This is a genomic window from Pseudomonas sp. MDV22-iso1, from assembly GCF_058145095.1.
Map to the genome: position 1 here is coordinate 173,015 of NZ_JBYVMF010000004.1, position 105,057 is coordinate 278,071.

93 protein-coding genes, 2 tRNA genes, 2 pseudogenes and 1 riboswitch (1 of these 98 running past the window's edge) are annotated in these 105,057 nt (G+C 58.9%); of the genes and pseudogenes, 58 read left to right on the top strand and 39 right to left on the bottom strand.

What is annotated here, in order from left to right; genetic code table 11:
- Positions 1 to 949: the 5' portion of a TolC family outer membrane protein gene (locus tag AC3ZVB_RS07080; protein WP_490146164.1), read on the bottom strand. Its footprint begins 485 nt before the window's first position; the window shows 949 of its 1,434 coding nt (coding positions 1-949); it begins with the start codon at positions 947 to 949; its stop codon lies off the left edge, out of view.
- 203 nt (positions 950 to 1,152) lie between these two features.
- Positions 1,153 to 1,258: riboswitch (TPP riboswitch) on the top strand.
- A gap of 165 nt (positions 1,259 to 1,423) precedes the next feature.
- On the opposite strand from AC3ZVB_RS07080, the gene thiC reads away from it, so the two are divergent.
- Both thiC and cytX read left to right on the top strand, forming a co-directional pair.
- Complete coding sequence (gene thiC, locus AC3ZVB_RS07085) at positions 1,424 to 3,313, top strand: phosphomethylpyrimidine synthase ThiC (protein ID WP_162437141.1); 1,890 nt, start codon at positions 1,424 to 1,426, stop codon at positions 3,311 to 3,313.
- Between the two features lie 151 nt (positions 3,314 to 3,464).
- On the top strand, positions 3,465 to 4,757 hold the full coding sequence (gene cytX / locus AC3ZVB_RS07090) for a putative hydroxymethylpyrimidine transporter CytX (protein WP_490146165.1): 1,293 nt from the start codon (positions 3,465 to 3,467) through the stop codon (positions 4,755 to 4,757).
- Here cytX and AC3ZVB_RS07095 read toward each other — a convergent pair.
- Positions 4,726 to 5,472 carry an RsiV family protein gene (locus tag AC3ZVB_RS07095; RefSeq protein ID WP_162437139.1) on the bottom strand — a complete coding sequence of 249 codons (747 nt, stop codon included), beginning with the start codon at positions 5,470 to 5,472 and terminating at the stop codon, positions 4,726 to 4,728. The two genes, cytX and AC3ZVB_RS07095, sit on opposite strands and share 32 nt — an antisense overlap.
- 208 nt (positions 5,473 to 5,680) lie before the next feature.
- On the opposite strand from AC3ZVB_RS07095, the gene AC3ZVB_RS07100 reads away from it, so the two are divergent.
- The 9 genes from AC3ZVB_RS07100 to AC3ZVB_RS07140 all read left to right on the top strand — a co-directional run bounded on the left by AC3ZVB_RS07100 (position 5,681) and on the right by AC3ZVB_RS07140 (position 15,103).
- Positions 5,681 to 6,298, top strand: a complete 618-nt coding sequence (locus AC3ZVB_RS07100) for an NUDIX domain-containing protein (protein ID WP_194691599.1) — start codon at positions 5,681 to 5,683, stop codon at positions 6,296 to 6,298.
- Positions 6,289 to 6,741, top strand: a complete 453-nt coding sequence (locus tag AC3ZVB_RS07105; RefSeq protein ID WP_162437137.1) for a DUF1249 domain-containing protein — start codon at positions 6,289 to 6,291, stop codon at positions 6,739 to 6,741. Before AC3ZVB_RS07100 ends, AC3ZVB_RS07105 begins: the two co-directional genes overlap by 10 nt.
- Before the next feature lie 106 nt (positions 6,742 to 6,847).
- Entirely contained in the window at positions 6,848 to 7,663 is an 816-nt protein-coding gene (gene cpdA / locus AC3ZVB_RS07110; protein WP_194691598.1) for a 3',5'-cyclic-AMP phosphodiesterase, read from the top strand.
- 203 nt (positions 7,664 to 7,866) lie between these two features.
- Entirely contained in the window at positions 7,867 to 8,475 is a 609-nt protein-coding gene (locus tag AC3ZVB_RS07115) for a YqiA/YcfP family alpha/beta fold hydrolase (RefSeq protein ID WP_162437135.1), read from the top strand.
- Between the two features lie 51 nt (positions 8,476 to 8,526).
- Complete coding sequence (gene parE, locus AC3ZVB_RS07120) at positions 8,527 to 10,431, top strand: DNA topoisomerase IV subunit B (protein ID WP_490146166.1); 1,905 nt, start codon at positions 8,527 to 8,529, stop codon at positions 10,429 to 10,431.
- Positions 10,431 to 11,417: an esterase-like activity of phytase family protein gene (locus tag AC3ZVB_RS07125; RefSeq protein ID WP_490146167.1), complete on the top strand. Its 987-nt coding sequence runs from the start codon at positions 10,431 to 10,433 to the stop codon at positions 11,415 to 11,417. The genes parE and AC3ZVB_RS07125 overlap by 1 nt, the downstream gene beginning before the upstream one ends.
- Positions 11,414 to 11,938, top strand: coding sequence for a retropepsin-like aspartic protease family protein (locus AC3ZVB_RS07130; RefSeq protein ID WP_162437132.1), 525 nt, complete (start codon positions 11,414 to 11,416; stop codon positions 11,936 to 11,938). The genes AC3ZVB_RS07125 and AC3ZVB_RS07130 overlap by 4 nt, the downstream gene beginning before the upstream one ends.
- A 7-nt stretch (positions 11,939 to 11,945) precedes the next feature.
- Positions 11,946 to 14,213 (top strand): DNA topoisomerase IV subunit A, encoded by a 2,268-nt coding sequence (gene parC / locus AC3ZVB_RS07135; RefSeq protein ID WP_162437131.1) that lies wholly within the window; start codon positions 11,946 to 11,948, stop codon positions 14,211 to 14,213.
- A gap of 176 nt (positions 14,214 to 14,389) precedes the next feature.
- Positions 14,390 to 15,103, top strand: coding sequence for a PqiC family protein (locus tag AC3ZVB_RS07140; protein WP_490146168.1), 714 nt, complete (start codon positions 14,390 to 14,392; stop codon positions 15,101 to 15,103).
- 269 nt (positions 15,104 to 15,372) lie between these two features.
- On the opposite strand, the gene AC3ZVB_RS07145 is transcribed toward AC3ZVB_RS07140, so the two are convergent.
- Positions 15,373 to 16,899, bottom strand: coding sequence for an AhpA/YtjB family protein (locus AC3ZVB_RS07145; protein ID WP_162437129.1), 1,527 nt, complete (start codon positions 16,897 to 16,899; stop codon positions 15,373 to 15,375).
- Between the two features lie 135 nt (positions 16,900 to 17,034).
- Between AC3ZVB_RS07145 and serB the strand changes: the two genes are divergently transcribed.
- Positions 17,035 to 18,249, top strand: a complete 1,215-nt coding sequence (serB, locus tag AC3ZVB_RS07150; RefSeq protein ID WP_162437128.1) for a phosphoserine phosphatase SerB — start codon at positions 17,035 to 17,037, stop codon at positions 18,247 to 18,249.
- 59 nt (positions 18,250 to 18,308) lie between these two features.
- Here the strand turns inward: serB and AC3ZVB_RS07155 are convergent, their stop codons facing one another.
- The 4 genes from AC3ZVB_RS07155 to AC3ZVB_RS07170 form a co-directional block, all read right to left on the bottom strand.
- Positions 18,309 to 20,084: a cyclic-di-GMP receptor FimW-related protein gene (locus AC3ZVB_RS07155; RefSeq protein ID WP_490146169.1), complete on the bottom strand. Its 1,776-nt coding sequence runs from the start codon at positions 20,082 to 20,084 to the stop codon at positions 18,309 to 18,311.
- A gap of 137 nt (positions 20,085 to 20,221) precedes the next feature.
- Positions 20,222 to 21,082: an archaetidylserine decarboxylase gene (asd, locus tag AC3ZVB_RS07160; protein ID WP_162437126.1), complete on the bottom strand. Its 861-nt coding sequence runs from the start codon at positions 21,080 to 21,082 to the stop codon at positions 20,222 to 20,224.
- Between the two features lie 18 nt (positions 21,083 to 21,100).
- Positions 21,101 to 21,916: a rhodanese-like domain-containing protein gene (locus AC3ZVB_RS07165; protein ID WP_162437125.1), complete on the bottom strand. Its 816-nt coding sequence runs from the start codon at positions 21,914 to 21,916 to the stop codon at positions 21,101 to 21,103.
- Between the two features lie 42 nt (positions 21,917 to 21,958).
- Positions 21,959 to 23,497 carry an HDOD domain-containing protein gene (locus AC3ZVB_RS07170; RefSeq protein WP_490146170.1) on the bottom strand — a complete coding sequence of 513 codons (1,539 nt, stop codon included), beginning with the start codon at positions 23,495 to 23,497 and terminating at the stop codon, positions 21,959 to 21,961.
- A gap of 166 nt (positions 23,498 to 23,663) precedes the next feature.
- Between AC3ZVB_RS07170 and motA the strand changes: the two genes are divergently transcribed.
- Positions 23,664 to 24,515 (top strand): flagellar motor stator protein MotA, encoded by an 852-nt coding sequence (gene motA / locus AC3ZVB_RS07175; RefSeq protein WP_162437123.1) that lies wholly within the window; start codon positions 23,664 to 23,666, stop codon positions 24,513 to 24,515.
- A 3-nt stretch (positions 24,516 to 24,518) separates the two neighbouring features.
- Positions 24,519 to 25,547 (top strand): flagellar motor protein MotB, encoded by a 1,029-nt coding sequence (motB, locus tag AC3ZVB_RS07180; protein ID WP_194691590.1) that lies wholly within the window; start codon positions 24,519 to 24,521, stop codon positions 25,545 to 25,547.
- 56 nt (positions 25,548 to 25,603) lie between these two features.
- On the opposite strand, the gene AC3ZVB_RS07185 is transcribed toward motB, so the two are convergent.
- The 4 genes from AC3ZVB_RS07185 to rsgA all read right to left on the bottom strand — a co-directional run bounded on the left by AC3ZVB_RS07185 (position 25,604) and on the right by rsgA (position 28,709).
- Positions 25,604 to 26,095 (bottom strand): TIR domain-containing protein, encoded by a 492-nt coding sequence (locus AC3ZVB_RS07185; protein ID WP_490146171.1) that lies wholly within the window; start codon positions 26,093 to 26,095, stop codon positions 25,604 to 25,606.
- A complete protein-coding gene (locus tag AC3ZVB_RS07190) occupies positions 26,095 to 27,054 on the bottom strand; it encodes a caspase family protein (protein WP_162437120.1) in 960 nt (319 codons plus the stop codon). The genes AC3ZVB_RS07185 and AC3ZVB_RS07190 overlap by 1 nt, the downstream gene beginning before the upstream one ends.
- Positions 27,055 to 27,057: 3 nt before the next feature.
- Entirely contained in the window at positions 27,058 to 27,465 is a 408-nt protein-coding gene (locus AC3ZVB_RS07195) for a TIR domain-containing protein (protein WP_490146172.1), read from the bottom strand.
- 212 nt (positions 27,466 to 27,677) lie between these two features.
- A complete protein-coding gene (gene rsgA / locus AC3ZVB_RS07200; protein ID WP_162437118.1) occupies positions 27,678 to 28,709 on the bottom strand; it encodes a small ribosomal subunit biogenesis GTPase RsgA in 1,032 nt (343 codons plus the stop codon).
- A 107-nt stretch (positions 28,710 to 28,816) separates the two neighbouring features.
- On the opposite strand from rsgA, the gene orn reads away from it, so the two are divergent.
- On the top strand, positions 28,817 to 29,359 hold the full coding sequence (gene orn, locus AC3ZVB_RS07205; RefSeq protein WP_007995036.1) for an oligoribonuclease: 543 nt from the start codon (positions 28,817 to 28,819) through the stop codon (positions 29,357 to 29,359).
- Between the two features lie 184 nt (positions 29,360 to 29,543).
- The gene (locus tag AC3ZVB_RS07210) at positions 29,544 to 30,155 is read left to right on the top strand and encodes a trimeric intracellular cation channel family protein (RefSeq protein ID WP_162437117.1); all 612 of its coding nucleotides are present in this window, start codon (positions 29,544 to 29,546) and stop codon (positions 30,153 to 30,155) included.
- 107 nt (positions 30,156 to 30,262) lie between these two features.
- On the opposite strand, the gene queG is transcribed toward AC3ZVB_RS07210, so the two are convergent.
- On the bottom strand, positions 30,263 to 31,327 hold the full coding sequence (gene queG / locus AC3ZVB_RS07215) for a tRNA epoxyqueuosine(34) reductase QueG (protein WP_490146173.1): 1,065 nt from the start codon (positions 31,325 to 31,327) through the stop codon (positions 30,263 to 30,265).
- A 63-nt stretch (positions 31,328 to 31,390) separates the two neighbouring features.
- Between queG and AC3ZVB_RS07220 the strand changes: the two genes are divergently transcribed.
- The 12 genes from AC3ZVB_RS07220 to AC3ZVB_RS07275 all read left to right on the top strand — a co-directional run bounded on the left by AC3ZVB_RS07220 (position 31,391) and on the right by AC3ZVB_RS07275 (position 46,388).
- Positions 31,391 to 32,890 carry an NAD(P)H-hydrate dehydratase gene (locus AC3ZVB_RS07220; protein WP_490146174.1) on the top strand — a complete coding sequence of 500 codons (1,500 nt, stop codon included), beginning with the start codon at positions 31,391 to 31,393 and terminating at the stop codon, positions 32,888 to 32,890.
- Complete coding sequence (tsaE, locus tag AC3ZVB_RS07225; protein ID WP_162437114.1) at positions 32,878 to 33,348, top strand: tRNA (adenosine(37)-N6)-threonylcarbamoyltransferase complex ATPase subunit type 1 TsaE; 471 nt, start codon at positions 32,878 to 32,880, stop codon at positions 33,346 to 33,348. Before AC3ZVB_RS07220 ends, tsaE begins: the two co-directional genes overlap by 13 nt.
- Positions 33,349 to 34,776, top strand: coding sequence for an N-acetylmuramoyl-L-alanine amidase (locus AC3ZVB_RS07230; RefSeq protein ID WP_490146175.1), 1,428 nt, complete (start codon positions 33,349 to 33,351; stop codon positions 34,774 to 34,776).
- Complete coding sequence (mutL, locus tag AC3ZVB_RS07235) at positions 34,773 to 36,686, top strand: DNA mismatch repair endonuclease MutL (protein WP_490146176.1); 1,914 nt, start codon at positions 34,773 to 34,775, stop codon at positions 36,684 to 36,686. The genes AC3ZVB_RS07230 and mutL overlap by 4 nt, the downstream gene beginning before the upstream one ends.
- On the top strand, positions 36,686 to 37,657 hold the full coding sequence (miaA, locus tag AC3ZVB_RS07240; RefSeq protein WP_162437170.1) for a tRNA (adenosine(37)-N6)-dimethylallyltransferase MiaA: 972 nt from the start codon (positions 36,686 to 36,688) through the stop codon (positions 37,655 to 37,657). Before mutL ends, miaA begins: the two co-directional genes overlap by 1 nt.
- Positions 37,658 to 37,752: 95 nt before the next feature.
- Complete coding sequence (gene hfq, locus AC3ZVB_RS07245; RefSeq protein ID WP_007902656.1) at positions 37,753 to 38,013, top strand: RNA chaperone Hfq; 261 nt, start codon at positions 37,753 to 37,755, stop codon at positions 38,011 to 38,013.
- A gap of 12 nt (positions 38,014 to 38,025) precedes the next feature.
- A complete protein-coding gene (gene hflX, locus AC3ZVB_RS07250; protein WP_162437111.1) occupies positions 38,026 to 39,327 on the top strand; it encodes a ribosome rescue GTPase HflX in 1,302 nt (433 codons plus the stop codon).
- Between the two features lie 96 nt (positions 39,328 to 39,423).
- On the top strand, positions 39,424 to 40,599 hold the full coding sequence (hflK, locus tag AC3ZVB_RS07255) for an FtsH protease activity modulator HflK (RefSeq protein ID WP_194691585.1): 1,176 nt from the start codon (positions 39,424 to 39,426) through the stop codon (positions 40,597 to 40,599).
- Entirely contained in the window at positions 40,599 to 41,468 is an 870-nt protein-coding gene (hflC, locus tag AC3ZVB_RS07260; RefSeq protein WP_194691584.1) for a protease modulator HflC, read from the top strand. The genes hflK and hflC overlap by 1 nt, the downstream gene beginning before the upstream one ends.
- A gap of 315 nt (positions 41,469 to 41,783) precedes the next feature.
- Positions 41,784 to 42,971 carry an ATP phosphoribosyltransferase regulatory subunit gene (locus tag AC3ZVB_RS07265; protein WP_194691583.1) on the top strand — a complete coding sequence of 396 codons (1,188 nt, stop codon included), beginning with the start codon at positions 41,784 to 41,786 and terminating at the stop codon, positions 42,969 to 42,971.
- Between the two features lie 54 nt (positions 42,972 to 43,025).
- Complete coding sequence (locus tag AC3ZVB_RS07270; RefSeq protein ID WP_162437107.1) at positions 43,026 to 44,315, top strand: adenylosuccinate synthase; 1,290 nt, start codon at positions 43,026 to 43,028, stop codon at positions 44,313 to 44,315.
- A 138-nt stretch (positions 44,316 to 44,453) separates the two neighbouring features.
- The gene (locus AC3ZVB_RS07275; protein ID WP_490146177.1) at positions 44,454 to 46,388 is read left to right on the top strand and encodes a methyl-accepting chemotaxis protein; all 1,935 of its coding nucleotides are present in this window, start codon (positions 44,454 to 44,456) and stop codon (positions 46,386 to 46,388) included.
- A 74-nt stretch (positions 46,389 to 46,462) separates the two neighbouring features.
- Here the strand turns inward: AC3ZVB_RS07275 and AC3ZVB_RS07280 are convergent, their stop codons facing one another.
- The 5 genes from AC3ZVB_RS07280 to AC3ZVB_RS07300 all read right to left on the bottom strand — a co-directional run bounded on the left by AC3ZVB_RS07280 (position 46,463) and on the right by AC3ZVB_RS07300 (position 49,733).
- Complete coding sequence (locus AC3ZVB_RS07280; protein WP_162437105.1) at positions 46,463 to 48,028, bottom strand: ABC transporter permease; 1,566 nt, start codon at positions 48,026 to 48,028, stop codon at positions 46,463 to 46,465.
- Positions 48,028 to 49,038, bottom strand: a complete 1,011-nt coding sequence (locus AC3ZVB_RS07285) for an extracellular solute-binding protein (RefSeq protein ID WP_194691580.1) — start codon at positions 49,036 to 49,038, stop codon at positions 48,028 to 48,030. The genes AC3ZVB_RS07280 and AC3ZVB_RS07285 overlap by 1 nt, the downstream gene beginning before the upstream one ends.
- A 12-nt stretch (positions 49,039 to 49,050) precedes the next feature.
- The gene (locus tag AC3ZVB_RS07290) at positions 49,051 to 49,371 is read right to left on the bottom strand and encodes a hypothetical protein (RefSeq protein WP_490146178.1); all 321 of its coding nucleotides are present in this window, start codon (positions 49,369 to 49,371) and stop codon (positions 49,051 to 49,053) included.
- A gap of 22 nt (positions 49,372 to 49,393) precedes the next feature.
- Positions 49,394 to 49,480, bottom strand: a tRNA-Leu gene (locus AC3ZVB_RS07295).
- 166 nt (positions 49,481 to 49,646) lie between these two features.
- Positions 49,647 to 49,733: transfer RNA gene (locus AC3ZVB_RS07300), tRNA-Leu, on the bottom strand.
- A 224-nt stretch (positions 49,734 to 49,957) separates the two neighbouring features.
- Here AC3ZVB_RS07300 and rnr point away from each other — a divergent pair.
- From rnr to AC3ZVB_RS07355, 11 genes are all read left to right on the top strand, one after another.
- Positions 49,958 to 52,594: a ribonuclease R gene (gene rnr / locus AC3ZVB_RS07305; protein WP_194691579.1), complete on the top strand. Its 2,637-nt coding sequence runs from the start codon at positions 49,958 to 49,960 to the stop codon at positions 52,592 to 52,594.
- A complete protein-coding gene (gene rlmB, locus AC3ZVB_RS07310) occupies positions 52,591 to 53,358 on the top strand; it encodes a 23S rRNA (guanosine(2251)-2'-O)-methyltransferase RlmB (protein ID WP_162437102.1) in 768 nt (255 codons plus the stop codon). Before rnr ends, rlmB begins: the two co-directional genes overlap by 4 nt.
- Positions 53,359 to 53,672: 314 nt before the next feature.
- Positions 53,673 to 54,095 (top strand): 30S ribosomal protein S6, encoded by a 423-nt coding sequence (rpsF, locus tag AC3ZVB_RS07315; RefSeq protein ID WP_003217491.1) that lies wholly within the window; start codon positions 53,673 to 53,675, stop codon positions 54,093 to 54,095.
- A 28-nt stretch (positions 54,096 to 54,123) separates the two neighbouring features.
- Complete coding sequence (gene rpsR / locus AC3ZVB_RS07320; RefSeq protein ID WP_002551829.1) at positions 54,124 to 54,354, top strand: 30S ribosomal protein S18; 231 nt, start codon at positions 54,124 to 54,126, stop codon at positions 54,352 to 54,354.
- Positions 54,355 to 54,390: 36 nt separating this feature from the next.
- Complete coding sequence (locus AC3ZVB_RS07325; protein ID WP_162437101.1) at positions 54,391 to 55,284, top strand: YybS family protein; 894 nt, start codon at positions 54,391 to 54,393, stop codon at positions 55,282 to 55,284.
- Between the two features lie 19 nt (positions 55,285 to 55,303).
- Positions 55,304 to 55,750 (top strand): 50S ribosomal protein L9, encoded by a 447-nt coding sequence (gene rplI / locus AC3ZVB_RS07330; RefSeq protein ID WP_003197251.1) that lies wholly within the window; start codon positions 55,304 to 55,306, stop codon positions 55,748 to 55,750.
- A 123-nt stretch (positions 55,751 to 55,873) separates the two neighbouring features.
- Entirely contained in the window at positions 55,874 to 57,268 is a 1,395-nt protein-coding gene (gene dnaB / locus AC3ZVB_RS07335) for a replicative DNA helicase (RefSeq protein WP_162437100.1), read from the top strand.
- Between the two features lie 252 nt (positions 57,269 to 57,520).
- Positions 57,521 to 59,824, top strand: a complete 2,304-nt coding sequence (locus AC3ZVB_RS07340; protein ID WP_162437099.1) for a YgiQ family radical SAM protein — start codon at positions 57,521 to 57,523, stop codon at positions 59,822 to 59,824.
- A gap of 281 nt (positions 59,825 to 60,105) precedes the next feature.
- Positions 60,106 to 63,381 carry a transglutaminase family protein gene (locus AC3ZVB_RS07345; RefSeq protein ID WP_490146179.1) on the top strand — a complete coding sequence of 1,092 codons (3,276 nt, stop codon included), beginning with the start codon at positions 60,106 to 60,108 and terminating at the stop codon, positions 63,379 to 63,381.
- A gap of 88 nt (positions 63,382 to 63,469) precedes the next feature.
- Positions 63,470 to 65,956: a circularly permuted type 2 ATP-grasp protein gene (locus AC3ZVB_RS07350; RefSeq protein ID WP_490146180.1), complete on the top strand. Its 2,487-nt coding sequence runs from the start codon at positions 63,470 to 63,472 to the stop codon at positions 65,954 to 65,956.
- Positions 65,956 to 66,846 carry a transglutaminase family protein gene (locus AC3ZVB_RS07355; protein ID WP_490146181.1) on the top strand — a complete coding sequence of 297 codons (891 nt, stop codon included), beginning with the start codon at positions 65,956 to 65,958 and terminating at the stop codon, positions 66,844 to 66,846. The genes AC3ZVB_RS07350 and AC3ZVB_RS07355 overlap by 1 nt, the downstream gene beginning before the upstream one ends.
- Before the next feature lie 161 nt (positions 66,847 to 67,007).
- On the opposite strand, the gene AC3ZVB_RS07360 is transcribed toward AC3ZVB_RS07355, so the two are convergent.
- Positions 67,008 to 67,199 carry a hypothetical protein gene (locus tag AC3ZVB_RS07360; RefSeq protein WP_194691575.1) on the bottom strand — a complete coding sequence of 64 codons (192 nt, stop codon included), beginning with the start codon at positions 67,197 to 67,199 and terminating at the stop codon, positions 67,008 to 67,010.
- A 68-nt stretch (positions 67,200 to 67,267) separates the two neighbouring features.
- Entirely contained in the window at positions 67,268 to 67,855 is a 588-nt protein-coding gene (locus tag AC3ZVB_RS07365) for a cytokinin riboside 5'-monophosphate phosphoribohydrolase (protein ID WP_162437095.1), read from the bottom strand.
- A 343-nt stretch (positions 67,856 to 68,198) separates the two neighbouring features.
- Between AC3ZVB_RS07365 and azu the strand changes: the two genes are divergently transcribed.
- Positions 68,199 to 68,645 carry an azurin gene (gene azu / locus AC3ZVB_RS07370; RefSeq protein WP_162437094.1) on the top strand — a complete coding sequence of 149 codons (447 nt, stop codon included), beginning with the start codon at positions 68,199 to 68,201 and terminating at the stop codon, positions 68,643 to 68,645.
- Positions 68,646 to 68,765: 120 nt separating this feature from the next.
- Here the strand turns inward: azu and nadE are convergent, their stop codons facing one another.
- The 3 genes from nadE to AC3ZVB_RS07385 form a co-directional block, all read right to left on the bottom strand.
- Positions 68,766 to 69,593, bottom strand: a complete 828-nt coding sequence (nadE, locus tag AC3ZVB_RS07375) for an NAD(+) synthase (protein WP_490146182.1) — start codon at positions 69,591 to 69,593, stop codon at positions 68,766 to 68,768.
- Positions 69,594 to 69,597: 4 nt separating this feature from the next.
- Positions 69,598 to 70,824, bottom strand: a complete 1,227-nt coding sequence (gene pncB / locus AC3ZVB_RS07380) for a nicotinate phosphoribosyltransferase (RefSeq protein ID WP_490146183.1) — start codon at positions 70,822 to 70,824, stop codon at positions 69,598 to 69,600.
- Positions 70,825 to 70,980: 156 nt separating this feature from the next.
- Positions 70,981 to 71,892, bottom strand: coding sequence for a LysR family transcriptional regulator (locus AC3ZVB_RS07385; RefSeq protein WP_194691573.1), 912 nt, complete (start codon positions 71,890 to 71,892; stop codon positions 70,981 to 70,983).
- 175 nt (positions 71,893 to 72,067) lie between these two features.
- Here AC3ZVB_RS07385 and amaB point away from each other — a divergent pair, with 175 nt between their 5' ends.
- From amaB to AC3ZVB_RS07430, 9 genes are all read left to right on the top strand, one after another.
- Entirely contained in the window at positions 72,068 to 73,558 is a 1,491-nt protein-coding gene (gene amaB / locus AC3ZVB_RS07390; protein WP_490146184.1) for an L-piperidine-6-carboxylate dehydrogenase, read from the top strand.
- Between the two features lie 166 nt (positions 73,559 to 73,724).
- The gene (gene amaA / locus AC3ZVB_RS07395) at positions 73,725 to 75,008 is read left to right on the top strand and encodes an L-pipecolate oxidase (RefSeq protein WP_162437089.1); all 1,284 of its coding nucleotides are present in this window, start codon (positions 73,725 to 73,727) and stop codon (positions 75,006 to 75,008) included.
- Between the two features lie 365 nt (positions 75,009 to 75,373).
- Positions 75,374 to 76,507 carry an ABC transporter substrate-binding protein gene (locus AC3ZVB_RS07400; RefSeq protein WP_162437088.1) on the top strand — a complete coding sequence of 378 codons (1,134 nt, stop codon included), beginning with the start codon at positions 75,374 to 75,376 and terminating at the stop codon, positions 76,505 to 76,507.
- Positions 76,508 to 76,758: 251 nt separating this feature from the next.
- Entirely contained in the window at positions 76,759 to 77,673 is a 915-nt protein-coding gene (locus AC3ZVB_RS07405) for an ABC transporter permease subunit (protein WP_194691571.1), read from the top strand.
- A 3-nt stretch (positions 77,674 to 77,676) separates the two neighbouring features.
- Complete coding sequence (livM, locus tag AC3ZVB_RS07410; RefSeq protein ID WP_162437086.1) at positions 77,677 to 78,960, top strand: high-affinity branched-chain amino acid ABC transporter permease LivM; 1,284 nt, start codon at positions 77,677 to 77,679, stop codon at positions 78,958 to 78,960.
- Positions 78,957 to 79,832 (top strand): ABC transporter ATP-binding protein, encoded by an 876-nt coding sequence (locus AC3ZVB_RS07415; protein WP_162437085.1) that lies wholly within the window; start codon positions 78,957 to 78,959, stop codon positions 79,830 to 79,832. Before livM ends, AC3ZVB_RS07415 begins: the two co-directional genes overlap by 4 nt.
- On the top strand, positions 79,829 to 80,545 hold the full coding sequence (locus AC3ZVB_RS07420) for an ABC transporter ATP-binding protein (RefSeq protein ID WP_162437084.1): 717 nt from the start codon (positions 79,829 to 79,831) through the stop codon (positions 80,543 to 80,545). Before AC3ZVB_RS07415 ends, AC3ZVB_RS07420 begins: the two co-directional genes overlap by 4 nt.
- Before the next feature lie 1,010 nt (positions 80,546 to 81,555).
- On the top strand, positions 81,556 to 82,326 hold the full coding sequence (locus tag AC3ZVB_RS07425) for an SDR family oxidoreductase (protein ID WP_194691570.1): 771 nt from the start codon (positions 81,556 to 81,558) through the stop codon (positions 82,324 to 82,326).
- A gap of 117 nt (positions 82,327 to 82,443) precedes the next feature.
- The gene (locus tag AC3ZVB_RS07430; protein ID WP_490146185.1) at positions 82,444 to 83,349 is read left to right on the top strand and encodes a cation diffusion facilitator family transporter; all 906 of its coding nucleotides are present in this window, start codon (positions 82,444 to 82,446) and stop codon (positions 83,347 to 83,349) included.
- A gap of 78 nt (positions 83,350 to 83,427) precedes the next feature.
- On the opposite strand, the gene AC3ZVB_RS07435 is transcribed toward AC3ZVB_RS07430, so the two are convergent.
- The 8 genes from AC3ZVB_RS07435 to AC3ZVB_RS07470 all read right to left on the bottom strand — a co-directional run bounded on the left by AC3ZVB_RS07435 (position 83,428) and on the right by AC3ZVB_RS07470 (position 88,812).
- Positions 83,428 to 84,555 (bottom strand): AGE family epimerase/isomerase, encoded by a 1,128-nt coding sequence (locus AC3ZVB_RS07435; RefSeq protein WP_490146186.1) that lies wholly within the window; start codon positions 84,553 to 84,555, stop codon positions 83,428 to 83,430.
- Positions 84,516 to 84,893: a hypothetical protein gene (locus tag AC3ZVB_RS07440; protein ID WP_490146187.1), complete on the bottom strand. Its 378-nt coding sequence runs from the start codon at positions 84,891 to 84,893 to the stop codon at positions 84,516 to 84,518. Before AC3ZVB_RS07440 ends, AC3ZVB_RS07435 begins: the two co-directional genes overlap by 40 nt.
- A gap of 13 nt (positions 84,894 to 84,906) precedes the next feature.
- On the bottom strand, positions 84,907 to 85,479 hold the full coding sequence (locus AC3ZVB_RS07445; protein WP_490146188.1) for a HupE/UreJ family protein: 573 nt from the start codon (positions 85,477 to 85,479) through the stop codon (positions 84,907 to 84,909).
- 32 nt (positions 85,480 to 85,511) lie between these two features.
- Positions 85,512 to 86,126, bottom strand: coding sequence for an urease accessory protein UreG (ureG, locus tag AC3ZVB_RS07450; RefSeq protein WP_047536839.1), 615 nt, complete (start codon positions 86,124 to 86,126; stop codon positions 85,512 to 85,514).
- A gap of 23 nt (positions 86,127 to 86,149) precedes the next feature.
- The gene (locus AC3ZVB_RS07455) at positions 86,150 to 86,824 is read right to left on the bottom strand and encodes an urease accessory protein UreF (protein ID WP_194691565.1); all 675 of its coding nucleotides are present in this window, start codon (positions 86,822 to 86,824) and stop codon (positions 86,150 to 86,152) included.
- Positions 86,821 to 87,321 carry an urease accessory protein UreE gene (ureE, locus tag AC3ZVB_RS07460; protein ID WP_490146189.1) on the bottom strand — a complete coding sequence of 167 codons (501 nt, stop codon included), beginning with the start codon at positions 87,319 to 87,321 and terminating at the stop codon, positions 86,821 to 86,823. Before ureE ends, AC3ZVB_RS07455 begins: the two co-directional genes overlap by 4 nt.
- 175 nt (positions 87,322 to 87,496) lie before the next feature.
- Positions 87,497 to 88,129, bottom strand: a complete 633-nt coding sequence (locus AC3ZVB_RS07465; protein ID WP_490146190.1) for a TetR family transcriptional regulator — start codon at positions 88,127 to 88,129, stop codon at positions 87,497 to 87,499.
- Positions 88,130 to 88,299: 170 nt separating this feature from the next.
- Complete coding sequence (locus AC3ZVB_RS07470; protein WP_162437075.1) at positions 88,300 to 88,812, bottom strand: hypothetical protein; 513 nt, start codon at positions 88,810 to 88,812, stop codon at positions 88,300 to 88,302.
- Positions 88,813 to 89,200: 388 nt separating this feature from the next.
- Between AC3ZVB_RS07470 and AC3ZVB_RS07475 the strand changes: the two genes are divergently transcribed.
- Entirely contained in the window at positions 89,201 to 91,270 is a 2,070-nt protein-coding gene (locus tag AC3ZVB_RS07475) for an AsmA family protein (RefSeq protein WP_490146191.1), read from the top strand.
- Between the two features lie 69 nt (positions 91,271 to 91,339).
- Here AC3ZVB_RS07475 and AC3ZVB_RS07480 read toward each other — a convergent pair whose 3' ends face one another.
- From AC3ZVB_RS07480 to AC3ZVB_RS07495, 4 genes are all read right to left on the bottom strand, one after another.
- Entirely contained in the window at positions 91,340 to 92,017 is a 678-nt protein-coding gene (locus AC3ZVB_RS07480) for a hypothetical protein (protein WP_490146192.1), read from the bottom strand.
- Positions 92,018 to 92,089: 72 nt separating this feature from the next.
- The gene (locus tag AC3ZVB_RS07485) at positions 92,090 to 92,854 is read right to left on the bottom strand and encodes a hypothetical protein (protein ID WP_490146193.1); all 765 of its coding nucleotides are present in this window, start codon (positions 92,852 to 92,854) and stop codon (positions 92,090 to 92,092) included.
- A gap of 173 nt (positions 92,855 to 93,027) precedes the next feature.
- Positions 93,028 to 93,558 (bottom strand): ferritin-like domain-containing protein, encoded by a 531-nt coding sequence (locus AC3ZVB_RS07490; RefSeq protein ID WP_490146194.1) that lies wholly within the window; start codon positions 93,556 to 93,558, stop codon positions 93,028 to 93,030.
- A gap of 91 nt (positions 93,559 to 93,649) precedes the next feature.
- Positions 93,650 to 94,594, bottom strand: a complete 945-nt coding sequence (locus AC3ZVB_RS07495; protein WP_490146195.1) for a LysR substrate-binding domain-containing protein — start codon at positions 94,592 to 94,594, stop codon at positions 93,650 to 93,652.
- Positions 94,595 to 94,715: 121 nt separating this feature from the next.
- On the opposite strand from AC3ZVB_RS07495, the gene AC3ZVB_RS07500 reads away from it, so the two are divergent.
- The 3 genes from AC3ZVB_RS07500 to AC3ZVB_RS07510 all read left to right on the top strand — a co-directional run bounded on the left by AC3ZVB_RS07500 (position 94,716) and on the right by AC3ZVB_RS07510 (position 96,658).
- Positions 94,716 to 95,354 carry an FMN-dependent NADH-azoreductase gene (locus AC3ZVB_RS07500; protein WP_194691559.1) on the top strand — a complete coding sequence of 213 codons (639 nt, stop codon included), beginning with the start codon at positions 94,716 to 94,718 and terminating at the stop codon, positions 95,352 to 95,354.
- The gene (locus tag AC3ZVB_RS07505) at positions 95,355 to 95,660 is read left to right on the top strand and encodes a DMT family transporter (protein WP_490146196.1); all 306 of its coding nucleotides are present in this window, start codon (positions 95,355 to 95,357) and stop codon (positions 95,658 to 95,660) included.
- Positions 95,661 to 95,767: 107 nt separating this feature from the next.
- Complete coding sequence (locus tag AC3ZVB_RS07510; protein ID WP_490146197.1) at positions 95,768 to 96,658, top strand: esterase/lipase family protein; 891 nt, start codon at positions 95,768 to 95,770, stop codon at positions 96,656 to 96,658.
- An 83-nt stretch (positions 96,659 to 96,741) separates the two neighbouring features.
- On the opposite strand, the gene AC3ZVB_RS07515 is transcribed toward AC3ZVB_RS07510, so the two are convergent.
- The gene (locus tag AC3ZVB_RS07515) at positions 96,742 to 97,629 is read right to left on the bottom strand and encodes a DMT family transporter (RefSeq protein WP_490146198.1); all 888 of its coding nucleotides are present in this window, start codon (positions 97,627 to 97,629) and stop codon (positions 96,742 to 96,744) included.
- 96 nt (positions 97,630 to 97,725) lie between these two features.
- Between AC3ZVB_RS07515 and AC3ZVB_RS07520 the strand changes: the two genes are divergently transcribed.
- The 3 genes from AC3ZVB_RS07520 (at position 97,726) to AC3ZVB_RS07530 (ending at position 100,138) form a co-directional block, all read left to right on the top strand.
- Positions 97,726 to 98,520, top strand: coding sequence for an AraC family transcriptional regulator (locus AC3ZVB_RS07520; protein ID WP_178114318.1), 795 nt, complete (start codon positions 97,726 to 97,728; stop codon positions 98,518 to 98,520).
- 64 nt (positions 98,521 to 98,584) lie between these two features.
- Positions 98,585 to 98,890, top strand: coding sequence for a PsiF family protein (locus AC3ZVB_RS07525; protein ID WP_162439166.1), 306 nt, complete (start codon positions 98,585 to 98,587; stop codon positions 98,888 to 98,890).
- 234 nt (positions 98,891 to 99,124) lie between these two features.
- Complete coding sequence (locus tag AC3ZVB_RS07530) at positions 99,125 to 100,138, top strand: AI-2E family transporter (RefSeq protein WP_162439165.1); 1,014 nt, start codon at positions 99,125 to 99,127, stop codon at positions 100,136 to 100,138.
- A 186-nt stretch (positions 100,139 to 100,324) separates the two neighbouring features.
- Here AC3ZVB_RS07530 and AC3ZVB_RS07535 read toward each other — a convergent pair whose 3' ends face one another.
- A complete protein-coding gene (locus AC3ZVB_RS07535; protein WP_490146199.1) occupies positions 100,325 to 100,630 on the bottom strand; it encodes a chaperone modulator CbpM in 306 nt (101 codons plus the stop codon).
- A 23-nt stretch (positions 100,631 to 100,653) separates the two neighbouring features.
- Positions 100,654 to 101,601: a DnaJ C-terminal domain-containing protein gene (locus AC3ZVB_RS07540; protein WP_490146200.1), complete on the bottom strand. Its 948-nt coding sequence runs from the start codon at positions 101,599 to 101,601 to the stop codon at positions 100,654 to 100,656.
- A 195-nt stretch (positions 101,602 to 101,796) separates the two neighbouring features.
- On the opposite strand from AC3ZVB_RS07540, the gene AC3ZVB_RS07545 reads away from it, so the two are divergent.
- Positions 101,797 to 103,071, top strand: a complete 1,275-nt coding sequence (locus AC3ZVB_RS07545; protein ID WP_490146201.1) for an Hsp70 family protein — start codon at positions 101,797 to 101,799, stop codon at positions 103,069 to 103,071.
- A gap of 82 nt (positions 103,072 to 103,153) precedes the next feature.
- On the opposite strand, the gene AC3ZVB_RS07550 is transcribed toward AC3ZVB_RS07545, so the two are convergent.
- Entirely contained in the window at positions 103,154 to 104,257 is a 1,104-nt protein-coding gene (locus AC3ZVB_RS07550) for an RHS repeat-associated core domain-containing protein (protein ID WP_490146202.1), read from the bottom strand.
- Between the two features lie 99 nt (positions 104,258 to 104,356).
- On the opposite strand from AC3ZVB_RS07550, the pseudogene AC3ZVB_RS07555 reads away from it, so the two are divergent.
- Positions 104,357 to 104,590, top strand: a pseudogene (locus AC3ZVB_RS07555) (chaperone modulator CbpM); the annotation flags it as partial.
- A gap of 245 nt (positions 104,591 to 104,835) precedes the next feature.
- On the opposite strand, the pseudogene AC3ZVB_RS07560 reads toward AC3ZVB_RS07555, so the two are convergent.
- Positions 104,836 to 105,057 (bottom strand): annotated as a pseudogene (locus AC3ZVB_RS07560) (hypothetical protein); the annotation flags it as partial.

Below are 105,057 nucleotides of genomic sequence, written 5' to 3' on the forward strand. Positions count from 1 at the left end.
AGGCCAGGGTGGTTTGTTCGACCGGGCCCCGATACGACTGACCGAAGGCGCTCGGGTTGCTGAAACCAAAGGCGTCGTTGTCACCTTTCTCGTATTTCGCCACCGCATCCACAGTGGGTGCATGGCCGGCCTTGCGCTGCTTGAGGGTTTCCTCGGCGGCGCTGACCGCGTAGTTGCTGGCCAGCAGATTGAGGTTCTGGCGGGCGGCGGTGTCGACCCAGGCTTTGGCGTCGTTCGGTGCCGGCGGCAGGATCGGCAAGGTGTGAACAATGCCCTGAATCGAGTTGTACTGGCGGTTGGTCAGGGTAATCAGCGCTTCAAAAGCATCATCCACCTGACGTTGAGCGAGGATTCGGTTAGCTCGCGCCGTGTCATAACTGGCTTGAGATTGCAGCACGTCAGTCTTGTCCGACAGGCCCACGTCAAAGCGTTCGTTGGACTGGTCGAGCTGGCGTTTGAACGCGGCTTCTTCGGCCTTGGTCGAGGCCAGGTTGTCCTGTGTGCGCAGCACGTTGAAGTAGTTTTCGGCGGTCTGCAGGATCAGGTTTTGCTCGGTAGCCGAGAGTTGCAGTGCAGCCTGTTCGTTGACGTCTTTGGCGGCCTGGTACTGGAACCAGCGATCGGCCCGGAACAGTGGCTGAGCCAATGTTGCCTGATAGGAGTTGGCGCTGCGATTGGCGACGGCGGCCGGTTGATCGATATCGGTACGCACACTGGCCATCTGAGCGCCGCCGGAGATGTTCGGCAACAGGCCGGCACGTGCCTGAGGCACTACTTCTTTCTGGGCGCCGTACTGGGCGCGGGCGGCAGCCAGGTCGGCGTTGTTGTCTACCGCTTCCTGGTAGACGCTCACAAGATCGGTTCTGGTCGATAAGGGCGCTTCTGCTGCCCAGGCCAATCCATTGGAAGCACAAGACACGGCAAGGGCCAGTGAAAGTTTGCGCAGCATGCGGCCATCCCTAAAAATTACGCTGATAATTTGCGCCAAAGGTACGGCGCGGCTTCGTCCATCGTCAATGCACAGCGTCGATGCGCGGCACGGCGTAGCGAGTGTAGTTGGGCATCCGTCCGGCAACAATCCTGTAATTACGCCATTCATCATGGTGTTTACCTTGGGGTTGGCGTTCTTTGCCAGTTGTGTCTAGACTGGCCGGGTTCTTGTCGGGGTGCCTTGCTATGAGGCTGAGATCGAATAATTTCGGATCCCGTTGAACCTGATCAGGTTAACGCCTGCGTAGGGAACAAGATTTCTCGTCACCCGGCGAGTCCTCTTGTGCTTCGTCCGGGATGTTGTTCGACAATCGAACACCCCTCGAGTACTGAGCACAGCACCAACAGCGCCACAGCTGATTGGTCGCGTCCATTCGTTACAGGTTCGCTCCGACAAAATTCCACCGCCTGGATGCTGTCTGGAGAGCCCGTGATGACGATAAAACTAAAAAACGTAACGAACCTGAGTGACTCGGCCCAAGTCGATCAACAGTCCGTTCAACCCTTTACCCGCTCGCAAAAAATCTACGTTCAGGGTTCACGCCCAGACATTCTCGTGCCGATGCGCGAAATCAGCCTCGATGTCACCCCGACCGACCTCGGTGGCGAGATCAATGCACCGGTGGTGGTCTACGACACCTCGGGCCCTTATACCGATCCCAATGTCATTATCGACGTGCGCAAAGGCTTGGCCGACGTGCGTTCGCCGTGGATTGAAGCCCGTGGTGACACCGAGCGTCTGCCTGGCCTGAGCTCGAATTTCGGTCGTGAACGCCTCGCCGATGCCGAGCTGACCAAGCTGCGATTTGCCCACGTGAACAACCCGCGTCGCGCCAAAGCCGGCGGCAACGTCACCCAGATGCACTACGCCCGTAAAGGCATCATCACGCCCGAGATGGAATTCGTTGCCATCCGCGAAAACATGAAGCTTGAAGTGGCCCGCGCCGCCGGTCTGCTGGACCAGCAACACGCCGGCCACAGCTTCGGTGCCAGCGTGCCGAAAATCATCACCCCTGAATTTGTCCGCGAAGAAATCGCCCGCGGTCGCGCGATCATTCCGGCCAACATCAACCACACCGAACTGGAACCGATGATCATCGGCCGTAACTTCCTGGTGAAGATCAACGGCAACATCGGCAACAGTGCCTTGGGTTCGTCCATCGAAGAAGAAGTGGCGAAACTGACCTGGGGCATTCGCTGGGGCGCGGACAACATCATGGACTTGTCCACCGGCAAGCACATTCACGAAACCCGCGAATGGATCATTCGTAACTCGCCAGTGCCAATTGGTACCGTGCCGATCTATCAGGCGTTGGAAAAAGTCGGTGGTGCGGCCGAAGACCTGACCTGGGAGCTGTTCCGCGACACGCTGATCGAGCAGGCCGAGCAGGGCGTCGACTACTTCACCATCCATGCGGGCGTGCTGTTGCGTTACGTACCGCTGACCGCCAAGCGCGTGACCGGTATCGTGTCCCGTGGCGGCTCGATCATGGCCAAGTGGTGCCTGGCGCACCACAAGGAAAACTTCGCCTATACGCATTTCGAAGAAATCTGCGAAATCATGAAGGCCTACGACGTCAGCTTCTCGCTGGGCGATGGCCTGCGTCCGGGTTCGATTGCCGACGCCAATGACGCCGCGCAATTCGGCGAGCTGGAAACCCTCGGCGAGCTGACCAAAATCGCCTGGAAGCATGACGTGCAAACCATGATCGAAGGCCCGGGCCACGTGCCGATGCAGTTGATCAAAGAGAACATGGACAAGCAGCTCGAGTGCTGCGACGAGGCGCCGTTCTACACCCTCGGCCCGCTGACCACTGACATTGCGCCGGGCTACGACCACATCACCTCCGGTATCGGTGCGGCGATGATCGGCTGGTTCGGTTGCGCCATGCTTTGCTACGTCACGCCGAAAGAGCACTTGGGCCTGCCGAACAAGGATGACGTGAAAACCGGGATCATCACCTACAAGATCGCCGCCCATGCGGCCGACCTTGCGAAGGGCCATCCGGGCGCGCAGATCCGTGACGATGCCTTGAGCAAGGCGCGTTTTGAATTCCGCTGGGAAGACCAGTTCAACCTGGGCCTGGATCCGGATACCGCTCGTTCGTATCACGATGAAACGTTGCCGAAGGACTCGGCCAAGGTCGCGCATTTCTGCTCGATGTGCGGGCCGAAATTCTGCTCGATGAAAATCACTCAGGAAGTCCGCGAGTACGCGGCCAACCAGCAGCTTGAAACCATTGACGCCGAAGTCGCCCAGGGGTTGGCGGAACAGGCCGAGCGGTTCAAGCAGGAAGGCAGTCAGCTGTACAAGAAGGTTTGATCTGACCTGAATGGGTGGGGCCTGCACAGGCCCCATCGCCAGCAGGCTGTCTCCCACATTGGATCTGTGGCGTTCACAAGTCCCCTGTGGGAGCCAGCCTGCTGGCGATAGCGATCAATACAACAACAAAAGTCCCTCTGAGATAACACCCTTGAGCATTCAACCCAGCACTTATTCCCCAGGCATCGCGGTGCCCACTGACAAACGTGTCTTCGGCGGCCGCGATCTCTTCTCCCTGTGGTTTTCCCTCGGCATCGGCCTGATGGTTCTGCAGACCGGCGCATTGCTGGCGCCAGGTCTGGGCCTGTCCGGCTCGCTGCTGGCGATCTTCCTCGGCACGCTGGTAGGTGTTCTGCTGCTGGCCGCCGTCGGCGTGATCGGCAGCGACACCGGCCTGTCGTCGATGGCCGCACTCAAACTCAGCCTCGGCAAACACGGCGCGAGCCTGCCTGCGGTGCTGAACCTGCTGCAACTGATCGGTTGGGGCTCATTCGAAATCATCGTCATGCGTGACGCGGCCAGCCTGTTGGGTGCCCGTGACTTCAGCGAAGGCAGCGTATTGTCCAGTCCACTGCTCTGGACCCTGTTCTTCGGCGGCCTGGCGACCTTGCTGGCGGTCAGCGGCCCATTGACCTTTGTGCGGCAGATCCTGCGTAAATGGGGTATCTGGTTGCTCTTGGCCGCCTGTATCTGGCTGACCTGGAACCTCTTCGCCAAAGCCGATCTGGCTTCCCTGTGGGCCCAGGCAGGTGATGGTTCGATGCCGTTTGCCGTGGGCTTCGATATCGCCATTGCCATGCCGCTGTCATGGCTGCCGTTGATTGCCGACTACTCGCGTTTCGGCAAGCGAGCCAGGAATGTCTTTGGTGGCACCGCAGTGGGTTTCTTTATCGGTAATTTCTGGCTGATGAGCCTGGGCGTGGCCTACACCCTGGCCTTCGCGCCGAGCGGTGAAGTCAACGCATTGCTGCTGGCATTGGCCGGTGCTGGGCTGGGGATTCCGCTGCTGTTGATTCTGCTGGATGAATCGGAAAACGCCTTTGCCGACATTCACTCGGCGGCCGTATCCAGCGGATTTTTGCTGCGCTTGAAAGTCGAGCATCTGGCCCTGGCCATCGGCGTGATTTGCACATTGATCGCCTTGCTGGCGCCATTGGCCCAGTACCAGAACTTCCTGCTGTTGATCGGTTCGGTGTTCGCGCCGCTGTTCGGCGTGGTGCTGGTGGATCATTTCATCCTGCGCAAGCGCAGTGCTCAGGTGGCGTCAGCCGCATTGCGCTGGCCGGCGCTGCTCGCCTGGTTGGGCGGGGTAAGTACGTATCACTTGCTGGCCAATCTCTACCCGGACATCGGCGCAACCCTGCCGTCGTTGATTCTGGCAGGGTTGCTGCAGCTGGTGCTGGGTCGGGCCTTCAGTTACGGCCGGGAAACAGCTCGGGCTTGAGAATGCCGTTCAGGCGAGGGTAGGGGATCTTCAGTTCGACGTGGCCCAGCGCGTAAGGCGCGATGGTGCTGGTTTCGTACTTGAGGACTACCGCTCCATAGGTCAGCGCCACGTTCTGGGTTTTCTGGAACGGCCAGCTCTTCACGAACTCTGCTTCCTGATCGAGCTTGGTGCTGATCAACCAGCTGTTATGCGCCACTTGTGCGGCTTTCCAGAATGCTTCTTCCTGCCCTGGCAACAACATGTCCGACAGCGTCAGCACCTTGTGCTGCTGGCGCGAATAGTTGATGAAGCTGCGCCCCGGCGTGCCATGTGCGCCGCCGGTGTCCAGGTAGCTGGAAAACTCGACGATCACCAAGCCGTCATGCTGCTCACGTACCTTGGCCTGCAGGTAGCTGCTGTAGCGCGGGGCGGCGGTGCGCAAAAACTCGTCACGGTAAGCCGTCAGCGTTGGCGCCACCGGTGCGTCGGGTGAGGTGCGGGTCATTTGCAGCAGGCGTTTTTCGATGATGCCGTCCAGCGCAGGCTCGGCAGGGAAACGCAGCGTGTCGATATTGACCAGCGGGCAATCAGGTGTCGTGCAGCCAGGCTTCAGCTGCTCGGACGCATCGCGGGTCGTTTCCAGCGGCGCCCGATAGTTGGGCTGGAACAGGCTCTGGCAAGCGCCCAGAGTCAAAGCGATTGCGGCCACGGAGGCGATTTTAAAAAGCGACATGGGCGTCCTTGATAAAACTGGGAAAGGCGAAAAGTTATCCGCTTCGACTCTCAACGAAGCAGTCAGTTCGCCACTAAGCTAATTAGAGTTGGTTTCGCCCTCACCGTCTATCCCGCTGACGGGAAAGGGGCTGCATCAAACGTCACGGGCGCGTTAGGATGGCGCGAAGTCGAGGCTGGAGCCTCGGTGTGTAGATACGAGGATTGTCATGACTGATTTTGCCAACGCCATTCCGACCGCCGTTGATATCGTTCGGCGTGAAAAGTGCTACGAGGGCTTTTACAAGCTCGACCGTGTGCACTTGCGCCACGAATTGTTTGGCGGGGGCATGAGCCGCGAAATCAATCGGGAAGTGTTCGTCCGCCATGACGCCGTCTGTGTGTTGCCCTACGACCCGCAGCGTGACGAAGTGGTGTTGATCGAACAGTTCCGCGTCGGCGCCATGGGCAAGACTGATAATCCCTGGCTGATCGAGCTGGTCGCTGGTCTGATCGACAAGGATGAGGTGCCGGAAGAAGTTGCTCACCGCGAAGCGCAGGAGGAAGCTGGGCTTGTGTTCGGGGCGCTCTGGCCGATGACCAAATATTTTCCATCGCCGGGCGGCAGTAACGAATTTGTGCATCTGTTCCTGGGGCGTTGCGACAGTACTGGCGCTGGCGGCCTGCACGGGCTGGAGGAAGAAGCAGAAGATATTCGCGTCACGGTCTGGGCGTTCGAGGATGCCTTGCAAGCCGTACGCGACGGACGAATTGCCAACGCGGCCAGCATCATTGCCTTGCAATGGTTAGCTTTAAACCGCGCTGAAGTGAGGGGGCTATGGTCGTAAACAAACTGCGCGATCGCTATCGGGTTGACCTCGTGGGGCTGCAAGCCTCCTGCGAGGCCAACTACGCGCGCCTTATGCGGCTGCTCCCGGACATGCGCAACGAGCCGGCAGCCCGGCGCATAGCCGTGACCCATGGCGACCAGATGCTCGGCGTATTGGCGCTGGAGGTGCTGCAGGTCTGTCCGTACACCACCACGTTGCAAGTACGCCAGGAGCACAGCCTGCCGTGGCTGCCGGTGCCCCAGCTGGAAGTTCAGGTCTATCACGATGCCTGCATGGCCGAAGTCGTCAGTGCCGAGCATGCACGACGCTTCCGTGGCATCTATCCTTATCCGAATGCCTCGATGCATCAACCGGACGAAAAAGCGCAGCTGAATATGTTCCTGGGGGAATGGTTGAGCCATTGTCTGGCGTTGGGGCATGAGTACGAAGCTGTTCGTTAAGTGCCAGATGTGAACTGTGTTCGGTTCACAGCGTTCCTCTTTTGGTCGTCCCCCAGCATAATTGCGGCACTTACCCACACCCGTGATTCAGCCTTGGGAGAACGCCTTGCCGAGCGTATCCACATTGACCACCGCCGATTCGGCGTTGCTGGTGCAACTGTCCGACAGTCATCTGTTTGCCGACGCGGACGGGACGTTGTTGGGGATGAATACCCGCGACAGTCTGATGAAGGTCATCGAGCTGGTACGCGCTCAGCAGGCGAAAATCGACCTGATCGTCGCCAGTGGTGATCTGTCTCAGGACGGGACGCTGGAGTCTTATCAGCTGTTTCGTGACCTGACTCGGCAGCTCGACGCACCGGCGCGCTGGATCCCCGGAAATCACGACGAACCACACATCATGGCCGAAGCCGCGGTGCAGAGTGCGCTGCTGGAACCAGTGGTGGATCTCGGCAACTGGCGCATCACCTTGCTGGATTCAGCCGTGCCCGGATCGGTGCCGGGTTATCTTCAGGACGAACAGCTGCAACTGCTGGCCCGTTCGTTGAGCGAGGCGCCGGAGCGGCATCATCTGGTGTGTTTTCACCATCATCCGGTGTCGATCGGGTGTGCATGGATGGAGCCCATCGGATTGCGAAATCCCGAAGCGCTGTTTGCGGTGCTGGATCGGTTTCCCCAGGTGCGCGCGGTTTTATGGGGGCATGTTCACCAAGAGATCGATCGGGAGCGCAATGGCGTACGGTTGATGGCCTCGCCGTCTACCTGCATACAGTTCGAGCCGGGCAGTGAAGAATTCAAGGTGGGCGATCAAGCGCCAGGCTATCGGTGGATGCGGTTGTTGCCCGATGGTCAGCTCGAAACCGGCGTGGAGCGGGTCACCGGGTTCGATTTTCAGGTGGATTACGGCTCCAACGGTTACTGAGTTTTTTGCAACTTACATAGACCGAGGCGCGCCCATCGCGGGCAAGCCCGCTCCCACAGGGATCCGAGGTGCTCGCAAATCCCTGTGGGAGCCAGCCTGCTGGCGATGGCGTCCGCTCAGGCGAGCTGAATTCCACGGATATCCCCGATTCCCCCGACTCCCTGTAAACTCCGCCTTCTTTACCCGACGCACAGGGCGCTCAATTGTCTGGTTCGATCCTTTATATCCATGGTTTCAACAGCGCGCCTGCTTCGAAAAAGGCCACTCAGTTGATGGACGTGATGGACCGCCTGGGTTTGAGCGATCAATTGCGCGTTCCGGCCTTGCATCACCACCCGCGTGAAGCCATCGGTCAGCTGGAGCAGGCGATTGGCGAGCTGGGGCGGCCTCTGCTGGTCGGCAGCTCACTCGGCGGCTACTATGCGACTCACTTGGCCGAGCGCCATGGCCTCAAGGCCCTGTTGATCAATCCTGCCGTGAGTCCGCACCGGATGTTCGACGGGTTTCTGGGGCCGCAAACAAACCTGTACACCGATGAGACCTGGGAAATGACCCACGACCACGTGACGGCCCTGGCCGAGCTGGAAGTGCCGGCGCCTCAGGACCCGCAGCGGTATCAGGTGTGGTTGCAGACTGGCGACGAAACGCTGGACTATCGCCTCGCCCAGCAGTACTACCGGGCCTGTGCCTTGCGCATCCAGGCCGGTGGCGACCATGGTTTCCAGGGTTTTTCCAGGCAATTGCCGGCCATGTTGAGTTTTGCCGGCATCGGCGCAGATGTTTATCAGTCGATCGATTTCGAAGCGCTGTGACCGGCCTCTTTTTCACAGAACACTTTTTTCACTGAAGGACGACGAGACCCCATGGCCACTCCCAGCGCTAGCTCTTATAACGCAGACGCCACCGAAGTCCTCTCGGGCCTCGACCCGGTGCGCAAACGCCCCGGCATGTACACCGACACCAGTCGGCCGAACCACCTTGCCCAGGAAGTCATCGACAACAGCGTCGACGAAGCCTTGGCCGGACATGCCTCCTCGGTGCAGGTCATCCTCCACGCCGACCACTCCCTGGAAGTCAGCGATGACGGTCGTGGCATGCCCGTGGACATCCATCCGGAAGAAGGTGTGTCGGGCGTTGAACTGATCCTCACCAAGCTCCATGCCGGCGGCAAGTTTTCCAACAAGAACTACCAGTTCTCCGGCGGTTTGCACGGGGTGGGTATTTCCGTGGTCAACGCCTTGTCGACCGAAGTCCGGGTGCGTGTGAAGCGTGACGGCAACGAATACCAGATGACTTTCGCAGATGGTTACAAGAAAACCGATCTGGAAGTGATCGGTACCGTCGGCAAGCGCAATACCGGCACCAGCGTGTTTTTTGCTCCGGATCCCAAGTACTTCGACTCTCCGAAATTTTCCATCAGCCGCCTCAAGCACGTGCTCAAGGCCAAGGCTGTACTGTGCCCGGGACTGCTGGTCAGTTTCGAAGACAAAGCCACAGGCGAAAAAGTCGAATGGCATTACGGAGACGGCCTGCGTTCCTACCTGGTCGATGCGGTCAGCGAGTTCGAGCGCCTGCCGGACGAGCCTTTCTGCGGCAGCCTGGCCGGCAATAAAGAAGCGGTGGATTGGGCGCTGCTGTGGTTGCCGGAAGGTGGCGACAGCGTTCAGGAAAGCTACGTCAACCTGATCCCGACGGCCCAGGGCGGTACTCACGTCAACGGTTTGCGTCAGGGCCTGCTCGATGCCATGCGCGAGTTCTGCGAATTCCGCAGCCTGCTGCCCCGTGGGGTGAAGCTGGCGCCGGAAGACGTCTGGGAACGCATTGCTTTCGTCCTGTCGATGAAAATGCAGGAACCGCAATTCTCTGGTCAGACCAAGGAACGCCTGTCATCCCGTGAAGCCGCGGCGTTTGTTTCCGGTGTGGTCAAGGACGCATTCAGCCTGTGGCTCAACGCCAACCCGGAAACGGGCATGATGCTGGCGGAACTGGCGATCAATAACGCTGGCCGTCGCCTGAAGGCCAGCAAGAAGGTCGAGCGCAAACGCATCACCGCGGGCCCGGCACTGCCCGGCAAACTCGCCGACTGCGCCGGCCAGGACCCGATGCGTTCCGAACTGTTTCTGGTGGAAGGTGATTCCGCTGGCGGTTCGGCCAAGCAGGCGCGAGACAAGGAGTTTCAAGCGATTCTGCCGTTGCGCGGCAAGATCCTGAACACCTGGGAAGTCGACGGCAGCGAAGTGCTGGCGAGCCAGGAAGTGCACAACATCGCCGTGGCCATCGGTGTCGATCCCGGCTCGGCGGACATCGCCCAGCTGCGCTACGGCAAGATCTGCATCCTCGCCGACGCCGACTCCGACGGTCTGCACATTGCCACGTTGCTGTGCGCGTTGTTCGTCCAGCACTTCCGGCCGTTGGTGGATGCCGGTCACGTCTATGTCGCCATGCCGCCGCTGTACCGTATCGACCTCGGCAAAGAGATCTACTACGCCCTGGACGAAGCCGAACGCGATGGCATTCTCGATCGCCTGGTGGCCGAGAAGAAACGCGGCAAGCCGCAGGTCACCCGATTCAAAGGTCTGGGTGAAATGAACCCGCCACAACTGCGCGAAACCACCATGGACCCGAACACTCGGCGCCTGGTGCAGTTGACCCTGGAAGATTACGACGCAACCGCAGAAATGATGGACATGCTGCTGGCGAAAAAGCGCGCTGGTGATCGCAAGTCCTGGCTGGAGTCCAAAGGCAACCTGGCCGAGGTTCTTGGCTGATGCGGGTTGGCTTTGCCCTGTTGTCTGCGTTACTCCTGAGTTCGACGGCGCTGGCCGAACCGACTCCGGAACTGCGCCTGTTATCCGAGCATGCCGTCGAAGGCATGCACGGTGGCAACCTGTCGGGTCTGGCGCAGTGCGGCGAGGCGCTGTGGACGATCTCCGATCGAGACGATAACCAGATCTACCGTCTCGATACCCGCCAAGACACCTGGCAAGCTGAAGCCGTGCCGATCGATGTCCCGATCGTGCCTGCCAGTGGTTTGCCGTGGGGGTTGAGTTCGCGCAGTTGGGCGGCTTCTTTCGTTCGCGGTGGCGACCTGGATTTTGAAGGCATCACCTGCGACAGCGCCGGCAATCGTTACATCGTCAGCGAGTCCCATGCCGCGGTGCTGCAAGTGCCACCATCGGGACCGGCATCCTGGCTGAAAATCTCGCCGATGCTGGTTCGCGAGGCACGGGCCAGTGGCATGCTGTTGCATTTCAATGCGCTGTTTGAAGGTCTCGCGGTTAACCCCGAAGGTGACAAATTGTGGCTGGCCGCCGAACGCGATCGCCGCGGTTTGCTGTTGATCAAGCGCAAGCAAGTCGTCTGGGATTGCGACGGGGGTTGCGTGCTGTTGAGCGAGGCCGGGAAGGAAATGCAGCCTGCGCAGTTTCGCAAGGCCAAGGCGGTTTCCCGGGATTTTGCCGACCTGTCATTGTTCGACGGCAAGCTGTTTACCCTTGAACGCAACGCTTACAAGATCTGCCGCCGCGATGCGGTAACGGCAAAGGTCGAGCGCTGCTGGTCCTATGCCGCCGAGTTGTTGCAGGAAAACCGGCAATACCCCCAGGGCTTTGGCCTTGAAGAAGCATTGGTCGTGGACGCCAAAGGTGCCTGGATCGGTGTCGATAACAACGTTGGTGCCCGCGATGATGGCGAGGTTCGTCCGATCGTTTGGCGTTTCGCCGCACCTGAAGACGGTTGGAGTGCCAAGCCGTGAGTCAGCAGACGCCGGGCAAGCGCGCCGGTCGAGTGTTGATGGTGCTGGCCTGGTGCGCGGCGTTATTCCTGGCGACGCGGTTTTTTGGCCAATGGGAAGCGCGACAGGAAAATCCCAATGTCGTCGTCAACTCGGAGCAGGGCGAAGGTTTTATCGAAGTGAAACTGGTCAGTAACCGTCAGGGGCATTTCGTCGCCAGCGGCCAGATCAACGGCCAGCCGGTGGATTTCATGCTGGACACGGGGGCAACCGATGTTTCTATCCCGGCGGAAATGGCCAAGCAGCTGAAGCTGGAAGAAGGCTTCGGCGTCACCCTGAGCACGGCCAACGGCTTGAGCCAGGGGTATAGAACCCGAATCGACCGTTTGCAGGTGGGCGATATTGTCTTGCGTGATGTACGTGCGCTGGTCGCGCCCGGCCTGGGCGGTAAACAGGTGCTGCTCGGTATGAGCGCGCTGAACAAACTTGAATTTACCCAGCGCGGTGGCACCATGCTGCTGCGCCAGACAACGAACCGATGAGGCCCGCATGAGCGACTCCCTTGATCTCAGCCTGGACGGTGTAGAACGCCGGTCGCTGGCTGACTTCACCGAAAATGCCTACCTCAACTACTCCATGTACGTGATCATGGACCGTGCCTTGCCGCATATCGGCGACGGCCTGAAGCCGGTACAGCGGCGCATCATCTATGCGATGAGCGAGTTGGGGCTGGACGCCGATTCCAAACACAAGAAATCGGCGCGTACCGTCGGTGACGTGCTTGGTAAATTCCATCCGCACGGCGACTCGGCCTGCTACGAAGCCATGGTGCTCATGGCCCAGCCGTTCAGCTACCGCTACACGCTGGTCGACGGGCAGGGCAACTGGGGTGCGCCGGATGATCCCAAGTCTTTCGCGGCCATGCGATACACCGAGGCGCGGCTCTCGCGTTATTCCGAAGTACTGCTCAGCGAATTGGGCCAGGGCACTGCGGATTGGGGCCCGAACTTCGACGGCACCCTCGACGAACCCCTGGTGTTGCCGGCACGTTTGCCGAACATCTTGCTCAACGGTACCACCGGTATTGCCGTGGGTATGGCCACCGACGTTCCGCCGCACAACCTGCGCGAAGTCGCCACCGCCTGTGTGCGCTTGCTCGATGAGCCTAAAGCCACGGTCGAACAGCTCTGTGAACACATCCAGGGCCCGGACTACCCGACCGAAGCGGAGATCATCACGCCGCGTGCCGATCTGCTGAAAATGTATGAAACCGGCAAGGGCTCGGTGCGCATGCGCGCCGTTTACCACATCGAAGACGGCGACATCATCGTCACCGCGTTGCCGCATCAAGTGTCTGGCGCCAAGGTGCTGGAACAGATCGCTGCGATGATGCAGGCCAAACCGTCCAAAGCGCCGCAGATCGCTGATCTGCGCGATGAATCCGATCACGAGAACCCGTGCCGGATCGTGATCATTCCGGGTGCCCGGAAAAATTTCGACCACGATGCGCTGATGCAGCATCTGTTTGCCAGCACCGAGCTGGAATCGAGCTATCGGGTCAACGTCAACATCATCGGCCTGGACGGCAAGCCGCAGCTGAAAAACCTGCGTGCGTTGCTGGTTGAATGGCTGGAATTCCGGGTACAGACCGTGCGTCGTCGCCTGCAATTCCGTCTCGACAAGGTCGAGCGCCGTCTGCACCTGTTGGACGGTTTGTTGATTGCCTACCTCAACCTGGATGAAGTGATTCACATCATCCGCACCGAGGAACACCCTAAAGCCGCGCTGATCGCCCGTTTTGCGCTGAGCGAAATCCAGGCCGACTACATTCTCGACACCCGCTTGCGCCAGTTGGCGCGACTGGAAGAAATGAAGTTGCGTGCCGAGCAGGATGAACTGCTCAAGGAACAAGCCAAACTGCAAGCCCTGCTGGGCAGCGAAGCCAAGTTGAAGAAACTGGTGCGCACCGAGCTGATCAAGGACGCTGAAACCTATGGCGATGACCGTCGTTCGCCAATCGTCGAACGCACCGAAGCCAAGGCGCTGACTGAGCACGATCTGCTGCCGAATGAGAAAGTGACGGTCGTCTTGTCGGAAAAAGGCTGGGTTCGCTCCGCCAAAGGCCACGAGATCGACGCTACCGGGCTGTCCTACAAGGCCGGGGATGGTTTCAAGGCCCTGGCAGCGGGACGTTCGAACCAGTTTGCGGTGTTCATCGACTCCACTGGCCGTAGTTATTCGGTGGCCACGCACACGTTGCCATCGGCCCGAGGCCAGGGCGAACCACTGACCGGTCGTCTGACGCCACCGCCAGGCGCTACGTTTGAATGCGTTTTGATGCCGGAAGACGATTCGCTGTACGTGATTGCGTCCGACGCCGGTTATGGCTTTGTAGTCAAAGGCGAAGACCTGCAGGCCAAGAACAAGGCGGGCAAGGCGCTGTTGAGCCTGCCGAACAACTCGAAGGTCATTCTTCCGCGGCCGGTGACGGATCGCGAGAACAACTGGCTGGCGTCGGTGACGACCGAAGGTCGCCTGCTCATCTTCAAGATCAGCGACCTGCCACAATTAGGTAAGGGCAAAGGCAACAAGATCATCGGCATCTCTGGTGAGCGTGTGGCCAATCGCGAAGAATATGTCACAGACATCGCCGTACTGCCGGAAGGTGCAACGCTGGTGCTTCAGGCCGGAAAACGTACCTTGTCACTGAAAGCAGACGACCTCGAACACTACAAAGGTGAACGTGGACGTCGTGGTAACAAATTGCCACGTGGCTTTCAGCGGGTCGATGCGCTGCTCGTCGAAAACCTCAATTAAGCGTCCTAGAGCGCTCGATCTACGATTTAACGCGTAGATCGACGCTTTGCCGCTGGAGTCGGAACGCATATTCACGGATGATATGGCTTTTCAAGCGCCGGCGTGGCCGAGCGTTCTTCATATTTATTGAGTATTTTCACAGTGGTTAGCCTTGTGGCAGCCACCTGGATGGGACGATGACTGCTCTGCGCCTTCCTTTTATTTTGATGCTCGCCGGGGTTCTTGGCCTGGCGGGTTGCAGCGTTCACCAACCGGTGTCGCTGTATCAGCTGGACAGTGGAAGTCCGGCTGAGCCTGCACAAACTGCAGGCATGGCTGTATTGCTTGGCCCGGTAACGATCGCTGACTATCTGCAACGTGAAACCCTGTTGCAGCGTCAACCGGATGGCAGCCTCCAGGCTTCGACCGATGGTCGCTGGGCAGGGAGCTTGTCGTCGGATATCGATCAGTTGCTGTTGCGTCAGGTTGCCGGTCACCTGGACAGCCAGCGCGTTGTCCTCGCCCCCGCAACCTTGGGCTTCACGCCTGATGTACAGGTGTTGTTGACCATTACCCGTCTTGATTCGGGTGAGTCGCAACCGGCAATCCTTGACGCACAATGGCGTCTGATCGATCGCCGTGGTCAGGTTCGCGATAACCGCATTGTGCATTTGCAGGAACAACACGCAGGTGGCACCGCGGCTCAGGTTCAGGCACAAGGTGTGTTGTTGCAGCGTTTGGCCGAGCAGCTGTCGGTGGCACTCAAGCCACTGGCTAATCAGCCTCCAATTGCTGAAGCCCCGAAAAAGCAGGCTGCCAAGCCTGTGGCACCTGCGGCTGAGAAGGATAAACAGCCGAAGATCCCGATGGCCTCGCCGATCCGGACAGATATGGAAGTATTCAGGTTCTAAGCCTGGATTGATTCAACACAAAGCCTGCAGCGATGCGGGCTTTGTTGTTTCTGCGGGGCACTTGTAGCAGCTGTCGAGCCTGCGAGGCTGCGTTCGAGGTCCTCGCAAGACCTGTGAGTGCGGTCTATCAGAGTTTACCCATTGCCTCACGACTGCTGCGCAGCCGAACGCAGCCTCGCAGGCTCGGCAGCTGCTACAAGATCAAGTGGCAACAAAAAGCCCGCAGACAATCACTCATCTGCGGGCTTCTTTACATCAAGGGCTAAGACTTACGCCCGGCGTTCATGCATCCGCGCCAGTTGCCGCTCCAGCATCGACGGATAAGGTTCCATCAACCGCTCCACACAGCAAGCGCCCTCGGGGCTAGCGATCGGGCGGATGCGCGCACGCTGACGGATCAGCACGTCATCGCTGATCTTGCGTTCCACCAGCAACAGGTTGCGGCTGTGTTGGGACAAGGCCAGGGCGTCCTGCGCGGACTCGGTCAGCAGCAGGTCGATCTGACTCAGGCCAAACAGACCATCGCCCAAGGTCAGGCCCAGTTGCAGTTGCAGGGTGATGCCGCTGTCAGCCACTTCTATCTGCAGTTGATGCCCCAGCGCGCGCAGCAACTCGCCGCAGCAGATGGCATTGGTCAGGTAATCGTCGCCGCTGTCTTCGGTGTGGAACAGCATCAGGGTGCTGCCGTCGTTCAGGGTATGCAGTTCGCTCTGGTAGAGAGAAGCCGCCTGATCGAGGCAATCGCGGTAGCGTTTGAGCAGTTCTTCCAGGCGTGTGCGCGGCAGGCGGCGCAGTTGATCCTGGGCGCCCAGTTGCACGGCCAGGACAGCGCTGTGCTGAGGTACGCTGGACACTGGCGGTTTGACGACAGGTTTGGGTGCGCTCGCGAGCGTTTCTTCACGCAGATCGGCAAACGGATCCTCGTCGTCATCATCTTCGACCGTGCTGACAATACGCCGAGGCGCAGGCTTGAGGCCAGCAACCGGCTTGGTCTCATCGAAGCTTGGATCACGCAGGTTGCGGACTTCGAAGGCCGGCTCGTCGGCTTCTTCGTCTTCGGTTTCGTCGTACTCGGGCTCCGGTTCCGGCTCGGGCTCTACGGGTTCCGGGGCGAAGTTGGCGTGCAGTTGACGGGCCAGATCGCCGATTTCATCCTGGCGCTCGGTGGCCGGCGTGTACTCATCGATGTTGCGCAGCCAAACCCGCAATTGCAGCAGTGGCGTGGAGATGTGTCGACCCAGGCGCAGGCTCAAGGCCAGGGACAGCGCCAACAGAATCGCACTCAAAATGCCCATGCTTTGCAGGCTGATGGTCATCGGCTGCTGGAACTGATCCATGTCCAGACTGATGCGCAGCTGCCCGGCAGTCACGTCCTGGAACGTGATCTTGCTCTGGTACATGCCTTCGGCTTCGCCCAGCAGGCTGTGCTTGGGACGCTGACCGGCTTCGGCGAGGATGCGGTTATCCACGCTATAGATGGCGGCGTGCGCCACCAGCTTGTTCTTGGTCAGGTTATTGAGCAGCACGTTGAGGCTGAGGATGTCGTTGGAGACCAACAACTCCGTAGCGGACGTGGCGGTTTGCGTGGTCAGGCTTTCGCCCAGCGCATCTGCCTGCTCGTGCATGGCCTGCTTGAACTGCAAACCCATTACGCAGGCATAGATAACCAGGGCCAGAGCGACCAGGATCACGTTATGGCTGGCAATGCGTAATGCAATCGGTACACGGCGATGGCGCAGTGCCCGGAAGATCAGCAGAAAGAAGTTATCGGTTTTTACTGGCGTGGGCCGGTTCACTTGAGCTCGGCTCTTTTGTCCGTGAAGTTGACGCGCAGTATAGCGACAGGCCCTAGACCGGCAAAGCGCTGACGGTGCCCGATGGTCACTGAAAGTGGGTAGAATGCGGTTTTTTTCCACCTGCGGGGGTGCGCCTTGCGCGAAATCGTCCTGATAAACATCACGGGAGTCGACCGTCCGGGTCTGACTGCTGCCATTACCGGCGTTCTGGCACAAGGTGGTGTGAACATTCTCGACATCGGTCAGGCGGTCATCCACGACACCTTGTCGTTCGGGATCCTGGTTGAAATTCCTGATACCGAGCAAGGCAAGTCGGTCCTCAAGGACATTCTGTTCACCGCCTACAAGCTCGATCAGCAGGTGCGGTTCACGCCGGTGTCCGAAGAGGATTACCAGCAATGGGTCGGCAATCAGGGCAAAAAACGCCACATCGTCACCCTGTTGACCCGCAAAGTGACGGCCGAGCAGTTGCAGGCCGTGAGTTCGATTACCGCGAAATACGGCCTGAACATCGACCACATCGATCGTCTGTCCGGGCGTATGCCTCTGGACACTCCGGCCGACAAGGGCAAAGGGTGTATCGAGTTTTCCGTGCGTGGCGAAGCGGCCGATCCGCAAGCGCTTCGGGCTGAGTTCCTCAGCGTGGCGCAGGACCTGAATGTCGATATCGCTTTCCAGGAAGATTCGCTGTTCCGCCGTAACCGTCGTCTGGCGGTGTTCGACATGGACTCCACGCTGATCGAAGCCGAAGTCATCGACGAATTGGCTAAAGCGGCCGGCGTAGGTGAGCAGGTCTCCGCGATTACCGAGCGGGCGATGGCCGGCGAGCTGGACTTCCGCGCCAGCTTCAAGGAACGCCTGGCGTTGCTGCAAGGACTTGACGTCAGCGTTCTGGACTCGATTGGTGCCTCTCTGCGTCTGACCGAAGGCGCAGAAACCCTGTTCGCCGAACTCAAACGCCTGGGTTACAAGACTGCGATTCTGTCAGGTGGCTTCACGTACTTCGCCAAGCAGTTGCAGGCCAAACTGGGCATCGACTACGTGTTTGCCAATGAGCTGGAAGTGGTCGACGGCAAAGTCACCGGTGTGGCGGTCGAGCCTATTGTCGATGCGCAACGCAAAGCGGATCTGCTCAAAGAACTGGCGCACAAGGAAGGGTTGCGACTGGAGCAGACGATTGCTGTCGGCGACGGCGCCAACGACCTGCCGATGCTGGCGATTGCCGGTTTGGGTGTGGCGTTCCGCGCCAAGCCTCTGGTAAAGCAGTCGGCGAAGCAGGCGATTTCCACGCTTGGGCTGGATGGGGTGCTGTATCTGCTGGGCTTTCGGGATCGCGACGGGCAGCTCTGATTCTTGTATTGATTGACCATGCCCGCGATTGCAACATCGCGGTCATCAAGATGCACTCGTCAAAGCGATTTCCACAACGAATCAAATTCCTCTTCAACGCCGCTCTCTGCGGCGTTTTCGTGTCTGACAGTCTCCAGTGCACGGTAAGCAAACTGATTGAAGCTGTTGGTGCTCGCCACCCGCCGATCCAGGCCGGCGCGGCGTTCGTCGCCATTGGTGTTGATCATGACCTTGTTGCCCTCCTGAAAAGGCAATCGGGGAGCGAGCAGTGTGGCGGGCAGGTCGGCCGCGCTGATGGCTGGCAATAAAAGGCCGCGCAAATAGTGACTATGGTCATCACTCGAACGCATCAGTTGCAGGCCGCAAGGCTCGGCATAAGGTGCGACCTGTTCGATGCCCATTTGCGTTCCTCCGCCACGGACCTGACGAATCCAGCGCACTACCGCGATGCTCCAGCCTTGCCCCGCAACGTCCTCGATGCCGACCATCTCGCCCGCCTGAAGCTCGGTCGGTACCGCACCAGGCCAGGCCAGGCAATAACCGCCGGGGCTGTGATTGATCACGGGCAGTGCGTAGGTGGGAAAATGCCGGTTGTTGTCGGACGCTTCATTACTGTCATCGCTTTGCAGCTGCGGGTATTCGATTTCCTCGTAAGGCAGCATGGCGTCGGTGTTGCCATGGGGCGCTGCATCAAAGGCGTGGCTCCATTGATCATGTCCCTTCGCGGTCGGGGACGTCGCCGCAAATTTCGCGTGCCGGGAGCCCTGATGTTTCAGCAGATCACTGAATGAACGTTGTCCACCCAGGTAATAATGCAGGGCGCTCATGCCTACGCACAGGGTCAAGGTGCCCTGGCTGGCGGTGCGCTGAAAACTGCGTTCGGCCGTCTGGCCCCAGGCCGCGATCAGGTGCTGCAACGTGTCGAGGTTTAACCCCGCAGGAACGAGCAAGGGGTTGGCACCTTCGGTTTTAAGCACATGGGCTTCGATAGCGGCGACTAACGGCTGCGGATCGATGGCCAGCAACTGCTCCTGCTGCTCGAGCCGGAATTTGGAGCGGTAACGAGGCCCGGTGTCGAGTTCGGGTGCGACGGCAAACAACCCGTTCGGTTTGCCGGGTTGCAGCTTGATCAAATGGCTCCAGGGTTCCAGCACTTCGGCGAGGCGAGCGATTTGGTTCTGGCGTAACTGATTGCAGCGCGCGGCGCCCATCAGCAGCGCCGCGACATAGGTTTGCTCGATGCTCAGGGTGTGTGTCTGGCTGGCCAGTTCGTCACGCAGGCTCAAATGCTGGAGTTGGTGCGAACAGGCGATCCGATACAGTTGATGCAATTCCAGCCATAGACCTTCGGGCACAGGACAATAAAGCTGAGTAGCGCGAACCATGGGGCCGTTGAGGCAATGAATCGCTCGCTGCAACGCTTGGGTCAGCAGTGGCGCCCGGTCCTTGCTGAAGCGCGGGACGATGCGCACAACGATCTGTTTATAGCCAATCGCCAGATGGCTTTGCAGTGCCTGGCACAGGTTGGCGATTTTGCGTGAGCGTTCGTCGAGCACAATGGCCTGATGCAGGAAATGCCGCTCCAGGTGCTTGCAGACGTAGTACACCTCGGGTCGCATCAGTTCGAGCAGTTGCAGGCGGTTTTCACTGGGGGTAAGCAACTGGTTGAGTTCGCCCAGACCCTTATAAAGCAGGCGAGCGGTCTCACCAATGTTGGCTTTGGGCAGATTAGCTATCCAGCGCTTCAGGTCGCGCGGGGTGGGCTCACAGAACGACAGTCGCAACTGTTCAGGGACGGGCGCGCGGAGCAGCAGGAGGGGATTGGTCTCATTCATGCCGGGTAAAAACTCCAACCGGGAAATGGGCAGTGAATGACCTGACTGTAGCAGCTAAGTTGGGTGAAGGTATCGCGACATGTTCACCATCCCCTGTGGTAGCAAGCTGCTCCCACAGGGGATGGTGCGGGGTTGAATCAGACTTTCGGCAAACCCAGACCCTGGCCCATCTGCACCGGGGAAAGAGCACCCAGGCCTTCAGCCCACTTCACCTGGTCAGGCCCGAACAGCACGACCGCGGTGGATCCCAGCTTGAAGCGACCCAGTTCAGCACCTTTCTCCAAATGGATTGGTGCGCGAGCTGCTTCGTCGTAGCGGAAGGTTTTCAGTTCGCGTTTTGGCGGCGTCACCAGTCCGGCCCAGACGGTTTCGATCGACGCCACGATCATCGCGCCGACCAGCACAACGGCCATTGGTCCGCGCTCGGTGTCGAAAATGCACGCCACACGCTCGTTACGGGCGAACAGCTCTGGCACGTTTTCAGCCGTGGTCTGGTTGACCGAGAAGATGCGGCCCGGAATGTAGACCATTTCACGCAAAGTGCCGGCCAGTGGCATGTGCACGCGATGGTAGTCCTTCGGCGACAGGTAAATGGTCGCAAAATCACCGCCCATGAACGGCGCAGCGTTGGCCGCATCACCGCCGAGCAGTTCCAGTACGCTGAAACTGTGGCCCTTGGCCTGGAACACGCGGCCGTGCTCGATCGGGCCAAGCTGGCTGACCGCGCCATCGGCCGGGCTGAGGATCGCGCCCGGCGTCTCGTCCAGTGGACGGGCACCGTCTTTCAGTGCGCGGGTGAAGAAGGCATTGAAGTGTTCATAGGCGGTCAGGTCTTCGACCAGTGCCTGAGACATATCCACCTGATAACGCTTGGCGAACCAGGCCGTGAACGCATTCTTGAACCAGCGCACGCGGCATTCGGCAATGCAGCCGGCCAGTCGCGAGAGCAAGTGGTGGGGCAGCAGGTATTGGCTGAGGATAAACAAACGCTTATTCATTAACTGTCCTTAAAAACCTTAATTCTCTATAGGGGTGTCGGGATGGTTGCCCCATTCGCCCCAGGAACCGGCGTAGCCTTTGACACGCGGATAACCGAGTGCCTTGGCCACCAGATAAGTGAAGCCAGAGCGATGGTGAGTCTGGCAGTGAGTAATAACTTCTTTGTCCGGGGTGATCCCGAGTTGTTCCAGGATCTGCGGCATGTCTGTGCGGATGCGCAGGTTGCGCGCCTGATCCATGCCTGCGGTCCATTCAAAGTTGACCGCGCCGGGAATGTGTCCGGCCCTGGCCGCCAGGACCTTCTCGCCGGAATACTCCAGCGGACCGCGTGCGTCCCAGATCGCCAGGTCGGCTGCACCCAGGCGACTTTGCAGGTATTCGCGGGTGGCCGTGGGTTCGTCATGCAGGGTCAGGCTCACCGGGCCACCCACCGGGGCAGGGACCTCGGTCGATACCGGCAAGTCCTGCGCCAGCCACGACAGCAGGCCGCCATCCACGTAGTGATAGTTTTTGTGGCCGATGACATCGAGCAACCAGATGAACCGTCCGGCCCAGCCGCCGCCTTCGTCGTCATAAACCACGTAGACCGCGTCTTTGTTGTGGCCAAGTTCGCCGAACAGCGTTTCGAGCGCAGCGTGCGGCGGCATCAGGCCTGGAGCGGGTAGTTGGCCGAGTTGCGTGCGTTTGGGGTCGACAAACCGCGCGCCAGGAATATGCCCTTCGGCATAGCGGGCGCTGCTGGTCAGGTCCACCAAAATCAGATTGCGGGCGTCAAGACGGGCGAGCAGGTCGCCGGGCTCTATCACCAGCGCCAAGCCAGAGAAGTCAGACATGTGAGGTCTCCAGAGCACAAAAGGAGGGATTGTAACGCAGCCTTATTGGCCGCGGTGGCTAAAGCTGTGCAGGGCCTTCTCGATGCACTGGGCGGTTTTGCCGAAGGCTTGCACGGTGATTTCCGAGAACGGTCCGCCACCCTGGTCGGCCACGACCAGCATGATCACCCGCCCATTATTGACCAATGACCTTAGCAGCAGATGCTCGCCACCAAAAAGTGAGCGCAGGCTCGCCGGTAACAGCGCCGAAAACTGCGCGCTGTTTTCCGGCGTCAGGCGGACCTGAGCCTGTTGCGCGAGCAGTCGTTGCAGCACGGTGCTCTGACTCACCTGCAGATTCAGGCTGGATGCGTCCTTGGGCAAACCGGCGCACTGGTGCACGCGAAGATTGGCGTGAGTGCGATCGGCCATCAGGATCATCACCCGTCGCATGCCGCAGGCGAGCAACGCGTCCCGGGCAGACGTGGTCAGATGCATCGCATTGGCGAAGCGACTCGGTTCCGCCAGCAGCTCGGCACATTGTTTACGCCATTTGGCTAAATCTTGCGCAGTGGGCGCAGGGGCCGCAAGCGAACCTGCCGCCACCCGGTTCATGCCCCACGGCCAGATCAGCGAGACGGCGGGGTGCCAAAGGTCGGGCATCGCGTGGTAACGGGCGCTATTGGCAGCCTGTTGGTGCAACTGCTGCTGTACGTGGTCCATCGGTACCTGGAGGTAAAGGCTGGTCAGGTACTGCCAGCGTTCACTGTGCGGACTGTCCCAGGCGTGTTGCGCCGACAGCGCCAGACCATTGGCCAGCAATACTGTATTGGCCGGCTGATTGAGCCAGCGGCGCAGGGTCGGGTCGTCATCGAGGCGATTTTGCTGGCGCAATGGGTGATCGCTGTCACGGGCAATGCGCAGGACCTGGACCAATTCGCGCTGCTCGCTCATCAACAGTCGATAACCCTGCTGCACCCAGATCGGCAGGCGCCAGATATCGGCCAAGGCCTGGCAGATGTCCAGCAGGCGTACACCGAACAACTGCTTTTCAACCTTGCGCGCGGATTCGCCTCTGTGGATCACCCGCAGTTCCCATTCCTGGAGCAGTTGCGGATGAGTCAACGCCATCGGCCAAAGTGGCGAGAGGAACAACAGGCTGCCCCAGTGGATGTCCTGCCACAGTCGCGCCAGGCGATGGGCAAAAAAACCGTTGGCTTGTTGTGTGGCGTGCTGGCTGATCATTTGCAGCTGGCGCAAGGCGACGGGAATTTCCGACAACGGGAGCGCGGGCAGGCGAGCGAGCAGTTCTTCGGTACGCTTCAAACCGAGGCGATTGATCGCCACCTCAAGGTTCTCCGCCGGTTCACTCAAACCGCCGTGCAGTTGCCGGTTGGCTTCGCGAATCACACTCAAGGCCAGGGCCGGACTGCCCTGCATCAATTCGGCAATGTCGCGCAACGAACTGCGGTTGTTGCGAATGGCGCTGCAAACGCGGTCATGACTGGCTTGCGGAACTGGCAGGCGAACGCTGTCGAGAAGCTTGATCCAGCCTTCGAGCGTGGAGGGTGTTGGTGTTGGAACGTTCGTTTCGTTAGCCATGGTTGGACGCAATCATCGTCTGCATTACCTACGCCCTGAATGGGTCAAAGTGGCTTTTCGCCTGAACGGCCTATAGTCTGGCGCAGTTTTGCCGATAAGTAGAAGAAGAGATTTTTTAACTTCCGAATATGACCTTGAACCCGACTCAGTAAGTGCTCTCCTACCTATGGCTAAAATAATCGGCATCATCGTCGTATTCGCGAGCGTGCTCGGCGGATACGTACTTTCCCACGGCAAAATTGCCGCCCTGATCCAGCCTTTCGAGGTATTGATCATTGGCGGTGCGGCCCTCGGCGCATTCCTGCAGGCCAACCCCGGCTATATGACCATGCACGTGCTCAAGAAATCCTTGAGCATGTTCGGGTCGCGCTTCACTCACGCCTTCTATCTCGAAGTGCTGGGCCTGATCTACGAGATCCTCAACAAGAGCCGCCGCGAAGGCATGATGGCGATTGAAGGTGACATCGAAGATGCCGCCGCGAGCCCGATTTTTGCCAAGTACCCGACGGTGCTCAAAGACGAGCGCATGACCGCTTTCATCTGCGACTACCTGCGCATCATGTCCTCCGGCAACATGGCACCCCACGAGCTGGAGGGTCTGTTCGATATGGAGCTCTACAGCCTCAAGGAAGACCTTGAGCATCCCTCCCATGCGGTCAACGGGATTGCCGACGCCATGCCCGGTTTCGGTATCGTCGCAGCGGTATTGGGGATCGTGGTGACCATGGCGTCCCTGGGCGAGGGTGACCAGAAAGCCATCGGCATGCACGTGGGCGCAGCATTGGTCGGTACCTTCTTCGGTATTCTCGCGGCGTACGGTTTCTTTGGTCCGCTGGCGCATTCCCTGGCTCACGATGCCAAGGAAGAGCTGAACGTCTACGAAGCCATCAAGGCCTCGCTGGTTGCATCCGCATCGGGCATGCCGCCGTCGCTGGCGGTGGAGTTCGGTCGCAAGGTTCTGTACCCGGCGCACCGTCCAAGTTTCTCCGAGTTGGAACAAGCGGTTCGCGGTCGCTAAATCATGGAAAATAATCAGCCGATCATCATCAAGCGCGTCAAGCGCATCGCTGCCGGGCATCACGGGGGCGCCTGGAAAATCGCTTTCGCCGACTTCGCGACGGCGATGATGGCGTTCTTCCTGGTGTTGTGGCTGCTGTCCACTGCGACGCCTGAACAGAAGATTGCCATTGCGGGCTACTTCAAGGACCCGATCGGTTTTTCCGAAAGCGGCACGCCCTACATTATTGATCTGGGTGGCACGCCTACCCTGGCGCCGGAAAACACCCTCAACCCGGAAGTGAAATCCCAGCCGCAGCCGGACAAGGTCACCATCGATACCGAACAAGTCGAAGGCATGGCCGAGCAGGTCGAGAAAGAACGCCTGGAACTGTTGCTGCAGGAACTGCAGAACAAGGTCGACGAAAACCCGCAGTTGCAGAAATTCAAGGATCAGATCCTGTTCGAGATCACGCCGAACGGCTTGCGCATCCAGATCATGGACGCGGAAAACCGGCCGATGTTCGACTCTGGCAGCGCCCGTCTGAAACCGTACTTTGAAGACATCCTGCTGGCCATGGCCGATACCATCAAAGCGGTACCCAACAAGATCAGCATCAGCGGTCACACCGACGCCACGCCGTACACCGGCACAGGCGAGTTCGGTAACTGGGAACTGTCGACCAATCGTGCCAACGCCGCTCGCCGTGCGCTGGTCGCCGGGAGTTATCCGGAGTCTCAGGTGGCGCGCGTTGTCGGGTATGCCTCTTCGGCGCTGTTCGATCGGGAAAAACCGTTCAATCCGGTCAATCGTCGAATCGACATTGTCGTGCTGACGAAAAAGGCTCAGGCAGCGATTGAAGGCGCACAGGGCGCCGATCCTTCCGGTCAGCTGCCCCAAGGCCAAGGCGCTCCGGGTGAAGTGCCGGCCGAACCGGTCGATCCGAATGCCCTGCCGGCAGACAAGCAGCCAGTGCCGGCGCATGAAATTCGAGAACGGTTGAATCTGTTCGAGGACGCCGCACCGAAACCCGGCGAGGCGCCGAAGCAGTAATCTACAAAAAAAGCCGACAGTGAATGTCGGCTTTTTTGTGGGCGCTGGCGCTTGTCTCAGGCGCCGCGGCGGATTCGGTTTTTGAGATCAGTGTGGAAGCGGTCAGCATTGGTCTTGTTGTAGCTGCGCGTGGACTCGCTGCCCGTGATCGATTCCAGGGATGCGGAGCGCTTGAGGTTCACTTCGATTTTGTAGGCCTCGATGAAAAAATCGAGGTCCTTTGCACTGCTCAGTTTCGGCCACTTATCCAGGTACAGCGGCAACTCCGTCGGCCCGGTCCTGAAGGAGCAGATGCGGCGATTACTGATCGTCGCTTCGCCAATTTCGAACGGCACCCACCACGACAGTGCGGTTCTCTCCGAGACGACTGCCAGCAAGTGTGTGCATTCGCTGATGTTGCGAGTGATGACCTCGGTGATGTCATCGGTGGTCTGGGATTCCGGATCCAGCACGTCCAGGTAGGTTTTTATATTGGCTTGCATCAGACGACTGTTGATCTGCATCGCATGGGCGCGATCCATGTGGCGGTAGCTGATAAACACTGGCATCAGAAATGTCCCTTGATCGCGAGTTCACGGTAATAGGCGCCAAGCGCGGTGAGGCGGCAGCCAGTGGAGTTGAGCGCGGCGTAGTACATGTGTTCGGCGTCCACCGGTTCAATCAGGCTGTGGCGGTTGCACTTTTGCAACTGGGCGAAGACTTCGCCGTGAGCCGGTTCAAACCGGGCTTCGGTGGGTTCGTAGCTCGGGTCCAGCGCGAATATCGACTCGGCTTCGGCGAACCAGTCAGGCAGCTTGCGTAATATTTCTTTGGGGATTAACGGCGAGACTTCCCGCAACGAAATGAACTGCGAGACGTTGGTCTTGAACACCGGGCGCTGTTCCCAGGCGTCGAGCGCATTGTCGACAAACGAATAGAGGCTGCCGGGAGTGATTTTCCCAAGGATGTTCGCAGCACCACCGTGCAATGCCTGAAGCAGCAGTCCGGTGAAGACACCATGGTTGGCGCCTTCCATGGCCGGTTCTTCTTTCTTGCAGGCCGTAAGAATGGTCATGCCCTCGCCAACCATGCTGCTTTCGCTACGCAAAGCGCGCACTTCGCCTGCCGAGCCGCCCTGGCAGCAGTCGAGAATGATGATCTTGTTCTTGATTTTTACGGCTTTGGACGCCCAATTAAGGATGTCGCTGATTCGGATCCCGTCCTTGCTGGACTTGTAATCCTGAGGCAACAGCATCCCTTCATCCGTATCCCCGTCGAAAGCGCCGTGGCCTGCGAAGTACAACAGGGCGACATTGCAGTCGCCTGAAAACAGTTCGCGAATTTGATCCTCGATTTTTTCGCGGCTCAAATAATCTTCGGCGGAGGTCAGCACGATATTCTTGAAGTTCGGGTCGCCATTGGCATCAGTCTTGAGCACCGAAGCCATGGCCATCGCATCGTTGTTGCAGCCGTTCAGCTGGGAGAGATGGCGGTAGTTATTGATTCCGATAAACAGGCCTCTGCGCATGATTCAGTCCGCCGCGTGAGTGCGAATGGCACTGATGATGCTAAGGGAGTTCCAGGCGCATTCCGCATGCGCGGCCCGGCGCACCACAGTGGATATCCGCTCGGCCCCGAACGGTTTGATCGCGATGATGACCTTGCCCATGCGCTTGGCGATCGCGATCTCCTTGTTGATCCACTTGCTGTAGGTGGAATACATCCCGGCCATGATCAGCACGGCGGAACAGGGACGAATCTTGTTTTCGATGGCGATTTCAAGTTGCTGGTCGGTCAGGGCGCCGACAATCGGATTGTGCGGTGGTACTGAAAAGTTCTTGAAGGTGAATGTCGGGTGCGTAGAGAGCATTTCGACCAGCCTGTCGTGTTTGTCGGCGTAGTTCCACGAATGGCTGATGAACAGGTGGTAGGTTTGCATGGGGGTATCCCTCGATGTCGCTGGTGCGAAGAGGGCTTGAATGTAGGTAACAGGCGGGCGCTAACAAGTGCCGAAAGGTAAAAGAGAAAAGTCCTACAAGTAGGCGTGCAGAAGCCCTTCAGAAATGTCTGACGTTTAAAAATGTGGATTTTGTTTAGGCAGACAACAGCAGCCCGCGACTCCTCGGGGTCGAGGAGGGCGGGCGCAGCTGTTTAGTAGGTGCTTTCCGGCAAACTGGCGATGATCGAGCGGTAGCTGTTCATCCGTTGCTGTTGCACGCGACCTTCTTCCAGGGCCTTTAGCAGGGCGCAGCCGGGTTCGCGGTCATGCTTGCAGTCGCGGAAGCGACAGGTGCCGATCAAGTCATTGAACTCGATGAAGCCCGCTTCGACGTCGGCACGGCTGACATGGCCGAGGCCGAATTCGCGGATACCCGGGGAGTCGATCAACTCACCGCCACCGGGGAAGTGGAACAAGCGCGCGGTGGTGGTGGTGTGGGTGCCCTGGCCAGACAGCTCGGACAGCGGGCCGACGCGGGTTTCGACTTCTGGCAACAAGCTGTTGACCAGCGAGGACTTGCCGACGCCGGATTGGCCGACGAACACGCTGATGCGCCCGTCCAGCTGCTCTTGCAACTGTTCCATGCCATTGCCGTGGTGCGCTGATACTTCCAGCACCGGGTAGCCCAGCGTGCGGTAGACCGCCAGCAAAGCGTTGAGCGCCGGGGCGTTCTGCTCGTCGATCAGGTCGAATTTGTTGAGCAGCAGCAGCGGCCGGATACCGGCGTGCTCGGCGGCAACCAGGTAGCGGTCAATCAGGTTGGCGTGAGGCTCAGGCAGCGGTGCGAAGACAATGACGATCATGTCGACGTTGGCGGCTACAGGCTTGAGCTGGCCACGGCTGTCCGGACGGCAGAGTTCGGTTTTACGTGGCAGTTGCGCCACGATCACACCGATGCCCTGGTTGCCGGCGCGCCAGACGACCTGATCGCCGGTCACCAGCGCAGGCAGGTTGGCGCGCAAATGGCAGCGGAACACCTGGCCGGCCAAATCGCCATCAAGGGCTTCGACTTCGACCTGCACACCAAAGTGAGCAATCACCAGGCCGGTTTGTTCCGGGCCCAGGTCGCCACCTTCGAGGGCCTCGACAGCCGAGGACTCGCGTTTGGCGGCGCGGGCAGCGCGTTCGCCCTGAATCTTTTCGATGCGCCAGTTTTGACGACGATTGAGTTGGCGTTTGGCCATGGGTGTTCCGTATCAAGAATGCAGCGATTAGGTAAAACGGCCGCGAGTTTAGCACGCCCGGCCGCCTCCCTAGGCTAAACTGCGCAGCATTGCCTAGGAGCCGACACATGCAAAACCCGCAGAATCTGATCTGGATCGACCTGGAAATGACCGGTCTGAACCCTGATACCGATGTCATCATCGAAATGGCCACCATCGTCACCGACAGTGATCTGAACACCCTGGCCGAAGGGCCGGTGATCGCGATCCACCACAGCGATGAAATCCTGGCCGGCATGGACGAGTGGAATACCCGTCAACACGGCGGCTCCGGCCTGACCCAACGGGTCCGCGACAGCCGCATCAGCATGGCCGAAGCCGAAGCCGAGACCATCGCCTTCCTGGAAAAATGGGTGCCGAAGGGCAAGTCGCCGATCTGCGGCAACAGCATTTGCCAGGACCGTCGCTTTCTTTATACCCACATGAAATCCCTGGAAAGCTATTTCCACTACCGCAACCTCGACGTGTCGACGCTCAAAGAGCTGGCCGCACGCTGGGCCCCGGACGTGCGTGACAGCTTCAAGAAGGGCAGCACGCATCTGGCGCTGGATGACATACGCGAATCCATCGCCGAGCTGCAGCACTACCGCAAGCATTTCATCAAGTTCTGATTACGAGCCTCGATTCCTGTGTAGGAGCTGCCGCAGGCTGCGATCTTTTGATCTTGCTGCTAAAGCAAAATCAAAAGATCGCAGCCTGCGGCAGCTCCTACACAGGTGGTCGCGTTGCTCTTGCGCTCTTTTGGTGCCGCAACTAAATGGCTAGACTGCGCGCCTTCTTGCAAGGACCGCCACCATGTTGCTGATGCTCTACCTGATCGCCATCACCGCCGAAGCCATGACCGGTGCCCTTTCTGCCGGCCGGCGTGGCATGGATTGGTTTGGCGTGGTGCTGATCGCTTGCGTGACAGCCCTGGGCGGTGGATCAGTGCGCGACGTGTTGCTCGGGCATTACCCGCTCACATGGGTCAAACATCCGGAATACCTGGTGTTGACGTCCATTGCCGCGATGTTCACCGTTTTTGCGGCGCGCTGGATGCGCCACCTGCGCTCACTGTTTCTGGTGCTCGATGCCGTGGGGCTGGTGGCATTCACCCTGATCGGCTGCATGACGGCACTGGAAATGGGGCATGGCATGTTGGTGGCGTCGGTCAGTGGCGTGATCACCGGGGTGTTTGGTGGCATCCTTCGAGACATCTTCTGCAACGACATTCCGCTGATCTTCCGCCGCGAGCTCTATGCCAGCGTGTCATTTGCTGCGGCCTGGTGCTACATGCTCTGCATCTATCTGCAGATGCCAGGCGAACAGGCGATTCTGGTGACGCTGTTCGGCGGGTTCCTGCTGCGCTTGCTGGCTATTCGTTTCCACTGGGAAATGCCCAAGTTCGTTTACAACGACGAAGCGTGATTCCGGCACGACCGGTGTAGCAGCTGCCGAAGGCTGCGTTCGGCTGCAAAGTAGGCGTGGAATTGTTAAGCGAGTCCTGCGGCCTCGAACGCAGCCTTCGGCAGCTGCTACAGGAGTCCATGCTGTTTCAACGCCCACTCGACGTGTTCTTGCACCAACTCGGACGGATAGTCCCGGCGCGCTTTCAACGCCTCCATCACCGGAATGCTCGACGGTGCATTTCCCAAACCTACCGCCAGATTGCGCAGCCAGCGCTCGTAACCTGCGCGACGCAACGGTGAGCCCTCGGTGTTGCTGAGAAACTTCGCCTCATCCCACATGAACAACTCCGCCAGTTCGGCATTGTCCAGATTGTGTCGCGGCTTGAAGTCGCTTTCCCCGGACGGACGGGCGAAGCGATTCCACGGGCAGACCATCTGGCAATCGTCGCAGCCGAACACACGGTTGCCGATCAGCGGTCGCAGCTCTTCCGGAATCGCGCTTTTGAGTTCGATGGTCAGGTAGGAAATGCAGCGCCGAGCGTCCAGAACATAAGGTCCGACGAAGGCGTTGGTGGGGCAGATGTCCAGGCAGGCTGTGCAGCGACCGCAATGCTCGGTCGCGTGGGGCGGATCTTCCGGCAGGGGCAGGTCGACGAACAATTCGCTGAGGAAGAAGTAGCTGCCCGCCTTGCGATTCAAGACCAGGGTGTTTTTGCCGATCCAGCCGAGGCCGGCTTTTTCGGCGATGGCCTTTTCCAGCACCGGGGCGCTGTCGACGAAGGCGCGATAACCGAACGGGCCGATGACCGCCTGAATCTTTTCTGCCAGTTGTTGCACACGTTTACGGATCAATTTGTGGTAATCGCGGCCCAAGGCATAACGCGAAACGTAAGCTTTTTCCGGTTGGGCCAGTCGTTTGGCCATTTCGGTGTCACCCGGCAGGTAGTCCATGCGCAGGGAAACCACTCGAAGCGTGCCGGGTACCAGTTCTTCCGGGTGCGAGCGTTTGCTGCCGTGGGCGCCCATGTATTCCATTTCGCCCTGGTAGCCGGCTTCGAGCCAGCGTTCCAGGTGCTGCTCATGCTCAGCCAGGTCCAGACCGCTGATGCCGACTTGCTGGAAGCCCAGCTCGCGGCCCCAGTCCTTGATGGATTGGGCGAGGGCGGGCAGGTCTGTAGTAATAGCGGGCATGAGGCGAGAGAAACCGGAGCTGAGATGCGTATAATTCTGCCAGACATCGGAGCCTGAAGACGCATGCCGCACACTAAAGATGATTTACCCGACGCGCTGTACAGTGCCGCGCAAGTGCGAGGGCTCGATGCGAGCCTGATAGCGGCAGGCACATCGGGCTTCGAATTGATGCACCGAGCGGCGCACGCGACCTGGCGTGCACTGGTGCGTCAATGGCCGACGGCGGACACGTTAAGCGTGCTGGCCGGGCATGGCAACAATGCGGGCGATGGTTATCTGGTCGCGGTACTTGCCCAGCGCGCCGGCTGGGCAGTGCGGGTGTTGGCCGTCGGTGAACCCCAGCGTTTGCAGGGCGATGCGGCGTTGGCTCATGCCGAAGCCGTGTCCGATAAAGTGACCATCGAAGCTTGGAATCCGCATTCGCCCTTGCGCGGTATTGTGCTGGATGCCTTGCTGGGCACCGGTCTGACGGGTGATGTGCGCGAGCCCTACGCCAGCGCGATCACCGCGATCAATGCCAGCGGTCTGCCGGTGGCAGCAGTAGATATCCCTTCGGGCCTGTGTGCAGATACCGGGCGCATTCTCGGTGATGCGGTGCGAGCCGACCTGACGGTAACGTTCATCGGTTTGAAGCTCGGGTTGTTCACCGGTGACGCGGCGGATTGCGTAGGTGCGTTGGTGTTCAACGATTTGCAGGCTGACCCGCAGTTAATTAAACAGGCGGATGCCAGCGCTCGACGACTGACGGCTGGCAATCTCCCGCGTCTGGTGGCCAGGGCGCCCGCTTCGCATAAAGGTAAATTCGGTCATGTACTGCTGATCGGCGGTGATCATGGCTTCGGCGGGGCAATCCTGTTGAGCGCGCAAAGTGCGTTGCGCAGCGGCGCGGGCATGGTCTCCGTGGCCACTCGCAGCGAGCACGTGCCTGCGGCGCTGGCCAGAATTCCCGAGGCCATGGTGCTGGGGACTTCTTCCGCCAATCAGCTGATGGGGTTGCTGCAGAAGGTTTCTGTGTTGGTCGTCGGGCCGGGCTTGGGGCAGGCTTCCTGGGGGCGCAGTCTTTTGTCAGTGGCGGCCAATGCGCCGCTGCCGCAGGTTTGGGACGCTGATGCGCTGAACATGCTGGCTGAAGCACAGGTGAGTTTGCCCAAGGGGTGTGTGATCACGCCGCATCCGGGGGAAGCGGCGCGGTTGCTGGGTATCACGACTGCGCAGGTTCAGGCAGACCGCCCTGCGGCGGCCCATGCGTTGAGCAAAAAATATACAGCGGTAGTGGTGCTCAAGGGGGCCGGCAGCCTGATTGCCAGTCCCGATGGGCGATTGGCGCTGTGTCATCAGGGTCATCCGGCCATGGCCACTGCTGGACTGGGCGACGTGCTGGCGGGGCTGGTTGGCGCATTGCTTGCGCAAGGCATGGACACGTTCGACGCCGCTTGCCTGGGGGTGTGGCTACACGCCAATGCCGGCGCGCGAGAAGGGGAATTTGGCCGTGGGCTGGCGGCCAGTGATCTGATTCCAGCCATTCGTCAGTTGTTGGAGGAGCAAGCACCGTGTCTGAAGTAACCCTGTACCTGGCTGATGAAGAAGCAATGACCGCGTTTGGGGCGCGTATCGCACAAACCACTGAAGGGCATGGTCTGATTTTTCTCGAAGGCGATCTCGGCGCGGGCAAGACCACGCTGTCCCGGGGCATCATTCGGGGGCTGGGGCATGTGGGGGCGGTAAAAAGTCCGACGTTCACTTTGGTCGAGCCCTACGAGATCAGTGACATCCGGGCCTTCCATTTTGACCTGTATAGACTGGTCGATCCCGAAGAACTGGAATACCTCGGCATTCGTGACTACTTCGAAGATGATGCGTTGTGCCTGATTGAATGGCCCCGTAAAGGTGCAGGCTTTTTGCCAAAGCCCGACCTGACCATTACCATTAGCCCGCAAGACAGCGGCCGTTCGCTGCAAATAGTGTCCCAGAGCTCGCGTGGCGAGTTGTGGTGTGCCGCTTTGGCATTGGAATCCAATTAAATGATGGGGTCAGGTATGCGCTTTCGCGCGATGGTAGCTGCCGTAGGATTGTTGCTTTTGGCGGTAACCGTCAACGCTGTGGCCGAATCGAAGGTCAATAGCGTACGCCTGTGGCGGGCGCCGGATAACACACGGTTGGTGTTTGACCTGACCGGGCCTGTCCAGCACAGCGTCTTCACCCTGACGGCCCCTGATCGACTGGTCATTGATATCAATGGCGCATCGCTCGGCGCGCCGCTCAACGTCAATACGTCGAACACACCTATTACCGCCATGCGTTCGGCACAACGCACGCCGTCGGACCTGCGGGTGGTCATCGACCTGAAAAAAGCCGTCACACCGAAAAGCTTCACGCTGGCGCCGAATGCCCAGTACGGCAATCGCCTGGTGGTCGACTTGTTCGATGACGCCGCCGACGCCGCGCCAATCCCTGCACCGACCAACGTGGCTACCGTGGCCCCGGCCCCGGTAACGCCGATCGATCCGCCGGTGAAATTGCCGCCTGCGCCTGCGGGCAAGCGCGACATCATTGTGGTGATCGATGCCGGTCACGGTGGCGAAGACCCGGGTGCGTCGGGTTCTCGCGGTCAGCGCGAAAAAGACGTCGTACTGGCCATCGCACGTGAGTTGCAACGTCAGGTGAACGGCATGAAAGGTTTCCGCGCCGAACTGACCCGTACAGGCGACTACTTCATCCCGCTGCGCGGCCGTACCGAGATTGCGCGCAAAAAAGGCGCCGACCTGTTCGTGTCTATCCATGCCGATGCCGCACCTTCTGCAGCGGCCTTCGGCGCATCGGTGTTCGCCTTGTCTGATCGCGGTGCCACGTCCGAGACAGCGCGCTGGCTGGCCGACAGCGAAAACCGTTCCGACCTGATCGGCGGGGCCGGCAACGTCAGCCTCGACGACAAGGACCGCATGCTGGCGGGCGTATTGCTTGACCTGTCGATGACCGCGTCGCTGACCTCCAGCCTGAACGTCGGCCAAAAGGTCCTGACCAACATTGGCCGCGTCACGCCGTTGCACAAGCAGCGCGTGGAACAAGCCGGGTTCATGGTATTGAAATCCCCGGACATCCCGTCGATCCTCGTGGAAACCGGGTTTATCTCCAACGCCAACGAAGCCTCGAAACTCGCGGCAGCGAACCATCAGCAGGCGCTCGCGCGTTCCATCAGCAGCGGCGTGCGCCAGTTCTTCCAGCAGAATCCACCGCCGGGCACCTATATAGCCTGGCTGCGCGATTCCGGCGGGATTGCCCAAGGTCCTCGGGATCATCGGGTCAACCCTGGCGAGACGCTGGCGATGATTGCAGTGCGTTACCAGGTGTCCCCGGCGACCTTGCGCAGCGCCAACAACCTGAAGAGCGATGACTTGAAAGCGGGTCAACACCTGACCATTCCTGGCACCGAACTGGCGGCCAAAGAATGAATCAGGTGGTGACGAACGGTGCTCGCATCGAGCTGCTGAGCCCTCGGCTGGCGAACCAGATTGCCGCTGGCGAGGTGGTCGAGCGTCCGGCGTCGGTGATCAAGGAGTTGCTGGAAAACAGTCTCGATTCTGGCGCCAAACGCATCGACGTCGACGTCGAGCTCGGTGGCGTCAAGTTGTTGCGGGTACGCGACGATGGCAGCGGCATTTCGGCAGATGATCTGCCCTTGGCCCTGGCCCGTCACGCCACCAGCAAGATCCGCAACCTGGAGGATCTCGAGCAGGTCATGAGCCTCGGGTTTCGCGGTGAGGCCCTCGCGTCCATCAGTTCCGTGGCGCGCCTGACACTCACGTCCCGTACCAAGGATGCCGATCAGGCCTGGCAAGTCGAGACCGAAGGCCGGGATATGGCGCCTCGCGTGCAGCCGGCGGCTCACCCGGTGGGAACCTCGGTTGAAGTGCGTGACCTGTTTTTCAACACGCCGGCGCGTCGCAAGTTTCTCAAGACTGAAAAAACCGAATTCGATCATCTCCAAGAAGTGATCAAGCGCTTGGCGCTGGCGCGCTTCGACGTGGCGTTCCATCTGCGCCATAACGGCAAGACCATCCTCAGCCTGCACGAGGCTCACGATGATGCGGCCCGTGCCCGGCGGGTGGCTGCCATCTGCGGTGCGGGTTTCCTTGAGCAGGCACTGCCGATCGAAATCGAGCGCAATGGCCTGCATTTGTGGGGTTGGGTCGGGTTGCCGACGTTCAACCGCAGCCAGGCAGATTTGCAGTATTTCTTTGTGAACGGGCGCGCAGTGCGCGACAAACTGGTGGCGCATGCCGTGCGCCAGGCCTATCGCGATGTGCTGTTCAATGGTCGGCACCCGACGTTCGTGCTGTTTTTCGAAGTCGATCCGGCGGGCGTCGACGTCAACGTGCACCCGACCAAGCATGAAGTGCGCTTCCGTGACGGGCGCATGGTCCACGATTTCCTTTACGGCACCTTGCACCGCGCCCTGGGCGATGTGCGTCCGGAAGATCATCTGGCGGCCCCCGTTGCCACGGCTATTGTTCGACCGACCGGCATCGATGCCGGAGAATTCGGTCCCCAGGGCGAAATGCGCCTGGCAGCCAATGCGTTGCTGGAGCAACCCCAGGCTCAGCCGTCGTTCAATGCACCTGCGGGCTCGGGCGCTGGGGCCGGTTACCAGTATCAATACACGCCGCGGACTCAATCCGCCGGCGTGCCCGTGGCCGAAGCCCAGGCGGCCTATCGTGAGTTTTTCGCGCCGCTGCCAGAAGCCAATGCCGCCGCGTTGCCGGCCGGACAGGATGATATTCCGCCGCTGGGTTATGCGCTGGCGCAGCTCAAAGGTATCTACATCCTTTCCGAGAACGCCCAAGGGCTGGTGCTGGTGGACATGCACGCCGCTCACGAGCGGATCATGTACGAGCGTCTGAAAATTGCCATGGCCAGTGAAGGCTTGAGTGGTCAGCCGCTGTTGGTGCCGGAGTCCTTGGCCGTCAGTCAGCGTGAAGCCGATTGCGCCGAAGAGCATGTCGACTGGTTCAAGCGCCTGGGTTTCGAACTGCAGCGCCTTGGTCCGGAAACGCTGGCCATTCGGCAGATTCCTGCCTTGCTCAAGCAAGCCGAAGCCAACCGTTTGGTCAGTGATGTACTGGCGGACCTGATGGATTACGGGACCAGTGACCGGATTCAGGCGCATTTGAACGAGTTACTCGGGACGATGGCCTGTCACGGCGCAATTCGGGCGAATCGGCGTCTGGCCGTGCCGGAAATGAACGGTCTGTTGCGCGATATGGAAAACACCGAGCGCAGTGGTCAATGCAACCATGGCCGACCGACCTGGACCCAACTGGGACTGGACGATCTGGACAAACTGTTTCTGCGCGGTCGTTGATGAATCAGCTCCCTCCTGCGATTTTCCTGATGGGCCCGACTGCAGCGGGTAAGACCGATCTGGCCATCGAACTGACCAACGTTCTGCCCTGCGAGCTGATCAGTGTCGATTCGGCATTGGTTTATCGCGGTATGGATATCGGTACGGCCAAGCCTTCAAAAGAGACTCTGGCCGAATTTCCACATCGCCTGATCGATATTCTCGACCCGGCCGAAAGTTATTCTGCAGCGGATTTCCGTCGAGATGCCCTTGAGGCCATGGCCGATATCACCGCGCGCGGGAAAATTCCGCTGCTGGTGGGCGGCACGATGCTTTATTACAAGGCGTTGGTCGAAGGTCTGGCGGACATGCCCGCCGCCGATCCAGACGTTCGCGCGCAGATCGAAGAAGAAGCTGCACGTCTTGGCTGGCAGGCCCTGCACGATCAATTGGCGGTGATCGACCCGGAATCGGCTGCGCGTATTCATCCGAACGATCCGCAGCGCCTCAGTCGCGCGCTGGAAGTTTACAGAGTGAGCGGTCAAAGCATGACTGCGCTACGCTTGCAACAATCTGCGCAAAGTACTGAAGCAGCCGCTTCGGGGCGTCAACAATTGCCCTATACTGTCGCGAACTTGGCCATTGCTCCGGCAAATCGCCAAGTACTGCATGAGCGAATTAAACAAAGATTCACGTTAATGTTGGAACAGGGATTCATTGATGAGGTCGTAGCCCTGCGTAAGCGAAGTGACCTGCATTCCGGGTTGCCGTCTATACGTGCAGTTGGCTATCGACAAGTCTGGGACTACCTGGATGGCAAGCTGACGCAAGCCGAGATGCAGGAACGTGGAATCATTGCCACGCGCCAGTTGGCGAAGCGTCAGTTCACCTGGCTGCGCAGTTGGGCTGATCTACATTGGTTGGACAGCCTGGATTGCGACAATCTGCCGCGCGCCTTGAAATACTTGGGGACCATCTCCATATTGAGCTGAGTCCTTGCAATTGCCGTCTATCCTTGGGGGTGTGACGGCCACAAGCCATCTGTTTACCTATTTTTTTATATTGAATCCTTAAAGGAGTGCGGCACATGTCAAAAGGGCATTCGCTACAAGACCCTTACCTGAATACTTTACGTAAAGAGAAAGTTGGGGTTTCCATCTATCTGGTCAACGGGATCAAACTGCAAGGCACGATCGAGTCCTTCGACCAGTTCGTCATCCTGCTGAAAAACACCGTTAGCCAGATGGTTTATAAACACGCTATCTCTACAGTGGTACCTGTTCGTCCAATTCGTCTGCCTAGCGCAACCGAATCCGAAGCGGGTGACGCTGAGCCAGGTAACGCCTGATAGGAGTCTCCTTTGTTCTTTGAGCGCCACGGTGGTGGTGAGCGAGTAATCCTCGTTCACTTGGATGGACAGGACCCTGAGGCGCGCGAAGATCCGCAGGAGTTTCAGGAATTGGCTAATTCGGCCGGCGCCGAGACCGTTGCGTTTTTTAACGTGCCGCGTCATCGGCCAACCGCCAAATTCCTAATCGGTAGCGGCAAGGTCGAGGAACTGCGTGACCTGGTTCACGCTAAAGAAGCCGACCTGGTGATCTTCAATCACACGCTAACGCCCAGTCAGGAACGTAACCTCGAACGTGTTTTCGAGTGTCGCGTGATTGACCGCACCGGTCTGATTCTCGATATTTTCGCCCAGCGCGCCCGTACCCATGAAGGCAAGCTCCAGGTTGAACTGGCTCAGCTTGACCACATGAGCACCCGGCTGGTTCGTGGCTGGACTCACCTTGAGCGTCAAGGTGGTGGTATCGGCATGCGTGGCCCGGGTGAAACCCAGCTTGAAACCGACCGCCGTTTGCTACGGGTTCGCCTGCGACAAATCAAAGGCCGGCTGGAAAAAGTGCGCAGCCAGCGAGAGCAGTCGCGACGTGGCCGTTCCCGTGCGGATATTCCTACCGTGTCTTTGGTGGGGTACACCAACGCCGGCAAGTCCACGCTCTTCAATAACGTGACGAAATCCGACGTGTACGCGGCCGACCAGCTGTTTGCCACGCTGGACCCGACCTTGCGCCGTCTGGAACTGGACGACCTGGGGCCGATTGTCCTGGCTGACACCGTGGGTTTCATTCGCCACTTGCCCCACAAGCTGGTTGAGGCATTTCGGTCTACCCTCGAAGAGTCGAGCAATTCCGACCTGCTGTTGCACGTTATCGATGCGGCCGAACCGGATCGCATGTTGCAGATCGAGCAAGTGATGGTGGTGCTGGGCGAGATTGGTGCCCAGGACTTGCCGATCCTCGAGGTCTATAACAAACTCGATTTGCTCGAAGGCGTTGAGCCACAAATCCAGCGCGACGAAAACGGCAAGCCTCAACGGGTCTGGCTTTCGGCGCGTGATGGCAGTGGTCTGGAATTGCTTGAACAAGCTATTGCCGAGTTGCTGGGCAGTGAGTTATTCATCGGTACCTTGCGCTTGCCGCAACGATTCGCTCGACTGCGTGCGCAGTTCTTCGAACTCGGAGCGGTGCAGAAAGAAGAACACGACGAAGAAGGTGTCAGCTTGCTGGCCGTTCGATTGCCGCGCTCGGAGCTCAACCGGCTGGTTAGCCGCGAAGGCGTTGTACCGACAGAGTTCATCGAGGAACACACTTTGCAATAAAAGCCTGAGAAAGCGGTTGTGCCGCAGTGACAGGCATTCTGTAGCATTGGTCGGCGCGCCGTGGGTGCGTCTTTGCTTTATCAGATGGAGAGCGCTATGGCTTGGAATGAGCCGGGTGGCAACTCGAATAATCAGGATCCTTGGGGTGGCAAGCGTCGTAATAACGGCGACCGCAAGGGACCACCAGATCTCGACGAGGCCTTCCGAAAGCTGCAGGAAAGCCTGAATGGGTTGTTCGGTGGTGGTAAGAAACGTGGTGATGACGGCGGTGGTTCGGGCAAGGGTGGCGGCTTCGGCGGCATTCTTGGCGTCGTTCTCGTTGTGCTGGCGGCCGTGTGGCTGTACAGCGCGGTCTATGTCGTGGACGAGCAGGAGCAAGCCGTGGTGCTGCGCTTCGGCAAGTACTACGAGACCGTCGGCCCGGGTCTGAACATCTATTTCCCGCCGATCGATCGCAAGTATCTTGAAAACGTCACGCGTGAGCGTGCGTACACCAAGCAAGGTCAGATGCTGACTGAAGACGAGAACATCGTCGAAGTTCCGCTGACCGTGCAGTACAAGATCAGCAACCTGCAGGACTTCGTGCTGAGCGTTGATCAGCCGGAAATCAGCCTGCAACACGCGACTGAAAGCGCCTTGCGCCACGTGGTGGGATCCACCGCAATGGACCAGGTGCTGACCGAAGGTCGTGAATTGATGGCCAGCGAAATCAAGGAGCGTCTGCAACGCTTCATGGATACCTATCGCACCGGTATCACCGTCACTCAGGTCAACGTACAGAGCGCAGCGGCACCGCGTGAAGTGCAGGAAGCCTTCGATGACGTGATTCGTGCCCGTGAAGACGAGCAGCGTTCGCGCAACCAGGCTGAAACCTACGCCAACGGCGTCGTGCCGGAAGCACGTGGTCAGGCCCAGCGCATCCTCGAGGATGCCAATGGTTACCGTGACGAAACCGTCTCGCGCGCCAAGGGTGAGGCCGATCGCTTCACCAAACTGGTGAGTGAGTACCGCAAGGCACCTGAGGTCACCCGCGAGCGTCTGTACCTGGACACCATGCAGGAAGTCTTCAGCAATACCAGCAAGGTTCTCGTGACCGGCAACAAGAATGGCCAGAGCAATCTGCTGTACTTGCCGCTGGACAAGATGATCGACAGTGGCCGCAGCACTACCAGCGCCCCGGTAACGGGTGCGGCAGCCACCAGCAATGAAGCGAATGCGCGTGCGGCAGCTGATCTGCAGCAACAGCAAGCACGTACCAGGGAGAGTCGCTGATGAGCAATAAATCGCTGATCGCCCTTATTGTCGCCGTCGTCGTGGCGATCGCTGCCTGGAACTGCTTCTACATCGTCGCTCAGACCGAGCGTGCGGTGTTGCTGCAGTTCGGTCGCGTGGTCCAGGCTGATGTTCAGCCGGGCCTGCATGTGAAAGTGCCTTACGTTAACCAGGTGCGTAAATTCGACGCACGCCTGATGACGCTGGACGCACCGACGCAACGCTTCCTGACGCTGGAAAAGAAAGCCGTTATGGTCGATGCCTACGCCAAGTGGCGCGTGAAAGATGCCGAGCGCTTCTACACCGCAACTTCCGGCCTCAAGCAAATCGCCGACGAACGTCTGTCCCGTCGTCTGGAATCGGGTCTTCGTGACCAGTTCGGTAAGCGTACGCTGCACGAGGTTGTTTCTGGTGAGCGTGATGCACTGATGTCCGACATCACCGCGTCGCTGAACAAGATGGCTGAGAAAGAGCTGGGCATCGAAGTTGTCGATGTTCGGGTCAAGGCTATCGATCTGCCGAAAGAAGTGAACCGCAGCGTGTTCGAGCGCATGAGTTCCGAGCGTGAGCGTGAAGCTCGCGAGCACCGCGCCAAGGGTAACGAGCTGGCAGAAGGCATTCGTGCCGACGCCGATCGTCAACGCCGCGTGCTGCTGGCTGAAGCCTATCGTGAATCTGAAGAGGTTCGCGGTGACGGTGATGCCCAGGCTGCTGCGATCTACTCCAAGGCCTACGGTCAGGATCAGGAGTTCTACGGTTTCTATCGTAGCCTGCGAGCCTACCGTGAAAGCTTCGCGAACAAATCCGACGTCATGGTCCTCGACCCAAGCAGCGACTTCTTCCGTTACCTGGAAAAAGCCAAACCTTGATGCACCGTTGACCTGATTCATCCCGCCGGGCGGCTAAAGCCTCTGGCGGGGTGATCCTTTGGGAAAACGTGTGTATGATGCGGCAGCCGGGAAATTCCCGGCTTTTTTGCGTCTGCATGTTTGATTGCTGTTTTTATGCAGGCGACCGAGTTGAATGACTCGAAAGATTTTTCGAGGAAAGTGATTGGCGAAGCCGGTTCAAGGCTTTTTGCCACGTCGTTCATGCGCGAAGTTTGTGTGCATGGGCCAGGCACTTTCTGCTTCACTCAAGGCTCGCCCCAAGGCTGGCCGCCCGGATCATAGGGGAATGGCGTAATGGCAACGGTAGACCGCTGGCTGCTGCCAGATGGCATCGAAGAAGTACTGCCACCAGAAGCGGCGCGCATCGAAGTAGCGCGCCGTCAGGTGTTGGATCTGTTCCAGAGCTGGGGTTACGAGTTTGTCGTGACCCCCCATATCGAGTACCTGGAATCCCTGCTGACCGGCGCGGGCTCGGACCTTGATCTGCGTACCTTCAAGGTTATCGATCCGCAATCGGGTCGGCAGATGGGTTTCCGGGCGGACATCACGCCGCAGGTTGCGCGCATCGATGCGCACACCCTGCGACGCGAAGGCCCAAGCCGCCTGTGCTATGCAGGTAGCGTGCTGCATGCGCAGCCGCGCGCCTTGTCGTCCTCGCGTAGCCCGATTCAATTGGGTGCCGAGTTGTACGGCGATGGCAGTCCGAGCAGCGATGTGGAAGTCATCAGCCTGATGCTGGCCATGCTGCAACTGGCCGACGTGCCGGATGTGCACATGGACCTCGGTCATGTCGGTATCTACCGTGGCCTGGCCCGCGCTGCCGGTTTGTCCGGTGAAGTGGAACAGCAGCTGTTTGACGCATTGCAACGCAAGGCCATCGATGAGGTCATTACCTTGACCGAAGGCTTGCCCGCCGATCTGTCAGGCATGCTGCGAGCGTTGGTTGACCTGTGTGGCGGTCGTGAAGTGCTGGACGCTGCCCGTGAACGCCTGGCCAATGCACCGGCGCCTGTTCTGGCAGCACTGGATGATTTGCTGGCCATTGCCGAGCGACTGTCCACGCGCTTCCCGGAATTACCGCTTTACTTCGACCTGGGCGAGTTGCGCGGCTACCACTACCACACCGGTGTGGTGTTCGCGGTGTTCGTACCGGGTGTTGGCCAGTCCATTGCCCAGGGCGGTCGTTACGACGACATCGGCGCCGACTTCGGTCGCGCTCGTCCGGCAACCGGTTTCTCCACCGATTTGAAAACCCTGGTGACCCTGGGGCGTGCTGAGATCAAGTTACCGTCTGGCGGTATCTGGATGCCTGACAGTACGGATGCGGCACTCTGGCAGCAGGTTTGCCAGTTGCGCAGTGAGGGTCAGCGTGTCGTTCAGGCCTTGCCTGGGCAACCTTTGGCCGCCGCCCGTGAAGCGGACTGCGACCGGCAATTGATTCAGCAGAACGGGCTTTGGCAACTATCGCCACTGGCTTCTTGAGTTTTCCTGCCGGCCGCCGCCGGCACCAAGTTTGCGCGAATGAGGACAAGTGTTATGGGTAAGAATGTCGTAGTCCTGGGCACCCAATGGGGTGATGAGGGCAAAGGCAAGATCGTTGATCTGCTGACCGAACATGCTGCCGCCGTAGTGCGCTACCAAGGTGGCCACAACGCTGGTCACACCTTGGTGATCGACGGCGAGAAAACCGTTTTGCACCTGATCCCGTCGGGTGTGCTGCGCGAAGGCGTGCAATGCCTGATCGGCAACGGCGTGGTGGTTGCACCTGATGCTCTGCTGCGCGAGATCACCAAGCTGGAAGAGAAAGGCGTACCGGTGCGCGAGCGCCTGCGTATCAGCCCGTCCTGCCCGCTGATCCTGTCGTTCCACGTTGCGCTGGACCAGGCGCGTGAAAAGGCCCGTGGCGAGCTGAAGATCGGTACTACCGGTCGCGGTATCGGCCCGGCATACGAAGACAAGGTTGCGCGTCGTGGCCTGCGTGTTGGCGACCTGCTCAACATGCCGCGCTTTGAAGACAAGCTGCGTGAACTGGTGGATTACCACAACTTCATGCTGGTGGGTTACTACAAAGAGCCAGCCATTGAATTCGACAAGACCCTGGCCGAGTGCAAGGAATACGCTGAGCTGCTCAAGCCGCTGATGCTCGACGTGACTGCCGAGCTGCACGACCTGCGTCGCGCTGGCAAAGACATCATGTTCGAAGGCGCCCAGGGCTCGTTGCTGGACATCGACCACGGTACCTACCCGTACGTGACCAGCTCTAACACCACTGCTGGCGGCGTTGCTACCGGTTCGGGTGTGGGTCCTATGTTCCTGGACTACATTCTGGGCATCACCAAGGCTTACACCACGCGTGTAGGTTCGGGGCCGTTCCCGACTGAGCTGTTCGACGCAGTCGGTGCGCACCTGGCCAAACAAGGTCACGAGTTCGGTGCGACTACCGGTCGTGCTCGTCGTTGTGGCTGGTTCGACGCCGTAATCCTGCGTCGCGCTATCGATGTGAACAGCATCTCGGGCATCTGCCTGACCAAGCTGGACGTACTCGACGGTCTGGAAACCATCAACATCTGTGTCGGCTACAAAGATGCAGAGGGTAAGGACATTGCTCCGACTGATGCTGACAGCTACGTAGGCCTGCAGCCTGTGTACGAAGAAGTGCCGGGCTGGACCGAATCGACCGTGGGTGCCAAAACCCTGGAAGAGCTGCCAGCCAACGCTCGTGCTTACATCAAACGCGTTGAAGAACTGATCGGCGCGCCGATCGACATTATTTCGACGGGCCCGGACCGCAACGAAACCATCGTTCTGCGTCATCCGTTCGCTTAATAAGTTATTGATGTAAAACACAAAGGCCCCTTAATTGGGGCCTTTGTCGTTTCTGCCCTCCGGGCGGCATGACCTTTGCTGTGAATACCTTTTCTGGCGTGCCATCAATTTAATGGCGTCAATACAGAGGGCTTTCCTGTGTCAGCCGTTCTCTCACTGTTACAAAGCCGTTTGTTGCGGCCTGTGTTCGTTACCCTCGGTATCGCCCTTTTGGTGCAAGTGCTGGTTGCTGTTGCTCTGACGCGGAGCACGGTGACTGCGCTGGAAGCTGACCTGGGTGTACGCCTGGGGGCGGACAGTCAAAAACTGTCCGGCGAACTTGAGCAGGCCGGGCGTGAAGTCACGTCGAGTCTCGAAAGTTTGTCGACCAGTACGCGTCAGCGTCTGACGGCCGGATTGTCTTCGAAGCTGGAGGAAGAGCAGGCCCAACTGCGTGCGACGCTGGAAAAGGATTTAAAAGATTCGGCGAACGACATGGCGCAGTTGCTGGCCTCGGTAGCACCTCGTGCCATGTGGGACAGCGACGTTCCAACGCTCTCCGAATTTGCCCGTCGGGCTCAGCGTAATCCTAACGTGTTGTTCGTGGTCTACGACGACGCGACGGGTCAGCATTTGACGCGTTATCTGAACCGGGAAAATCCGATTAACAAGGCCCTTCTGGAAAAAGGTCAGGGCGAGCGGGCGCTGGACAAAGTGCTGGATGCGGCGAAGAACGACCCGTCGGTCTACTACCTCGAAGCCTCGATCAGCCCTAACGGCGTCGAGATCGGGAAAGTCTTGATGGGTGTCTCGACCGCCTCGGTGGAAACCGATCTGGCGGCCCTGGACAAGCGCTTCTCGGCCCTGATCGCCAGTAGCGATCAACTGGTCGCCGACAGTCTCAAGGGCGCAGCTGCTGACAGCGCAACGGCAATGCGTGCGCGTCTGCAGTCGGCGCAATCCACTGCATCAGACATGAAAGCCAACACCACCAACACCGTGCAAGAGGCTGCGTCGACATTGCGTTGGCGCATCGGCATGAGCCTGGCGGTGGTTGGTTTTGGTGTGTTGCTGTTGCTTGCGGTCGTTCTGGGTCGTCGCGTGGTCAATCGCTTGAAGCTGTTGATTGCTGCCATGGATGACCTCGCGGCAGGTGAGGGTGATCTGACCAAGCGTGTGCAAATCAACAGCAAGGACGAGATCGGCGACATGGCTTCGGCGGTCAATCGCTTTGTGGATAAGTTGCAGCCGATTGTGCGCGAAGCAGGCGACGTGGCGCAGCGTACCGGTGTCGAGATCGGCGCGATGACCTTGCGCAACGCCGGTGCGGATGCGGCGGCGGGCATGCAGCGTGATGAGGTGGCTGAGAGTCTGCGTGCGCTGTCGCAGATGGCCGACGATGCCCAGTCTGAAAGTCATGCCATGCAGGCTGCCTTGCAGCAGGTGGTGGACATTCGTTCGGCGACGGATGAAAACACCCGGACTTCGGCGAAAGTCGGCGGTCTGATCGAGGCGTTGGCGGAGCAGGTCGATACCGGTGCGAAAGTCATCGAGCGACTGGCGCAACAAAGCGAACAAATTGAAGTGGTGCTGACGGTCATTCATGGGATCGCCGAGCAGACCAACCTGCTGGCATTGAACGCGGCCATCGAGGCGGCGCGCGCGGGTGAAACCGGTCGCGGATTTGCGGTGGTGGCTGACGAAGTGCGCGCACTGGCGAGCAAGACGCAGAGCTCCACGGGGGATATCCAGGCGCACATCGTAGCCTTGCAGCAAGGTGCGCGTGAGGCGGTCGCAGCGATCGGCCAGGCCGGGCGTCAGGCCAATGAAGGGTTGCTGGTGCTGCGTGACAGTGCGCGCTTGCAGCAGTCGGTGCAGACGTCGGTCGAGCAGGTGCATGCGGCGATTGGCCTGGCGACACAAGCAGCAGCGCATCAGGCGCAAGGTGCGCAGGCTGTGCGCGGACGTGTCGAGACCATTCATGCGCAGGCTGAGAAGGCGGCGCAGGCGGTGGTGGAAACCACGGCCAGCGGCAAGGTGCTGGATGGGTTGGCGGCGCAGCTGAAGGCGAGCCTGGGGCAGTTCAGGGCTTAAGATCAAAAGATCACAGCCTGCGCCAGCTCCTACAGGGTGAGCATCCTGTAGGGGCTGCTGCAGGCTGCGATCTTTTAGCGGCTCAAATACATCCGTGTCGTCAGCAGATAAACCGGTAGTCCGGAAACCAGAATCAACAACGCCGCATACGGCGCCGCCGCCGCGAACTCCACATTGGCCGTATGCGCCCAGACTTCCGTCGCCAGTGTATTAAGGCCGGTAGGACTTAAAAGCAGCGTCGCCGTCAGTTCCTTCATCGCATCCAGAAACACCAAGGCAAACGCCGCGCCCAGTGCCGGGAAAATAATGGGCAAGGTCACCCGGCAGAATGCACTGAAAGATGACGCCCCCAGCGTGCGGGCGGCCTCCTCCAATTGTGGTGCTGCCTTGTTCAGTGCCGTGCGAATCGGCGCCTGCGCCAGAGGCAGGAACAGCAGCGCATAGGCGATCAGCAACAGCGCCGACGTTTGATACAGAACTGGCACATAGTGCAGGGCGAAATACACCAGCGTCAGGGCAATCACCAGGCCAGGCAGGGCATGCAGCAAGTACGGCAGCCGTTCGGCCCAAATCGCCAGTTGGCCTTTATAGCGCACAACCAATAGCCCCACAGGCACCGCGAGCACGAGGCACAACGCTGCACCACCCAACGAGAGTGCCAGTGACGACAGCAATGCTTCACTGATCGCAGCCACCGGGAAGGCTGCTGAAGAACCTACCGCCAGCCAATACGCGAGCATTCCCAGCGGGATGCCGCTGCCGATGATTGCCAATGCCAGGCAATAAGCCTGGCCCCCCAGCGCCCAAGGTCCCAGGCGTACCTGCTCAGCACGTCGCGCGGCGCCTTGGCCGGTACGCACATGCCGGCCTTTGCCGCGTACCCGAAGTTCCAGCCACAGCAGGATCAGGCATAGCGCCAGCAGCACTGCAGAGAGCATGGCGGCATTGGCGTTGCTGAATTCCAGTTCGAATTGCTGGTAGATCGCGGTAGTGAACGTTTGCAGGCCGATGATCGACAGAGCGCCGAACTCGACCAGCATGTGTAATGCGATCAGCAGCGAGCCGGCCAGCAAGGACGGCCAAAGCAGTGGCAGGGTCACCCTGAAAAATACACCCCAACGGTTCTGGCCCAGCGTGCGTGCGGACTCTTCCAGAGAAGGGTCCAGATTTCGCAGGGTTGCAGCGACCGGCAGAAATATCAGCGGGTACTTGGACAGCGTCATCACCAGGATTGCCCCGCCCAGCCCTTCGAAGTTGGCGCTCAGGGATACCCAGGTAAAACTGCTGACAAACGCCGGTACCGCGAACGGCAAACACAGGATGACTCCCCAAACTCGCCGTCCACGAAGATCGCTGCGCTCCAGCAGCCATGCCAATGACAGGCCGATGACGCCGCAGGCGAAAGTAACGCCGATCATCAGCGCCAGCGTATTGCGCAACAGGCCAAACACATAGGGCCGCCACAGCAGATGCAGCGCTTCTGCCCAGCCCGCCTGCCAGGTCTTGAGTGCGACATAGGCAAGCGGCAGCAGGCTGAGAACCACCAATAGCAAAACCGGCAGCAACAGCCAGATCGACGGGCGCTTGCGTCGCGGCACGTAACCCCCGCGCGAGGCGGGGGCGGATAACGATGCGCTCATCAGTTCAAGCCAACGTCACGTTCCAGGTCCAGAGCTTCTTCAGCGTTGCCGAGGTCGGCGGGGGTGACTTTAGGTGCTTCCAGTTCACTGAACGGCTTGAGGCCGCGATCCGATTCCATGCCTTTGTGCAGCGGATACTCGGCAGTTGTTTGAGTGATCACGCGCTGCCCTTCTTCGCTGGCCATGTAGGCGAGCAATTGCTGGGCTTCTTTTGGATGTTTGCTGGACTTCAATACCGCGGCGCTGGAAACAGTGATCAGGCCGCCGACGTCGCCGCCGGTGAAATAATGCAGTTTCGAATCGAGCTGACCTTTTTCGCGTTGCAGGGCGAACCAGTAGTAGTTGTTCACCAGTACCGTGGCGACTTCGCCATTCTCGACGGCCTTGAGTGCGACCATGTTGTTGCTGTAGGTCTTGCCGAACGCACGCAGCCCCGTCAGCCATTCCTCGGCCGCATCCATGCCGTGCACTTTGATGATTGCTACCGCTTGTTCCTGGAACGCGCCGCTGGTGGGCACGAAACCGACCTTGCCTTGCCATTTCGGATCGGAAAACTCCATGACCGATTTCGGCAGGTCTTTTTCATCGATCAGCTTGGGGTTGTACGCGACGACGCGGACGCGGGCGGTAACACCAATCCAGGTGCCATTGGCGGCGACATAATCTTTGGGCAGGACGGCGAGGGTAGCGGCATCGGTCTGGGCCAATACGCCTTGTTCGCCAAGTTTATTCAGGGGTGGGGATTCTTCGGTGTAGATCACGTCGGCAGGGGAGCGATCACCTTCCTCGACAACCTGGCTGGCGAGCTGGTTGCTGCTGCCCTTACGCACGTTGACGTGAATGCCGGTCTTGGCCTCAAAGGCTTTGGCAACGGCATCGCCAACTTCCTTGTGTTGTCCGTTGTAGAGCGTCAGGGAGACCGGATCAGCTGCCTGGGTGAGGGGAGTGGCGATTGCCAGGCCGAGCAGGGTGATGGTCAAGCCGCGGCGCAGGGTATTTCGAAACATCATTCGCAGGGTTCCTCACTGTCGCATTGCAAAAACTTGTAACAATGATAAACGATATTGTTTCTCAAGTGCGCCTTGCGGGGTCGAGAAGTCTTCGCTAAAGCACCCGGCACAGCACCTGTAGCAGCTGGCGAAGCCTGCGTCCGGCTGCGAAGCGGTCGTAAATCCTGAATGCACGGATTTCCTGAAGCTACGCATCGCCTGATTAAACGACTGCTTTGCAGCCGGACGCAGGCTTCGCCAGCTGCTACAGGTCGTGTGTTTGTTAAGAGGGGGATTGATTTTTGAAAGCCAGAAACGCAAAAACCCGCTTTCGCGGGTTTCTGTGAAATCCAAGGCCGTAACCTTGAATTTGAATTGGTGCCCAGAAGAAGACTCGAACTTCCACGACCTTGCGGTCACCAGCACCTGAAGCTGGCGTGTCTACCAATTTCACCATCTGGGCATAATCTTCAGCGTTGCCGCTGTTGATGTGGCGCACTATACGGAGAGCTTTTTGATCTGTAAACCCCTGATTTAGTTTTAATAAATCAGGGGCTTGGAATGCAAAAAACCCGCTTTCGCGGGTTTTTGTGCGAGCCTTGAAATTGATCTAATCTCAAGCTCGAAATTGGTGCCCAGAAGAAGACTCGAACTTCCACGACCTTGCGGTCACCAGCACCTGAAGCTGGCGTGTCTACCAATTTCACCATCTGGGCAGTATCGGCAACGTCTCCGTCGTCGATGGCGCGCACTATACGGAGCGTCTTTTTAACTGTAAACCCCTGGCAGCAAAAAAACCTGCAAAATATTACCAGCGGCATTCAAATCAGTTTTGGAGTGTCGATATAGGGCTTTAGACAGGCTGTCATAGCCTGAAATTTCCCGTTTCATTACGCCTATGCCAAACTAACCCGTATATAGACAAGGTGAAAACTCTCTAATGGCCGATTGGCAGTCCCTCGATCCCGAGGCCGCTCGTGAAGCGGAAAAATATGAAAACCCTATTCCTAGCCGCGAACTGATCCTTCAGCACCTTGCTGATCGGGGTTCGCCTGCTAACCGCGAGCAACTGGTCGAAGAGTTTGGTCTGACCACAGAAGACCAGATCGAAGCCCTGCGCCGCCGCCTGCGCGCCATGGAGCGCGACGCTCAACTCATCTATACCCGTCGCGGCACGTATGCGCCTGTGGACAAGCTCGACCTGATCCTGGGTCGCATCAGCGGTCACCGTGACGGATTCGGCTTCCTGGTTCCGGACGACGGCAGTGACGACTTGTTCATGAGCCCGGCGCAGATGCGTCTGGTATTCGACGGTGATCGCGCGCTGGCCCGTGTTTCCGGTCTCGACCGTCGCGGTCGTCGCGAAGGCATGATCGTCGAAGTGGTGTCCCGTGCTCACGAAACCATCGTGGGTCGTTACTTCGAAGAGGGCGGTATCGGCTTTGTGGTTGCGGACAATCCGAAGATCCAGCAGGAAGTGCTGGTAACGCCGGGTCGCAACGCCAATGCCAATATTGGTCAATTCGTCGAAGTGAAGATCACTCACTGGCCGACGCCGCGCTTCCAGCCGCAAGGCGACGTGGTCGAAGTCGTGGGCAACTACATGGCGCCGGGCATGGAAATCGATGTCGCCCTGCGCGCGTACGATATCCCGCACGTCTGGCCTGAAGCGGTGTTGAAAGAAGCCGCCAAGCTCAAGCCTGAAGTCGAAGAGAAAGACAAAGAGAAGCGCGTAGACCTGCGCCATCTGCCGTTCGTGACCATCGATGGTGAAGATGCTCGCGACTTCGATGACGCGGTGTATTGCGAAGCCAAGCCAGGCAAATTGCGCCTTTTCTCCGGTGGCTGGAAGTTGTACGTGGCGATTGCCGACGTCTCCAGCTACGTGAAAATCGGTTCGGCGCTGGACAACGAATCCCAGGTTCGCGGCAACTCGGTGTACTTCCCCGAGCGCGTAGTGCCTATGCTGCCTGAGCAGCTGTCCAACGGCCTTTGCTCGCTGAATCCACACGTTGATCGGTTGGCCATGGTTTGCGAGATGACCATCTCCAAATCCGGTGAAATGACCGACTACTGCTTCTACGAAGCCGTGATCCATTCCCATGCTCGCCTGACCTACAACAAAGTCAGCGCGATGCTGGAAACGCCGAAACTCACCGAGGCGCGTCAGCTGCGCGGCGAGTACAACGACGTTCTGCCGCACCTCAAGCAACTGTACTCGCTGTACAAGGTGTTGCTGGCCGCTCGTCACGTGCGTGGCGCGATCGATTTCGAAACGCAGGAAACCCGGATCATTTTCGGCACCGAGCGCAAGATTGCCGAAATTCGTCCGACCGTGCGTAACGATGCGCACAAACTGATCGAGGAATGCATGCTGGCGGCCAACGTGGCCACCGCTGAATTCCTGAAGAAACACGAAATCCCTGCGCTGTATCGCGTGCACAACGGCCCGCCACCGGAGCGTCTGGAAAAACTTCGCGCCTTCCTGGGCGAGCTCGGCCTGTCCCTGCATAAAGGCAAGGACGGCCCGTCGCCAAAGGATTACCAGGCACTGCTGGCGAGCATCAAGGACCGTCCGGATTTCCATCTGATCCAGACTGTGATGCTGCGCTCGTTGAGTCAGGCGGTGTACAGCGCTGATAACCAGGGCCACTTCGGCCTGAATTACGAAGCCTATACCCACTTCACTTCGCCGATCCGCCGCTACCCGGACTTGCTCACGCATCGGGCGATTCGCAGCGTTATTCATTCGAAAATGGACACCCCGCACGTTCGTCGTGCTGGCGCCATGACCATTCCGAAAGCGCGCATCTACCCGTACGACGAAGCGGCTCTGGAGCAGCTAGGCGAGCAGTGCTCGATGAGCGAGCGCCGTGCCGACGAAGCCACTCGTGACGTGGTGAACTGGCTCAAGTGCGAGTTCATGAAAGACCGTGTAGGCGAGTCGTTCCCGGGTGTGATTACTGCGGTGACCGGTTTTGGCCTGTTCGTCGAGCTGACCGACATCTACGTCGAAGGCCTGGTACACGTCACGGCGCTGCCGGGTGACTACTACCACTTCGACCCAGTGCATCACCGCCTGGCCGGTGAGCGTACCGGCCGCAGCTTCCGCCTTGGCGACACCGTTGAAGTGCGCGTGATGCGCGTTGACCTCGACGAGCGCAAGATCGACTTCGAGATGGCTGAAAAAACCATCAGCGCGCCGATTGGCCGCAAGAAGCGCGGGACCGAAACCACTGCACCTGCGGCTAAAACCGCCGCTGCGGCAGAGCCGGCGCCGGCGAAATCCGGTCGTCGCCCTGCCAAGGAAAAAGCTGTCGAAGCCTATCGCCCGAGCGATGCAGCGGCGAAAAACGCCGAGCTGCGCAAGAGCCGGGAAATGAAGCAGGCGTTGCTGTCTGAAGCGAAAAGCGGCGGTAAAGCGGCGTCTGGGGGAAAGACCGGGCGGTCGGCGCCTGACAAGGCTCCCGGCGGCAAGCCAGCAAAACCGAGCAAACACCGTAAGGGCCCGCCAAAAGCGGGTTCCGCTCCAGCAGCCAAAAGCGGCGGGGCGCGTAAACCTAAGGCCAAGTCATGAGTAATCTGGAAAAAATCTACGGCGTGCATGCCGTAGAAGCATTGCTGCGTCACCACCCGAAGCGCGTCAAGCAGATCTGGCTGGCGGAAGGCCGCAGTGATCCGCGCGTTCAGACGCTGATCGAACTGGCGAACGAAAATCGCGTGGCAGTCGGCAATGCCGAGCGTCGCGAGCTGGATGCCTGGGTTGAAGGCGTGCACCAGGGTGTGGTGGCGGACGTGAGTCCGAGCCAGGTCTGGGGCGAAGCAATGCTCGACGAACTGCTCGATCGCACCGAAGGCGCACCGTTGCTGCTGGTGCTTGATGGCGTGACTGATCCGCACAACCTTGGCGCCTGCCTGCGTTCGGCCGACGCGGCCGGTGCGCTGGCAGTGATCGTTCCGAAGGACAAGTCGGCCACGCTGACCCCAACGGTACGAAAAGTTGCCTGTGGCGCGGCGGAAGTGATTCCGTTGGTTGCTGTGACCAACCTGGCGCGCACCCTTGAAAAACTCAAGCAGCGCGGCTTGTGGGTTGTCGGAACGGCGGGCGAAGCAGAGCAGAGCCTGTATCAGCACGACATGACCGGTCCAACCATCCTGATCATGGGGGCCGAGGGCAGCGGCATGCGTCGCCTGACCCGCGATCTCTGTGATTATCTGGTGCACCTGCCGATGGCTGGCAGTGTCAGCAGTCTGAACGTGTCCGTGGCGACTGGCGTGTGCCTGTTCGAAGCTCAGCGTCAGCGTGGCGTCAAAGCTGCCGGAACCGGTAAAAAGTCCTAAGTCATTTGTAGTCCCTGTGGGAGCGAGCTTGCTCGCGATACCGGAGTAACATTCAGCATCAATGTTGAATGTTATGCCCTCATCGCGAGCAAGCTCGCTCCCACAGTGGTTTGTGGTGAGGCAAAAATGGGTGGGCGAACGAACTGTTCAAATAATCACCAATTGCCTTGCACCTCTCCTGTCCCTTCTCTACAATTGCGCCCCTTGCTGTGACGGCAGGCACGCATGTGTCTACTGCAAGCAAGTCCATAAGTGTCATTCACTCCTTGTCTGACCGCTTTTGAGCGGCAGGCTACAACCCGTAAGGAGCATTCATGCGTCATTACGAAATCATCTTTTTGGTCCACCCGGATCAAAGCGAGCAAGTCGGCGGCATGGTAGAGCGTTACACCAAGCTGATCGAAGAAGACGGCGGCAAAATCCACCGTCTGGAAGATTGGGGTCGTCGTCAACTGGCCTACGCAATCAACAATGTTCACAAGGCTCACTACGTGATGCTGAACGTTGAATGCACTGGCAAGGCCCTGGCCGAGCTGGAAGACAACTTCCGCTACAACGATGCAGTGATCCGTAACCTGGTCATCCGTCGCGAAGAAGCCGTTACCGGCCAATCCGAGATGCTCAAGGCTGAAGAAAACCGCAGTGAGCGCCGTGAGCGTCGCGACCGTCCTGAGCACGAAGGCGCTGAAAGCGCTGATAGTGATGACAGCGACAACAGCGATAACGCTGACGAGTAATCCACGGACCTTTTGAGGAGCCTATTACATGGCACGTTTCTTCCGTCGTCGTAAATTCTGCCGCTTCACCGCTGAAGACGTGAAAGAGATCGATTACAAAGATCTCAACACTCTGAAAGCCTACGTATCCGAGACCGGCAAAATCGTTCCAAGCCGTATCACCGGTACCAAAGCACGTTATCAGCGTCAGCTGGCCACCGCTATCAAGCGCGCCCGCTTCCTGGCCCTGCTGGCCTACACCGACAGCCACGGCCGCTGAGACCGGGCAGTCGACACGTAGCAAAGGATTGAATGCATGCGTGCCATAGCTGAGTTCATCATGCGCGGCCGTATGCAGGCCACTCTCGTAGTGGCTGGATGCGCGGCATTGCCGTTGTTGTATTGGTTGGGTGCTGCCGCGGGATGCTTCGTGCTCCTGCGGCGCGGATTGAAGGATGCGTCAAGTGTCCTTGCTCTGGGATTGCTACCGGCATTGATCTGGTGGCTTTACGCCGATGACCCACGCTCACTTCTGGTGCTGCTGGGGTCTTGGAGCCTTGCGTTGGTTTTGCGCGCAAGTGAGTCCTGGAACCGCGTGCTGCTGGTCAGCATAGCGATGGGAGTGGTGTTTTCAGTGGTGCTGGGGATAGCTTTTGGTCCCCAGATCGAGATGCTGGCGCAGGCTTTGATAAAAGTCATGCCGTCGCTACTCGGCGATGTCTACCAGAAGTTGTCGGTAGACGAGCAGGCGCATTTTGCGTCCCTGATTGCACCGGTCCTGACCGGCCTGATTGCGGCCTTGCTGCAAATCGTCAGTGTGCTGAGCCTGATTGTCGGGCGCTACTGGCAGGCGTTGTTGTACAACCCGGGTGGTTTTGGTCGCGAGTTTCGCGCTATCCGCTTCCCGCTTCTACCAGCGATGTTGCTGCTGGCGTGCATGCTTCTGGGGCCGAATATCGGTCCACAGATGGCCATGTTGACGCCGTTGTGCAGCGTACCGCTGGTGTTCGCCGGGCTGGCCCTGATTCACGGGCTGGTGGCGCAAAAGCGACTGGCCAGGTTCTGGCTGGTGGGGTTGTACGTCACGCTGTTGCTGTTTATGCAGCTGATCTATCCGTTGCTGGTGGTCTTGGCCATCGTCGACAGCCTGATTGATTTTCGCGGTCGTCTGGCGCCGAAAGACGCCGATAACGCGAACGGTGAAGGTTAAAAGTTAAGAGGATTTTCACATGCAACTGATCCTTCTGGAAAAAGTCACCAACCTGGGCAACCTGGGTGACAAAGTGAACGTTAAGGCTGGTTACGGTCGTAACTACCTGCTGCCTTACGGCAAAGCTACCGCTGCGACCGCTGCCAACCTGGCTGCGTTCGAAGAGCGTCGCGCTGAGCTGGAAAAAGCCGCAGCAGACCGTAAAACTTCGGCTGAAAGCCGTGCCGCCCAACTGGCTGAGCTGGAAGTGACTATCACTGCCACCGCCGGTGACGAAGGCAAGCTGTTCGGTTCGATCGGCACCCACGACATCGCTGATGCACTGACCGCCTCTGGCGTTGAAGTTGCTAAAAGCGAAGTTCGTCTGCCGAACGGCACCATCCGCAACGTAGGCGAATTCGACGTAGCCGTGCACCTGCACGCCGAAGTTGAAGCCACCGTACGCGTTGTCGTGGTAGCAGCTTAAGCAGCACTTGATCGACTGGTACCCTCGGGTGCTTGTCGGTAACATCGGGCACGATCCTGTTTACAGGTCGTGCCCTTTGTCTTTCTGCAGTTCCTGAATTTCACACTAATCATTCAAGTGGCCATGAACGATATCTCCGCTCCCGAGCAATATGATCTGCAAACTGCTTCCCTGAAGGTGCCTCCGCATTCCATCGAGGCCGAGCAGGCCGTGCTCGGTGGTCTGATGCTGGATAACAACGCTTGGGAACGCGTGCTTGATCAAGTCTCCGACGGCGATTTCTATCGACATGACCACCGCCTGATCTTCCGTGCCATCGCCAAACTGGCGGACATGAACTCGCCAATCGACGTCGTGACCCTGGCCGAGCAATTGGACAAGGAAGGTCAGACCTCGCAAGTCGGAGGCCTCGGGTACCTCGGAGAACTGGCAAAAAACACGCCGTCTGTCGCTAACATCAAGGCGTATGCGCAGATCGTCCGTGCACGGGCGACGTTGCGCCAGCTGATCGGTATTGCCAGCGAAATTGCCGACAGTGCGTTCAACCCTGAAGGACGTACTGCTGAAGAGATTCTCGACGAGGCCGAACGGCAGATCTTCCAGATTGCTGAGGCCCGGCCAAAAACCGGCGGCCCGGTGAGCGTGAACGACCTGCTGACCAAGGCCATCGACCGCATCGACACCCTGTTCAACACTGACAACGCCATCACTGGCCTGTCGACCGGTTACACCGACCTCGACGAGATGACCAGTGGGCTGCAACCGTCCGACCTGATCATCGTCGCTGGCCGTCCATCCATGGGTAAAACCACCTTTGCGATGAACCTGGTTGAAAACGCCGTGTTGCGCAGTGACAAGTGTGTTCTCGTTTACTCGCTGGAGATGCCAGGCGAATCGCTGATCATGCGTATGTTGTCGTCCCTCGGCCGTATCGACCAGACCAAGGTCCGTGCCGGTCGCCTGGACGACGATGATTGGCCGCGCCTGACGTCGGCGGTCAATCTGCTCAACGATCGCAAGTTGTTTATCGATGACACGGCCGGTATCAGCCCGTCAGAGATGCGCGCGCGGACCCGGCGTCTGGTCCGTGAACACGGCGATGTCGCCCTGATCATGATCGACTACCTGCAGCTGATGCAGATTCCAGGTTCCGGCGGCGACAACCGGACCAACGAGATTTCCGAAATCTCCCGTTCCTTGAAAGCCCTCGCCAAGGAATTCAACTGTCCGGTAGTGGCGTTGTCCCAGCTCAACCGCTCCCTCGAACAACGACCGAACAAGCGCCCGATCAACTCCGACCTCCGGGAATCCGGAGCGATCGAGCAGGATGCTGACGTGATCATGTTCGTGTACCGGGACGAGGTTTACCACCCGGAAACCGAGCACAAAGGCATCGCCGAGATCATCATCGGCAAGCAGCGGAACGGTCCGATCGGCACGTCACGACTGGCGTTCATCGGTAAGTACACCCGCTTCGAAAACCTGGCGCCGGGCAGCTATAACTTCGACGACGAGTAACTCGACAAAAAACTGTGGCAAGAAGCTTTTGTGGCGAGGGAGCTTGCTCCCGCTAGAGTGCGCAGCGCTCACGATTTTGGGGCCGCTTCGCACCCCAGCGGGAGCAAGCTCCCTTGCCACAGGGTAGATGCAAGACCTTCGGGGCTGTGCACAAACCAGCCACAGACATTTCCGACCATTACCGTCGGAATTGGTTATTTTTTGTGCTATATTCCGCGCCCGCGATTTTTCATCTCAACACCGGTCATCGTCATGCAAACAGCCAAGCCGTTATTTGACTATCCCAAGTACTGGGCCGAATGCTTCGGTCCAGCGCCATTCCTGCCGATGAGCAGGGAGGAGATGGATCAGCTTGGCTGGGATTCATGCGACATCATCATCGTCACCGGTGATGCGTACGTGGACCATCCGTCTTTCGGCATGGCGATTATCGGCCGGCTGCTGGAGTCCCAGGGCTTCCGCGTCGGGATCATTGCGCAGCCAAACTGGCAGTCCAAAGACGACTTCATGAAGCTCGGCGAGCCGAACCTGTTCTTCGGTGTCGCGGCCGGGAACATGGACTCGATGATCAACCGCTACACCGCCGACAAGAAAATCCGCTCCGATGACGCCTACACCCCCGGTGGCCTGGCGGGCAAACGTCCCGACCGCGCGAGCCTGGTTTACAGCCAGCGCTGCAAGGAAGCCTACAATCATGTGCCGATCGTGCTGGGTGGCATCGAAGCCTCCCTGCGCCGCATTGCTCACTACGATTACTGGCAGGACCGGGTGCGTAACTCGATCCTGATCGACGCCTGCGCCGACATCCTGCTCTACGGCAACGCCGAGCGTGCGATCGTCGAAGTCGCCCAGCGTCTGTCCTACGGCCACAAGATCGAAGACATCACCGACGTGCGCGGCACCGCATTCATCCGTCGCGATACGCCGAAAGACTGGTACGAAGTCGATTCCACGCGCATCGACCGTCCGGGCAAGGTCGACAAGATCATCAACCCGTACGTGAACACCCAGGACACCCAAGCCTGCGCCATTGAGCAGGAAAAAGGTCCGGTTGAGGATCCGAGCGAAGCCAAGGTCGTGCAGATCCTGGCCAGCCCGCGCATGACTCGCGACAAGACCGTGATCCGTTTGCCGTCGGTAGAGAAAGTCCGTGGCGACGCGGTGCTCTACGCTCACGCCAACCGGGTGCTTCACCTGGAAACCAACCCGGGCAACGCCCGCGCGCTGGTGCAGAAGCACGGCGAAGTCGACGTCTGGTTCAACCCGCCGCCGATTCCGATGACCACTGAAGAAATGGACTACGTGTTCGGTATGCCCTATGCGCGCATTCCGCACCCGGCGTACGGCAAGGAAAAGATCCCGGCCTACGACATGATCCGCTTCTCGGTGAACATCATGCGTGGCTGCTTCGGCGGCTGCACCTTCTGCTCGATCACCGAGCACGAAGGCCGGATCATCCAGAACCGTTCCGAAGAGTCGATCATTCGCGAAATCGAAGAGATCCGCGATAAGGTGCCAGGCTTCACCGGCGTCATTTCCGACCTCGGTGGCCCGACCGCGAACATGTATCGCATCGCCTGCAAGAGCCCGGAAATCGAATCCGCGTGCCGCAAGCCATCGTGCGTGTTCCCGGGCATCTGCCCGAACCTGAACACCGACCACTCGTCGCTGATCCAGCTGTATCGCAGCGCTCGCGCGTTGCCGGGTGTGAAGAAGATCCTGATCGCTTCCGGCCTGCGTTACGACCTCGCGGTCGAGTCGCCGGAATACGTTAAAGAGCTGGTGACTCACCACGTCGGTGGTTACCTGAAGATCGCCCCGGAACACACCGAGGAAGGTCCGCTCAACCAGATGATGAAGCCGGGCATTGGCAGCTATGACAAGTTCAAGCGCATGTTCGAGAAGTACTCCAAGGAAGCCGGGAAAGAGCAGTACCTGATTCCGTACTTCATCGCCGCTCACCCGGGCACCACCGACGAAGACATGATGAACCTGGCCCTGTGGCTCAAGGGCAACGGCTTCCGTGCCGACCAGGTGCAGGCGTTCTACCCGTCGCCGATGGCCACCGCCACTGCGATGTACCACTCGGGCAAGAACCCGCTGCGCAAGGTCACTTACAAGAGCGACGCCGTGACCATCGTCAAGAGCGAAGAGCAGCGTCGTCTGCACAAGGCGTTCTTGCGTTATCACGATCCGAAAGGCTGGCCGATGCTGCGTGAAGCGCTGACTCGCATGGGCCGCGCCGACCTGATCGGGCCGGGTAAAAACCAGCTGATCCCGCTGCATCAGCCGGCGACCGACAGCTACCAGAGCGCCCGTCGCAAGAACTCGACGCCAGCAGGCAGCCATAAAGTCGCGGGTGAAAAAACCACCAAGATCCTGACCCAGCACACCGGCCTGCCACCGCGCGCCAGTGACGGTGGTAATCCGTGGGACAAGCGTGAACAGGCCAAGGCTGCGGCGTTTGCCCGTAACCAGCAGGCCGCCAAGGAGCGTAAGGATGCCGCGAAAGGCAAGGGCCCTAAACCTGCCCGCAAGCCGGTGGTACCGCGCTAAACGCTGACAGCGGATAACAAGACGCCAACCTTCGGGTTGGCGTTTTGCATTTCTGAATCAATCAAATCCCCTCGCCACTGGTTTTGTGTTCGCTGTCCTTCCATTTACTGACTGTTGTTACAGCTTCGCCACATTTGCGTGCAACTGCGCCAAACCAATTTCCCGCATCGCCCGATTTTGGTGCTGTACTGCCTCAAGCAAACGCAGAAAGCGCCGGTGCCGCTGCATGGCATAAGTCTTGCGCGCTTTCCCATACGCTTAGGGCTCGCAGGAGGCACGCCGTGTCGATACATGTCGCATTGCATCACGTAACGCATTACCGCTACGACCGCGCCGTCGAGCTCGGGCCGCAGATTGTTCGCCTGCGCCCGGCCGCCCACAGTCGCACGCGGATACTGTCCTATGCGCTGAAAGTCTCGCCCGAGCAGTACTTCATAAACTGGCAGCAAGACCCCCAGGGTAATTACCTGGCGCGGTTAGTGTTTCCTGAGAAAACCGATGAACTGCGGATCGAAGTGGATCTGCTCGCCGAGATGGCGGTGTTCAATCCATTCGACTTCTTTCTGGAGCCGTATGCGGAGAAAATCCCGTTCGTTTACGCCACCGATGAGCGCAAGGAACTGGCGCCGTACCTGGAAACCCTGCCGCTGACGCCGAAGTTCAAGGCCTACCTGGACGGTATCGACCGCACCCCGTTGCCTGCCGTGGATTTCCTCGTAGCGCTCAACCAGCGTCTGAGTGAAGACATTGGCTACCTGATCCGCATGGAGCCAGGCGTCCAGACACCCGAACACACGCTTGAACACGCTTCTGGATCCTGCCGCGATTCCGCGTGGTTGCTCGTGCAGTTGCTGCGCAATCTGGGCCTGGCCGCGCGGTTTGTCTCCGGTTACCTGATTCAACTGACGGCCGATGTCAAAAGCCTCGACGGGCCCTCGGGCACCGAAGTGGATTTCACCGACCTGCATGCCTGGTGCGAAGTGTATTTGCCCGGCGCCGGCTGGATCGGCCTGGACGCGACGTCAGGACTGTTTGCCGGTGAAGGACACATTCCGTTGGCCTGTAGTCCCGATCCGGGCTCTGCGGCACCGATCAGCGGCTTGGTGGAGCCCTGCGAGTGTGAGTTCACCCACGAAATGTCGGTGGAGCGGATCTGGGAAGCACCGCGAGTCACCAAGCCCTACACCGACGATCAATGGCTGGCGATCCAGGCATTGGGCCGGCAGATCGATGCGGACCTTCTCGAGGGTGACGTGCGCCTGACCATGGGCGGTGAGCCGACTTTCGTGTCTATCGATGATCCGGACGGTGCCGAGTGGAACACCGCAGCGCTCGGACCGGACAAGCGTCGCCTGTCTGCCGAACTGTTCCAGCGCATGCGCAAGCGCTATGCCCCCAATGGCCTGGTGCATTTCGGCCAGGGCAAGTGGTACCCGGGCGAACAGCTGCCGCGATGGTCCCTGAACTGCTACTGGCGCCGCGACGGTGTGCCGATCTGGCGCAACAACGCGCTGATCGCCGATGAGCAAGAAGACTACGGCGCTAACGGCGAACTGGCCGGGCGGTTTTTGGCGAGCGTCGCCGAGCGCCTGAAAATTCCGACACGCTTTGTGTTTCCAGCCTACGAAGACAATTTCTATTACCTCTGGCGCGAAGGCACGTTGCCGCAGAATGTCAGCGCCGAAGACTCACGCCTTGACGAACCTCTGGAGCGTGCGCGCCTGCGCAAAGTCTTCAGCCAGGGACTGGACACGGTGATTGGCCAGGTGCTGCCACTGGCGCGTACCGCCAAGGGTGACCAGTGGCAAAGCGGCCGCTGGTACCTGCGTGATGAGCACTGCCGCCTGGTGCCGGGTGATTCCGCGCTGGGTTATCGCCTGCCGCTCGGCTCACAACCTTGGGTCAAAGCGGCGGAGTATCCGTTTATCCATCCAAGGGATCCGAATCAGGATTTCCCGCCGCTGCCCGACCTTGCTCAGTTGCAAAGCCAGGGCGAGCCTGCGGTTGCGCAAGACCGTGCGCCGAAGATCGACGAGTCCGCGGACTGGCTGACGCGGACCGCCTTCTGCGCGGAGGCGAGGGAAGGCCGGCTGTACCTGTTCATGCCGCCGCTGGAGCAGGTCGAGGATTATCTGGAACTGGTCGCCGCCATCGAAGCCACCGCTGAAGAACTGCATTGCCCGGTGTTGCTGGAGGGTTATGAACCCCCGAGCGACCCGCGTTTAAGCAACTTTCGCGTCACCCCTGATCCGGGCGTGATCGAAGTCAATGTGCAGCCGTCGGCGACCTGGGATGAGCTGGTCGATCGCACCGAATTCTTGTACGAGGAAGCCCGCCAGACCCGCCTGACCACCGAGAAATTCATGATCGACGGCCGTCACACCGGCACGGGTGGTGGCAACCATTTCGTCCTGGGCGGCGCCACGCCGGCGGACTCACCGTTTCTGCGTCGCCCCGACCTGCTGCGCAGCCTGATCAGCTACTGGCATAACCATCCTTCCTTGTCGTATCTGTTCTCCGGGTTGTTCATCGGCCCGACGTCCCAGGCGCCCCGTGTCGATGAGGCGCGCAATGACTCGCTGTATGAGCTGGAAATCGCGTTTTCACAGATGCCTGAACCTGGCGAAGAGTGCGCGCCGTGGTTAGTAGATCGACTGCTGCGAAACCTGCTGATCGACGTCACCGGCAACACGCACCGGGCAGAGTTCTGCATCGATAAACTGTATTCGCCGGATGGCGCTACAGGGCGTCTCGGGTTACTGGAACTGCGGGCCTTTGAAATGCCACCTCATGCGCGCATGAGCCTGGCTCAACAGCTGTTGCTGCGGGCGCTGGTCGCGCGGTTCTGGCGCGAGCCTTATGCGCCGCCAAAACTGGCGCGTTGGGGCACGGAGTTGCATGACCGGTTCATGTTGCCGCACTTTATCGAGCAGGATTTCGCCGACGTCATCGTCGACCTCAATTCGGCGGGTTATCCCGTGCGCGCCGAGTGGTTTGCCGCGCACCTGGAATTCCGGTTTCCCAAGGTGGGTGATTACGCGGTCAGTGGCATCGAGCTGGAGGTGCGTCAGGCGCTGGAGCCTTGGCACGTTTTGGGCGAGGAGGGCGCGCCCGGCGGAACGGTGCGTTATGTGGATTCGTCCCTTGAGCGCCTGCAGGTCAAACTCACTGGCCTGTCGCCCCAGCGTTACTTGCTGACGTGCAACGGCGTTCCGGTGCCATTGCAGCCCACCGGGCGCGTCGGCGAATTCGTCGCTGGCGTGCGTTTCCGCGCCTGGCAACCGTCCAATTGCCTGCAACCGACCATCCCGGTGCATGCGCCTTTGGTCTTCGATGTGCTCGACACCTGGATGCAGCGCTCGCTGGGTGGCTGTCAGTACCACGTCGCCCATCCGGGCGGTCGGAACTACGACAGTCTGCCGGTCAACGCCAATGAGGCGGAGAGCCGGCGGATGGCGCGGTTTTTCCGGATCGGACACAGTCCCGGAAAACGGCCGGTCCCGAGTGTCGACATCAACGACGAGTTGCCGATGACACTCGATTTACGACGCTTTTGAACCGTACGCGACGCCCGGATTTTTCGTCTATCCGGGTGTCATGAGCCTGCGTTAGTCTGACCGAACTTTGCTGTCTGCCGAGCTTTCCATGCCTGACCTGCTTGACCGCTACCCGCTCACGGCGGGCACTTACCACGAACTGCTCGACGACAGTGGGGCCGTTCGCCCGCACTGGCGTCGGCTGCTCGACCAATTGCAACGCAGCACGCCAGCGCAATTGGTGCAGCGTCAGGCACTGCTGACCCGGCAAATCCAGGAAAACGGCGTGACTTACAACGTCTATGCCGATCCCAAGGGCGCCGACAGGCCGTGGGAACTGGACCTGCTGCCCCATGTGATTGCGGCTGATGAATGGCAGCACTTATCCGCCGGCATCGCCCAGCGGGCACGGTTGCTCAATGCGGTGCTGGAAGACCTTTACGGCCCGCAGCGCCTCATCGCTGAAGGCTTGCTGCCCGCAGAACTGGTCTTCGGTCACAACAACTTCCTCTGGCCCTGTCAGGGCATCAAGCCGCCAGACGGAACATTTCTGCATCTGTATGCCGTGGACCTGGCACGCACGCCCGATGGGCGCTGGTGGGTGACGGCCGATCGAACGCAGGCGCCGTCCGGTGCCGGGTATGCGCTGGAAAACCGCACCATCGTATCCCGAGCGTTTCCAGAGCTTTATCGCGACCTCAAAGTGCAGCACCTGGCCGGCTTCTTCCGCACGCTCCAGGAAACCCTGGCCCGTCAGGCACCCAGCGACGACGAAGCGCCCCTGATCGTGTTGCTGACCCCGGGACGGTTCAACGAAAGCTATTTCGAACATCTGTATCTGGCGCGCCAGCTGGGTTACCCGCTGGTGGAGGGCGGCGACCTGACAGTGCGCGACGCCACGGTCTACCTGAAAACCTTGAGCGGCCTGCGCCGGGTGCACGCGATCATGCGTCGGCTCGACGACGACTTCTGCGACCCGCTGGAATTGCGCACCGACTCAGCCCTTGGCGTGCCGGGGTTGCTGGAGGCGGTGCGGCAGGGCCGGGTGCTGGTAGCCAATGCGTTGGGCAGTGGGGTGTTGGAGTCTCCCGGGTTGTTGGGTTTTCTGCCGAAGATCAACCAGTTCCTGTTTGGGGAAGAACTGATCCTGCCGTCCATCGCCACCTGGTGGTGCGGCGAAGCGCCGGTGCTGGCCCAGGCGTTGGAAAAACTGCCTGAGTTGTTGATCAAACCCGCTTTTCCGTCACAGAGTTTTGCGCCGGTCTTTGGTCGGGATTTGAGTGAAAAACAGCGCCAGGTGCTCGCTGAGCGCATGCAGGCGCGGCCTTACGCGTATGTAGCGCAAGAATTGGCGCAGCTTTCCCAGGCGCCGGTCTGGCAGGCAGAAGATGGACTGTTGCAACCCCGCGCTATCGGCATGCGCGTGTATGCCGTGGCCAGCCGCGACGGTTATCGGGTTTTACCGGGCGGGTTGACCCGCGTGGCCGCCGAGGCAGACGCCGAAGTGGTATCGATGCAACGTGGCGGCGCGAGCAAGGACACCTGGGTTCTGGGTGATCGTCCTCCGAGTGGCGAGCAATGGAAAACCCAGCGCACCATTGGCGTTCATGATCTGGTACGGCGCGATCCGTATTTGCCGTCACGTGTGGTGGAGAACCTGTTCTGGTTTGGCCGTTACTGTGAGCGTTGCGATGACAGCGCGCGGTTGCTGCGGATCATGCTGGCGCGCTATGTCGATGGCGACGATCCCCAGGCCTTGCAGGCGGCAGTCGATCTCGGTGAGCGGTTGATGCTGCTACCCGATGAGGGCGAATTGCCCGAGCGCTTACTCGCCGCGTTGCTGGGAGATGACTGGTCGTTCAGCCTGCGCTCCAACCTGCAACGCTTGCAGTGGGCCGCCTCTCAGGTACGCGGCAAACTCTCTCGAGAAAACTGGCAAGCGCTGGTGGAACTGCAGCGTGAAGCCTTGGAGCTTGAATCCGAAGAGCCGGATTTTGGTGAGCTGCTGGACTTCCTCAACCGGTTGGTGATGTCCCTGGCGGCACTGTCAGGTTTTGCCCTCGACGACATGACCCGGGATGAAGGCTGGCGTTTCCTGATGATTGGACGGCGGATCGAACGACTGCAGTTTCTCAGCGCCAGCCTCGCGGCTTTCCTGCGTGGCGCCGATGCGTTCGAGCAGGCAAGGCTGGAGTGGTTGCTGGAGCTGGGTAACAGCAGCATCACCTACCGTTCGCGGTATCTGGCGGTAGCGCAATTGATCCCGGTGTTGGACCTGTTACTGCTCGACGAGCAAAACCCTCACGCCGTGCTGTTCCAGTTGAAACTGGTGACACGCACCCTCAAACGCCTGAACGACGACTTTGGCGCACCGCGCGAAACAGGTCTGCCGCACCTGGTGGAGCGTTTGGCGCGGTTCGATCTGGGCTGCCTGGAAAATGCCCTGTTCGGTGAAGCCAGCGTCCGCGCCGCCATCGACGGGCTGGCGGATTTGCTCCAGGAGATCGCTGAAGCCAGCGGGCAAGTGTCGGATCGCCTGGCGCTGCGTCATTTCGCCCACGTCGACGATGTCAGCCAGCGTACGGTGTCCGTCTGATGAACGCCCATTACCAGATCTTTCACGACACCCATTATCACTACGACAGTCCGGTGTCCCTCGCCCAACAGCTGGCCCATTTGTGGCCTCGGCCCTGTGCCTGGCAGCGATGCACCGATCAGCAATTGCTAATCAGTCCTGACCCGACTTCGCGTCGCGATGAGCTGGATGTTTTTGGCAACCCGCTGACGCGCCTGGCGTTCGAGCGGCCCCACGACGAATTGCTGGTCAACGCCAGCCTCACGATTGAAGTGTTGCCCCGGCCTGCACTGGACTTCACCCGGTCTCGCGCGTGGGAAGACACCCGCAACGCGTTGACCTACAGCAGCCAGCCGCTGTCACCCCAAGTGCTCGAGGCCTGTCGTTACCGGTTCGAATCGCCCTACGTGCATTTGAAACGCAACTTTGTCGAATTTTCTGAAAGCTGTTTCCCCGCAGGTCGACCGTTGCTGCTCGGGGTTCAGGCGCTGATGGAGAAGATCTTCAGCGAATTCACCTTCGATGCCGAAGCGACCCAGGTGGCGACGCCTTTGGTGGAAGTGCTGGAGCGTCGACGCGGGGTATGCCAGGACTTCGCGCACCTGATGCTGGCCTGCGTGCGTTCCCGGGGGCTGGCCGCGCGCTACATCAGCGGCTATCTGTTGACCCAGCCACCACCGGGCCAGCCGCGCTTGATCGGTGCCGATGCGTCACACGCCTGGGTGTCGGTGTTTTGCCCGGTGCTGGGATGGGTGGATTTTGATCCGACCAACAACGTGCAACCGGCGCTGGAGCACATCACCCTGGCCTGGGGCCGGGATTTCTCCGATGTATCGCCGTTGCGCGGGGTGATTCTGGGGGGGGGGAATCATGACCCGGAAGTGCGCGTCACTGTGATGCCATTGCACTGACCACGTCCAACTGTAGGAGCGAGCTTGCTCGCGATGAACCTGAGTGCACCGGGGGGCGATCAGGCTTATAGCGTTATCGTTAACGACCATCGCGAGCAAGCTCGCTCCTACACAGGACACAGATCCGGTGGGCCTGATCAGATCATCGGGCCCTGAGGGTCTCAGGCGTCGGGCGCCTGATCTTTCGGTGCTTCAACATCACTTTCTGCGGCCACTTCACCCTCTGTTTCCGGGTTCAGTGCGGCGGCTTCTTCTTCAGCTGTAGCTTTCTTGCGCTGAAGCTTTTCCTCTTTCTTCTGCTCCTTGGCCAAGTCTCTCTGACGTTTGGCGAAGGAATAATTGGGTTTAGCCATGGGCGATCCTCTGGGGTCGAAGGTGAGGTTGAGCGGCGCATATTCTGCCCTGTATCGGTGCCGAGCCGTTAGCTGGGTTTTTGCTCGGCCCATTTTGGCGTGACCACCGGTTGCCAGGCGTCCAGTGCATCGAGCAGGATTTGCGGCGATTCGCTCGTTTGCAGCATGTCACGGTGTGCTTCGCGAACGAAGCCTTCGCCGACGATATGATCAAGAAAACCGGTCAATTTACTGTAGAAACCGTTCACTTCCAGCAAGCCAAGCGGTTTGCCGTGATAGCCGAGCTGGCCCCAGGTCCAGACTTCGAACAACTCTTCCAGCGTGCCCAAGCCGCCGGGCAGGGCGATAAAGGCGTCGCTGAGTTCCGCCATCCGCGCCTTGCGGGCATGCATGCCGTCGACCACTTCCAGTCGCGTCAGGCCGCTGTGGCCGATTTCCTTGTCCTTGAGGCTTTGCGGGATGATCCCGATGACTTCTCCGCCAGCGGCCAGTGCTGCATCCGCCACGATTCCCATCAAACCGACGGCGCCACCGCCATACACCAGGGTCAATTTACGTTCGGCGAGCGCACGCCCGAGGGCGACTGCCGCTTCACGATAAGCGGGGTTGGTGCCGGTGCTGGCACCGCAAAATACACAGACGGATGCTAAAGACATGCCTTACTCCAGGGTCGGGATGGCCACAGAGTAAAGGCAGGGCAGCAGCGCTCCAAGGGTTAAACGTCGCGTTCAGGTGTTTCACAGGAGCCGCTGGCGCCACAGGCGTAGGCGGCAAGCAGACTGCACAAAAGGCTATTCAAGGACATGCTACGAGCTCCGGATATTGGCGATGGCTCGATAATAAGGCCGCAGCAGACGCTTGGCTGGTAGATTGTTTCGATGAGTGTCATAGCCCGAAAGTTGTATACAATTTTTGATTCAGGTCATAGGAACTTGCGAAGTTTTCAGGCAGTCTTCTGTTCATTCGCACTTTTTGTTAACCCTGCCTTGGAGATTCACCATGTTTGCCAAACTTGTTGCGGTATCCCTGCTGACACTGGCCAGCAGCCAGCTGATGGCCGCTGAATGCAAGGTCACTGTCGACTCCACTGACCAGATGTCCTTCGATACCAAGGACGTCAGCATCGACAAAAGCTGCAAGACCTTTACCGTTGAGCTGAAACACTCCGGTAGCCTGCCGAAAAACGTCATGGGCCATAACTGGGTATTGAGCAAAACGGCTGATATGCAGCCAATCGCTACCGACGGCCTGGCGGCTGGCATTGACAAGAACTACCTGAAAGACGGCGATACACGCATCATCGCGCACACCAAGATCATCGGTGCCGGCGAGACCGATTCCGTGACCTTTGACGTGTCGAAGCTGGCGGCTGGCGAAAGCTACGGCTTCTTCTGCTCGTTCCCGGGCCACATCTCGATGATGAAAGGCACGGTTACCCTGAAGTAATCGAATCGCGGTCATAAAAAAGCGTCCACTTGGGACGCTTTTTTTATATCTGGCGTTTGACCGCGTCATCGTTATTCGCATGGCTTGCCCGCGAAGGCGCCCGAACGGGCGCCGACAATCTTACGGCGCGAAAGGCATCACACGCTTGTGATGAGTCTTCCTGTACGTCTCGCAAATGATCCTGAACGCTTCCTCACGCACGGGCTCGCCATGCAGGAACGCGTCAATCTCGGCGTAGGTCACGCCATGGGACGCTTCGTCCGGTTTGCCGGGCGACAGGTCTTCCAGATCCGCTGTCGGCACTTTTTCAACCAATGACTCGGGGGCTCCGAAGCTGCGGGCGATGTTGCGTACCTGGTTTTTCACCAGGCCGCTCAGCGGTGCCAGGTCGCACGCGCCGTCACCGAACTTGGTGAAGAACCCCATCACGGCTTCTGCTGCATGATCTGTCCCGATGACCAGCCCCTGGGCTGCACCGGCGATGGTGTACTGGGCAACCATGCGCATCCGCGCCTTGGTGTTGCCGAGTACGAAATCCACCGACACGGCATGTTTGCCTTCGAACGCTGCGACTTCATTGGCCAGGGATTTAACCGCTGGGCCAATGTTTACCGTGTGGCGTTCATCCGGATTGATGAAATCTACCGAGGCTTGGGCGTCGTGTTCGTCGAACTGGGTTTCGTAAGGCAGGCGCACAGCGATGAACTTGTAGTTGTCATCACCGGTGCGAGTGCGCAATTCGCGCATGGCACGCTGGGCCAGCAGCCCGGCCGTCAGCGAGTCAACACCACCGCTGATGCCGAGCACGAGGGTCTTGAGCCCGGAGTTGACCAGGCAATCCTGAATGAACGTGATCCGTCGGGCGACTTCCGCCTCAAGGGCGGCATTGTCGGCGAACGGCGGTTGAACCTTGAGCTGCTCAGCAATCTCACGCTGTACGGCTTGCATGAATTCACTCCTTGCTAGATGTGCTGGTTGGGGCGGCAGGAACTTTGAAAACGTGTCGCAAATAGGCGACAAAATTCGGGTCTTTGCAGTGAGTCTTGCCGGGCTCATCGGAAATTTTCGCCACTGGCTGACCGTTGCAGGCGGTCATTTTAAGCACGATGCCCATCGGTTCGACACCCGGAATATCACATGTCAGGTTGGTGCCGATGCCGAAGCTCACGTTGATCCTACCGCGCAGTGCCCGGAATATTTCCAGGGACTTGGGCAGCGTCAGGCTGTCGGAGAACACCAGCGTCTTGCTCATCGGGTCGATGCCGAGCTTGTGGTAGTGGGCGATGGCCTTTTCCGCCCAGATCACAGGGTCCCCGGAGTCATGGCGCAGGCCGTCGAAGAGCTTGGCAAAGTACAGATCGAAATCGTTGAGGAAGGCATCGGTCGTGATGCAGTCGGTCAGGGCGATCCCCAGCAGGCCACGATACTCGCGGACCCAGCAGTCGAGGGCGGCGATCTGGCTGTCGATCAGCCGCGGACCCAGTTGCTGGTGCGCCATGATCCATTCGTGGGCCATGGTGCCCAACGGCTTCATGTCCAGTTCACGGGACAGGTGGACGTTGCTGGTGCCGACGAAACGCCCTGGGAAATCGTGCTTGAGCACGTTGACCACTTCTTCCTGCACGCGGTACGAGAAGCGACGGCGAGTGCCGAAATCAGCTACCTGCAACTCGGATAATTCCTCGCGGCTGGCATGGGCGGTGAGCCAGTCGAACTTGCGGTAAAGCTGCTCGCGAGCCTGTTCCAGCACGACTTCCCGGTAGCGATAGCGGTTGCGCACTTCGCTGACGATAGACAGCAGTGGCACTTCAAACAGGATCACATGCAGCCACGGTCCGCGCAGACGGATGAACAACTCACCGTTTTCTATGCCGGTGTGCACGTAGCGCAGATTGAAGCGGAACAACCCGAGAAAGCGCAGAAAATCCGGCTTCATGAAGCTGATGCGTTCCATGAAACCCAGCTGATCGGCAGTGAGGCTCAATTCGGCCAGACGCTCGATCTGAAAGCGGATCTCCGCCAGATAAGGCCGCAGGTCTTCGCTATTACGGCAACGAAACTCCCATTCCACTTCTACGTTGGGGTAGTTGTGCAGCACCGCCTGCATCATCGTCAGTTTGTAGAAGTCGGTGTCGAGCAGGTTCTGCACGATGCGATCGCCAAACACGCTCTCGCTCATAACGGGGTTCTCCAGGCTGGTCGCGGCTGATGTCACGACGTTGCAGCTGTTTCATTGAATGGGGCTAGTGGCGCATATCAACGCCGGGAATTGCCAGCAATTTTTTAGACGCTGGAAACCTCTGTGGCGTGTTTTGCCTCAGATCTTGGTGAGGCATTAAATTTGCGGTATTTCCGGGCTATCGATCTGCTCCAGCATCCACTTCACAAAGTCTCGGACTTTCGGCACTTCCGCCGAATGCTCCGGATACGCCAGGTAATAGGCGTCGGAGCTGGGCATCGCGTGCTGCCAGGGTATGACCAGCTTGCCGTCGGCCAATTCCTCTTCAACCAGAAACTTGGGCAAGAGCGCCACGCCACAGCCCACCTGAGCGGCGCGGATGCACATGTAAAAGGTTTCGAAGCGCGGGCCGTGGTAGCTGTGTTCGGTGTGGTAACCCTGGCTGTCGAACCAGTCGTGCCAAGCCTGTGGACGAGAAGCGTTTTGCAGCAGGACGAGGTCGGTGAGTTGCGTAGGATCGGTGAACGGCGTGGCGGGCAGGCTGCCGGGCGCACACACAGGGACCAGCTCTTCGCTGAACAGCTTCAGGCATTCGGTGCCGGGTCGCGAGCCTTGGCCAAAGTAGAACGCCAGGTCGCTGCGACCCTGCAGCAAATCGTCGGCTTCCTGTTCGCTGCACAGGTCCAGGTGGATCGACGGATGACGCAATCGCCAGCCTTTCAAGCGCGGCACCAGCCAGCGCGCGCCGAAGGTGGGAGGCGTGGACACGCGCAGGACTTCGGTCTCCCCGCCGTAGGAACGCAGGTAATGGGTCGACATCTCCACCTGCGTGAGGATTTTTCTTACCTCCACAAGATACAAATCGCCGGCAGGCGTCATTTGCAGGCGTCGGCGTACCCGCCGGAACAGCAAGTGCTGCAGCAACTCTTCGAGTTGCGCGACCTGTTTACTGACGGCGCTCTGCGTCAGGTTCAGCTCTTCGGCGGCCCGGGTGAAGCTCAAGTGCCGGGTGACAGCCTCGAAACACTGCAACGCGGTAATCGACGGCAGATAGCGTTTGTTCAGCATGAGCGGTCCTTTCTTCTTGTTTCTCTATTGCCAGCAATGCACAGCATGAATAAACGGAATGATATCTCTCTTAAAGGTCGTTTGTTGAGTAACCTCCAGAGCGCTAAAACTACAGGTCTGATCAGCCGAGATTTTCCGGCTGCACACGTTCTGTCTTTTGCTTGAGGAGTCACCCATGGTTGCCGCATTGCTTGATCGTCTAGGTGTAAACCCGGCCCTGTACCAGAACGGCAAAGTGCCGGTGCATTCGCCGATCGATGGCAGCCAGATCGCTTCGGTGAACTGGGAAGGTGCCGCTGAAGTCGAGCAGCACATCAGTCGTGCAGATCATGCGTTTGAATTGTGGCGCAAGGTCCCGGCCCCGCGCCGTGGCGAACTGGTGCGTCAACTGGGCGACATCCTGCGCGAATACAAGGCTGACCTTGGCGAGCTGGTGTCCTGGGAAGCGGGCAAGATCACTCAGGAAGGTCTGGGTGAAGTTCAGGAAATGATCGACATCTGCGACTTCGCCGTCGGTTTGTCCCGCCAGCTGTACGGCCTGACCATCGCCTCCGAGCGTCCCGGCCACCACATGCGCGAAACCTGGCACCCGCTGGGCATCGTCGGTGTGATCAGCGCCTTCAACTTCCCCGTTGCGGTCTGGGCCTGGAACACCACACTGGCGCTGGTTTGCGGCAACCCGGTGATCTGGAAACCGTCCGAGAAAACCCCACTCACAGCACTGGCTTGTCAGGCACTGTTTGACCGCGTACTGAAGAATTTCAGCGATGCGCCGCCGCACCTGAGCCAAGTGATCATTGGCGGTCGCGATGCTGGCGAAGCGTTGGTCGATGACCCGCGTGTTGCGCTGATCAGCGCCACTGGCAGCACCCGCATGGGCCGCGAAGTAGCGCCGAAAATCGCCGCGCGTTTCGCTCGCAGCATTCTGGAGCTGGGCGGCAATAACGCCATGATCCTCAGCCCAAGTGCCGACCTGGACATGGCCGTTCGCGCGATCCTGTTCAGCGCCGTCGGTACTGCCGGCCAGCGCTGCACCACCTTGCGTCGCCTGATTGCCCACGAGTCGGTCAAAGAAGAAATCGTCACCCGCTTGAAGGCCGCTTACTCCAAGGTCCGCATCGGCAATCCGCTGGAAGGCAACCTGATCGGTCCGCTGATCGACAAACACAGTTTCGACAACATGCAGGACGCGCTTGAGCAAGCCTTGAGCGAAGGCGGCCGGGTGTTTGGTGGCAAACGCCAACTGGAAGACAAATTCCCGAACGCTTACTACGTCGCACCCGCCATCGTTGAAATGCCGGAGCAGAGTGACGTGGTTTGCCACGAAACCTTCGCGCCGATTCTTTACGTGGTTGGCTACAAGGACTTCGACGAGGCCCTGCGCCTGAACAACGCGGTACCGCAGGGCCTGTCGTCCTGCATCTTTACCACCGACGTGCGTGAAGCCGAGCAGTTCATGTCGGCGGTGGGCAGTGATTGCGGTATCGCCAACGTCAACATCGGGCCGAGCGGCGCGGAAATCGGCGGCGCATTTGGTGGTGAAAAAGAAACCGGCGGTGGTCGTGAATCCGGTTCCGATGCATGGCGCGGCTACATGCGCCGTCAGACCAACACCGTGAACTATTCGCTGGAGTTGCCGTTGGCTCAGGGCATCACGTTCGACTAACCGGTTATTCCTGAGCGAGCTTTTGTGGCGAGGGGATTCATCTCCGTTGGCTGCGCAGCGGCCCCGAATATGGGACTGCTACGCAGCCAACGGGGATAAATCCCCTCACCACATAGCTCATCCAAAATGAACTGTGTGTTGGTTAGGTTTCTGTTGGAGTCTGGCAATGCCGTTACGCGAAGAGTGTCTGTGGGAAAAACTGACGCCGCAAAGGCCTGACAACGCCGCCCTCAAGGGCGAAGTGACGGCAGATGTTTGCGTCATCGGTGCAGGTTTTACCGGGCTGTCGGCGGCGGTGCATCTGCTGGAACAAGGCAAGACAGTGTGTGTGCTGGAAGCTCATCGTGCCGGTCAGGGCGGGTCAGGGCGCAACGTCGGGCTGGTCAACGCCGGGATGTGGATCCCACCGGACGAGATCGAAGCCGGGTTCGGCGAGGCGGTGGGCAGTCAGCTCAATCGCATGCTCGGGGCGGCGCCATCGCTGGTGTTCAGCCTGGTCGACAAATACAACATCGATTGCCAGTTACGCCGCGAAGGTACGTTGCACATGGCGCACAACGCCCGTGGCGAAGCGGATCTGCGCAGTCGCGAAGAACAATGGAAACGTCGCGGCGCCCCCGTCGAATTGTTGACCGGCCAGGCCTGCGAGCAAGCGACGGGTACCAAGAAGATTGCCGCCGCGCTGCTTGATCGGCGTGCCGGCACGCTTAATCCGATGGCTTACACCACAGGGCTGGCCAAAGCGGCCATCGGCCTGGGCGGTCGACTGTTCGATCACTCTGCTGTCACGCGACTTGAGCGTCAGGGCCAGAAATGGTCGGTGCAGACCGCGCAGGGTTCGGTGCTCGCTGAACAGGTGGTCATCGCTTCCAACGCCTACACCGAAGGCGACTGGACCGAGCTGCGACGCAATTTCTTCCCCGGTTATTACTATCAAGTGGCGTCGGTCCCGCTGACGGACGAGGCCGCACAGCAAATTCTTCCTGGTGGCCAGGGCTCATGGGACACCCGTCAGGTGCTGAGCAGTATTCGTCGAGACAAGGACGGTCGACTGCTGCTGGGCAGTCTGGGAAACGGCAATCAGAAACCGACCTGGTTTCTCAAAGCGTGGGCGGATCGAGTCCAGCAGCACTATTTCCCGTACCTCAAACCTGTTGAGTGGGAGTGCACCTGGACCGGTTGCATTGCCTTCACCCCGGACCACCTGATGCGCCTTTTTGAGCCGGCGCCGGGGATAGTGGCAGTCACTGGTTACAACGGTCGGGGCGTTACAACAGGAACCGTGGTCGGCAAAGCCTTTGCCGATTATTTGTGTAACGGAAATCCTCAGGCTTTGCCGATTCCGTTCGCGCCCATGCAGCCCCTGGCGGGAGTAGGTTTGAGAAGCTGTTTGTATGAAGCGGGCTTCTCGCTGTATCACGCAGGCCAGTGCTTGCGCATCGTCATTTGATTGTTGAAATTTGTGTCCGAAACACGGCGCTTTTTCGAGCAGCGACTAGCCTGTAATGGTGCGGGTTGTAGCAGTACCGCACCAGCGGTGTGCACTTCGGTGACGCACGATGTTACAGGCTGGTTGCACGTCGTTTGGCGCCGCGGTTGCAATGATGGCGCACTCGGGTTGCGCCTTTAAAAATAAACGGTTTCACCTTCCGCGGTTTAGACGGTTGCACGCCCAATGAAAATGGGCTCGAAACAGTCGAAATAACAATAAAGCAGCGACTTTTTTCAGAATAAAAAACCGATGGCACGGCCCTTGCTCTGAGCATTCAGTCAAGTCGCAGTGCCAACTAAAAAAAAACCTTGGAGCACCACCTCATGTCCCAGACGTTTTACAAGAAAGGCTTTCTGGCCCTCGCAGTGGCAACTGCGTTGGGTGTTTCTGCGTTTGCACAAGCTGATGTGAAAATCGGTGTGGCAGGTCCAATGACTGGCGCCAACGCAGCATTTGGCGAGCAGTACATGAAGGGTGCACAGGCAGCAGCCGACGCAATCAACGCGACGGGCGGCGTCAACGGGGAAAAAATCGTACTGGTGAAGGGCGATGACGCCTGCGAACCGAAACAGGCTGTGACGGTCGCCAAGGACCTGACCAACCAGAAAGTGGCGGGCGTGGTAGGTCACTTCTGCTCCTCGTCGACCATCCCGGCTTCCGAGATCTACGACGAAGCGGGCATCATCGCAATTACGCCTGGCTCGACCAACCCACAGGTCACCGAGCGCGGCTTGAGCGCCATGTTCCGTATGTGCGGGCGTGACGACCAGCAGGGCATCGTTGCCGGCGACTACATCGTCGACGTGCTAAAAGGCAAGAAAGTGGCCGTGCTCCACGACAAAGACACCTACGGCCAAGGTCTGGCGGACGCCACCAAGGCGCAGTTGGTCAAGCGCGGCGTTACGCCGGTGCTGTATGAAGGCCTGACTCGCGGCGAGAAAGATTTCAGTGCCGTCGTGACCAAGATTCGCGCAGCCGGTGCCGACGTTGTCTACTTCGGCGGCCTGCACCCGGAAGCCGGTCCACTGGTTAAACAACTGCGTACCGAAGGCCTGAAAGACGTGAAATTCATGTCCGATGACGGCATCGTGACCGACGAACTGGTGACCACCGCTGGCGGCCCGCAATACGTCGACGGCGTGCTGATGACCTTCGGCGCCGACCCACGCATGCTGCCAGACAGCAAAACCGTGGTAGACGAGTTCCGCAAGAAAGGCACCGAGCCTGAAGGCTACACCCTGTACGCCTACGCTTCGGTCCAGACCCTGGCAGCGGCCTTTAACGGTGCCAAGTCCAACAAAGGCGAAGAAGCCGCCAAGTGGCTGAAAGCCAACACCGTCAAAACCGTGATGGGCGACAAATCCTGGGACTCCAAGGGTGACCTCAAGGTTTCCGACTACGTGGTGTACCAGTGGGACAAGGACGGCAAATACCACCAGCTGGAAAAACAGAAGTAAGGGCTGACTCGACAGGCTGACTCCACAGCTCTCCTGTAGGAGCGAGCCTGCTCGCGAAAAACGTCAACGATGACGCGTGCTTGCTGGTTAAACGCGTTGTCCTCAGGTTCTTCGCGAGCAGGCTCGCTCCTACAGGGGGCCGTGGTGGTCAGCCGGGTCGTGGCTGACATTACTCCGACGTAAATCTGTATTTTCCTTAGAAGAACCGCACACCCACAGGTGTGCAGGTTCTCATTGCGTGAGATTGCGTTATGGATGGTATTTTCCTGCAGCAACTGGTCAATGGCCTGACCCTCGGGTCGGTCTATGGCCTGATCGCCATCGGCTACACAATGGTCTATGGCATCATCGGCATGATCAACTTCGCCCACGGCGAGGTTTACATGATTTCCGCTTACCTCGCGGCAATCAGTCTGGCTCTGCTGGCATACTTCGGTATCGAATCCTTCCCTCTGCTGATGCTCGGCACACTGATCTTCACCATCGTCGTCACGGCGGTCTATGGCTGGGTCATCGAGCGCGTCGCCTACAAACCGCTGCGAAATTCCACCCGACTGGCACCGCTGATCAGCGCCATCGGTATCTCGCTAATCCTGCAAAACTATGCACAAATCGCCCAGGGCGCCCGCCAGCAGGGGGTTCCTACATTGCTGACAGGTGCGTGGCGAGTTGAAGTCGGCACCGGCTTCGTCCAGCTCACCTACACCAAGATCTTCATTCTGGTCGCAGCGTTTGCCGGCATGGCCCTGCTGACCTACGTCATCAAGTACACCAAGCTCGGTCGCATGTGCCGCGCGACACAGCAAGACCGCAAGATGGCTTCGATCCTCGGGATCAACACCGATCGGGTGATCTCCTACGTGTTCATCATCGGTGCAGCGATGGCGGCCCTGGCCGGCGTGCTGATCACCATGAACTACGGCACGTTCGACTTCTACGCAGGCTTCGTCATCGGTATCAAGGCGTTCACCGCGGCGGTACTCGGCGGGATTGGCTCGCTGCCTGGCGCGATGCTCGGCGGGATCATCCTCGGGATCTCCGAGTCGCTGTTCGCGGGTCTGGTCAACTCCGATTACAAAGACGTTTTCAGCTTCTCGCTGCTCGTTCTCGTTCTGGTCTTTCGGCCCCAAGGCCTGCTCGGCCGTCCTCTTGTGTCGAAGGTGTAAGCGATGTCTTCAACCACTAAAAAAACCATTGATCTCAAAAGAAGCCTGGTTGACGCGATTCTTGCCGGCCTTGTAGCCCTGATTGTGTTCGGTCCGATTGTCGGCGTGGTCCTCGACGGCTACGGCTTCAACCTGCAACCGACGCGCGTGGCGTGGATTGTCGCGATCGTCATGGCCGGCCGATTTGCCCTTAGCCTGTTCCTGCAAACCCCCAAGGGCCTGAGAATCCTCGAAGGCTTTGAAAGCACCGGCTCCGGGGTTCATGTATTGCCGCCTGATTACAAATCACGGCTGCGCTGGATCATCCCGCTGATGATCGTCATTGCCGTGGTTTTCCCGTTCTTCTCCAACTCCTACCTGCTCGGCGTGGTCATCCTCGGGCTGATCTACGTCTTGCTCGGCCTTGGTCTGAACATCGTGGTGGGCCTGGCGGGCCTGCTCGACCTGGGTTACGTGGCGTTCTACGCCATCGGTGCATACGGGCTGGCGCTGGGTTATCAATACCTCGGGCTCGGCTTCTGGACGGTGCTGCCATTGGCGGCGATCACGGCGGGGCTGGCGGGTTGCATTCTCGGCTTCCCGGTCTTGCGATTGCACGGTGACTACCTGGCGATCGTGACCCTGGGCTTCGGCGAAATCATCCGTTTGGTCCTCAATAACTGGCTCTCGCTGACCGGCGGCCCGAACGGCATGCCCGCACCGCTGCCAACGTTCTTTGGCCTCGAGTTCGGCAAACGGGCGAAGGATGGCGGTGTTCCGTTTCATGAGTTTTTCGGCATCGCCTACAACCCGGACGTGAAGTACTACTTCATCTACGCGGTGTTGTTCCTGGTGGTACTGGCCGTGCTGTACATCAAGCATCGTCTGGTCAAGATGCCGGTCGGTCGAGCCTGGGAAGCCCTGCGGGAAGATGAAATCGCCTGCCGTTCCATGGGCCTGAACCACGTATTGGTCAAGCTCTCCGCGTTCACCATCGGTGCATCGACTGCGGGCCTGGCCGGGGTGTTCTTCGCCACGTACCAAGGTTTCGTTAACCCGACCTCCTTTACCTTCTTCGAGTCGGCCTTGATCCTCGCCATCGTGGTGCTGGGCGGCATGGGCTCGACCATCGGCGTGGTGATCGCTGCATTCGTGCTCACCGTGGCACCAGAGCTTCTGCGCGGGTTTGCCGAGTATCGCGTGCTGCTGTTCGGCGTGTTGATGGTGTTGATGATGATCTGGCGACCGCGCGGCCTGATAAGGATCAGCCGTACCGGTGTGACCCCGCGTAAAGGAGTAGCGCCATGAGCGAAGTCGTACTCTCGGTCGAGAAGCTGATGATGCACTTCGGCGGCATCAAGGCGTTGAGTGATGTGAGCCTGAAGGTTCATCGCAACTCGATCTTCGCCCTGATCGGTCCCAATGGCGCGGGCAAGACCACGGTGTTCAACTGCCTGACCGGCTTCTACAAGGCCTCGGGTGGCAAGATCGAACTCAGCGTGCGTGGCGAGCGAACCAACGTCATCCAGCTGCTGGGCGAATCGTTCAAGGCGACCGATTTCGTCTCGCCGAAATCTTTCCTCAGTCGGCTGTACTACAAGATGTTCGGCGGCACTCACCTGGTGAACCGCGCGGGTCTGGCGCGGACTTTCCAGAACATTCGGCTGTTCAAGGAAATGTCGGTACTGGAAAACCTGCTGGTAGCCCAGCACATGTGGGTCAATCGCAACATGCTGGCCGGCATCCTCAACACCAAGGGCTATCGCAAGGCCGAGAGCGATGCGTTGGACCATGCGTTCTACTGGCTGGAAGTCGTCGACCTGGTGGACTGCGCCAACCGTTTGGCCGGCGAACTGTCCTACGGTCAGCAACGTCGTCTGGAGATCGCCCGGGCCATGTGTACCCGGCCGCAGATCATCTGCCTCGACGAACCGGCCGCTGGCCTTAACCCTCAGGAAACCGAAGCGCTGAGTGCGATGATCCGTCTGCTGCGTGACGAGCATGATCTGACCGTGGTGCTGATCGAACACGACATGGGCATGGTAATGAGCATTTCCGACCACATCGTGGTGCTGGACCACGGCATCGTGATCGCCGAGGGCGGGCCTGATGCCATTCGCAACGATCCGAAAGTGATTGCGGCCTACCTGGGCGCTGATGAAGAGGAAGTGGTGCTATGAGCCAACCCATCCTCGAACTCAAGGAACTGGATGTGTTTTACGGGCCGATCCAGGCCCTGAAGAAAGTTTCGCTGCACATCAATGAAGGTGAAACCGTGAGCCTGATCGGCTCCAACGGTGCGGGCAAGTCGACGCTGTTGATGTCGATCTTCGGTCAGCCGCGCGCAGCGGATGGCCAGATCATTTATCAGGGCGTCGATATCACCCACAAGTCATCCCATTACATCGCCTCCAACGGCATCGCTCAGTCGCCGGAAGGACGGCGTGTCTTCCCTGACATGACGGTCGAGGAAAACCTGTTGATGGGCACCATCCCAATCGGTGACAAGTACGCCACCGAGGACATGCAACGCATGTTCGAGCTGTTTCCACGGCTCAAGGAACGGCGCACCCAGCGGGCGATGACCATGTCGGGTGGTGAACAGCAGATGCTGGCCATCGCTCGTGCACTGATGAGCCGGCCGAAGTTGCTGCTGCTCGATGAGCCAAGCCTGGGATTGGCGCCGATCGTGGTGAAGCAGATCTTCTCGACACTGCGGGAACTGGCGAGTACCGGCATGACCATCTTCCTGGTCGAGCAGAACGCCAACCACGCCCTCAAGTTATCGGACCGCGCGTATGTCATGGTCAACGGCGAGATTCGCCTCACAGGTACCGGCAAGGAGTTGCTGGTGAACGAGGAGGTGCGTAACGCCTATCTTGGCGGGCACTAAGTCCTGCTGAGGCAAAAGCAGCCCCGACGAGCAATCGCCGGGGCTTTTTTACATCCCCAATTCGCCACAACCCCTGAGGGAGCTAGCCTGCTCGCGATTGGGGGGTGACGTTCATCATTGATGCCGACGGTCCCACCCCGATAGCGAGGCAGGCTCACCCTCACAAGGTATCTCTGTGTGCTTTCTGGAAATTGTGGAAAACAATATTCACAAGCTCTCAAACCGCGACATAAAGCCGCTGCAAATAGTTGTTTTATCAACGTTTTGACTTGTCCCCGTTTACTGTGGAGCTGGCTGTGAATAACGTGGGTGTAGCTGCCTAAGAGCCTTTGAATACGTGGCTTGTAGAGATGTGGTTATTTATTGATCAGCGGTTTTTGCTCGACCGGTGAGTGCCGTTGTCAACCTTTTTATTGGCATCGTATGCGGGATGAAAATACACCCGGCAGCCTGTGGATAAGTCTGTGACTAAACTCTGGAAAGAGTCGGCTGAAGGCCGTAGTTGCTGGCTTGGCGCCATCGTCGGTTTGAACGTTCAATCATGCAAAATGCCCTGGGCTACACAGCGAGCGCTTCAGGGTCAAGGGAAAAACTTTTAAATCTGCCCGCAAAGCCTTATACACAGCGGCTTCCAGCTTTTTGACTTGCCCCCGGAAACTGTGGGCCGGCCTGTGGATAACATGCGCGTACTTAGCTGCAAGCCACGGCTGATATAGTGTGTAGCTGCCTGGTTAATTTTTGTACAAAGATGCAGTCCCTGTAGCAGCTGGCGCAGCCTGCGTTCGGCTGCGAAGCAGTCGTAGAGCCTGAATTCGCGATGTGCCTGAATGACCTTGGCGCCTGATTTCACGACTGCTTCGCAGTCGAACGCAGGCTTCGGCACCTGCTACAGGGGGCGTTATTGAGTCCAACATGCGGGGCTCTGGTTGCTCGTAACAGCCTGGCCGGGCATGCTTCCCGCTGATTATCTATTCCAATGGCTGTTCACCAGTCGAAGCAAGGAGAACACGATGTCCAACACCCTGTTTATTACCGGTGCAACCTCCGGTTTTGGCGAAGCCTGTGCCCGCCGTTTTGCTGAGGCTGGCTGGAAGCTGGTGCTGACAGGTCGTCGTGAAGAGCGCCTTAATGCCCTGTGCGCCGAGTTGTCGAAACAGACTGAGGTTCTTGGCCTGGTACTCGATGTGCGTGATCGCAAAGCCATGGAGGAGGCGATTGGCAACCTGCCGCCGTCCTTCGCCAAATTGCGCGGCCTGATCAACAACGCCGGTCTGGCCCTGGGCGTTGATCCTGCACCCAAATGCGATCTCGACGATTGGGACACCATGGTCGACACCAACGTCAAAGGCCTGATGTACAGCACCCGTCTGCTGTTGCCACGCCTGATCGCTCACGGTCGTGGTGCCAGCATCGTCAACGTCGGCTCCGTCGCCGGTAGTTATCCGTATCCGGGCAGTCACGTGTATGGCGCGACGAAAGCGTTCGTCAAACAGTTCTCCCTGAGCCTGCGCTGCGACCTGCAAGGCACCGGCGTGCGTGTCAGCAACATCGAACCGGGCATGTGCGAAAGCGAGTTTTCGCTGGTGCGCTTCGCCGGTGACCAGGAGCGTTACAACGCGACCTATGCCGGCGTCGATCCGATCCAGCCGCACGACATTGCCGAGACTATTTTCTGGGTGCTCAACGCGCCAGCGCACATCAATATCAACAGCCTCGAGCTGATGCCGGTGAGCCAGACCTGGGCCGGCTTTGCCATTGATCGTAATGGTGGCAAGGCGTAATTGATGACGAGGGAGCCTGCTCCCTCGCCACAAGGCCGGCCGACACCTGACATAAGCTAAACTCCTCGCCCAACACCCCGCCGCAGCCTGCGGCGTCAAGGTGCAAGAGGAGGCTACGTGAGTAACAAAGGTGAGCAGTCACTGCTCAAGCAATCGACCATTCTCATGTTGGCCGTGGCGATCGCCGGGATCGTGACCGGTTTTGTTTCGGGTGCCCAATCCATCCTGTTCGATGGTTTTTTTTCGTTGATCGCGACCTTCATCAAGGTCTTGATGCTCATCACCGCCAAACTGATCGCCAAGGAAAGTAACGACCGTTTTCAGTTCGGCTTCTGGCACCTGGAACCCATGGTGTTGTTGATCGAGGGCAGCTTTCTGTTCTTGATTGCCATCTACGCCTTTCTCAATGGAGTGTTCGGCATCATCAATGGTGGCCGAGAGATCGAGCTCGGGTTGGTGATCATCTACGCAGCGGTCTTTACCGTCGTCGAGTTTGCGTATTTCTTCTACGTCCGCCATCGCAATCGAAAACTGCGGTCAACGCTCATCCAGTTTGACAACATCAGTTGGCTGGTGGACGCGATGCTCTCGGTAGGCCTGCTGGTCAGTTTCCTGATTGCGCTGCTGCTCAAGACCCAGGGGTATGACGAGTGGGCGATGTACGTCGACCCGTTGATCCTGATCGTGCTGGCGTTGAGCATGCTCCCTCCGGCCTTCAAGATCCTCGCCCCAGCGCTGCGTGATGTGCTGGGGATTGCGCCGGATCAACTGGATGACAAGGTGCGTCAGGTCATGGAAGCGGCCAAGGACGAGCACGGTTTCGACGACTACATTTCCTACGTGCAGAAGCACGGGCGGGCGTGTTTTATCGAGATTCATGTGGTGTTGCCGGCGGACTATCCGTTGCAGAACGTAGGGCAACTGGATGCGCTGCGGGAGGAGATTTCCTCGAAGCTCGGTAAGGCGGATGCGGCGCGATGGCTGACGATCAGCTTTACCGGGGACAAAAAATGGATCGCGTGATTCGCTGATGAACCCTTCGCCGGCAAGGCACGCTCCCACAGGTTGATGCGTACCTTGCCCGCGAAGGCTTTCGATCGCTCAGCGCAGATAGTCAACCAACCCGCGATAACAGGTCGCCAGGTGATAAGGCGTGGTCGAAGGCATGTCCTTGCGGCTGACCTCACCCTGCTCATCCCGACACTCATACCAGCCGCCCGCGTGCAGGAAGTGCTGCTGCAATGCCAGGAGTTGGCGCTGCACGGCGGCTTCTGCATCCGGGCGCAAGGTCAGCGCCCGCAGATACTCAACCTGGGCCCAGATTCGTTGGGTGGCATCCTTGATGTGGCCATCCAGCTCAAGCATCGCCTGCACGGCACCCGACTGTTGATGCACACCCCATTGCTCGGTCAGCGAAAACGCCCGGTCGAGCGATGTATGCAACGCAGAGCCCCGTAGCAGGGCTGATGATTCGAGCAGGAAATACCACTCGAACTGATGTCCCGGTTCAAACCAGTTATCCACAGCGCCCAGCGGCTTCTCCATTAACACACCATGTTGCGGGTCGATGAAGCGTTGTTGCATGGCTGTGCATAACTCAACCAGTGCCTCTTGCACGACGGCGTCTTCGCGCGCCGAAAGCGTCGCGAGAAAGGCTTCTGCCAAATGCATCAGGGGATTTTGCAGGGGGCCGCTGTTCAGCGATGACCAGTCACGCTCGAGGCTGGCTTCGTACAGGCCGTCGCCTGTGGCAAAACGTTGCGTGATCACGTCCAGGGCGCGGTTGAGTACGGACTCCGCCGAAGGGTCGCGAACCTTGTCCCAATAATGAGCGCAGGCAAACAGGATGAAGGCATGGGTGTAGAGGTCTTTGCGTTGATCCAGTGGCGCGCCTTGCGGGTCGATGCTGTAAAACCAGCCACCGTGTTCGGCGTCGTGAAAGTGCTGTTGCAAGGAACGGAACAGCGCCTCGGCTCGCTCTTCAGCAGCCGGTACCTGGCCGATCAGGCTGGAGAACAAGTACAGCTGCCGTGCGCACGCCATCGCCCGGTAGCGCTGCGGCGGCAGCGGTTGATGGTCTGCGTCCAGTGCCTCATAGGGCAGCGCCAGCTCGGCATTCCAGCCGGGGCCTTGCCACAGGGGCACGATCACATCCTGGAAATGCTGTTGCACCGAGTTGAACAGAGCGGTCAATTCAGGCTGGGAGGCGGAGCGGGGAACATGAGGCATTGGCTGGCGTCGTCACGGCAGGGGCGAATGCGCAACATGGTAGCAGGCCTTGGAGATGCGGTGTCTGTCAGGCCCTCATCGCGAGCAAGCTCGGCTCCCACAGGATTTGTGGAGTTGCTGCTGGCAAGTTCAACCACCACAGGATTTGTGGAGTTGCTGCTGGCAAGTTCAACCACCACAGGATTTGTGGAGTTGCTGCTGGCAAGTTCAACCACCACAGGATTTGTGGTGTTGCTGCTGGCATGTTCAACCACCACAGATCCGCTGAAGCCGAACTTGCCAACAATGCCACCACAAAACCTGTGGGAGCCGAGCTTGCTCGCGATGAGGCCAGTCAAGACACTCGAGAACTCAGCCCGCGAGCAACCACACGCCAGTCGCCGCCGAAGCCGCACCCGCGACCCGAACCAACGGCGCTGCCGCTTGTGGCAACGCCCGCACGACCGCGTAGCCTGCGGCATGCAACGCCGCCGTCGCCGCGACGAATCCTGCGGCATACGCCCAAGGGTTCGACATGTCCGGCAATTCCAGACCGTGCGCCACCCCATGGAACAGCGCAAACAATGCCGTCGCCGCCACTGCCAGGCTCAGCGGTGGACGCACCGCCAGCGCTACAGCCAGGCCCAATGCCAGCACTGACGCAGCGATTCCGCCTTCCAGAACGGGCAAGTTCAGGCCTTCAAACCCCAACATACCGCCCACCAGCAGGGTGCCGACGAACGTGCAGGGCAGTAGCCAGCGAGCCGCACCATTCTGCTGCGCTGCCCACAATCCGACCGCAACCATTGCCAGCAAGTGATCGAGGCCACCGATCGGGTGGCTGATACCGGCCATCAATCCATTGTCGCCATGGCCCGGGTGAGCAAAGGCCAGCGCCGGAGTCAGCAACAGGGCCATGGCGCCCGGCATGCGTTTAAGTGTCATGGATAAGCTTCCTTGTTGAAAAAAGGGTGTGATCAGGCTGCAGTCAGCAAACCCTGGCGTTCGATGAAGGCAATGATTTCTTCCAGGCCCTGGCCGGTTTTCTGATTGCTGAACACGAACGGCTTGCCGTTGCGCATGCGGGTCGTGTCGCTGTCCATCAGGGTCAGGGACGCGCCCACCAGCGGTGCAAGGTCGATCTTGTTGATCACCAGCAAGTCGGACTTGCAGATCCCCGGTCCGCCCTTGCGCGGCAGCTTGTCGCCGGCCGAGACATCGATCACGTAGATGGTCAGGTCGGACAGTTCCGGGCTGAACGTCGCCGACAGGTTGTCGCCACCGGACTCCACGAGAATCAGGTCCAGCCCCGGAAAGCGCCGGTTCAATTGATCCACCGCTTCAAGATTGATCGAGGCGTCTTCGCGGATGGCGGTGTGTGGGCAGCCGCCGGTTTCCACGCCAATAATGCGCTCAGGTGCGAGGGCTTCGTTGCGCACCAGGAAGTCAGCGTCTTCTCGGGTGTAGATATCGTTGGTCACGACGGCCAGGTTGTAGCGATCGCGCAGGGCCAGGCACAGGGCCAGCGTCAGGGCGGTTTTGCCCGAACCAACCGGGCCGCCGATCCCGACGCGCAGGGGTTGTGTGTTCATGTGATTCTCCAAGTGAAAAGGCCCTAGGAACGGAACAGTCGGCTGTACTGGCGCTCATGGGCCATGCCCGCCAGGGACAGGCCGAAAGCGGCGCTACCATAGTGTTCGGGGTTGATTTGAGTGGCGTTCTGCTGGGCTTCCTGCAACAGCGGCAGCAGCTGGCTGGTCAGACGCTGCGCCGCTTGCTGGCCAAGGGGCAGGGTTTTCATCAGCACCGCTAATTGATTCTCCAGCCAGCTCCAGAGCCAGGCAGCCAGCGCATCTTGTGCACTGATGTGCCAGGCGCGTGCGGCCAGCGCCCAGCAGAGAGCCAAATGCGGTTCTGGACGCTGTTCGAGAAAAGCGCGCGCCGCGGCATCCAGTTCCGGCAAACCATTGAGCAATTGCTGGAGGGAATAACCCATCTGCCGACTTTCCTGATACAGCTCGCGCGTCTCGCGGCTGGCGCGGTGTTCTTCGCAGTGCTGTAACAAGCGGGCCCAGTTTTCTTGCGCGGCCGCCTCGCAGTGGGCCAGCAACAGTGGCGCTTCGAAGCGTGCAAGGTTGAGCATTAATTGGTCACTGATCCAGCGTCGCGCACTGTCCGGATCATTGACCCGGCCGTTATCCACCGCCATTTCCAGGCCTTGGGAATAGCTGTAGCCGCCAATCGGCAGCTGCGGACTGGCCAGACGCAACAGCGCCCACGCCGGATTCATAGCCGAACGCCGAACTGGTGCAGTTTCGGTGGGTAATTGAAATCTTCGTCGCCATGGCGGGAGTGATGATGGCCGCCGCCGTAAGCGCCATGTTCGGGCTGGAACGGTGCTTCAATGGAGTCGACCTTGGCATCGAGTTGCTCGAGCATGGCCTTGAGTACGTAGTCATCCAGCAGGCGCAACCAGCCGTTGCCGACTTGCAGGGCAACGTGGCGATTGCCCAGGTGGTAGGCGGCCCGCGTCAGTTCGAATGCGTTGGCGCACGTGACATGCAGCAGTTGTTCAGGGCGGGCGCAAACGCGAACCGTGCGCCCGTCTTCAGCTTGCAGGCATTCGCCGTCATACAGAGGCGGTTGACCGCGCTCCAAAAACAACCCGACGTCTTCGCCATCGGCACTGAAACAGCGCAAACGGCTCTTGCTACGGGCGTCGAAGGTCAGGTGCAACTCGGCGGCCCAGACGGGTTGAGGGTCGATTCTGCGATGAATCACCAGCATCGGAAGGCTTCCAGCAATGAGCGATAGTCAGGCTAGAGCAAGGGGCTTGCCAATCGGACGATGTGTAGGAAATGCCTGACGGATCATGGCTGGTGAGTCATTTCGTTGCGCAAATATGGCTGAAATTGGTGCAGGGAAAAAACGCACGCACCAATTTGCGACGCTCAAAAATAGATCACTCGGTGCTGCCGAGTCCTTGCCAATGCTTGAGCCCGATAAAAATGAAGCGCAGCTGCTGGGTGATTTTCGCCTGCGGGGTGAGGTGATCGGGCAGCGCCTCGGGGGGAGGATCGATGATGTCCGGCAAGGTTGCAAAAACACTTTTTACGATCAGATCCGCCACGACGCTCAGTCCGGCAATGTCCAGGTGTTGCAGTTTGGGCATTAAAGACAGATCGGACGCCAGGTCGGAGCTGATGTCTTCGCGCAAACGACCGATGGCCTGGCGCACTTGCAGCGAGCCACCGTACTGCTCGCGGGCGAGGAAAAGAAATTGCGATCGATTGGCCGCGACGACATCGAGAAAGATCCGCACGGAGGCGTCAATGATCCCGCCCATGACGAACTCGTTGTGCCGCACCAGGCGAATGGTTTCGCGGAAGGTCTGGCCGACTTCACTCACCAGCACCAGGCCGAGCTCATCCATATCAGCGAAATGCCGGTAGAAACCGGTGGGGACGATCCCGGCGGTTTTCGTCACTTCGCGCAGGCTCAGGCTGCCGAATCCTCGGCCGCTTTCCATCAAATGGCGGGCAGCGTCCATCAAGGCGTTGCGGGTCTGTTGTTTCTGTTCGGCGCGGGGCAGCATCGCAAGGAGATTTCTGGATAAGGGCAGCGACGCACTCTAGCAAATAGGCTTTGCCGGCGTCGAACGACTATCGGGGATTATGCGCGCAGGGGTAGCGTCTATAAGGTCAAAGGCTGAAAAGTCAAAAGCCCAATCCGGGGATTGGGCTTTTTTTCAAGGCCGCCATGGGCTTAGCTCAAGGCACTGTTGCGTTCGATTACACGATCACCACCACCTTCAGCCAGGGTTTGGCCTTGTGGAGTGCGATCGGAGCCGTCAGCCGCCAGGGTCTGGCCTTGTGGAGTGCGATCGGAACCGTCAGCCGCCAGGGTCTGGCCTTGTGGGGTGCGGTCGGAACCGTCAGCCGCCAGGGTCTGGCCTTGTGGGGTGCGGTCGGAACCGTCAGCAGCCAGGGTCTGGCCTTGTGGGGTGCGGTCGGAACCGTCAGCCGCCAAAGTCTGGCCTTGTGGAGTGCGGTCCGAACCATCCTGGGTGATCAAGCCTTTTTCTTTCAGGCGATCGTTACCGCCTTCGGCGAGTGTCTGGCCCTGTGGAGTGCGGTCGGAACCATCTGCAGCGACGGTTTGGCTGAACACCGAACGGCTGTCTTTGACTTGCGGAGTGGCCTGGTCAGCAGCTGGCAGAGCGAAAGCGGTGCTGGCCAGCATGGAAAGGGTAAGGCTAAGCAGTAATTGGCGTTTCATGATGGGTTGCTCCTTGGGAGGGCGATAAAGTGGGTACGAGGTCAATGCTACTCTCGATAAGTCGATATAAAAGTTCATAAACGCAATGGTAATAATCAACGGAATTGATTGTTCCTTGCGATGGCTCTAAACCGGGCGTTTCCGGCGGACGTTTTTGCACTGGTGTGGGTATTTTCGACTCACCCGTGCCACGCAAAAGTGCGGGGGCGGTAACGTCTATCGAGGGGGCAGTATGTGGAGGGACGATTATTTGAGGATTAATCGGCATTTCGGTTAAACCTGAGCGCCGTTTCCCAGTCCTAGATGTCATGGTCGGCCCATTCTGACCTACCGTTTCCATACGTGCGTCGCAGTCAGGGCGCTCAGTCGTATAAAGGAGCCCTGTGCAATGACGCGCACTCGTAAAGTAATGGCCTGGACCTTCGCCAGCCTCGTTCTTCTGCTGGCAGTGCTGGTGTTGATCATCGTGTTCTTCGATTGGAACCGGATCAAACCGCCCCTCAATGCCAAAGTCTCCGAAGAGCTGCACCGTCCCTTTGCCATCAACGGCAACCTGGCCGTGGTCTGGCAACGCGAACCCGAGGAGGGAGGATGGCGCGCCTGGGTACCTTGGCCGCACGTGGTTGCGGAAGATCTGAGCCTGGGTAACCCCGAGTGGTCGAAGAAGCCACAAATGGTCACCTTGAAACGGGTCGAGCTGCGCATCTCGCCGTTGGCCCTGCTGGCGCAGCGTGTGGTGATCCCGCGCATTGACCTCACCGAGCCGAATGCCGACCTGCATCGCCTGGCCGATGGTCGCGCCAACTGGACGTTCAAGTTCGACCCGAAGGATCCAGACGCTGAGCCGTCGAGCTGGGTGGTGGATATTGGCGCGATTGGTTTTGATAAAGGCCACGTGACCCTCGACGACCAAACCCTGAAAACGCAGCTTGATGTGTTGATTGATCCCCTGGGCAAGCCGATTCCGTTCAGCGATATTGTCGGCGACAACGCCGCGAAAAGCGCGCAGGAAAAGGGTGCCTCGCCGCAGGATTACGCCTTCGCGATCAAGACCAAAGGCCAATACCACGGTCAGAAGCTCACCGGCGACGGCAAGATCGGCGGCTTGCTGGCGTTGCAGGACGCGAATCGACCTTTCCCGCTGCAGGCCCAAGTGCAGATTGCCGACACCCGTGTTGAGTTGGCCGGCACCCTGACCGATCCGCTGAACCTCGGTGCGCTGGACCTGCGTCTGAAACTGGCTGGTGCCAGCCTGGGTAACCTGTATCCGCTGACAGGCGTGACCCTGCCGGACACCCCGCCCTATGCCACCGACGGTCATTTGATCGCCAAGCTGCATGAGCCAGGTGGCGCAGTATTCCGCTATGAAGCATTCAACGGCAAGATCGGCGAAAGCGACATTCATGGGAGCCTGGCCTACGTTGCCAGCCAGCCGCGGCCAAAACTCAGCGGTGCTCTGGTGTCGAACCAGTTGCTGTTTGCCGACCTGGCGCCTCTGATTGGCGCCGACTCCAATACAAAGCAAAAGGCCCGGGGTGGCGAAAGCAAGCAGCCGACGGACAAGGTGCTGCCGGTCGAGGAGTTCAAGACCGAGCGCTGGCGCGACATGGACGCCGATGTTGAATTCACCGGCAAGCGCATCGTCCACAGTGAGAAGCTGCCGTTCAATGACCTTTATACCCACCTCGTGCTGACCGATGGGGTCCTGAGCCTTGAGCCCCTGCGTTTCGGCGTGGCAGGCGGCAAGCTCGACGCACAGATCCGTTTGAACGGTCACACCGAACCCCTGGAAGGCCAGGCCAAATTGACCGCGCGTGGCTTCAAGCTCAAGCAGCTGTTCCCGACCTTCGAACCGATGAAAACCAGCTTCGGTGAGCTCAACGGCGACGCCGACATCACCGGTCGTGGCAACTCGGTGGCGAAGTTGCTGGCCACCTCCAATGGCAATCTGAAGATGCTGATCAATGACGGTGCCATCAGCCGCGAGTTGATGGAGCTGGCCGGGCTTAACGTGGGCAACTATGTGGTCGGCAAGATCTTTGGCGACAAGGAAGTGAAGATTAATTGCGCGGCCGCCGATTTCGATATCAAGACCGGTCTGGCAACCACTCGCTTGTTCGTTTTCGATACCGAGAACGCGATTATCTACATCGATGGAACGGCAAACATGGCAACCGAGCAACTGGACCTGACCATCACGCCGGAATCAAAAGGCTGGCGCCTGATCTCGTTGCGCTCGCCGCTGTATGTGCGGGGCAAGTTCATCAAGCCGGATGCGGGGGTGAAAGCTGTACCGTTGCTGTTGCGTGGGGCGGGGATGGTTGCGTTGGGTGTGATTGCTGCGCCGGCGGCCGGGTTGCTCGCGTTGGTGGCGCCTAGTGGGGGCGAGCCGAATCAGTGCGCGCCATTGCTGGAACAAATGAAGGCTGGCAAGGCACCCAAGACGGTGAAAGGTTGAGCTGGCCGTCTTTTACTGCGCACGCTATTGGCCAGGGTTCGCCAATAGCGTGCGCATCGGTTTTAAAATTTAAGGTTTAGCAATATCTAGATGAAACATTTTGGTGTTGATCTTATTGCCGAGTTTTCCAATGACACTGTTTCGCATGTCGGTATAATTACTTTCGCCGAGATGAGAGACCCACTGGCTCAGTTGCAAGGCGCCGAGTATTTTTTTCAGAGGGACGTCCTCGTCGAGAAAAGTGACTCCGACAGGTTCTGTTATTCCCAGGCGGATAGCCGTTGAAACGACAGTTTTGTCTTCGCAGATAATTGTCAGCATCGGGCAGATTGTAGTGGTCGCCCGACTCTCGCTTTGGTCTATAGATTGGACTCTGCTAAGCACCGCTGAAAGAATCTCGGAATCCTTCGGCAGCTTTCCTATAAACGTTATGCATTCGGCCAGCTGGACCAGCTGAGCGGGCGTTAAGTAGCTGGCTAAACTCAGCTTGGCGAGTTTTAAAAGGCTTGCCGATTTAACGACTTGATTTTGGTTGGCGTGACTTTTTGTAGTCCAGAATATAGATCCGAGGATTTTTCTATATGAAGCGAACCACAAGTCAGAGGCTATTCCATTTTTGGTGTTGGCAGCCAAATGTCCAAGCAGGCTGGAATTAAGGATGTCCTGCTTGAAGGAGTTAGAGTGTGAACCAAAGAACAGTGTGATGTTTCCGTCGACAATGTAGGCGTCCATGATGCTGTTGGTCATTTGAATTTCCCAAGATATCTTTGTTGGCAAAGTGGCCAGTAAAAATAACTGGCTTCTAACCAGCGCTGGAACTTACAGGTCCGGAAGTTCGGCAATAGCGTCTCTGGCGGTACTGCTGATTTTATCGAGTACAGACTGGCGTAACCTGGCATACACGTCGACATTCAAATAGACCGCTTGTGCGGCTGTTTTGATTTTGGTTTGCTGAGTGGTCGATTTCCACCAGAGAATGCCGCGGCTGCTCTCCCGAACATCCAAACTGTTACAGTTAAGAATCATCATTGGGAAACCTTCCTTCGTCTGCCATACCGGCGACATGTCGAATTTGGTTTCAGAACCGACATTGGATTTTCGGTTATAGATGTTTATGAGACCTTCATTGTTTTTTACGATATTTACCCCTTTGGCCGCCAAGTTTGCGAGCTTCGCAGCATTCGCGCCTACGAAATCCTGCATCACATAGGCGGCGACGATATCCATCGTCAGGCCAGTGCGCTTGATAGTCTGTTCTTTGGTCTGGAACGCTTGAGTAACCCAACCGAGTTTGGTCAACGTGTCGGTGTAATACTTATACCATTGATGCAGTTCTTTCTCAGGGTCGTAAAGTTTGGTTGCAGCATTCTGAACCAACTGTTTACAGTTAGTCACGTCTCTACGATTTTGCTCGGAGACACCTTCCAGAAAGAGATTGATCATCTCTTCTCCCACGGTGGCGCTCGGTTTGTTGGGGTCGATTACGACAGTGGGTGCTGGGGCAAAAGACCGAATGTTGGGTACGTTAGGCGCTGTTACCGATGGCAGCAAATCAAGAAACTCAAGGCGTTGTTCAAGATGCATGATGATAGTCCTTTATATGTTAGATCAGACCGAATGTCTGTGGTCTGAATATATAAAAGACAAAGTAATAACGTCCAGTGAGCGTTTGTAACTTGATAAGCTTGGTGGGGGAGCGGGTTGGGTGGAGATAAAAAGCCTTATTGCAACTTCTGTGCAATAAGGCCTGTGCGCTATTAAAGATCTTTCAGTATGTCCGCCATGTCATCTGCGTGCTCTTCTTCCTGAGCCAATATATCTTCGAAGATTCGCCGTGTAGTCGGGTCTTTTTCACCGATGTATTGAATAATTTCGCGATAACTGTCGATGGCAATGCGCTCAGCAACCAGGTCTTCGTAGACCATTTCCTTGAGCGAATTACCTGCGACGTATTGTGCGTGGGAGTTTTTCGACAGGGTGTCAGGGTTGAACTCCGGCTCTCCGCCCAACTGCACGATGCGCTCGGCCAGCCTGTCGGCGTGTTGGCCTTCCTGCTTCGCGTGTTCGAGGAACTCTTCAGCAGCCACATGGGCTTTGAGGCCGTTGGCCATGAAGTAGTGGCGCTTGTAGCGCAACACGCAAACCAGTTCGGTGGCTAGGGATTCGTTGAGCAGGCGCAGTACTTCGTTAAGGTCGGCGCTATAGCTTTCGGTCACTGCGCCGTTTTCGACGTTTTGACGGGCCCGTGCTCGAAGGGTGGTTACATCGGACAAATGCATGTCACTCATCTCGTTCTCCTGGAGGCTAATCCGGTTGGCGTCACGCCTCTGAGGACGCGATCGCTACTTAAGGTGTGAGTGATCGGGCCCGCGAAAAGTTTTATGTAATTTGCCGTTGTTCGTCGCGAGCTGACGAAGCCTGCGATCTTGGTACCAGACCGGACAGGCGTGCCTCTTCCTGCAGCCATGCAAAAAACGCCCGAACCGGGGGGTGACGCTCGCGACCCGGTACGCACAGGGCGCTATATCCCGCGCCCTCGACCTGTATGTCGCCCCGATACCCCTCCAGTAATCCGCTGGCCACGCTTTGCGACACAAGGATGTTGCTTGCCAGCACCAGACCTTGTCCGGCAATGGCAGCTTGCAAGGCGTAATGTTCCTCATCGTACTCGCGCACCGCGGGTTGCCCTTGCAACCAGGACTCCCCGGACTGCGCACACCAGGCTTCCCAGCCGTGGGCATACAGTTTTGAGTTGTGCCATCGCACGCTGATCAGCGTTGGCACTCGACCGCGGGCTAACGCGACTTGCTCGGGCGAGCCATAAACGCTGAAGGCCTCATCAAAAAGGCACAGGCCAAACAGATTGGGATAGTCATCGAGGCTATAGCGCAACACCAGATCGACGCTCGCGTCCTGATGCAAGTCGATCACCTCACAATGGGTATCGAGTCGCACGCTGATGTCGGGATGGCGCGCATAGAAACGGCCCAGACGCGGCACCAGCCACAACGCGGCGAAGGCTGCAGTGGTGGAAATCGTCAGGCTCGCGCCGCTGCGTTGCGGGCGCAATGTGTCAACGCTTTGCGCTACGTCCAGAAACGCGCCGTGCAGGGTGCGGAACAATCGTTCACCGCCCTCGGTCAGTCGAACCTGTCGCGGCAACCGTTCGAACAACGACAGGCCAAGCCAGCTTTCAAGCGCGCGGATCTGGTGGGAAATGGCCGTTGGTGTGACGGCCAGTTCTTCGGCCGCTGCCTTGAAACTCAGCAGGCGGGAAGCCGATTCAAAGGCGCGAAGGGCAGTGAGTGGCAGTGAGGCAAACATTCAATACTCCATGGATGAAATGAATTCATCCAGAGTGACTTTTACTCATTTGATGAGGATGGCCCAGCGCTACACGCTATGAACCACAGACGATTTGAGTTTAGTCATAAAGGAGATTCAGATGAGTGAAATTCTTGTGGTGCATGCGAGTCCACGTGGCGAGCGATCCCATTCCCGGCGCTTGGCCGAGGTGTTCATTGAGGCCTGGCGAGCAGCCAATCCTGAGGCGCGTCTGACCCGACGCGAAGTCGGTCGGGCACTTATCCCGCCGGTTAACGAGGCGTTCGTGGCTGCCGCGTTTTACCCCGAACCGAATGCTCGACCATTAGCGATGCAAGCTGACCTCGCGTTCAGTGATGAACTGGTTCGCGAATTGCTCGGCCATGACGTGCTGCTGATTTCCACGCCCATGCATAACTTCAGCGTGCCGAGTGGGCTCAAGGCCTGGATAGACCAGATTGTCAGGCTCGGGCTGACGTTCAATCACACCCTTGATAATGGCGTGGCGCAATACGAACCGCTGGTGCGGGGCAAAAAAGCGCTGATCGTGACCACGCGCGGTGGTTTTGGATTCGGGCCGGGGGGCGAACTGGAAGCCATGAATCATGCCGATACTTTGCTACGCACGGCACTGGGCTTTATCGGCATCACTGATGTCACCGTGGTCGATGCCGAGGGAGAGGAGTCTGCCGAACGCACCTTCCAGATCTCCGCCGCCGAGGCCGAACAGCGTTTGCTGGCGCTGGTCAGGGAGTTCTAGATGGCCTGGCTGTATTTGCTGATCGCTGCCGGGTTCGAAGTCACCTTCGCCATGGGCATGAAGTACGCTGAAGGCTTCACCCGGCTGTGGCCTTCGCTCATCACCGTGATCGCTGCATTGGCCGGGATTTACTTCCTGACGTTGGCCATGCGTGAGCTGCCAGTGAGCATCGCCTATCCGATCTGGACAGCCATCGGTTCACTGGGCACGGTGTTTCTTGGGTTTGCGCTGTTCGGCGAGAGTCTGACGGCCCTTAAACTGGTTTCAGTCGGGCTGATCGTCGCAGGCGTGGTGGGGTTGAAGTAGGCGGATGTCATAGACTCGTCGTCGAGTTGTCATGTTGCATGGCAATGCTTGGCTGATGTCTTGCATCCCGCCTGGCAACTCCCCACCACCCACAAGGATGTCCGCCCATGTCGCAAGGTTCCGCCACGCGCTACCCGCTGGTGCTGGTCCCGGGAATGCTCGGCTTTGTCCGTTTGCTGCTCTATCCCTACTGGTACGGGATCATTTCGGCGTTGCGCCGGGGTGGTGCAACGGTGTTCGCGGTGCAGGTGTCGCCGCTTAATTCCAGCGAAGTGCGCGGTGAGCAGCTGCTCGCGCGGATCGAGGAAATCCTGCGCGAAACCGGGGCCGAGAAAGTCAATCTGATTGGTCACAGTCAAGGTTCACTAACGGCCCGCTATGCCGCCGCCGTGCGCCCGGATCGTGTGGCTTCGGTGACCTCTGTGGCCGGGCCGAATCATGGTTCGGAACTGGCGGATTACCTGGAAAAACACTACCCGGCGGACAGCGCCAAGGGACGTCTTCTCAGTGTCCTGCTGCGCTTGATCGGCGCGTTGATGAGCTTGCTGGAAACCGGTTATCGCGGGCCCAGGTTGCCCGTGGATATCCCGGCCTCGCACCAATCCCTCACCACGCAAGGGGTGGCGTTGTTCAATCAACGTTACCCACAGGGATTGCCGGCCACCTGGGGCGGGCAGGGGGCGGAAGAAGTGAATGGGGTGCGCTATTACTCGTGGTCCGGGACCTTGCAGCCGGGCAAGACTGATCGTGGACGAAACCTGTTTGACGGGACAAATCGCAGCTGCCGATTGTTTGCCAGGACCTTTGTCCGGGAAGTCGGGCATTGCGACGGGATGGTCGGACGCTACAGTTCGCACCTGGGGACGGTGATCGGCGATGAGTATCCGCTGGATCACTTCGACATCGTCAATCAGTCGTTGGGACTGGTGGGGAAGGGGGCTGAGCCGATTCGTTTGTTCATGGAACATGCGGCGCGGTTGAAAGCGGCCGGGGTTTGAGATCAAAAGATCGCAGCCTGCGGCAGCTCCTACATTGATTCGCGTACACCAGTAGGAGCTGCCGCAGGCTGCGATCTTTTCAATCAGGCGACGCTGTTTTTACGGCCCAGAACAGTGGTCCAGCGCTCCGAAAGAATCACCCCACCCAGCGTCAGCACGCCCCCCACCAGGTGATACATCGCCAGCTGCTCATGTAATACCACCGCCGCAATCAGCGCAGTGATCAACGGCAGCAGATTGAAAAACAGCGTGGTCCGGCTCGGGCCGAGACGCACAATCGCCTGCATCCACGCCAGTGGCGCCACCATCGACGCGAGCAGGCAGGCGTACAGCACCAGCGGGATGTTCTGCAGGGTCGGGCCGACCTTCGGCGAGGCGATGAACAACGGAAACAACACAATCACCGCCACCAGTACCTGCAAGTACAGCAACACCAGCGGCGGCAGGCGCAGCTGCCATTTTTTCAGCAACGTGCTGTAGATCGCATAGGCCAGGGTGGCGATCAACATCATCGCATCGCCCAGGTTCACGCCGTGTTCCAGCAATGCCGCCAGGCTACCGGACGACACCACCACCAGCACGCCGGAAAATGACAGTACCGCGCCGGTCAATGCGCCTGCGGTCAGGCGCTGGCCGAGGCTGGCAATCGCCATGGCGAGGGACATCAAGGGCATCAGCGACAAAATGATGCCCATGTTGGTGGCCGAGGTCAGGGTCGCGGCGAAGTAGGCCAGACTTTGATAAACCGCCATGCCGAGCACGCCAAGGATAAAAATCTTGCCCAGATTGGGACGGATCAACGACCAATGGGCGATCACCGGTTTGAGCATGAACGGCGTGAAAAGCAAGCCCGCCAGCAGCCAGCGATAGAAACCGATCTCGGCAGGAAAGATCGCGCCAACGGCGAGCTTGTTGATCACGGTGTTGCCGGCCCAGATAAAAATGGCGAGCAGGGGATAAGCGTATTGCATCAGGAACAACCAGAACGTTAATGAGGGACAATTATCGTCTGTCTGGATGAAAGCTTATACTTCGATCCAGACAACGTGCCCTTGATGACGGACAGCATGACCAGTAAACACATCGACTTGCTGGATTTCAGCGAATTGCCGTCTCCGGTCTACTTCCGGTATGCCGACTTCGACACGCACGAATATGCCGCGCCCCATCGTCATCCGTGGGGCACGCTCGAGTATTCGGCCAATGGCGTGCTGCACATGGAAATCGGCAGTAGCCGGTTCATGTCACCCCCGCAGTATGCGGTGTGGGTGCCGCCGCACATCGAACACAGCTTCTACAGCAATCAACCGGTCAACTACCGTGCGGTCTGCCTTGCGCCTTCGTTGTGCCTCGACCTGCCCACGCAGGCTTGCACGCTGGCGATCAGTGAAATACTCAAGGCGATCCTCAAGGATTTCGCCGCGAGGGACGTGAAGATTCCCGAAAACGCGGCGGACCAGCGCCTGGCCCAGGTGCTGGTCGATCAGCTGCAACAGGCGCCTGTCCATGAGTGCTATTTACCCTATGCCAGCAGTGCCGGGCTGCTCGCGATTCTTGAAGCGTTGCAGGCCGAGCCTGGGGATAACCGCCCGCTGTCAGCCTGGGCTGCGCAAATCCATGTCAGCGAGCGCACGTTGGCGCGGCAGTTCGTGCGTGAGTTGGGCATGAGTTTCGGGGAGTGGCGACAGCGCTTGCGCTTCCTCTCGGCGATCGAAGCACTGGACAGCCATCGCAGCATCCAGGACGTCGCATTCGACATGGGTTACAGCACCGGTTCTGCGTTTATCGCGATGTTTCAACGGCAGGCGGGGTGCACGCCGGAGCAGTATCGGCGTAGCCATCTTGAAAGCAGGAAGGCGTAACAGGCGTTGTCTACACTCCTGAACAAGGCCGCGTCCCTCGGTGCGGCGACCAGGAGAAAACTCCATGAAGATGTTGCGTGTCCCTTTGCTGATGATCGGTTTGCTGCTCTGCTCTCAAGGCTTCGCGGCCACGGCCCAACAGAACAAGATGACCACCTGTAACGCCGACGCGACGGCTAAAAGCCTCAAGGGCGATGAGCGCAAGATGTTCATGAGCACCTGCCTGAAGGCGGCGCCGGCGGCAAACGATGACGCTAAAGCATTGACCCCGCAGCAAGAGAAAATGAAAACCTGCAACGCCGACGCCGCGACTAAAGCGTTGAAGGGCGACGAGCGCAAAGCGTTCATGAGTGATTGCCTGAAGAAATAAAGATAGGGCATGAAGATGTGGGGGCATTGAGGGCCTCATCGCGGGCAAGCCCGCTCCCACATTTGTCAGGTGTGCACATAACCACTGTGGGAGCGGGCTTGCCCGCGATGAGGCCCGCAAGCACCCTGAAAATCTTTCGAGTCTCCGACCAAGGTCGCCCTACACATTCCCTAGTGCTGCCCTCCGAACGCTGGCAGACTGCCCATCCTTTTACGCCGTTCGTTTTGAGGCTGTATGCCAACGTTTTCTCAACGCCATGTCTTGCTGCTTATCAGTTGGGTCATCATTTTTGGTGGTTTGCTGTTGGTGATTCCTTTGCGGTTGCTGCCGAGCCTGCTGGCCGGATTGCTGGTGTTCGAACTGGTCAACATGCTCACCCCGCAGCTGCAACGTCTGATCGAAGGCCGGCGAGCGCGCTGGCTGGCGGTGGCCTTGCTGGGCACCTTGGTGGTGAGCGCGCTGGCGCTGATTTTTGCCGGGGCGATCAGTTTTCTGTTGCACGAAGCGGAAAACCCCGGCGCCTCCCTCGACAAATTCATGCACGTGGTCGACCGGGCGCGTGGGCAATTACCGCCATTCATCGACGCCTACCTGCCGGCCAGTGCCGCAGAGTTTCGGGTGGCCATTGGCGAGTGGATGAGCAAGCACCTCAGCGACCTTCAGCTCGTCGGCAAAGACGCGGCGCACATGTTCGTGACGTTGCTGATCGGCATGGTGCTGGGCGCGATCATCGCGTTGCAGCGTGTGCCTGACGTGACCAAGCGCAAACCACTGGCCGCTGCACTGTTCGATCGTCTGCATCTGCTGGTCCAGGCCTTTCGCAACATCGTGTTTGCCCAGATCAAGATTTCCCTGCTCAACACGTTCTTTACCGGGATTTTCCTGGCGGTGATCTTGCCGATGTTCGGCATCAAGTTACCGCTGACCAAGACCCTGATCGTGCTGACCTTCCTGCTTGGTTTGTTGCCGGTGATCGGTAACCTGATGTCGAACACGCTGATCACCATCGTCGGCTTGTCGCTGTCGATCTGGGTCGCCGTGGCGGCGCTGGGTTATCTGATCTTTATCCACAAGCTTGAGTACTTTCTCAACGCGCGCATCGTCGGCGGGCAGATCAGTGCGAAGTCGTGGGAGTTACTGTTGGCAATGCTGGTGTTCGAGGCCGCGTTCGGCCTGCCGGGGGTGGTGGCGGGGCCGATTTACTACGCGTATCTGAAGAGCGAGTTGAAGCAGGTGGGGATGGTTTGACGCGCTGTTGATCTTTTATGGTGAGGGGGTTTATCCCCGTTGGGCTGTGAAACAGCCCCTCCGGTGAATGCAGTGTGCCTGAAGTACTGTGATAACAGGTTTTAGGGCTGCTTCGTCTTAATTCACCCGTAGAAGCCAGTACCACGGTAAGAAGAAAGTAAGTCCGGACCGCGCGTTCCAATGAATCTACTCCACTACCAACCGCCCCAACCGCTGCTTCAACATCCGGTTCTCCGCCCTCAGCTGCTGGACCTCTTCAAGCAGGTCCAGCGCCAGGGCGACGCCTTCCCATTCCAGTTCCAGGTCGCGCCGCAGTTTGGCGGCACGCTTGGCCAGTGCCAGCTCGAAATCGTTGAAACGCCAGTCCTTGGGCTGCTTGCCCTGAGGTTCGAGGATGCCGTGTTCGACGATTTCGATCACGTAAACGTCCGATAAATCAGTCGCCTCGCAGAATTCGGCCAGGTCCAGGTGAACGATCAGGGGTGTGCTCATGACGGGCTACTCCGATTCTGGATTCAGAAGTTCTCTCTAGGGTTGAACGCAGCTTTCTCGGCCAGTTCCTGCCACAGCGCCTTGACCTCGTCACTGGCCGTTTTCGGCATCTCCGCCTTGAGCTGCACGAACAGGTAACCGCGCTCGCCGGCCTTGTTCATCAAACCGTGGCCCTTGGCGCGCATACGCTGACCGTTCTGACTGCCGGCAGGGACCTTGAGGTTGATCTTGCCGGTCAGGGTCGGCACCGCGACTTCCGTCCCCAGCGCCAGCTCCCACGGAGCCAGTGGCAAGGTGATGATCAGGTTTTCGCCTTCAACATCGTATTTCGGGTGCGGTGCAAAACGAATGATCAGGTACAGGTCGCCATTGGCGCCGCCACCGACACCCGGGGCCCCTTGGCCCTTGAGGCGGATGCGCTCGCCGTCGGTCACGCCCGCCGGGATTTTCACGTTCAGGCTTTTACTGGTGTTGCTGACATGTTGCCCGGCAGCGTTGTACTGCGGGACCTGGAAGCTGACCTTCTTCGATTCGTTCGAGAGGGTTTCTTCCAGAAAAACCGGTAATTCCATTTCCACGTCTTGCCCTCGACGTCCGGCGCTACGGCCCGACTGTCCACCACTAAAGCCAGGGCCACGGTTGCCGAAGATCGAACTGAAGAAGTCCGAGAAATCGCCCGTGTCCTGACCACCACCGAAACCGCCCGCACCACGCCCCTGCCAACCTGGTGGGCCCTGGAACGGTTGGCCGTGCTGGCCGTACTTGCGCAAATCGTCGTATTCGGCGCGCTTGTCGGCACTTTTCAGCGCTTCATAGGCTTCCGAGGCGTCCTTGAACTTTTCCTCGGCATCCTTTTCCTTGCTGACGTCCGGGTGGTATTTGCGCGCGAGCTTGCGATAGGCAGCTTTGATCGCCTTATCGTCCGCCGTCGGCTCCACACCGAGAATCTTGTAATAGTCTTTGAAGTCCATCTAAGGATCACCATCCGTTATCAAAATCGCTCAGCCACCTGCAGCATGCGCTGCCAGGCCCAATGCAGACAAGGTTGGGGCGAAGGATAGTCTTTCAAGGCGCTATTAGCCGAGATTTAGCGGATAGTCGGCCTTCGAATCTGTGCCGCACTGACATACACTGCGCGGCCGTTTTTTAACCGGAACCTGAAAGACATGAAAAACGCATCTCCAGCTCGTGCCTGTGGTATCGACTTTGGCACGTCCAACTCCACCGTCGGCTGGATTCGCCCCGGCATGGAAACGCTGATCGCGCTGGAGGATGACAAGATCACCCTGCCGTCGGTGGTGTTCTTCAATATGGAAGAGCGCCGCCCGGTCTACGGCCGCCTGGCGCTGCACGAGTACCTGGAAGGCTACGAAGGCCGCCTGATGCGCTCGCTCAAAAGCCTGCTGGGCTCCAAGCTGATCAAGCATGACACCAGCGTCCTCGGCACCGCGATGCCCTTCAAGGACCTGCTCGGGCTGTTCATCGGCCAGCTGAAGAAGCGCGCCGAGGCTGCCGCCGGTCGCGAGTTCGAAGAGGTGGTACTGGGTCGCCCGGTGTTCTTCGTCGATGACGATGAAATGGCCGACCAGGAAGCGGAAAACACTCTGGTGGACGTAGCCCGCGCCATTGGCTTCAAAGATGTGTCGTTCCAGTACGAGCCGATTGCCGCGGCGTTCGACTACGAGTCGACCATCGAAAAGGAAGAGCTGGTACTGATCGTCGACATCGGCGGTGGTACGTCCGACTTCTCGCTGGTGCGCCTGTCGCCGGATCGCCGGGCCAATGACAACCGTCACGATGACATCCTCGCCACTGGCGGCGTGCACATCGGCGGTACCGACTTCGACAAGCAGCTGAGCCTGCAAGGCCTGATGCCGCTGTTCGGCTACGGCAGCCGCATGAAGAGTGGTGCGTACATGCCCACCAGCCACCACATGAACCTGGCGACCTGGCACACCATCAACTCGGTGTACTCGCAGAAGTCGACCCTGGCCCTGGGCAGCATGCGTTACGACATCGAGGACACCGGTGGCATCGATCGTCTGTTCAAGCTGATCGACCAGCGCGCCGGTCACTGGCTGGCCATGGAAGTGGAAGAAACCAAGATCCAGCTGACCCACGCCGACAGCCGCCATGTTCCGCTGGACCGTATCGAGCCGGGGTTGAGCGTGGAGTTGAGTCGGGCGCTGTTCGAGTCCGCCATCGAGGCGTTGCTGGAGCGTGTGCGCAACAGCGTGACCAAGATGCTGAACGACGCCAATGTGCGGGTTGATCAGGTGGACACGGTGTTCTTTACCGGTGGTTCAAGCGGAATTCCGGCATTGCGTAACAGCGTTTCGGACATGTTGCCGAACGCACGGCATGTAGAAGGGAACATCTTTGGCAGCATCGGTAGCGGTTTGGCCATTGAGGCCAGCAAGCGCTACGGCACGATGGACTGATCCGAAATCCTGTGGCGAGGGGATTTATCCATGTAGGGCTGCGAAGCAGCCCTACACCTGTCATCACGAGAGTGTCAGATTTTTATCGCGTATTACGCCTGATCCAAGCAGCATCTAATTGTTGGCTCGCGATTTCATTGATGGTTGGTGGGTTAACATACCTACCAATACTCCTATCCCATATAAGGCTTGGAAAAAAGGTCCTTGGAGGTTCACTTTCACGTGTGTTTGTGTTTGTACTTGAACGTGTACTTGAACTTGTACTTGAACGTGTACGTCCAGTGGGGTCTGGCGTGTAGTCGTTTGGAACTGTCCCATTGCCACCACCCTTAACCGGTTCTCGAAGACGTTTAGTTTTGTTCCCAAACCTGTCTGTGTGCTCTATGAAAAACTCGTTGCCCTCTTTAGACATGCCACCATCCCATGAATGTCTTCGCCCTGACGATGTCCCCGATGGCGCTCCCATTTCCCCAAACGATGAGCTTAGTGATACTCCTATTGTGGCCGTGGTCAATCTGTCTCGCGCAGCTCCATCTACGTATCCAACAGGGCTCGCAAGCCCATAATTATAGGACGATTGTCGCGGAGGGCCGTTACGTGGCCCAGGTGCTGCAAAAATAAGACTTACGAGACCTTCGCCCGCCAATGGGCTTGACTTTGTTACCAGAGCGGGCGGGTTCCGAGCTCCTCCTATGCGTTGCCAAGCACCGAGTGCTCTGGTGGTTGCCGCATTACGCTTAGCGTTTCGAGCATTGATGCTTGCTTGTGAACCCCCCAGTGACACGTTTTCCGAGATGAAAAGTTTCACAACTTCCCAGGGATTATGCCCTGTTGGATCGGAGAAGTTGATCGGGTCCCCCTCGCAGTACGTATACGCATTCAACCCACCGCCACCAAACGGACTCCAACTGTCGGGGCTATGAAAGCGCATCAGCGCCGGGTTGTAAGCGCGATAACCATTGCCCAGCAGATACCACCCCATGTGCTTCTCTCGCAGTGCACCATTGAAACCCAGCCCTGTCGCGATTTCCTGCTGTGCAGATTGCTGGCCGTAGTTGGAATAAGCGATGAGGTTGGGTTTGCTTCCGGCGAGTTCGGCGAGGATTGAATTGTTGTTGTCCGTTACCAGCAGGACGGTGCGGGGCTGGCGTGGGGCAGTCTGGTTTTCATCAAATGAGTCGGACATTGTGGAGCCTTCCTTGATGAGGTGGATGGGGTGATCATCCTCTCCAGTTTGGCCTCGCTGCCGGGTTTTGGGAACTATCAGAACTGTTAGTGAATGGTGGTGATCGAAACCGTCAAACACGGCATCCTCGAACCTCAGGGCAAGCAGCCCAAGGACTGGCGTTTCAACGATTTCGAGCTGGCACTGGCCAAGCGTGCCGCCAAACTGCGGCGCGACCTGGAACTGGAATGGGAAGGCGTCGCCCTGGCGCTGGACCTGCTTGAAGAGGTCCAGCAGCTGAGGGCGGAGAACCGGATGTTGAAGCAGCGGTTGGGGCGGTTGGTGGTGGAGTAGGTATTTCTGTAAGACGCATACTCCATGCGTATTTAATCGAAACGGCTGCCTATTTTTTTTTTGTGTTTCTAATTGCCTGACCTTCTAGGGGCAAAGAATATTTTTGAACACTTCGCTGCATTGGGTTTCCGTTCTCGTCGTACGTGACAGAGTATTGACGTGAGGCGCCACTCGGTAGCGTTCTTGTCGGAGGAATAGGGGCATATTGCACCAGGGGTGAACCACTCTGGGGAATAGCAGGCGGATCAGAGTTTATAGTCACCGGTGTTTTGGGTGGCCGTGGCGGTGGGCTGCTTGAAGGCAGAACAACTCCTGCTGGAGTTCCATTCTGAGGTAGAGCTGTTGGTATTTCCGGTAATGGTCGACTCTGAATGTTTGAAAGCGTGGCCCAAGGTGGTGACGCTGCTGGAGTTGGAGTTGGAGTTGGAGTTGGAGTTGGAGTTGGAGTTGGAGTTGGAGTTGGAGTT

What these genes read in the sequence shown, in the direction of transcription:
- thiC (WP_162437141.1), top strand. Translation starts at nt 1,424, where the DNA reads ATGACGATAAAACTAAAAAACGTAACGAACCTGAGTGACTCGGCCCAA.
- AC3ZVB_RS07095 (WP_162437139.1), bottom strand. Translation starts at nt 5,472, where the DNA reads ATGTCGCTTTTTAAAATCGCCTCCGTGGCCGCAATCGCTTTGACTCTG.
- AC3ZVB_RS07100 (WP_194691599.1), top strand. Translation starts at nt 5,681, where the DNA reads ATGACTGATTTTGCCAACGCCATTCCGACCGCCGTTGATATCGTTCGG.
- AC3ZVB_RS07105 (WP_162437137.1), top strand. Translation starts at nt 6,289, where the DNA reads ATGGTCGTAAACAAACTGCGCGATCGCTATCGGGTTGACCTCGTGGGG.
- parE (WP_490146166.1), top strand. Translation starts at nt 8,527, where the DNA reads ATGGCCACTCCCAGCGCTAGCTCTTATAACGCAGACGCCACCGAAGTC.
- AC3ZVB_RS07125 (WP_490146167.1), top strand. Translation starts at nt 10,431, where the DNA reads ATGCGGGTTGGCTTTGCCCTGTTGTCTGCGTTACTCCTGAGTTCGACG.
- parC (WP_162437131.1), top strand. Translation starts at nt 11,946, where the DNA reads ATGAGCGACTCCCTTGATCTCAGCCTGGACGGTGTAGAACGCCGGTCG.
- AC3ZVB_RS07140 (WP_490146168.1), top strand. Translation starts at nt 14,390, where the DNA reads ATGACTGCTCTGCGCCTTCCTTTTATTTTGATGCTCGCCGGGGTTCTT.
- AC3ZVB_RS07155 (WP_490146169.1), bottom strand. Translation starts at nt 20,084, where the DNA reads ATGAATGAGACCAATCCCCTCCTGCTGCTCCGCGCGCCCGTCCCTGAA.
- asd (WP_162437126.1), bottom strand. Translation starts at nt 21,082, where the DNA reads ATGAATAAGCGTTTGTTTATCCTCAGCCAATACCTGCTGCCCCACCAC.
- AC3ZVB_RS07165 (WP_162437125.1), bottom strand. Translation starts at nt 21,916, where the DNA reads ATGTCTGACTTCTCTGGCTTGGCGCTGGTGATAGAGCCCGGCGACCTG.
- AC3ZVB_RS07170 (WP_490146170.1), bottom strand. Translation starts at nt 23,497, where the DNA reads ATGGCTAACGAAACGAACGTTCCAACACCAACACCCTCCACGCTCGAA.
- motA (WP_162437123.1), top strand. Translation starts at nt 23,664, where the DNA reads ATGGCTAAAATAATCGGCATCATCGTCGTATTCGCGAGCGTGCTCGGC.
- motB (WP_194691590.1), top strand. Translation starts at nt 24,519, where the DNA reads ATGGAAAATAATCAGCCGATCATCATCAAGCGCGTCAAGCGCATCGCT.
- AC3ZVB_RS07185 (WP_490146171.1), bottom strand. Translation starts at nt 26,095, where the DNA reads ATGCCAGTGTTTATCAGCTACCGCCACATGGATCGCGCCCATGCGATG.
- AC3ZVB_RS07190 (WP_162437120.1), bottom strand. Translation starts at nt 27,054, where the DNA reads ATGCGCAGAGGCCTGTTTATCGGAATCAATAACTACCGCCATCTCTCC.
- AC3ZVB_RS07195 (WP_490146172.1), bottom strand. Translation starts at nt 27,465, where the DNA reads ATGCAAACCTACCACCTGTTCATCAGCCATTCGTGGAACTACGCCGAC.
- rsgA (WP_162437118.1), bottom strand. Translation starts at nt 28,709, where the DNA reads ATGGCCAAACGCCAACTCAATCGTCGTCAAAACTGGCGCATCGAAAAG.
- orn (WP_007995036.1), top strand. Translation starts at nt 28,817, where the DNA reads ATGCAAAACCCGCAGAATCTGATCTGGATCGACCTGGAAATGACCGGT.
- AC3ZVB_RS07210 (WP_162437117.1), top strand. Translation starts at nt 29,544, where the DNA reads ATGTTGCTGATGCTCTACCTGATCGCCATCACCGCCGAAGCCATGACC.
- queG (WP_490146173.1), bottom strand. Translation starts at nt 31,327, where the DNA reads ATGCCCGCTATTACTACAGACCTGCCCGCCCTCGCCCAATCCATCAAG.
- AC3ZVB_RS07220 (WP_490146174.1), top strand. Translation starts at nt 31,391, where the DNA reads ATGCCGCACACTAAAGATGATTTACCCGACGCGCTGTACAGTGCCGCG.
- AC3ZVB_RS07230 (WP_490146175.1), top strand. Translation starts at nt 33,349, where the DNA reads ATGATGGGGTCAGGTATGCGCTTTCGCGCGATGGTAGCTGCCGTAGGA.
- mutL (WP_490146176.1), top strand. Translation starts at nt 34,773, where the DNA reads ATGAATCAGGTGGTGACGAACGGTGCTCGCATCGAGCTGCTGAGCCCT.
- miaA (WP_162437170.1), top strand. Translation starts at nt 36,686, where the DNA reads ATGAATCAGCTCCCTCCTGCGATTTTCCTGATGGGCCCGACTGCAGCG.
- hfq (WP_007902656.1), top strand. Translation starts at nt 37,753, where the DNA reads ATGTCAAAAGGGCATTCGCTACAAGACCCTTACCTGAATACTTTACGT.
- hflK (WP_194691585.1), top strand. Translation starts at nt 39,424, where the DNA reads ATGGCTTGGAATGAGCCGGGTGGCAACTCGAATAATCAGGATCCTTGG.
- hflC (WP_194691584.1), top strand. Translation starts at nt 40,599, where the DNA reads ATGAGCAATAAATCGCTGATCGCCCTTATTGTCGCCGTCGTCGTGGCG.
- AC3ZVB_RS07265 (WP_194691583.1), top strand. Translation starts at nt 41,784, where the DNA reads ATGGCAACGGTAGACCGCTGGCTGCTGCCAGATGGCATCGAAGAAGTA.
- AC3ZVB_RS07270 (WP_162437107.1), top strand. Translation starts at nt 43,026, where the DNA reads ATGGGTAAGAATGTCGTAGTCCTGGGCACCCAATGGGGTGATGAGGGC.
- AC3ZVB_RS07280 (WP_162437105.1), bottom strand. Translation starts at nt 48,028, where the DNA reads ATGAGCGCATCGTTATCCGCCCCCGCCTCGCGCGGGGGTTACGTGCCG.
- AC3ZVB_RS07285 (WP_194691580.1), bottom strand. Translation starts at nt 49,038, where the DNA reads ATGATGTTTCGAAATACCCTGCGCCGCGGCTTGACCATCACCCTGCTC.
- rnr (WP_194691579.1), top strand. Translation starts at nt 49,958, where the DNA reads ATGGCCGATTGGCAGTCCCTCGATCCCGAGGCCGCTCGTGAAGCGGAA.
- rlmB (WP_162437102.1), top strand. Translation starts at nt 52,591, where the DNA reads ATGAGTAATCTGGAAAAAATCTACGGCGTGCATGCCGTAGAAGCATTG.
- rpsF (WP_003217491.1), top strand. Translation starts at nt 53,673, where the DNA reads ATGCGTCATTACGAAATCATCTTTTTGGTCCACCCGGATCAAAGCGAG.
- rpsR (WP_002551829.1), top strand. Translation starts at nt 54,124, where the DNA reads ATGGCACGTTTCTTCCGTCGTCGTAAATTCTGCCGCTTCACCGCTGAA.
- AC3ZVB_RS07325 (WP_162437101.1), top strand. Translation starts at nt 54,391, where the DNA reads ATGCGTGCCATAGCTGAGTTCATCATGCGCGGCCGTATGCAGGCCACT.
- rplI (WP_003197251.1), top strand. Translation starts at nt 55,304, where the DNA reads ATGCAACTGATCCTTCTGGAAAAAGTCACCAACCTGGGCAACCTGGGT.
- dnaB (WP_162437100.1), top strand. Translation starts at nt 55,874, where the DNA reads ATGAACGATATCTCCGCTCCCGAGCAATATGATCTGCAAACTGCTTCC.
- AC3ZVB_RS07340 (WP_162437099.1), top strand. Translation starts at nt 57,521, where the DNA reads ATGCAAACAGCCAAGCCGTTATTTGACTATCCCAAGTACTGGGCCGAA.
- AC3ZVB_RS07350 (WP_490146180.1), top strand. Translation starts at nt 63,470, where the DNA reads ATGCCTGACCTGCTTGACCGCTACCCGCTCACGGCGGGCACTTACCAC.
- AC3ZVB_RS07355 (WP_490146181.1), top strand. Translation starts at nt 65,956, where the DNA reads ATGAACGCCCATTACCAGATCTTTCACGACACCCATTATCACTACGAC.
- AC3ZVB_RS07360 (WP_194691575.1), bottom strand. Translation starts at nt 67,199, where the DNA reads ATGGCTAAACCCAATTATTCCTTCGCCAAACGTCAGAGAGACTTGGCC.
- AC3ZVB_RS07365 (WP_162437095.1), bottom strand. Translation starts at nt 67,855, where the DNA reads ATGTCTTTAGCATCCGTCTGTGTATTTTGCGGTGCCAGCACCGGCACC.
- azu (WP_162437094.1), top strand. Translation starts at nt 68,199, where the DNA reads ATGTTTGCCAAACTTGTTGCGGTATCCCTGCTGACACTGGCCAGCAGC.
- nadE (WP_490146182.1), bottom strand. Translation starts at nt 69,593, where the DNA reads ATGCAAGCCGTACAGCGTGAGATTGCTGAGCAGCTCAAGGTTCAACCG.
- pncB (WP_490146183.1), bottom strand. Translation starts at nt 70,824, where the DNA reads ATGAGCGAGAGCGTGTTTGGCGATCGCATCGTGCAGAACCTGCTCGAC.
- AC3ZVB_RS07385 (WP_194691573.1), bottom strand. Translation starts at nt 71,892, where the DNA reads ATGCTGAACAAACGCTATCTGCCGTCGATTACCGCGTTGCAGTGTTTC.
- amaB (WP_490146184.1), top strand. Translation starts at nt 72,068, where the DNA reads ATGGTTGCCGCATTGCTTGATCGTCTAGGTGTAAACCCGGCCCTGTAC.
- amaA (WP_162437089.1), top strand. Translation starts at nt 73,725, where the DNA reads ATGCCGTTACGCGAAGAGTGTCTGTGGGAAAAACTGACGCCGCAAAGG.
- AC3ZVB_RS07400 (WP_162437088.1), top strand. Translation starts at nt 75,374, where the DNA reads ATGTCCCAGACGTTTTACAAGAAAGGCTTTCTGGCCCTCGCAGTGGCA.
- AC3ZVB_RS07405 (WP_194691571.1), top strand. Translation starts at nt 76,759, where the DNA reads ATGGATGGTATTTTCCTGCAGCAACTGGTCAATGGCCTGACCCTCGGG.
- livM (WP_162437086.1), top strand. Translation starts at nt 77,677, where the DNA reads ATGTCTTCAACCACTAAAAAAACCATTGATCTCAAAAGAAGCCTGGTT.
- AC3ZVB_RS07415 (WP_162437085.1), top strand. Translation starts at nt 78,957, where the DNA reads ATGAGCGAAGTCGTACTCTCGGTCGAGAAGCTGATGATGCACTTCGGC.
- AC3ZVB_RS07420 (WP_162437084.1), top strand. Translation starts at nt 79,829, where the DNA reads ATGAGCCAACCCATCCTCGAACTCAAGGAACTGGATGTGTTTTACGGG.
- AC3ZVB_RS07425 (WP_194691570.1), top strand. Translation starts at nt 81,556, where the DNA reads ATGTCCAACACCCTGTTTATTACCGGTGCAACCTCCGGTTTTGGCGAA.
- AC3ZVB_RS07435 (WP_490146186.1), bottom strand. Translation starts at nt 84,555, where the DNA reads ATGCCTCATGTTCCCCGCTCCGCCTCCCAGCCTGAATTGACCGCTCTG.
- AC3ZVB_RS07445 (WP_490146188.1), bottom strand. Translation starts at nt 85,479, where the DNA reads ATGACACTTAAACGCATGCCGGGCGCCATGGCCCTGTTGCTGACTCCG.
- ureG (WP_047536839.1), bottom strand. Translation starts at nt 86,126, where the DNA reads ATGAACACACAACCCCTGCGCGTCGGGATCGGCGGCCCGGTTGGTTCG.
- AC3ZVB_RS07455 (WP_194691565.1), bottom strand. Translation starts at nt 86,824, where the DNA reads ATGAATCCGGCGTGGGCGCTGTTGCGTCTGGCCAGTCCGCAGCTGCCG.
- ureE (WP_490146189.1), bottom strand. Translation starts at nt 87,321, where the DNA reads ATGCTGGTGATTCATCGCAGAATCGACCCTCAACCCGTCTGGGCCGCC.
- AC3ZVB_RS07465 (WP_490146190.1), bottom strand. Translation starts at nt 88,129, where the DNA reads ATGCTGCCCCGCGCCGAACAGAAACAACAGACCCGCAACGCCTTGATG.
- AC3ZVB_RS07470 (WP_162437075.1), bottom strand. Translation starts at nt 88,812, where the DNA reads ATGAAACGCCAATTACTGCTTAGCCTTACCCTTTCCATGCTGGCCAGC.
- AC3ZVB_RS07475 (WP_490146191.1), top strand. Translation starts at nt 89,201, where the DNA reads ATGACGCGCACTCGTAAAGTAATGGCCTGGACCTTCGCCAGCCTCGTT.
- AC3ZVB_RS07480 (WP_490146192.1), bottom strand. Translation starts at nt 92,017, where the DNA reads ATGACCAACAGCATCATGGACGCCTACATTGTCGACGGAAACATCACA.
- AC3ZVB_RS07485 (WP_490146193.1), bottom strand. Translation starts at nt 92,854, where the DNA reads ATGCATCTTGAACAACGCCTTGAGTTTCTTGATTTGCTGCCATCGGTA.
- AC3ZVB_RS07490 (WP_490146194.1), bottom strand. Translation starts at nt 93,558, where the DNA reads ATGAGTGACATGCATTTGTCCGATGTAACCACCCTTCGAGCACGGGCC.
- AC3ZVB_RS07495 (WP_490146195.1), bottom strand. Translation starts at nt 94,594, where the DNA reads ATGTTTGCCTCACTGCCACTCACTGCCCTTCGCGCCTTTGAATCGGCT.
- AC3ZVB_RS07500 (WP_194691559.1), top strand. Translation starts at nt 94,716, where the DNA reads ATGAGTGAAATTCTTGTGGTGCATGCGAGTCCACGTGGCGAGCGATCC.
- AC3ZVB_RS07505 (WP_490146196.1), top strand. Translation starts at nt 95,355, where the DNA reads ATGGCCTGGCTGTATTTGCTGATCGCTGCCGGGTTCGAAGTCACCTTC.
- AC3ZVB_RS07510 (WP_490146197.1), top strand. Translation starts at nt 95,768, where the DNA reads ATGTCGCAAGGTTCCGCCACGCGCTACCCGCTGGTGCTGGTCCCGGGA.
- AC3ZVB_RS07515 (WP_490146198.1), bottom strand. Translation starts at nt 97,629, where the DNA reads ATGCAATACGCTTATCCCCTGCTCGCCATTTTTATCTGGGCCGGCAAC.
- AC3ZVB_RS07520 (WP_178114318.1), top strand. Translation starts at nt 97,726, where the DNA reads ATGACCAGTAAACACATCGACTTGCTGGATTTCAGCGAATTGCCGTCT.
- AC3ZVB_RS07525 (WP_162439166.1), top strand. Translation starts at nt 98,585, where the DNA reads ATGAAGATGTTGCGTGTCCCTTTGCTGATGATCGGTTTGCTGCTCTGC.
- AC3ZVB_RS07530 (WP_162439165.1), top strand. Translation starts at nt 99,125, where the DNA reads ATGCCAACGTTTTCTCAACGCCATGTCTTGCTGCTTATCAGTTGGGTC.
- AC3ZVB_RS07535 (WP_490146199.1), bottom strand. Translation starts at nt 100,630, where the DNA reads ATGAGCACACCCCTGATCGTTCACCTGGACCTGGCCGAATTCTGCGAG.
- AC3ZVB_RS07540 (WP_490146200.1), bottom strand. Translation starts at nt 101,601, where the DNA reads ATGGACTTCAAAGACTATTACAAGATTCTCGGTGTGGAGCCGACGGCG.
- AC3ZVB_RS07545 (WP_490146201.1), top strand. Translation starts at nt 101,797, where the DNA reads ATGAAAAACGCATCTCCAGCTCGTGCCTGTGGTATCGACTTTGGCACG.
- AC3ZVB_RS07550 (WP_490146202.1), bottom strand. Translation starts at nt 104,257, where the DNA reads ATGTCCGACTCATTTGATGAAAACCAGACTGCCCCACGCCAGCCCCGC.